We start from the raw sequence: 115,343 nt of genomic DNA, 5'->3' as shown, positions 1-115,343 counted from the left end.
GGGCAGATCCTCGCTCGCCGGTCGGCCCTCCTCCAGATCACGGATTATTGCCGTTGTGGTCAGACCATCCATCAACGGCATCTGCACGTCCATCATGATGACATCAAATTCGGCCCGGCACAGGGTCTGCAGCGCTTCGATCCCGTTGCCGGCGGTGTCGACATGATGGTCCCCGGCCAGCAGCATCCGGGCCAGATCACGATTCACCTCATTGTCGTCGACAACCAGAATGCGGAGGTTTCGCACCTCGATACCGGAAGTGCCGCCGGCGGCGGCACAGGATTGGGACGGGGCGGTGGAACAGGGCTGAAGGTGGAGGATAAAGTGAAAGGTGCTGCCGGAATCGGGGACGCTGTCCACCCACATGCCGCCCCCCATCAGATGAGTCAGTTGCCGGCAGATCGACAGTCCCAGACCGGTTCCGCCGTACTGTCTCGTATAGGAGCTGTCCACCTGTTCAAAACTGTTGAATATCTGCCGCAGTTTCTCAGCAACGATGCCGATACCGGTATCGGCGACGCTGAAATGCAGGGCGAGCATGTCGTCCTCTCTCTGCTCACTCACCGGCCTGACATCGATGATCACCGTCCCCCGGAAAGTGAACTTGATTGCATTGCCGACCAGATTGAGGAGGATCTGGTAGATACGGAGGTCGTCGCCGCTGAATTCAACCGGCAGATCCGGATCTATGACCACCTGAAGGTCGAGCCCCTTTTCCGCCGCCGGCACGCTCATAATGGAGACGATTTTCTGAAGGAGTTCGGGGAGATTGAAATGTCGGTTGTCGATCTGCAGCTGACTGGCCTCGATCTTGGAGAAATCGAGAATATCATTGAGAATACCGAGCAGGCTTTCAGCCGAGATCTTTACTGTCCCAAGGAAACGATGCACCTGTTCCTGATCCCGGGATTCCATGGCCAGACGAGATGGGTCATGCCGATAATCGCATTCATCGGGGTGCGGATCTCATGGCTCATGTTGGCGAGGAATTGACTCTTCGCCCGGTTGGCCGCTTCAGCCTTCTCCTTGGCATCCTGCAGATCGATGGTCCGCGCCTCGAGTTCCCTGGTGCGGTTCTCGACCTGCTCCTCGAGATAGGCATCGCGCTTCTCGATCTGATCGATCATGACGTTGAATCCGGAGGCGAGCATCGCCAATTCGTCATCGCCTTCCACCCGGGCTCGGACGTGATAATTGCGCTCCAGAGATATCTTCTGCGTTACTTCGGAGAGAATCCTGATCGGCTCAACGATGATCGGCAGCAAACGGGAGGACAGGGCCATCGCCAGAAGCAGGCCAAACAGCAGAACGCCACCCATTATTAGCGCTATCGTTATGATTTTATTGTTCATTTCCATCAGATCGATCTCGATCGACAACCGCCCGATCCGTTCATTATCGAGGATTATGGGTTGACTGAGTTCGGCGTGATCCGAATGAAATTGCAGCCCTGAGAAGGGGAGATCGGCTATTTTGTGTTTACCGAAGGTATCGGTTATTCCCGCCCGTCGGTATTCCGCATACAGCATGTCGTTTCTGCCGTATATGCGCCCTACGGTAACCGCCTCCTTGGCAACCAGTGAATGCAGGATGGTCTGCAGCGCGTTTGTGTCCTCAAATACCACTCCGGCTCGGCTGTTTTCGGTGATGACGTCGGCCAAGGTCTGGAGTTCATCACGAAGCTGCTTGTGGATAAAATGCCGCTGGATGACACACGAGGCAGAAGTCGCCAGGGTCACTGCAAGGGCGGATGCCAGCAGGACGATGAAGTACAGCTTGAAGCGGATGGGAAGCGAGGAAAACCGGTGGTTCATGCCATTCGCCTCATCGGATGGATGCGGCCAGGTCGAGCAGAGATGAATTGGCCCGTATCCCCTGCTGCTTCAGGATGGTATTATTGATGATGAAGGTGAGACGCTCCTGCTTCTGGACAAACTCTATCGCCCCTTTCATGTCGGCAAAGCCGGGGATGTCGCTGACTGTGACCACCGCTCCCCGGCTGAAGGCCGGCATCAGACGGCGAAGATTCGGTGTTTCGGACCTGCTGACATAAAGAAGATGACATTGCTCGATGTGATCGATGGAATCTATGAACACCACCCGGCTATCGCGTCCGCCGATCTTTTTCGTTTCTACTCCATCCAGGGCCATGCCGAAAGGGTTGTCTCCAAAGACACGGAAGGTGAACTCCGGCCTTTCCGGCGGAAAAGACCGGTCGGGCCAGATGATGAATCGGGCGAAGTTCACCAGAAAGGCCGCCTTGAGCTGATATTCCTGGTTTGGAGGTTCAGCCCGAAGGAGTCCGGCGCTGCCGGCCAGAATCAGCAGAAAGAGCAGAAGATTTCGTCTCTTGTTGAGGAGCACCGTTATTCTGTCCGGTTAAAGGTTCCACGTCACCTTGCAATAGACACTTCGCTCAATTTCGGTGGCCGGGGTGATCAGTTCGGCGATGTATTCCAGCTGGCTGCTGTTCAATAGATTCCGGCCGTCCGGCATGATCTCCAGATTTTTACGCGGTTTCCACACCAGATTGGCATCGAAGAGGAAATAGGACGGCACCGGGATCATTCTCCTGGCATAAAAATCTTCGCTGCTGCGGGCGAGTACCTCATCCACATACCGCAGCCAGCCGTTCAGCTGCCAATCCTCGGCAAGGTCGATCGCCGAACGGAGCGAGGCCTGATGGCTGGGATGATTGATCGAGGATATATTCGGAGTGGACTGCTGCCCCTGGTAATCCGGGGTTTCCGACAAGTCGAGTTCCTGCCAGGTGTAGGTGCCGATCAGCGACAGCCACGAATTGACTTGCCAGTTGACCGAAAGCTCGACGCCCTTCCCCGTGCCCTCGACAACGTTATCGAACATTTGATCATAGCTGTAAGGATTGCCGGTCGGCACGGTGGTGTATATTTCATCGTAGTCATTATAGTAGATCGCCGCATCGACGGAGAAATTGCTGTCGACCTACCAGCGATACCCCGTTTCATAGGCAATGAGGACTTCCGAGTCAAATTCGGGGTTGCTCACCAGCGATGCCGTTCCCGTGCCGGATGACGTCGGGAAGGCGGCGACCAGGACGGAACCGGTCCTTTCGATCATCGTCGGCGTGCGGACGGCGCGGCCGAGGCGGCCCACACTGAATGATCCACCCCGGGTTTCCACAGCATCCGGGCGCTGGGCTGCCATTCATCGCCGGTGAAGTCGTTATGCTCGAACTTGCTGCCGACGGTCAGCCACAGACGGTCGCGAAGGAGATTGATTTCGTCCTGCAGGAAGGCACTGTACAGTTCGCTGCTCTGGTCCGGTATCCACACCTGAAAGGTTCGTTCGAATTCGCCGTCGACATGGCGGAATCCAGTGCCCAGGGTCAGGTTGTTCCTGTCGCCGACCGCGGTCTCGAACTGCAGATCAAAATCGAGGGTAGTGAAATCCTGTGCATAATAGGACTCGGTCCGGTTGTTCTCATCGAAATAGGACTTGAAGGTCGGCACATCGCCGCCATCGAACCGGTGCCGCCAACTGCCGGTGAGATTGCCGCCGCTGGCGGTATAATCGCCGTGATCGATGGTGAGGTAGGGTGGGCCGTCAAGCCAGAAGGGGGATACGATCTGGTCGCCGTCGTTATCGAACACGTCTCCCTGAAAAGTCCACTCGTTCTGCGAGCCGACGATACCGTCGGTCCGGAACCCGGCCTGGAGGGTGTCCCAGCTGTCATAGGCGTCCTCGCCGCTGCCGGCCAGGACGTTGCTTCCCCGGTCATTGCCGGTGACATAGAGCCGGCCGAAGGCGGATTCACCGATGGTGCCGCCGTAGCGGGCTCCGGCCGTCACCTTCTCTTCATTGCCGAAACCGGTCCGGACCAAGGACCCCAGGGTCTCCTGACTTTTTCTGGTGATGATGTTGATAACGCCGTTCACCGCATTGGCCCCCCACAGGGTGCCGCCTGGTCCCCGGATCACCTCGATCCGGTCGATATCCTCGAGCATGGTGTTCTGCATATCCCAGAACGTGCCGCTGTAGGCCGGGATGTAAACCGAGCGGCCGTCGATCAGCACCAGCAGCTTATTGGAGGTGTAGCCGCCAAAGCCACGGGCGGCGATCGACCACTTGCTGGCGCTGATCCTTGCCACCTGGAGCCCCGGGGCCATGGCCAGGGCCTCGGGAATCGAAGTAACCCCGGAGCGGCGGATATCCTCCTGGCTGATCACGAATACCGCCGCCGCGGTATCGGCGAGGGTCTGCGGTTTTTTCGCTACCGAGGTCACGGTAATCTGCATCAGCTGGGCCAGACCCATGTCCAGATACCTGTTGTCCCCGTCGGCAGCGGTCGACGGCGCGGGGTTGATAACCTGCAGCGCCAGCACGGCCTGGGCGGAAAGTATGAGTATATGGTTCCGGATTGAATTACCGGAAAACGCGAAGGTGCGATTCATTGCAGGAAACCCAAAATGGCATCGGAAAACTTGAATACATTAAATATTTCCAGCCAATCGGCTACTAACGTACGTATCGCCTGACTGTCAAACGCCCATTGTCAGTATCAGGAGAATTCCCGGCCACCAGCCGATGAATTGAGGATATCACCGGATATTGCGCCGCAGGCGGACGACATCATCCTGATAATCATGCGATGCCAGGGCGCCTGAGCAACATTCCGGCAGATATCGTTCCGGCAGGAAGACAGGGAGCAGGCCGTGACCGGTAATTGGGATCGGTTCACCAGAGAGGATGCGTTTTCATCATGGCCTGGGGACGGGATGGTACCGGAAACGTCAGTCTTTATTTTTCGCCTGCATTATTTCATACACATCAGGGTACAGTTTTTCCATACAATCAGGACATATTCCATGCGTAAAGGTCGCATCGGAGTGGTTCTTGATATACGTTTCGATCTGGTTCCAGTAGCCCTTGTCGTCCCGGATCTTCTTGCACGAGGCGCAGATCGGCAACAGCCCACTCAGCGTCTTGATGTTGGCCAACGCTTCCTGGAGTTCCTCGATAAGCTTCTCCCGCTCCCGTTCCAGCCTTTTCCGGCGATCGATATTGCGGGCCACCGTGATGCCGGCGATGATGCCCCCCGTCGCATCCCGCAATGGCGATGCGGTGATCTCGAAACAGGAGCTGCCGCCGGCGGCGGGTTTGACCATTTCATGGCTGTGAATCCGGCCATCGTTGAAGGAGGTCAAGACCGGGCAGTGAATACAGGGGGCGGCGGTGTCCCCATACGCCTGGTAGCATTTCTCTCCCCGGTGGTCACCGAAATACGAAATATGTATCTGGTTCTGATAGAGGATCGTCAGGTCTCGACCATGAATGCCGATGCCGTCGCCGATTGCGGCGATGATCGACTCGGTCTTCGCCTTTTCTTCTTCCAGCCGCTCATTCGACTCCCGCAGTTTTGTCTGGGTGACGAGCAGTTCCTGGTTCTGATGATAGGCATTTTCATAGGTCGAGAGCAGGAGATCGAGGATCTGCAGACGTTCGGCGCTGATCCGATAGGTATGGCCGGAGAAGAAGACCTCCTCCGATCCCGTTGCCGTTTTCGCGGTCTCGCGCAGTTGCCGGTTGGCGATGAGGTATTCGATCCGGGAAATGATAAACTTCTCGTCGTAGGGCTTGGTGATGAAGTTGTTGGCTCCGGCCTCGAGACCATTGATGACGTCGGTCGGTTCCGACAACGCGGTGACCAGGATGACCGGCAGATCCTTCAACCGCTGGTCGGCCCTGATCCGGCGGCAGAGTTCATAGCCGTCCATCTCGGGCATCACGATATCGGTGACGACAATATCCGGCAGGCGGTTCTCCAGAAAGTGCAGGGCCTCTTCGCCATTAGCCGCCAGCGAGACCTGAAAGTCCTTTTTTTCCAGGATATAGCGCAGATGTTCGGCCTGCGTCCGGCTGTCCTCGACAATCAGAATGTCCAGATGATTTCCTGCCGCCGTCGTATTCATACACTATCGCCGCCCCTGTTTTCATTATTGATCCCGGGCATGACAATATTCGTCAGTACCCCGGCTATCCGGTCCGCGGGCAATACATAGCGCGCCGCTTCGAGCTTAACCGCTTCCCCCGGCATGCCGTACACTGCCGAACTCTGCTCGTCCTGGGCGATGGTGACGGCCCCTCGGTCCTTCATCAGCCTCAGTTCCGCCGAGCCATCCCTCCCCATCCCGGTCAGCAGCACCCCGACCCCATTCCTGCCGAAAGTCTCCGCCACCGACCGGAAAAGATAGGAGACGGAGGGACGGAGGCCGTTTTCCGGGGCGTCGTGCGTGCAGCAGATCCTGCCGCCCGCATCCATTTTCATCTGGGCACCGTCCGGGGCGACATAGACATGGCCGGGACGGGTCATGCTGCCATGGAACGGCACATGCACCGGCAGGGAAGATGTCTGGCCCAACCACTCGACAAAGCCGCGGATAAACCCCTCGGCCATGTGCTGGACGATCACGATGGGAGAGGGAAAATCCTTCGGCAGGGACGCCAGCAACTTTTCGATCACCGGAGGGCCACCGGTCGACGCCCCGATCGCCACGACCTTCACCGCGAAAGGGCGGCAGATGGGGTCCACCTCGGGCGCCGGCTGTGGCCGCCGCCGTTCGGCGGTTCGGACCCAACGCCGGACCACCTTGATCTCCGACATCAGTTTGACGGTCGCGATCAGACTTCTGGCATTCCGCTCGTGGTCGGGGTGGCCGATGCCCTGCGGCTTCTGCAGAACGGTGAGGGCCCCGGTCTCGATTGCCCGGAACGAGGTTTCCAACTCCCGCATATCGTAGCTGGCGGTGACGATGACGATGGGAACGGGTTGGGTTTCCATGATGATCCGCGACGCCTCGAACCCATCCATCACCGGCATATGGATATCCATGGTGATGAGATCCGGCCTGTCACGGGCCACGAACTCCACCGCCTCCCCGCCGTTGACGGCCGAGCCGATGACCTCGATGCCGGGATCGGCATTCAGGATGTGCATCAACAGTTCCCGGGCAACGGGGGAATCGTCGACAACAAGGACCCTGATCATACCAGTCTCCCGATGACTTCCAGCAGGTTGCTCTGATCAAAACTGCTCTTGACGATGTAGGCGCTGGCCCCGACATCTATCCCCCGCTCCCGGTCCTCGCGGGACTCAAGCGCCGTCACCAGCACCACCGGCAGATCGGCGAGTTTCTTATCCGAACGGATCCTGGCGGTCAGGTCGAACCCGTCCATCCTCGGCATTTCGACATCGGACACCACGATATCGAACTCCCGGCTTCTCAAGGCGGCGATCGCCTCGACCCCGTCGACCACCGCCTGTACCTCATATCCGGCTGATTCAATGATGTTTTTCATCAACATTCTAGCCGTGATCGAATCCTCCACCACCAGGACGGAGCTGCTTTGCACCGGTGCTTCCGCAGACCCCGCAATAATCGACGGCACCTTTTTCACCGCGGTCTTCAGCAGGTCCGGGACATTGAGGAGCGGTACCACCCTGCCGTTGCCGATGACGGTCGCCCCCATGATATTACGGACCCGGGGGAGCTGCCGGCCGAGCGGTTTCACCAGCACCTCCTGTTCGCCCAGGATCTCGTCGACCATGAACGCCATGCGCTTCTCGGCCGCACCGACCACCGCTACCTGCACGAACGGGCCGTCAACCGGCTGCCGTGCGGCAGCCACCTTCAGTTCGAGCACATCCCCAAGCCTGACCATGGCGATCGGCCGTCCATCGACCACCAGCGTTTCGCGGTTCTCAACCGTCTGCACCTCCTCCCACCTGGATCTCGCCACCCGCTCGACATTGGTGGCCGGCAGGACAAACAGCTGTTCCGCCACCCTGACGAGGACGCCTCGAAACGTCGCCAGAGTGAGCGGCACGACCAGGCGAAAGGTCGTCCCCTCATCCCTCCTGGTATGAACAGATACCGTGCCGTTGAGCTTCTCCACCTTCTCCCCGACGATGGCCAGCCCAAGTCCCCTGCCGGACAGATCGGTGATGAGGGGGCTGGTCGTCACACCCGACTGGAACATCAGCTGCAGCGCCTCCCGATCGTCGAGGGCAGCTACCGCTTCCGGCGAGATCTTCGCCTGTTTGACGGCGGCGGAGACAATTTGTGCAATATCAATCCCTCTCCCATCGTCGGCCACCGTGATCTCGATCTTGCCATCGTGAGACGCGACCTCGATCCTGATGGTGCCATGGGCCGGTTTGTTCTTTTTCTCCCGCTCCGCGGGGGATTCAATGCCATGGTCCAGACAGTTCCGCACCAGATGGACGAGCGGATCCTTGAGCTCCTGCAGAATCCGCCTGTCCACCTCGATATCGCCGCCATCGGTCGTCACTTCCGCCTTTTTCCCTGCCGTGCGGACGAGGTCGCGCACCAATCGGGGGAACATCTCGAACATTGACGAAAACGGCAACATCAATGTCTTTTTCATATCGTCCAGCAGCGTGTCGATCAGGGAGGCGGAGGCCCGATGATCGTCTTCAGCAGCCCTGACCAACGCCGTCAGCCTGGCGCCGAACGAGGGAATGAAATATTCCGTCGATATCTGGCCGGAACCGGCGCGGGTCCGGGGAGTCGCGAAGGAAAGGTCCCGTTGCCGCTCTTTTTTCCATGAGTCGAACCGATGTTTCAGATCCCGCAATTCCCCCATACGCTGCGTGGTGGCGATCTTGACCGCGATCATCTCTTCCGCCTGGAGCAGGAGGGCGTCGAGCGCGGCGGTGGAGATCCTGACCGTCTCCGTCACAGATGCCGCCGGCCCGCTGACGGCCCCCTGATCCGGCGGTTCGGCGACATCCGGAGCGATCGTCTGGTTGCGGGGATCCACCCTCTCCGTCTCCGCAATTGGCGGGTCTGCCGAATCGACCGCTACGCGCTTATCCGCTACCGCGGATGCTGCAGGTTCCTGCCCGGGTATCAGGCCGTCTAGCCGATGGATGAGGTCGTTGATAACCGTTCTCTCGGTCGCCGGCGACTTTCCGCCATCGACCAGCCGGAAACAGAAATCGACCGTTTGAAGGAGCAGGTCGCTGGCCTGCGGCGACAGCGACATGCGGCCGTTTTTCAGCGCCGAAAAAACACTTTCCACGGCCTGGCAGAGAGAAACGATATCAGCCAGGTTCACCGATCGGGCGGCGCCCTTGAGGCTATGAACCTCCCGGTACATGATCTCGATGGATTCGGGCGGATTATCCGCAACGCCTTTCTCCATCTTTGTGAGTTCGGCTGAAATCACACCGAGATGCTCCCGGGCCTCCACCTTGAACATGGCGAGCAATCTTTCTAAAAATTCAGCATCCCTGGTGACCATGGCAGACCTCACTCCCTCCGCATTCCCCGCCCAGTATCGCTCATATCTTGAAGCGCGACACCATCTCCTTGAGTTTCTGTCCGATTTCGTTCAAGGAATGCGCGGCCTGTTCGGCCTGTTTGGTCCCCAGCACATTCTGCTGGGTTGCCTGTTTGATATTCTCCATCGCTATTGCCACCTGTTCCATGCCGGCCAACTGCTGCTGACTGGATACGGCAATCTGCTCCGCCGCCTGGGCGGCCTCGCTGATGCTCTCCGCCAGCTTCCGGATCGATTCCCCGGACTCGGCCGTCTGCTTCACCCCTCCTTCCACCGCCTTGCTTACCTGCTCCGCGGCCAGCACCGATTTCCCGGTCGCCTTCTGGATATCCCCGAGAATTTTCCGCACCTGTTCCGTCGCCTGTTTCGATTGATCCGCCAGGCTCTTGATCTCCTGGGCCACCACCGCGAAACCCTTGCCGTGTTCGCCGGCCTTCGAGGCCTCGATCGCCGCGTTCACCGCCAGGAGATTGGACTGCTGCGCCAGGTCGGTGACGACGGTGATGATCTCGCCGATGGCCTGGATCTGCTCGCTCAGCATGACGACGCTCTCGGCAACGGTCTCCATCAACTCCTTGATATGGTTGATGCCGTCCATCGTCTCCGATACCGTCGAGTACCCCTGTTCGGCAACATGCACCGATTTCTGCGCGTTTTCCGAAACCCCCCGCGATTTCTTCGAGGACAACAGCGCCGTCTGCTTGATTTGTTCCACCGTCGCCGTCGTTTCGGTTACCGATGCCGCCGTCTCGGACATCCCCGCTGCGATCTGGGTCGTCGATGTCAGGATCTCGCTCGCCGACGATGCCAGGACGTTGACACCGTCGCAGACATCCTCATTGATCCGCCGGAAATTGTCCAACATGCTGGCAAAGGCGTTCCTCAGGATGTCCTTGTCCGAAACGGGGGTAACGACCACGGTCAGATCGCCTTCCGAGACCTGTTTGGACACGGCCGCCATCTCCTGGAGATACCCGGTCATATCGGCGAAGGCGTTTCCCAGCACATCCCGGTCCGAAACGGGCCTGACCGCCACCGTCAGGTCACCTCCGGCGATCTGACGGGATATGGCGGCCATCTCCTGCAGATACCGGACCATCGTCGCGAACGCCTGGGTCAGGCTCCCCACCTCGTCCTGCCGGTCGTTGCCCCGGATCGCCACCTCGAGATCCCCCGAGGCGATCCGTTGGGCCGCAGTCGTGATCTCCCGCAGCGGGTTGGCGATGATTCGGCTCAGATAGAGGGCGATAACCAAACTGAGGACGAAGACGAGGATGCTGATGCCGATAAAGGTCCGTGACAACCGCTTCGCCCGGGCGTTCTCCGCGGCGACACGCTCCTTGGCCTTGACGATGGCGCTGTTTCCCAGTTCGACGGCGATCGTCCGCACCAGGTTGTACATTTTGTCCTGCACCGTGGTGTCGAGATTTTGCGCTTCGATCGACTTTTCTTCATAGATCAGGGCGATCTGCTGGTCCCTCACCCTCCGGTACTCCGCCAGGGCGGTGACCAGCTCATCAAATTGCTGCGATTCCCGAGGGCGGCCCTGCAACGATGTCGCGACCAGCTTGAGCCCCTCCTCCACCTCCCTGGTCCTGGTGACGATATCCCGTTCGAGTTCCTGCTGCCGGGCCTTGTCCCGGGTCATCATCATCTCGAGGAGCTGGGCATGGGCCCGATTCTGCGACGACCGCAACTTGAGCAATTCGATCGAGGGCAGAAAATCGTCATGAAACAGGCTCTCCTGCGACCGATGGACCGCGGTCAAGCCGAGGTAGGCCGCGGTGATCACCACCAGCATGAACACGATCATCAGGCCGAAACTGAGAAAAAGTTTTGTGCGCGTCGCCAGATCAACAAACCATTTCATATCTTCTCCCTGTACTCATATATCCTGGTGGACCATAATTTTTCCGTCGGCCAGTATCCGGGCCGCATCAAGGATTACCAGCCGCTCCACGGTCACTCCGTGCAGGAATTCCTCTTGGATGCCGGTGAGCGTGGGCAGGGGAGGGCCGATGGCGCTGACCGCGATGGCCCGCACCCCGAGGATCGCATCGGCCAGGATGCCGAACTCCATCGTCTCGTTGCCGATGATGATGACCTTGTTGAGATCACTAACCCCCTTCTCGGGCAAATCAAAGAACTTCTTGAGGTCGACGACCGAAAGGATCCGCCCCCGCACATTGATCAGGCCGAGGACAAAGGCCGGAACCCCGGGCAGAGGGGTGTAGTCGTGGAGCGGATAAACCTCGCGGATGTGGTGCGATTCGATGCCGTAATGCTCGTGCGCCAGCAGGAATTCGACGACCTCGAGGGTGTCGGCCACCGCCTCCTTTTCCTCCTCGTGCGCCAACTGCGCGGCCCTTCGCTGCAGGATCCGCCGCCTCTCCTCCGGAGACGGCGCATACCCGCTATCGATCGCCACCCCCACCGCATCGATCTTGCGATGGATCTCGTCCCAGTCAAACCTCCCCGTACCCATTCATTCACCCCCGACCTTCAAGACCCTGCATCGCCTGGATCAGTTCGATCAATCTGCCGGCACTCATACCTTCGGCCTCCGGCGGCACCTCGTCGTGGCCCAACCCCTGCAGCAGCGAACATGCCTTGGCCAGGTGCTTGCCCGCTTCCCGGTGCCGGCCCTGGCCCTGCAGCAGATGGCCCAGGGCGAAATGGGCGATCGCAAACTCCTGATCGATATACAGCGCCCGCTGCAGCACCACCACGGCCTCGCCCGTCCTCCCCATCTCCTGCAGAATGGTCGCCTGGAGATAGTACAACGCCGGATTGAGTTTGTCGGCCGGTATTACCGCCTCGCATACCGCCAGCGCCTCCGCCAGCCTGCCCTGGTCGGCCAACCGTCTCGCCTGCTGCGGCGATGGGCCGCCATCGCCGGCGGCCGTGACCGGGACCTGCGGCTTCTTTTTCGGCCGGACCGGTCGGGCAGTTCCGGGAGCCTTCCCGCTGCCGCCCAGGGCCGCCGGTTTCGGTCTCGCCACGGCCATCGCCGGCAGGGTCGCCGGTCGCGGGATGACGTCTTCCGTCATCGCTCCTTTGCGGTAGAGCACGGCCCCCGGAAAACGGACCGGATGGAGGAGAGGCGGCGCGACGGTGCCGGGGACCTCGACCGGGCTGACCACCAGCCAGCCGCCGTCGACCAGGCAGCGGGAGAGGTTGCGGATCACCGCATCGGCTCGGTCGCGCGAGAAATAGATCAAGACGTTGCGACAGAAGATGATATCCATCGCATTGGTGGCGTTGATGATCGCCGGATAGGGATCTTCGGCGAGATTGAGGCAGGAAAAAGTGACCATCCGCTTGATGCGAGGGTTGATCTCAAATTTGTCTGCCCGTTGTTTGAAACAGCCCTCCTTGACCCACCGCGGCGTATCGCGGAAGGACCACTCGCCATATATCCCTTCGTCCGCCTTTTTCAGGGATAAAGGGGAGATATCCGTGGCCAGGATGGAAATTTTCCAGTCCTTCAGGTCGGGAATCATCCTGGTCAGGAGGATTGCCAGCGAATACGGCTCTTCACCGGAGGAGCAGGCGGCGCTCCAGATCCGGAGATGCTGGTCCCGGCCCCGGCGGGACTCGATGATGGCGGGCAGCACCTGGGTTTCGAGGATGTCGAAGACCCGGCGATCGCGGAAAAAATAGGTCTCGCCGACGGTGAGGTGGCTGGCCAGGGTTTCGATCTGGCGACGCGACAGGGCCGTGGCAAGCAGCCACTCGATACATGAATCGATCGTACTGAAGCCGAATTCTCCGGCGGCGGAGCCGACCCCCCTTTCCAGATCACCCAGGCGCTCGGGGGGGAAATGCAGTCCCAGGCAGGTTTCAACAAAGCCGCTGAGTTGAGCCAGCAGAGCGGACCGCGATCCTGCCGCACCGGTTGTGTGAGAGCTCAGGCCGCGCACACGCTTATGCTTCCCGGGCGTCCGGCATCGGCATCCCTGCTGCCAGCAGTTGCTCTATCTCGGCATCCTCCTCCGATGAGAGGAAACTATCGAGATCGTAAATATAGATAATCCCTTCCCCTATCCCGGTTATTCCATCGAGATATTCAATGCCGGGATAGACCTGATCCGGCGGGACAATGTCCTCCCTGCTGAATTCCTTCACCCCGAGGACATCATCAACGACCATGACGACCGGGCGGTTCGCCGTGCGGGCGATGACCATCCGATCGGCAGGCGCCGTCTCGATCGCAGGCAAACGGAACAACCGGCGGATATTCAACACCGGCAGAATCCGCCCCTGCACGTTTACCAGGCCCAGGACGATCTCCGGGGCCTGCGGCACGGGACTGATTTCCACGGCAGGCACAATCCGGTCAATTTTCGATATCTCCAGCGCACAATGCAAACCGGCCAGTGCGAACACCAGCAGCCTTTCCACTCCGCTCATGCCGACCCTCTCATCTCTCATCCTCCCGACCAGGGATACGTCGAAGCCCGTGTTGCTGCCAACGTCATTCGATCTCGAGTCAGTACTGTCACAATCTTCGGTCGTTCGGCAGTATAGCGAGCCGTGGCCTTGTGTTGGGAATTCGGCGACAGTTCCATACAACAATTGTCCAGATATTACGGGAAAAATAAAGATAAATTTGAGTCGGAGAGATTTTCACCCCTCCTGGCACGGAATCCTGAAAATGCCGCAGGATCGGAGGCCGCCGGCCCCGCCTGCTGTCCAGAAAAGTGGCTGACAACCGGACCGCAGCGGCATGATGTGGTTTTGGGGCTTCCAGCATCACCGGCGACGCATGGAAACCGGTGATATCGACACCGGGCTTCAGGCCGTTCTGCCCTCCAGGGTGATGATGAACTCGGAGCCGATCCCCTCCTGACTGCGGACATCGATGGTGCCGCCATGGGCCTGGACAATGTGTTTGACGATGGCCAGACCGAGTCCGGTCCCGCCCTCCGCCCTGCTCCTTGCCTGGTCGCTGCGATAGAAGCGCTCAAAGAGCCGCGGCAGGTGCTTCGGGGCAATGCCGCAGCCGGTATCCCTGACCGCAATCGCCACCTGCGGAATCCCGCCTTCACCTGCACTCGAGGCGGCTGCAACCGAAACCACCTCACCGCTCCGGCTGTACCGGATGGCGTTGACCACCAGGTTGACGATCGCCTGTTCGAGCAGGGTGTCGTTCATCGTCGCCAGGATCCCCTCCGGACAGTCGACGACGAGGCCGACTCCGGCCTTTTCCGCCTCGATCCGGCAGGTCTGGACCGCGGCCTCGAGAACCTTGCCGAGCGGTCCCTCGCGGAGATCTATCCCGCCGGCTCTCGACTCCTGCTCGATCCTCGACAGGGCCAGCAGGTCGTCGATAATCGCGTTCAACCTCTCGGACTGGCGCAACACCGTCTGCAGGAACGAGACCGCGACGTCCCGGTTATCGATGGCCCCGTCGAGCAAGGTCTCGACATAGCCGCGGATCGAGGTGATCGGCGTCCGCAGCTCGTGCGAGACGTTGGCGACGAAGTCCCGGCGGATAGTCTCCAGCCGCCGCAACTTGGTGACGTCGTTGATCACCGCCAACGCCCCGACTTCCTTCGCCCTGCCGGCATGAAGGCTGACGATGCGGACCTGCAGCAGCTTTTCCCCTTCCCGGTCACGAAAGACGATCTCGTTCTCCACCGGTTCGCCGGAGGACAATACCCCGCCGATCTGGTCCTGCAGCTCGATGTTGCGGACCACGGCCTGCAGAAACTTTCCGGGTGCCTCCCCGGCATCGACCCCGAGCAGGCGGGCGGCGGCGGCATTGATGCCGATCACCCGTTCGTCCTTGTCGATCGCGACAACCGCTTCGATCATGCTCGAAAAAACGGCATCGAGCTGTTTCCTGTGGGTTTCGATGGTCGTGATCTTGTCATCGAGCATCTCCGCCATCCGATCCATCGACGCGGCGAAGGAGACCACCTCGAGCGAGGCCGAGTCGGGAAGGGACATCTGCATCTTACGGCTGAAATCTCCCCGGGCGAAGTCCTCGGCATTTTGTTTCATTCCCTCGAAGGGACGACTGATCCGGCGCGAAATGAGGAGAACAATCAATCCGGCGACGACGATGACGACGATCGAACCGAGGCCGATCCGCATCTGGATTGCCGCCAGGGCGCGATCGATGGAGGTCACCGGCACCGCCAGGCGCAGCACGGCATCGACCGTGGCTGCTCCCGTGGTTGCATGGCGTATGGGAATGGCGACATAGAGCATCGACTCGTTGAGGGTCCGGCTGAAGCGCAGCGATTGCCCTGTGCCGCCGGCCAACGCCGTGACGATTTCCGGCCGCTTCAGATGATTCTCCATCGACTCCGGCCTCTCGTTGGAATCGGCAAGGATTCTGCCGTCGGGGGAGATGACGGTAATCCTGGTCACCGATTCCCGCCCGACCTGGACGCAGAATGAACGGAGCTCCGACGGGTCGGCGAGCAGTCTTTCGACCCTGGCCCTTACCAAGCCGGCCCGGGCCATCAGGTCGGCCTCGACATGAGCGAGAAAAAAATCCTGGATGCTGGCGGATGCATACCAGGTGACGGCAACGATGCACAGCAGGATGGCTGCCAGGAAGGACGGAAATATATGCCATACGAGTTTTTTCTGTCTCATCTCATCTGTCCCCACTCCGCGTTGACTTGAAACGATAGCCGATACCGCGGACGGTCTCGATGCTCTCACCGGCCTCGCCGAGCTTTTTGCGCAGGCCGTAAATCTGCACGTCGATGGCCCTCGGAGTGATCAAAAAATCATAGCCGCGGACAGTATCGATGATCTGCTGCCGGCTGAAGACCCAACCCGGTTTCGCCGCCAGGAGCGAGAGGATGCCGAACTCAGTCATCGTCAGGCTCAATAATTCTCCATCCAGGCGGACTTCATGCCGGCCCTGGTCGATCTCGATGCCGGCCCCGGTGATTATGGTGTGCCGTTCGTTCTCCCCTTCCTTTGCCTGGCCGCGTCTGAGAACCGCCTTGACCCGGGCGATGAGGACCTTGGGGCTGAAGGGCTTGGTGATATAGTCATCGGCACCGGCCTCGAGACCGGCGACCACATCCTCTTCCTCGCCCTTGGCGGTCAGCATCAGAATCGGCACCGCCGCCCGGTGCGGCAACCCGCTTTTCCTGACGGCGGCGCAGACCTCGATTCCGCTCATCCCCGGCAGCATCAGGTCGAGCAGGATGCAGTCGACCTCATCACGCTCCAGGCTGGCCAGCGCCTCCTCGCCGGAATCAGCACAGCCGACGTGGAAACCGGCCTTGATCAGATTGTAACTCACCAACTGCTGGATATCGGCATCGTCTTCAACAACGAGAATATACGGTTTTGCCATGTTCCTGAATGTTCCTCTCTTGCTTCTGCGTGCTCCGACCTCCCCGAGGAGTGCGTCACCCGTCGGGGACCACCACCGATATGGCCGCCAGCGGGACATCCCCGTAGCGGTCTCTTGCCCTTGCGTCTCCAAATGTGCTGCATTTTCCCCCCTGCCCGCAAGCTCAATCGCCCCCTTAACCAAAATCTAACGAAGTCCTGATCGCAACGAAACATAAAGTCTTTACGTTATCTCCAACATCAAGGACGGCTCCCATGGCGGACACCACCTCGACCTCACTCAGGAATGACGATCGATGACCACCCATTACACCTTTCATCACGCGCTGATCAAGCTCAACAAGATGGTCCTCAAGATGAGCGCCATGGCCGAGGACCGGGTCCGCAAGGCGGCCACGATCATCAAGACCCGCGATCTCGACCTCATCCAATCGCTGGTCCTCTCCGATTATGAAGTCGACGAGATGGAAATGGAGGTGGAAGAGGAATGCCTCAAGATCCTGGCCCTGCACCAGCCGGTGGCCAGCGACCTCCGTTTCATCATCATGGTGATCAAGATCAACAGCGAGATCGAGCGCATTGCCGATCTTGCCGTCAACGTGGCGATGCGCATGCAGGGAATCCTCAAGAGCCCGCACCGCGTCCCCACCCCCTATGATTATACCGAGATGGCGGAAAAGGTCATCACCATGCTGAAGATGAGCATCGACGCGATGACCACTCGCGACGTCAGACTGGCCCGCACTGTCTTCATGCTCGATGACGAGGTCGACGCCATGCGCCTCGACGCCTACCTCAAGGTCAAGGACATGATCCGCAAACACCCGGAACACCCCGGCCAGCTGATCAACAGCTACCTGATCGCCCGCCACCTCGAACGGATCGGCGACCGGGCCACCAATATCGCCGAGGAGGTCATCTACCTGGTCGAAGGCGAGATCGTCCGCTGCCAGTGAGGCCGCCGAAGAAAGGGTAACCATACAACCGCATCGACATTACCGTAACCGACTGCTGAGACAACCATGGATTTTCCTTATCTGCTCCTCCTACTCCTGCTCCTCGCCATCGGTGCCTACGTTTTCGGCACCAGGAAAGCCATGGCAGTGGCAAACGCCGGGGGCGGGATCCGCAGTCTTCATTCGCTGCCCAGTCACTATGGGGCGCTGACGGTTGTCGCCGCCGTCCTGCCGGCATTCTGCATCGCCATCCTGTGGCAGGCAGTCGAGCCTTCGGTGCTCACCGGCCTGCTCAGGGCCGGCCTGCCGCCGGAGACTCAGGGGCTCTCCGCCAGCGAGTTCAGCCTCATCATCAACGACATCAAAAACGTCGTCGCCGGCAACTTTACCCCCGGCGCCGATCAGACGGCGATCCTCGAGGCGGCGGAGCGGTATATCGAGCTGCAGGACATATCCGACCAGTTGCTCACCGGGATCGTCCTGCTGCTGGCAGCGGTCTCGACGGCGCTCGTCTATCGCCGCATCACCGTCCGCCTCAGGGCCAGGAATATCGTCGAAGGGGTGCTGAAGGCGCTGCTGATCCTCTGTTCGGCCTTCGCCATCTTCACCACCATCGGCATCGTCCTGTCGGTGCTGTTCGAGGCCATCCGCTTCTTCAAGATCGTGCCGGCCCACCATTTCCTCTTCGGTCTCGACTGGAGCCCGCAGATGGCGATCCGCGCCGACCAGACCGGTTCCTCCGGGGCCTTCGGCGCCGTCCCGGTCTTCGCCGGGACCATGCTCATCGCCCTGATCGCGATGATCGTCGCGATCCCGATCGGCCTGCTGTCCGCCATCTTTCTCTCGGAATACGCCAGCGAACGCCTGCGCACCATCGCCAAACCGCTGCTGGAGATCCTCGCCGGCATCCCGACGGTGGTCTACGGTTTTTTCGCCGCCCTGACCGTCGCCCCGTTGATCCGTGACCTCGGCCTCCACTTCAATCTCCCGGTTTCCTCCGAGAGCGCCCTGGCGGCCGGGCTGGTCATGGGCATCATGATCATCCCCTTCGTCTCGTCGCTGTCCGAGGATGTGCTTCACGCCGTGCCGCAATCGCTGCGCGACGGCTCGCTGGCCCTGGGGGCGACCCGGTTCGAGACGGTGAAAAACGTCATCGTCCCGGCCGCCCTGCCCGGCATCGTCGGCGGCGTCCTGCTGGCCGTGTCCCGAGCTATCGGCGAGACGATGATCGTCGTCATGGCCGCCGGACTGTCGGCCAACCTGACCGCCAATCCGTTCAAGGCGGTGACCACGGTCACGGTGCAGATCGTCACCCTGCTGGTCGGCGACCAGGAATTCGACAGCCCGAAGACGCTGGCGGCCTTTGCCCTGGGTCTGGTGCTGTTCTTCTTCACCCTCTTCCTCAACTTCATCGCCCTGCGGGTGGTGCAGAAATACCGTGAACAGTATGAGTAGAAGCGAGCGTCCACCCATCGGCGAAACACCCCAACGATCGCTCACCGAAAAGATCGGCAAGGATCTGCCGCGCCGTTATCGGGCCGAAAAACGATTCCGGCGCCTCGGACTGGCGGCGGTCATCGTGGCCCTGTCGTTCCTGGTCTTCCTCTTCGGTTCAATCATCGGCAGCGGCTACACCGCCTTCAGGCAGACGTACATCGAGTTGTCGGTGACCTTCGACGAGGCGGCCTTCGCCAGCGAGAACCTCGCCGCCGCCGATTTTCCCGGCCTCGTCAAGCAGTCGCTGCGCTCGATGTTCCCGGAGGTCAGGGAGCGCTCGGCGCTGAAGCAGCTCTACAGGATCGTCAGTCCCTCGGCCGCCTACACCCTGCAGGACATGGTCGCCCGGAATCCCAACCTGATCGGCAGCACTCAGAAGATCTGGGTCCTGGCCGACGACGACGTCGACATGCTGCTCAAGGGCCAGATCAGCAGTGAAGGGGAAGAGGCCAACCGCCGTCTGAAGGACAACCAGCTCGCCTGGATCACGTCCCTCCGGGAACAGGGCCGGATCGAGACCCGTTTCAACACCACCTTCTTCACCGCCGGCGATTCCCGCGAGCCCGAACAGGCCGGTATCCGGGGGGCGGTCATGGGGTCGTTCTTCTCGTTGCTCATCACCCTGCTCCTCTCCTTTCCGATCGGCGTCATGGCGGCCATTTACCTCGAGGAGTTCGCCCCGGATAATCTCTGGACCAATATCATCGAGGTCAATATCAACAACCTCGCCGCGGTGCCGTCGATCATCTTCGGCCTGCTCGGCCTGGCCATCTTCATCAACTTTTTCGGCATGCCCCGCTCGACCCCGATCGTCGGCGGCCTGGTGCTGACCCTGATGACCCTGCCGGTGATCATCATCGCCAGCCGCGCCTCGCTGAAGTCGGTGCCGCCGTCGATTCGCGAGGCAGCGCTGGGCATCGGCTCCTCGAAGATGCAGACGGTCATCCATCACGTCCTGCCGCTGGCCCTGCCCGGCATGCTGACCGGGACCATCATCGGCATGGCGCGAGCGCTGGGCGACACCGCGCCGCTGTTGATGATCGGCATGATCGCCTTCATCGTCGACATCCCAGGCGGCGTCACCGATCCGGCCACCGCCCTGCCGGTGCAGATCTTCCTCTGGGCCGATAGTCCGGAGCGGGCCTTCACCGAGAAGACCTCGGCGGCGATCATGGTCCTGCTCGCCTTTCTGATCATCATGAACGCCGCAGCGGTAATCCTGAGGAAAAAATTCGAGATCAAGTGGTAACACATCACCCCACTTCAATCCAATGCCCGCTATTACACCAATACCAGCAGTATTCATCCACAACACAAGGAGAACGCAATGAAAGCACGGAGCATCTTTCTGGCCAGCGCCCTGACCATGACCCTGATCAGCACCGGCACCGCCATGGCGGCCCGCGACTCGATCGCCATCGTCGGTTCGTCCACCGTCTACCCCTTCGCCACCGTCGTCGCCGAGCAGTTCGGCAAGGGCTCCAACTTCAAGACCCCCAAGATCGAGTCGACCGGCACCGGCGGCGGCTTCAAGCTGTTCTGCGGCGGCGTCGGCGTCAGCTACCCGGATATCACCAATGCGTCCCGGGCGATCAAGGATTCCGAGAAAGAGCACTGCGCCAAAAACGGGGTCAAGGACATCATCGAGATGAAGATCGGTTATGATGGGATTGTCCTGGCCAACGCCAAGACCGCCGAACCGATGCAACTGACCCGCAAGGAGATCTTCCTCGCCCTGGCCAAGGAAGTGCCGGACCCGCAGAACGACGGCAAGTTGATCGCCAACCCGTACAAGACCTGGAAGGAAATCAACCCGGCACTGCCCGATACCGCCATCGAGGTCCTCGGCCCGCCGCCGACCTCCGGCACCCGTGACGCCTTCACCGAGATGGTGATGGTCGAGGGCGCCGAGGAGTTCGACTTCATCAAGGCGATGGCCAAGAGCGACAAGGACGCCTTCAAGCGGGTGAGCGAAACCGTGCGCGAGGACGGCGCCTATGTCGAGGCCGGCGAGAACGACAACCTCATCGTCCAGAAGCTGCAGGCCAACCCCAAGTCTCTCGGCATCTTCGGCTTCTCCTTCCTCGACCAGAACGCCGATGCCATCCAGGGTTCGCTGATCGAGGGCGAGGCCCCGACCTTCGACAACATCTCGGCCGGCAAGTACGCCGTCTCCCGCCCGCTCTTCATCTACGTCAAGAAGGCCCATGTCGGGGTGATCCCCGGCATCAAGGAGTACATCACCGAGTTTTCGAGCGAGAAGGCCTGGGGTGACGACGGCTACCTCGCCGACAAGGGGATGATCCCGATGCCGGTCGCGGAGCGGAAAAAATACGCCGATGACGTCGCCAATCTGAAGACCATGTAATACACTGCAATCAACCGGCCGGCCGGGGCGATCATCGCCCCGGCCGGCCCCATTCCGTTGCAATCCATTGACAGGCAGCCAATCGCGGCAGACGAAGCATGTTTATGAAACTGACATCCGGACAGGCAGGGAACACCAATCAATCGACGATGGAAGGAACCGGTTTTGCCGCATCCCAGCTGCAGACCGCCGGACAGGAGGCGCAGCGGCAGACCGTCGGCGAGCCCTTTGTCGCCAATCCCCGCATGACCGCCAGGGATGTCGCCGTCTATTACGGCGACAAATGCGCCATCCGCTCGATCAGCATCGATGTCGGCTGCAACGAGGTGCTGGCGATGATCGGGCCGTCGGGGTGCGGCAAATCGACCTTTCTCCGTTGCCTCAACCGGATGAACGACACCGTCCCCGGCTGCCGGGTGACCGGCGAGATCCGGCTCGACGGCGAGGACATCTATGCTCCGTCGGTGGATGTCGTGCCGCTGCGGGCCCGGGTCGGCATGGTCTTCCAGAAACCGAACCCCTTTCCCAAATCAATCTTCGACAACGTCGCCTACGGGCCGAAGATCCATGGCCTCACCCGCAACAAGACCGAGCTCGAGGAGATCGTCGAGATCTCGCTCAACAAGGCGGGGCTGTGGGAAGAAGTGAAGGACCGCCTGCATGAACCTGGGACCGGACTGTCGGGCGGACAGCAGCAGCGGCTGTGCATCGCCCGGGCCATCGCCGTCAGCCCCGAAGTCATCCTGATGGACGAGCCCTGCTCGGCCCTCGACCCGATCGCCACCGCCCGGATCGAGGACCTGATCGATGAACTGCGGCTGCAGTACTCGATCGTCATCGTCACCCATGCCATGCAGCAGGCCTCGCGGGTATCGCAGCGCACCGCCTACTTCCACCTCGGCGACCTGATCGAGGTCGGCCCGACCGAGCGGATCTTCACCAACCCCAGGCACCGGCTGACCGAGGACTATATCACCGGCCGGTTCGGCTGATATCGCCCGAAGCGGCTGCAGCAGGCACAATGAAAGCCCGGCGGACACATACCGCCGGGCTTTTTTCCTTTCAGGGGGAGTTGAAGAGGCGTGGAGGAGAGGAATTATCCAGCGAGATACCCCTGTGGGCGAACAAGCCATGTCCTTGAAGTACCCCCCGCCAGTTCAACCTTATGTCCGAAATGCTGCAGTAAAAACCACTCATCTCCCGCCTCCCTTCTGCTCGGCAAGCAATGCTTCGATAATCGTATTGGCATGGAGTAGTGCAACTTCGTTAGCCTTGGTGGTATAGCCCCCGTCGAGAGTAATCACAATCGTGATCGCAATCAATGACCGCTGCCGATCGGATTACATCCAGCTGCATGAGATGGCATTGGCTGAGACTCCCTCTGACGGAGAATTTATGGGCCTGAGCGCGGAAGACATCGTGCGATCCGACCGCCGGCATGACTGGTATGGTTTCATGCCGATAGATTGAGTGGCGAATTTTCCGGAGCGCGCCAATGATCGGCGCCAGTGGGGCGGCAACATCGACACGATGGGGATGTTGCCGAGAGGGTGTCAATTTCAGGGAGCGGCATGAAGGTGCTGGTCAATGACGGGATTAACCCTACAACGCAACATGTCAATATAGATACAATATGCAGTATTCGTACTCCGAAGCGACCTACAGCATGTGGCACACATGTTCATAAGTGCCGTTGTAGGGTTAATCTTTCGGAACTGGACGGTTGGTGGGCCGAAGACTTCGAACCGGATCTGGGGTGGGCGCTGGGGGATGGCCGGGAGCATGGCGATGATCCTGCGTGGGATGCCAGCGAGGCCGAGGCGCTCTACGATCTGCTCGAGCGGGAGGTGATCCCGGAGTTTTATAGCCGCGATGAGCGCGGCATCCCCACGGCCTGGGTGGCGAGGATGCGGGAAAGCATGGCGCGGTTGACTCCCCGCTTCTCCGCCAGCCGCGCAGTCCGTGATTATACCGAGCAATACTACATTCCGGCGGCCATAGCCTACCGGTTGCGTCTTGCCGATAACGGCGCGATCGGCCGGCATTCGGTCGATTGGCAGCACGAGCTGGAACAGAAATGGGAGAAGCTGCGCTTCGGCGATGTCAAGGTGGAGACCACCGGCGACCAGTACCTCTACGAGGTTCAGGTCTATCTCAATGAACTCGACCCGAATGCGGTGCGAGTCGAGGTCTATGCCGAGGGGATAGGTGAAAACGGCCCGATCCGGCAGGAGATGCGGCGAGACCGCCAACTGGCGGGGGCGTCGGGAGGGTACGTTTACCGCTCGGCCGTATCTGCCGCGCGCCCGCAATCCGATTATACACCGCGGGCGATCCCGCACTTCGATGGCGTTGCGGTTCCGCTGGAGATCGCTCACATCCTGTGGCAACGGGGCTGAATGGCGGCGATTGCGGCTGCTCGTGTTGTGAGAACACCACCCTGGACTTTTCCCGTGGATTGTCTCTCCGATCCAACGCTGCCGGTTCAACGGCGATCAGAATGCCCTGGTCGGTGGATACCGGCTGCCGCCGGCGATCGCCGCGTGCCCAGATACTTAGAGAGATAATCCAGCCCGAAGATCCAGACGATCCCCAGCCAGGCCAGCCCAAAGAACACCGGCGCCACCGGCCCGGTATTCAGCACCTTCTGCAGCGGTGGATAATACAGGGTCGCCCAGGCGAAGACAATCTGGATGGCTATACCGGCGAGGAGCAATCGGTTGCGGAAAATCCCCCTGTCGAGGCCGGACCCCCGGCGCGAGCGGCGGCCGATCAGGTTGCCGATCTGCATCAGGAAGATCGAGGCCAGGGTGATGCCGGTGGCGGAACGGTACAGCGGCGAGGTGGTCGGCAGATCCATGCCGTAGCGCCAGCCGCCGTCAACCAGGACAAAGAAAAAGAGAAAGAGGGACCACAGCCCCTCGAGCAGGCCGAGAAAGCCGTAACTGTGGAGAATGAGTCGCCGTGTCAGCAATCCCTCGGTACGGTTCCGAGGAGGGCTGCTCATGATCTCCGGATCCGGCGGTTCCTGGCCCAGACCCATGGAGGGAATGATGTCGGTGCCCAGATCGATGGAGAGGATGTGGATGATGTTGAGGGCAAGCGGAACCGGCAGGACGATATAGAGCAGGTAGGGCAGTATTTCGGGCCCGTTGCTGACAAGGACATAGTTGGTGAACTTTTTCATGTTCTGGAAGACGGTCCGGCCTTCTTCGATGCCGTCGACGATATGGGCGAAGTTGTCGTCGAGCAGGATCACCTGGGCCGACTCCCTGGCAACGTCGGTTCCCATTTTTCCCATGGCGATACCGATGTCGGCCGCTTTTAGGGCCGGCGCGTCATTGACCCCGTCGCCGGTCATGGCCACCACCTTGTCCATGTGTTTGAGGGCGGTGACGATCTTCATTTTCTGCTCCGGCGTGGTCCGGGCAAAGACCCGGACACCATGCTCCAGGCGTTCGACCAGGCCGGGCACCGTCAGCTGCCGGAGTTGGTCGCCGGTGAGATGATCGCTGCAGCCGGGCTGGACAATCCCCGCCTTGGCCGCTATGGCCAGCGCCGTCGCGGGGTGATCGCCAGTGATCATCATCACCGCGATGCCGGCGGCATGGCATTTGGCCACTGCCTGCGGCACCTCCGGCCTGAGCGGATCTTCCACCCCGATGAACCCGGCCAGGACCAGATCATGCTCCAGGAAGTCGGCTGTCGCCTCCGGGGCGCTGCAGGCCTCCGCCTCCGCCACCGAAAGATCGCGACAGGCAACGGCGAGGACCCTCAGGCCCTGGGCCGCCATCCGCTGCATGATCGCTTCGCTGGCGGCCAACCGCTGCGCCAGCGGCGCCGCGTTGATCAGTGTCGCACCTGCCCCGGCGGCAGCGATCGCCGTCACCATCGGCCGGATGGCCTCAAAGGCGCCTTTGACCACAAAGAGCGCCTTGCCCTGGTCGGCGAAGACCCCGGCCGCTCGTCGTTTGTCGACATCGAAGGCGAAATAGCGGCGGACCTGCCGCTGCACCTCGGCCAATCCGTCGGGCGCAAGACCGAGCCAGTGCCGGGCAACCGCCACATCCAGCGGATCGCCGAGCACCTGTTCGGCCGCTGCCCGGACGTCGGAGGCGCTGAGGGCAAGCGCCGTCAGCGTCCGTTCCTGCTCCCCCGTCATCGCCTCCCCCGATACCGGGTCGATCATGGTGGTGATGGTCAGACTGTTCAAGGTCAGGGTGCCGGTCTTATCGGTACAGACGACATGTACGGCCCCGAGCGCCTCCACCGCATTGAGGCTGGTGACCAGGACATTTTTTCGCGCCATCCGCAGGCTGCCCATGACCAGCGCCACGGTCAGCGTCGGCAGCAGCCCTTCCGGGACATTGGCGACGATGATGCCCATCATGAACACCAGATTGATCCACAGCGATCTGCCGCTGGCGACACCGTACAGGAAAAAACTGACCCCCATGCTGCAGGCGATGATCGTCAGCACCCGGATCATCCGTGAAATCTCGCGTTCCAGGGGGGAGTCGCTACGGCGGATGGTCTGGGATAGGTTGGCGATACGGCCGAACCGGGTGCGGAGACCGGTGGCAAACACCACCCCGCGCCCGCCGCCTTTGACCACGGTGCAGCCGGCAAAGGCGATATTGTCGCATTCCTCGAGTATTTTTTCCCGGGCCAGGGGCGACAGCCGGACGGCAATCGATTCCCCGGTCAGTGGGGCATTGTCGATCATCAGTCCTTCCGCGGCAACAATCCGCATATCCGCCGCAATCTTGTCCCCCTCCGCCAGAATGACCACATCGCCGGGGACGAGCTCTGCCGCAGGGACCTTGGAGATCAGGCCCTGGCGGCAAATCTCGACCAGGTGGGGCAGAAATTTCTTCAGCGCCTCCATAGCCTTTTCGGCCCGGTATTCCTGGAAAAAACTGAACACGGCGTTGAGCAGCGCCACACCGGTCAGGGCCCAGCCGAGGACTCCCATGCCTTCCCCGGGATTGATCCGCTGGGCGATAAAGCAGATGAGCGCCGAGATGACCAGCAGGATGGCGAAAAAATTGGTGAACTGCCGGCCCAGGAGCCGCAGCAGTTTCCAGCGATCGATCACCTCGAAGCTGTTCTGGCCGATGTGGGCCTGCCGTTCCGCCACCTCGGCCGGTGTCAAGCCTTCAGGACGGGTGTGGAGAGAGGCATACACCCGATCCGGCCCAATGGTGCCGATATGCTGAGGCAATCGTGTCATCGCTTGCGGTAAATCCCGACATCGCACGGGGTGTTGCGGAGGATCTGTTCGAGCCGGTTGCTGGAGAAAAACCGTGATGGCTGGCTTCGTTCGGTAGCCCCGAGCAGGATCATCGATGCCCGTACCTTGCCGGCCTGGACGAGAATTTCTTCGGCCCAGTTGTCGGAGAGCACCACATGGGGATCTAGATGCCAGGGGGCGTCGGCGATCTCTTCCTCGATTTCTCTCATTACCCGATGCAGGTACTCCCGGCCTGCGGCGAGCTTTTTTCGTGCAATTTCAGCTGAAATGTAGCGGAGTTGGATGGGGTTGACCACTATCACCCGAAGCAGATGCAGGGTGATCGGGGTGGAGGTGAACAGCCGCAGAAACGGCATGGCGGCCTCGAATCTGCGGGGATGGCCGGCCAGCGGGAACAGCAGCGTTCTCGGACAGCCCATCAGGCCGGGGTTGACCACCCGGATGGCCATGACATTGAACAGCCGCGAGCGGAGCAGTCGCTCCGAGACCGTGCCGGCGAGAAAACCTCTGCCCCGGGAGGCGATCCGCGCCCCGCACAGGCAGTAACTGTTGTCGCCGGCAGGGATAAGCCGGAGCAGGCTGGAAAAAACATCCCGGTCGAGATCATGGATCACACTCCGGCACTCGATGCCGTGCACCTCGCATTCGCGGGCGATGGCGGCAATCTTCTCGTCTATCCTGCGTCTGGAGGCGGAATGATCGAGGATATGGATCAGGATGATCCTGCGGTTGTGAAAGGTTGCGGCTATCCGAATGGCGTAGCGGGAGACCCAATCGGCATTGATTGAACCGTCGTAGGCGAGATAGATCTGCCGCTCCATACCACCCCCGGAAAATGGTTTGTCCGACGACATTGCAAAGAGTCTTCCCATTATCAATGTAGGGTAATTGTCGGTTGGAAAGCAAGGGCAACAATAAAAGCGGCCGATATCAATACTGACCAGGGGTGTCATTTCACCTCCGAGCAATGGCAAGATTGTGTACAAGGATCAGGAATTCGAATGAGTATGGACGGACGAGGCCGGTGGCTAGATAATGTTGTTATTGAGCGCTTCTGGAGAACGATCAAATACGAGGACATCTATTTGAAATCCTAGCGATGCCAATTGAACTGGAGAAGGGAATTCAGAAGTTTGTCGTGCGATACAATATGGTTAGACCCCATCAAGCATTGTCTGGAGCCACGCCAGACGAGATTTTCAACCAATTGATGGAGCGAGCTGATTGAGGCCACCCATCCCCCGCGGGGGATGGGTGAGTGACGGCGAGGATGACGAAGAGATGATGGACTGTTACTGCAGTGACACCACCAGTTGAAATGGGAAGGTATTCCAACGAGACGGAATGACATAACCATTGGTATCTTTGGCAGCCCCAATCCGTTCCGGCTGCCCCTGCACTATCAGAGGAACCGAAATCATGAATCCCGGCCCGAAAGATCGACGGGCATTACCGGAAATCGTGTTCGCCACTTCACCGATCACATCGTGGACAAGGTCAGGGGTGACGGCTTTCTCACCCAGGCTCAACACAAGATAACGGAGCATGACTGTCGGGGCCGTCACCAGGACGAAACCTTTGCGTTCTCCGGAGATTCCTATGATTCCGGTGTAATCGTTGACAGATATTTCATCGGCAGAGATGAGATACGGGGTTTCCACGACGATATCTATTTCTGTACTGGTCCGGAAATAATGCTTTATTCCGTCGATAAACACTTCGATATCCCTTTCCGTTATCATATCAGCCCCTCAGTTCTTTGCTGAAAGCAATACATTTGGTAAGCGCCTCGTTAATTTCACTTTCAGTGAAGGGCTTACATAAGAAACCATAGGCTCCGTATTTAACGGCCTTGATGGCGGTGGCTCTATCAGCGAGCGCCGATATCACCAGAATAACCGTGTCGGGATTGATGGCTACCAGTTGCTTGACACATTCCGTGCCGTCCATCCTCGGCATGGTCAGGTCCATGGTGACCAGTTCAGGCTCATGGGCCGTAAAAACCTCCACGGCCTCCTGCCCATTACTTGCCGTGTAAATCTCTTTCAATTCCGGAAGGTTGATCTCTCGCTCTATTTTCCTGCGAATAATCAGCGAGTCATCAACTATGAGCATTTTCATTACCCTCTCCTCAATTGTCTCGTGATAATCAGCACAGGAGTTCCCATTCGCTGCGCCGATTCGTTAATGCACCTTACAACGGAACACCTTGAGTTCCTTGTCGTTACGATTGAACGGCTACTCTTTCCCCCTCGAACGTAAACAGAAACTCAGTATACCGGCCGGCCTGGAATCTCACCCTGGACTTTGAATGCATCGAGTGTTTCATCAAAGAGCTTGTAGGATTTGGCAAATATATCGATCGATTCCGAGTAGCTGCCACTCGGGTTGTCGGCATCATCCTGAACCTGGTAGAGTTCATGCAAAAGGCCTTGACTGAGCGTTCCCATACGACTGGCAAGCTGGATCGCATGGGCATCGTTGGCAATCTGGTAGGAAGTGTAAAAGTTGAGGATCAATACACCGGAATCGAGAAGAATAAACAAGCCAACGGCCAGAATCAGTTCGATGTATTTGGACCGGAATATTCCACCGAAGGCTCGCATCGAACCTTTGCTACCCTTTATGGTACTCGAAAATGGATTTTTCATGACTTTCTCCTTCGCGCTGAAGCACCAGCGCAACAATGACGCCACACTTGGCTGTCTCAACAGCGGTTTTCCCGTAAGCCGCCGGCAATCTATAACCGATGCCCAGGGATGACCTTTTCCGGTATAAATACGTTTTTCTTCGGTTTCCGCAGGGTCCGGGGACAAGAGCAATCAGTCCGGATTTTCCGGAGTGGCAGGGAGACACTGTTGTCAACGCCCCTGCCTGGATGCATCGACCTCGGATTTTGTCATAAATGAAAGAGCTTCAGATATGAGCATCGCCGATTATCCAACAGTTTTTGATCGGAGGAGTAATTACAAAATGGTTATTGAGAACAGGTTAGAAAATGATCAGGATATGGTTCGGAAGTGGCAAAAGGCAGGTGTTTTAAGAAATACCGAAAGTTCCGGCAGGAGATTGAACACGGCGGCGACTATATGACATCGGCGTCATAGGCGGATCTTCTACAGATTGAATGTAGACGGATCATCTGTAGATTGAAGGCTCGGTCCCACCGGTGATCGCGACATTCTCCCCTGTCATTGCGCCCCCTTCCTTCTGGTCATCACGATCTTTCCCCCGCCCTGTCACCCTTTCTTTCTCCAATCGCGACCATTCACCCGCTTTTCGCCCTTTCCTGTCAGTCATCGTGACCTACCCCCCTCTGTCATCTCGACCAAAGGGAGAGATCTCCTGTCGCCATGCAGGAACAACGAGATTTCTCGCCGACGCTCGAAATGACAGAGAGAAAAAAAACGAAATGGAAGGGCGGAGAATTGCATCGCGGTCTTTCCCCTCTGTCCTTTGAAAACCCGCAGTTGGCAGTTACCCGGCACAACCCCACCTTTCAAAAGATTCCCGTCTCTCACTTAGAACAAACGATTTTCTCATAGAGAATGAACAGCATCTTCATCTGGCCCCGATATCATCACAGACAATTGCAATCCTGATGGGAACAGCATCGCAAGCAACTGCAGCACACCACGATTTACGGCAGACAAGAAGAAATCCGAACGAGAGCGGAGGCAAAAACCGATGGGCCATATCACAGCAGAAAATCTGTCTTTGGGCTACAGCCGCAAGAAAGTCATCCGCGGCATCGACCTGCATGTCGGCAAGGGGGAATTCCTGAGCATTATCGGGCCGTCCGGCGTTGGCAAATCAACGCTGCTGATGGGGCTGAATGCCACCACCTCAATCATCGAGGGCCGCCTCAAGGTCCTCGGCTGCGACCTGGGGACAATCGGCCATCATCAGTTGAAGGCCCTGCGCGCCAGGATCGGCGTGATCTTTCAAGGGTTCAACCTGGTCTCGAGACTCAGCGTCTTCGACAACATCGCCAGCGGCATGTTGCACCGCAAGCCGCTGCTGTCGGCCCTGGTGAAACATTACAGCCCGGAGCAGTACGACGAGATCTACGAGTACATGAAGGTGGTCGGGATTGAACAGGAAGCGCTCAGCCGCTGCGACCGGCTGTCGGGAGGACAGAAGCAGCGGGTGGCGATCGCCCGGGCCATCGCCCAGCGGCCCGAGATCATCCTCGCCGATGAACCGATCTCCTCGCTCGATCCGGTCAGTGCCCGCAATGTCATGGAGACCCTGCGGGAGGCCAACGAAAAATACGGCATCACGGTGGTTTCCAATCTCCATCAACTCGATTATGCCCGGGAATTCTGCCACCGGGTGATCGGCCTCAACCACGGCCGGATAGTCTATGACGGACCACCGGAGCGGCTCGGTGCCGCCGCCGTCGCGCAGATCTATAACCAGGATCAGACCGACCAGGTCGGTGCTGACCCTCTCTGCGACCCGATCACCTCGGGTTCGTTCCAACCGGCAGTCTGTCAGGCTTGATCCGGCTTCGATAGCATCTCGATCATCAACCACAAGGAGAAAAAACCATGAAAAGGCTTCACCGCGCACTCATCACCCTGGCCCTGTCCCTCTGTATTCCGGCGGCGTCTCATGCCGCACCGGCCGACTGGCCGAAGGAACTGAAGTTCGGCCTGATCCCCACCGAGTCCTCGGACAATATCACCGAACGCTTCGGCAACCTCGCCCAATACCTGGAAAAAAAGCTGGAAATCCCGGTGAAGCTGCAGGTTGCAAGCGATTATGCCGGGGTCATCACCGCCATGCAGTTCAAACATATCGATCTGGCCTATTTCGGACCGAAATCCTATGTCGAGGCGGCCGATCGGGCCAACGCCGAGGCCATGGTCATGGAGGTCGCGGAGGATGGTTCCAAGGGCTACAAGGGGGTGATCATCACCAGCAAGGGGTCCGATATCATGTCAATGGACGATGCCAAGGGCAAAGTCTGGGCCTTCACCGACCCCAACTCGACCAGCGGCACCCTCGTCCCGACCGTCTTCTTTGTCAAGACCATGAAGATCGACCCCGAACAGTATTTCTCCAAGGTCATCTATTCCGGCAGCCACGAGGCGTCGATCCTGGCGGTCAAGGGCGGCAAGGTCGATATCGCCTCGACCAACGACCTCGATCTCGCTCGAGGCAACGGCAAAGCCTGGCAGACCGACAAGGATTTTCAGATCCTGTGGACCTCGGAGTTGATCCCCGGTTCACCGATGGCCTGCCGCAAGGACCTGCCGGATTCCCTCAAATCGGCCCTGAAGGAGGCCTTTCTCTCCTATGACGACAAGGAAGGTCTGAAGATGCTCAAACTGCAGGGCTACGCCGCCACCGACGATGCGACCTACAACCCGATCCGCGAGCAGATCGAGGTGAAAAAACAGATGGCCGCCAAATAGCCCCAACTGCCTTTTTTCCAGCGGCCGGGGTCTGCCTCGTCCCGGCCGCACCCCTTTTCCCGGTATGAGAGTGTCCGAGGAAGTGCATGCACATTGACGAGATAAAGCGCCGGACCAACCCCTTCCACCCTTACAATATCATGGTCATCGGCCTCGGCCTGATGGTCCTGGCCTGGTGCTGGCGGTCGACGGAGATGAGCCTGGGCGGCCTGTTGGACGGCTGGGGCAATATGGTGACCTATATCGCCGGCAATCCCGATCTCGAGGACAGCGGGTTTTTCCCGCCCGACCTCGGCGGCCGCCATCTGCAGAAATACCTTCTCTCCATGCTGGAGACGGTGCAGATGGCCGTGCTCGCCCTGATCCTGTCGATCCTGATCGCCTTCCCGCTGTCGTTTCTGGCCTCGAGAAACACCCTCGACATCATCATTCCCGGTCACCGCCGCTCCGCCCTGCTGCTGAAGCACGGCATCTACATGACGGTGCGGTTTCTGGCCAATCTCAGCCGCTCGATCAACGAGGTGATCTGGGCCCTGCTGTTCGTCTCGGCGGTCGGCCTCGGCCCCATGCCCGGTATTCTCGCCCTTGGCATCCACACCTCCGGGGTATTGATCAAGCTCTTTTCCGAGGGGATCGAGACGGTCCAGCAGGAACCTATCGATGCCCTGACCGCCACCGGCGCCGGCTTTGTCAAGGTGATCGGTTATGCGGTCATTCCCCAGATCACCCCGTTTTTCGTGTCGATGAGCCTCTACCGTCTCGAATCCGATGTCCGTTCGGCCACCATCCTCGGCTTTACCGGGGCCGGCGGCATCGGCATCTACCTGTTCGACAAACTGCGGAGTTACGAAAACCACGACGTCACCACCATCCTCATCATCATCGTGATCACGGTGGCGATCATCGACCGGATCAGTGCCGCCATCAGGGCCCGTTATACCTGATACAAGGACTTCAGCCACTCAAGGTACAATTATGGATATCGACATCCGCGAGGCAGGCGAAGCCGACCTGCCCGCCATCCTCTCACTCTATGCCCAGCTCGGCCAGGACGACGGTCAGGTCCTCGATCTGGCGGCGGCCGGCCGGATTTTCGCCCGCATCCAGACCTACCCCGATTACCGGCTCTACGTGGTGCGCCATGGCGACAGGGTGGCGGCCACCTTCGCCCTGCTGATCATGGACAACCTCGGTCACTGCGGCGCCCGTTCGGCCATCCTCGAGGATGTCGTGGTGGCGGCGGCGCTGCGCGGCCAGGGAATCGGCCGTCGGATAGTAGCCCAGGTCGGCGCCCTCTGCCAGACCAAGGGTTGCTACAAGCTGGCATTGTCAAGCAACCGTCACCGGGAGGCGGCCCACCGCTTCTACGAGTCGCTGGGCTTTGCACGGCATGGCTACAGTTTCGTCCTCCCGCTGCATCGCCCTGCACACCCGGGCTGCGGCACTGACGCCGGCATTCTCCCCGGGCACGGCCCGCTCTTTCCAATACAGGGACAGACCACATGATATCCTCCGATTTGACTATTGTGCTTCATTCCATGGATGACCAGAAGATCGATGAGTTGCTGCAGCTGTTCACCGATGTCGAGCTGACGGTCAGCCTGCCGCCTCGGACGGGACTGGTGATGCTGACGGTGCAGGACAGTCTGGCCACCGCTTTCCATGTGGGAGAGGTCCTGGTGACCGAGGCCCGGGTCCTCTGCCACGGCAGCGAGGGATACGGCCTGGTGGCCGGTGATGCCCCGCGCCGGGCGCTGGCCCGGGCCGCGGCGGATGCCGTGCTCCGCTGCCCCGAAGCCCCTGGCATCCGGCAGGCACTGCAATCCCTGCTGCACGAGGAAGAACTGCGGCAGAATAAGCGGCAGGCGGACCAGGCGGCCCTGGTCGCCGCCACCAAAGTCAATTTCGATCTGATGCCGGGGGCATAGCCATGGATCCAACGACAGTCATTCGTCACCATTCGACCTTCCGGGTGCTGCTGCAGGCGATGAGCCATCCCGGCAGGGTCTACCGTCTGCCGGACGTTGTTGGAACCAGGCAGTCCGCCGTCGAGGTGCTCGGCTCCCTGGTCGACCATGAGGTGGGTGTCGCCGTCATCGGTGACCCGGAGCTGGCAGGGCTCGTCGGCGGCCGGACCGGCTGCCGGCCGGCGGCCCCGGCGGATGCCGATTATCTGGTCATCGGTCCTTCCGCCGGCGGCGACCATCTGGCCGGCTGCCGCCGGGGCAGCCTCGAATGCCCCGATCGCGGGGCCACCGTGGTCTATCTGGTGAACGAACTCGAGGAAGGAAGGGGCGAGATCATGCTCTCCGGTCCCGGGGTTGACGGTACGGCCCGGCTGCGGATTCAAGGCCTGCCGATCGATGCGGTACACCGTTTGATGGCGGCCAACAGCGAATTTCCCCTCGGCGTCGACGCCGTCTTTGTGGACGACAACGGCTGCGTGGCCTGCATTCCCCGTTCGTCCCGGATAAAGGTGGCCTGATATGAGTTATGTCGCAGTCAAAGGCGGGAATGAGGCGATAGAGCGGGCATGCCAGCTCTTTGCCCATGAACGGAGCAAGGGCTCGTCGCCGCCGCTGGGGGTCGAGCAGATCAGGGAGCAGCTCCCTCTCGCCGTCGACCGGGTGATGGGCGAGGGCTCGCTGTATGCCCCGACCCTGGCGGCCCTGGCCCTCAAGCAGGCGGCCGGCGATACCTTCGAGGCGGCGTTCATGCTCCGCGCCTTCCGCGCCACCCAGCAGCGGCTGGGCTATTCCCTGGCGCTCGGAACGGAGAAGATGCGCATCGTCCGACGGATCTCTTCCGCCTTCAAGGATATTCCCGGGGGCCAGATCCTTGGGGCCACCAGCGACTACACCCTGCGGCTGCTGGATTTCGACCTGCTCGAAGACGACGAGAGCCGACGGAGGGCGTTTCGCGAACGGCTGTTCAGCCATCTCCCGGCCGAGGCCGAGATCCCCGCTACCTTCCCCAAGGTGATCGACATCCTGCGCCGGGAAGGTCTGCTGGAAGAGGCCCCGGATGCCGCCCGCCAGGAAGGACCGGTCTTCGATATCACCCGCCAACCCCTGACTTTCCCGACCGGGCGCAGCGCCACCCTGCAGGCCCTGGCCCGGGGGGAGACCGGCGGCATGCTCGCTCTGGCCTATTCCAGCATGCGCGGCTACGGCAATATCCACCCGACGCTCGGCGAGTTGCGAGTCGGCTACCTGCCGCTGACGGTCCGCCACCCGGTCAGCGGCGAGCCCTATGTCATCGGAGAAGTGAAGATCACCGAGGCGGAGGTGCTGGCCCGGATGCAGGCCGGTGACGGTCCGCCGAAGTTCAGCCTGGGCTACGGTCTGTGTTTCGGCCAGAACGAGATCAAGGCGATCTCGATGGCGGTCCTCGAACGCTGCACCCGCACCACCCACCCGAGCTGCCCGGCCGAAGACCAGGAGTTCGTCCTCTATCACACCGACGGCATCGAGGCCATGGGTTTCTGCAATCACTGGAAATTGCCGCACTATGTCGATTTTCTCTCCGACCTCGACCGCCTGCGGAAATCCCGGGAACTGGCCGGCGTTGGACAAGACAGGGAGGATAACGATGCAACTGCATGAATGGCTGGCGGATGACCGGCGGCAGGACGACACCGCCCGTTCGTCCGGCTACCCCTTCGGCTTCATGGACGACGGGGCGAAAAAGGAGATCCGCCGCAGCATCCTGAAAGCGGTGGCCATCCCCGGCTACCAGGTGCCCTACGGCTCGCGGGAGATGCCGATTGCCCGCGGCTGGGGCACCGGCGGCCTGCAGATCACCCTCGCCCTCGTCGTGCCCGATGATATCCTCAAGGTCATCGACCAGGGCTGCGACGGCAGCGTCAACGCCGTCAATATCAAAAAATTCGTGGCCAAGGTGGCGGGGGTGGCGGTGACCACCGACACCGGTGAGGCGACCATCATCCAGACCCGCCACCGCATCCCGGAGGAAAGGATGACCGACCGCCAGATCCTGGTCCTGCAGGTTCCCTATCCGGAGGCGCTGCGGGAAGTGGAACCGTCTGAGATGGAAACCCGGCGGATGCATGCCGAGGCCGACTACAGCCGGATGTGGCTGCATCTCTATGAAGATATCGTCAATTTCGGCGAGATCACCATCAGCTACCGCTACCCGGTGACCGTCAACGGCCGCTATATCACCGATCCCAGCCCGATTCCCCGCTGGGACGTGCCCAAACTGCACATGGCCGACACCCTGTTCCTGTTCGGGGCCGGCCGGGAAAAACGGATCTATGCCATCCCGCCGCATACCGCCGTCGAGCCGCTGGAGTTCGAGGACCACACCTTCAGGACCGAGAATTTTGCCGGCAAGACCTGCGCCCGTTGCGGTGCGGCCGACACCTTCCTCGATGAGGTGATCGACAATATCGGCGGCGGAAGAAGCTATTTCTGTTCCGATACCGGCTACTGCGACAAGAGGAGCGTGACATGGAACCGTTGATTCGGGTGCGCGGCCTGTCGAAACGGTTCGGGCCTGGCTGCGATCGCTGTCTTGACTCCACCGGGCCGGAGCATGACACCAATGTCTGCCCGCACTGCGACTCGGTCACCGCCTGCAGCGATCTGTCGTTTGATCTGTTCCCGGACGAGGCCCTCGGCATCGTCGGCGAGAGCGGCTCCGGCAAGAGCACCCTGGTGCGCCTGCTCCACTTCGAATGGGAGGCCAGCGGCGGCAGCATGGAGCTGCACCGCGGCGGGGCGGCCGCCCTGTGGCCGGAGATCTTTGCCGATCAGGACCAATTCAGCGCCAACCTCCTGACCATGAGCCAGTTCCAGAAACGGCAGATCCGGAATGCCCTGATGGGCATCGTCTACCAGAACCCGCATCTGGGCCTGCGGATGCAGGTCAGCTCGGGCGGCAATATCGCCGAGCGGCTGCTCGGGGCGGGGTGGCGCAATATCGCCGGGATGCGCGAGCGGGCGGCGGAACTGCTCGAGAGAACGGAGATCCCGGTACGGCGGATGGACGAGCCGCCCTGCAACTTCAGCGGCGGCATGCAGCAGCGGGTGCAGATCGCCAAGGCCCTGTCGAACAAGCCGCTGATCCTCCTCCTCGATGAGGTGACGACCGGCCTCGACCTTTCGGTCCAGGCCCGGGTGCTCGATCTGATCAGGAATCTGCGCCGCGAGTTCAAGCTGTCGATGCTGGTGGTTTCCCATGACCTCGGGGTCGTCAACCTGCTCTGCCAGCGGACCATGGTGTTGAAATCGGGTCGGGTGGTGGAGGAAGGGCTGACCGACCAGATCCTGCAGGACCCGCAGCACCGCTATACCCAGCTGCTCGTGGCATCACAACTCTAGCGAAGGAGCGCCAGTGATTACCGTCGACAACCTGTCAAAAAACTTCCTCCTCCACATCCTCGGTGAAAAAAGGATCGAGGCCTGCCGGGCGGTTTCCTTCCGGGTGCCGCCGGGAGGTTTTCTCGGTCTTTCCGGGCCAAGCGGCACCGGCAAGAGCACCGTGCTGAAATGCCTCTACCGCACCTATCTCCCCACCGGCGGGGCGATCCGCTACGACTCGGCCGCCTGGGGGCCGGTCGACCTGGCCACCCTGCCCGACCGGGCGGTGATCGACCTCCGCCATCGGGAGATGGGCTATGTCTCCCAGTTTCTGAAGGTCATCCCCCGGGTCTCCGCCCTCGATGTGGTCATGGAACCGATCCTCACCCGCAACGGGGTAAGTCGGGAAGCGGCGCGGCAGCGGGCCACCCGGCTGCTCGAGCAGCTGCGCATCCCCCGCCACCTCTTCGACGCCTACCCGGCGACCTTCAGCGGCGGCGAGCAGCAGCGGGTCAACATCGCCCGGGCGGTGAGCTGGAAACCCCGCCTGCTGCTCCTCGATGAACCGACCGCCTCGCTCGACCGGGGCTCGGTCGAGATCGTGCTGGATATTCTCAAGGAAATGCGCGGGGAAGGCACGACCATGATCGGCATCTTTCACGACACGGCTCTGCTGGAGTCGGTCACAGACTCGGTGTACTCCATATGCTGACAGAAAATTTCGACACCTATCCCGGGCCGGTCACTATCCCGCCGGACCGGATGCAGCGACCTTGTGCGGCAGGCTCTCCGAAGAGAAAGGGGCTGCCGCACGGATTCGTGATCAGAAACGCCCAGGTGGTCACCCCGGAAGGGGTCAGAGAAAATGCCTCTCTCCAGGTGGAAGACGGCAGGATCGCCGAGATCCGCGAGGGAACCATCCCGGGCATCAGGGTCATCGACGCCAGCGGCAACTACCTGTTCCCGGGCTTTGTCGACCTGCACTCCGATGCCATCGAGAAGGGCATCGAGCCCCGCCCGAACACCTTCTTCCCGGTCGACATCGCGGTGTACGAGCTGGACAAGAAGATCGCCTCCTGCGGCATCACCACCATGTACCACTCCCTCTCCTTTGCCGAACTGGAGGTGGGCCTGCGCAACAACAACACGGCGGCGGGGATCATCCGCCAGATCAACGGTCTGGCCGGCAAACTGAAGGTGAACACCAAAATCCACGCCCGTTTCGAGATCACCGACCTCGGGGCCGTGCCCTTTCTCGAAGGACTGATCCGCGACGGGCAGATCGATCTCTTCTCGTTCATGGACCACTCCCCGGGCCAGGGCCAGTTCGGGGACATCATCGCCTTCAAAAACTACTATGGGCCGGTGTATGCCAAGACCGATGCCGAGATGGACGAGATCATCGAACGCAAGCTGCAGGCGAAAAACGACAATTCCCCCCGTTCCATCGCCCTGCTGATCGATCTCTGCCGGCAACACGGCATCGCCATCGCCTCCCATGACGACGACAGCCGGGAGAAGATCACCTGGCTCAAGGAGATGAACATCGGGGTGACCGAGTTTCCGGTCAATATCGAGGCCGTTCGAGCCGCCCGGGAACTGGGTATCGATGTCTGCCTGGGTTCGCCCAATGTCGTCCGCGGTCTGTCGCAGGCCCGCAATCTCAGCGCCAGGGAGGCGATCAGCCGGGGGTACGGCGATATCCTCTGTTCCGATTACTCGCCGATGACCATGCTCCATGCTGTGCTGACCCTCGAGCGACTCGGCATCCTGCCCCTGCACGAGGCGATGAAGATGGTCAGCCTGACCCCGGCCCGGGCCGTCGGCATTGCCGATCACACCGGTTCGCTGGAAGTGGGCAAGGAGGCGGACATGGTCCTGGTCGATTATTCCGACGACTTTCCCCGGGTCCTCAAAACCTTTGTCGCCGGCCGGGAGGTCTTTGCCACATGTTGAGCATCGGCAGCAACATCAACGAGGTGCGGGTCGACGGCAGCCTCAGGGCGCTGCGCCGTGACCTGGAGGCCTTCCAGGAATTCGGCCTGGGCGCCGCCGAGATCTCGATCCACGGTCTCGACCTTGTCAGGAATGGCAGGCTCGATCGCCGTCGCACCGCCGAGGTCAGGACGGTTCTCGCCGATTTCGGCTTCCGCTGCAGCACCCATGCCCCCAATCCCCTGAACCTGATGAATCGGCATATCCCCGAACTGCATCGGGATGTGCTGTACGCCTCGCTGGAATTTTCGGCGATCATCGGGGCCGGGTGCATGGTCTATCATCCCGGCCGCTACCTGGCCGAAGAGGAATTCGGCATCAGCGGACCGAAGACCCTTCCCCCTGACGAGACGCGTGAGCTGCTCGACCACGAGGCAAAGGTCCTGCAGGAGGCAGCCGACCGCTTTCCCGAGGTCATCATCGCGATGGAAAATGCCCGGCCCTACCTGCACCATTCGCCGTACTGCTACGCCGAGCTTCCCTTTGAACTACTGGCCCAGATCCGCAGAATCAACCGGCCCAATGTCCGGATGACCCTTGATTTCGGCCACCTCCAGCTTGCGGAACGCTACTACGGATTCGATCCGGTTGCCGCGGTCAGCGCCGCCGACCCGTTCATCGCCCACTGCCATGTCCATGACAACTTCGGCCATCCGGTCTATTACAACGAAAAGATCCAGACCCAGCAGATCCCCTTCGGCCGTGGTGACTCCCACATGCCGGTCGGCTGGGGATCCGTGCCGTTCCACAACCTCTTCGCCCTGTTCATCCATGATTTTCAGGGCCTGCTGATCTGCGAGCTGCGCAGTCGCTATTTTGAGCAGACCGGCGAGGCCGCGGCCAATCTGGCGGCGATCCTCCATGACCTCGGTGTCGAGATTGGCAAGGGGAGGGCGGAGATTTCATCCATTTCTCACCCAAAACGAACAGATTCCTGATCCGATCCGGGTATCTTCGCGGGCATCATGAAACTTCTCCAGCAGCAGTGCAACGATCGGTATCACGACATCGAGGACGAGGCGGCGCTCTTTCTCCGTCACATCCACCACCATCACCCGCGCCCCTTCGCCATCGGCGATACCAGCACGGGCATGGAGTACGAACTGCAGGTGGCGGTGGCCGGCGATCACAACACCGTCGACCTGCCATTGTCGATCCGGCAGTCGACCTTTTTCCGCAACACGGTCAAACGGGCGGCCCGGGGGGATCTCCGTCAGCGGAGTATCGATGCCCTCCGCGACTTCCTCTACCATAACGAGACCAAAGTCTGGGAGAACAGCTGGGTCAGGCTGCGGCCGGACCGCCTGTGCGACTATGCCAGGAGACAGCTCGATCATGATCTCCTCGCCGACAAAAGTGATGCGGCGAGTCCGAAGCGCAGCGACCTCCATCGCTTCTTTGTGGAATACAGGGACGAGACCTGGCTGCGGCTGCCGGTCAGTTACCTGCTCAAGCTGGCCCTGGCCGATGCCATCGGCTCCGCGGCGGTGACTTTCCCGGCTATTTTCAGGACCGGCCGGGATCTCCTGGCCCATTTCTTGAGCGACAACACCTCACCGGAGATCCTCTCCTGCACCATTCCGGTGGCGGCAGACGGCCAGGTCGGCAGGATGGCGGCCCGGGAGACGGCCAGGAGCTTTCTCCTCGCCCAGATCCTGGTGCAGTATGCCAATACCAGCCTGGGATTGCGCGAATCCGGGCAGCAGTGCCTGCTCTACAATGCCCCCCTTGCCCCGCACCGCCAGAAGAAACTCAACGAAATCGTGCCCGACGGCTACTATCGCCATCTCTTCATGAGTCCCTGCCTGGCCGGCTGGGACCGCGGCGAAGAGAAGCACCGGTACATGGCCCTCTGCCATCGGACCCTGTCGCGCAGCCAGCTCAACACCATCGGCAAGCTCAAGGACGCGGGCATCATCACCAGCAACCTGGTGATCCTGCCCAATACCTCCAATACCTGCCTGGCCAACAACGGCACCCACGTCTCCCTGGGCAGCAGGATGCTGTCGGCCCTGGCCGCCGACGGCGGTTCGGGCTTCACCCCGGCGGTGGAAAAATACCTCGGCGATCTGGTGGTCAAGATTGTCGAACACTTCCTGCCGCTGTTCGTCACCACCTACACCGCCGCCCCGTACCGCATCGATTTTGCCGATTTTCATCCGGAGAAGGTCCTGGGATTCCTGCCCCATGAACTCGATTACACCCATCTCCGCATGCTCTGGCGACGGTGGCGGAAAAAGGCCGAACTCGGTTTTCTCGGCCACTCCCTCACCCCCTTCGGCCCCCGCTCGATCGACCACCTGCTGGCCACGGTCCTTGGCCTGCACGGCGATCTGGTCCCCGATTTCCGCCTGATCGACTATCTGGTCACCCTGCTGTCCACCGAGACCTGCCCCGGACTCGACGGCCGGCCGGGCAACCACTCCCGCCTGAAACAGGAACTGGCCGACCTGGGGATTTTCGATCAGCGCATGGCCATGTATCTGCCGTATCGGCAGCGCGAGTTCAGCGCGATCGGCTATTCGGGATTCGAGGGCCGCAGTTATTCACTGTTTCCCAGTTTTCTGGACGATATGGCCGGGGCGGTCGACCTGCAAAACCTGGTCACCGCTCTCGCCTATCAGTATGTCATCGAAGAACGGGTGGTGCACCGGGACATCCCCGATCAACCTTCGATCGAGAGTGAACGCCGGCAGATTTTTTTTGCCGCGGCCATCGGCATCCCGACCTGTTTTGTCCGGGCCGACACCCCGAACCGTTTTCTCCGCCGCATCCTCGGCCACGTCCGCAATCAGCGCAACAGCCGGCGCTACAACGGCTATATCCGGATCAGGATCGACGAATACCGGCTGGCCCTGCTGGAGATGATCAGGCAGGATGGGGGAAAACTGATCGCCGAGATGGGGCTGGCGGGGGCCATCGACGATCTCAGCCGCCGACTCACCGATGCCGGAGGCACGGCCCTGGCCGGTCTGATCAAGGGCATCATGCAGGACAGCGGCAGCAGCAGGAGACCGCTGCGCCTCTCAGCCGACAGCTTCAACGGCGCCAGCGAGCTCTACTACCGCACCACCCTGAAGCAGCTGCAGACCGCCGAGGGGCTGACGGTCCTGGCCGAAGACTGCGAACGCCTGGAAAAACTCGGCGATCCGCATCTCCGCCAGGTGCTGACCGGCAGCGGCCAGGACTGCTCCGGCGCCGCATTCATCGGGGACAATACGGCGGCGCTGCTCGATGAGACCGCCTCGCCGGCCGTCCTCCAGATGCTGCTGCAGATGACGCTTGCCGTCGTCCACTGCGAGCGGCAGGCCACGAAATGATTGCCATGCCCTCCCCAGCCTTCCCGCACCAGTATATCGATCGCATCAGCGGCCGGATTGTCGATGAACAGCTGATCGCCGACCGGACAGTGTCCTTTCTCTACACCACCCTGCGGGAAAGCGCCCCGGTCATGTTCCGGGCCCTGACCTCGGCCTGGTTGTCGAACCTGCTCGCTTTCTGCCGCTACGATCTTCCCGGCCCGAGCCGTCATCAGGGGGCCCTGGCCTTCCAGCGCCTCAACATTGATCCGCAGGAGTGCCTCGAGCCGCTGTCCTTCTATCGCAGCATGCGCCGGATCTTCGAACGGCAGATCCGCTACTGGCAGTGCCGGCCGATGGACGACGATCCGGCGGTGGTTGCCGCGCCGGCCGACGCCCGGCTGCTGATCGGCTCGCTGGCCGGGAAATCGTCACTGTTCATCAAGGAAAAGTTTTTCGATCTCGAGGAGCTGCTCGGTCGCGACAGCCGCTGGCCTTGCTTTTTCGCCGGCGGCGACTTCGCCGTCTGCCGTCTTACCCCGGACAAATACCACTACAATCACCTGCCGGTGTCGGGCCGGATCGTCGATATCTACGAGGTCGACGGCTGTCATCATTCCTGCAATCCCCTGGCCTCGGTGGCCGTCGCCTCCATCTATTCCAAGAACCGGCGGGTGGTCACCGTCATCGATACCGATGTCCGGGGTGGTTCACAGGTCGGCCTGGTCGTCATGGTGGAGATCGTCGCCCTGATGATCGGCGATATTGTCCAGGCCTACAGCCGAAGACGATACGACGACCCGATAGCGGTCTATCCCAGCCTCTTCGTGGACAAGGGCTGCCCCAAAAGCCTCTACCGTCCCGGCAGTTCGACCGACGTCCTGCTGTTCACCCCGGGCAGGATCGACTTCCTGCCCGATCTGGTCGCAAACTCGCGCCGCACCGGGGTGCAGAGCCGCTTCACCGATGCCTCCGGCCGACCGCTGGTGGAAACCGACATCCGGGTGCGCTCGCCGCTGGCCCGACGACGCAGGCCCCCCTTGACGGCGGCACTGCCATGACCAATCTGATCTTTCTCCTCGCCCTCGGCTCCCTCCTCACGTTCCTGCTGGCCTGGGGCTTTGCCCATCTGCCGGGGGAGCGCTGGCAGATACTGGCGGTGCTCCCTGTTGCCAAAGACGACGAGGGGCGCTGGCTGGGGATCAACCTCACCTATTACGGCCTGTTCATCGCCACCGGCCAGCTCTTCGCGGTCTGCCTGCTCCTGGTGTTGCTCGGTTCCGCCCGCATCTCGCTGGCCGGCGCGGTCACGGCCACGGTCATGCTGCTGCTGGTCTGCATCCCGGCCGCCCGGATCGTGGCGATCGCCGTCGAGAAAAAACGGCACACCTTCACGGTCGGCGGCGCCGCCTTTGTCGGCATCGTGCTCGCCCCCTGGCTGATCCTCGCCGTGGAGCGGATTCTGCAAACCCAGTTTCCCTGCAATCTTCCCGTGCTGCCGGTGCTGGCCGCCATGGCCACTGCCTATACCCTGGGAGAGGGGCTGGGCCGTCTCGGCTGCATCAGTTTCGGCTGCTGCTACGGCAAAAGGCTCGAGGACTGCAGCCCCCTGGTTCGGAAGGTCTTTTCCCGGTATCCCCTCGTGTTCAGCGGCCAGACCAAGAAGGCGGTGTATGAAAGCTCTCTCGCGGGCGAGCCGCTGGTGCCGATCCAGGCCGTGACCAGCATCATCTCCTGCCTGACGGCGATGGTCGCCAGCCTGCTCTTCCTCCGCAGCCACTTCACTGCCGCCCTCGTGGTCAGCATCGGGGTCAGTCAGCTGTGGCGGATCCTGTCGGAGACCTTGCGGGCCGATTTCCGGGGCTTTTCCAGGATATCGGCCTACCAGAAAATGGGCGGGCTGGCCGTCGCCTACGTGCTGGTCATTACGCTGCTGTTCAGGGCGCCGCCACTCGGTGATCCGAATATCGGCCACGGCCTCCGGCAACTGTGGCATCCCGGCATCATCATCTCCCTGCAGGCCCTGTGGCTGATCTTCTTCGTCGTCTTCGGCCGCAGCACCGTCACCACCGCCAGATTGTCCCTCGACCTGGTCAGGGACCGCCTGTAATCTGTCCGAACAGGAAGCGCCCATGCCTGCCTGGTCTGGTTTAGGAAGGAAGTATCAGAACAGGTATCCGTAACGGATGCCGAGTGTATCCAGCCCTTCATTGGGGTCGACGGTATAGCCGTTGGAGACGTGGTCGAACATCAGGAAAATCCTGTTGTGCGCCGACAGTGCGTAACCGAACTCGAGGGAGAAGTGGAGCAGGACCCTGCTGCCGAGTTCCTTCCTGTCCACAGCCTGCGGATTGTCGATTTCGCCGTCATGGATGGCCATCCCGGCGCCGAGATCGAGCATGCACCCATTTCGCCAGAGGAACTGCCAGACGCCGCCGGTATAGATTTTGCTGGTCGCCCCCGTGTCATTAATCGAAACACCGATATTCGGCCGAATCTGCCCGCCCCACAGGGGGTAGGCCGGGGTCAGGACGATCTCGGCGTTCACATCCGTGCCGGTTTCATACGACGAACCGCTCCACAGGTTATCGGTATCGTGGTCGAGGATACCGACACGGATTTCATGCAGTACATCGCTGTTGTCTCCGGCGTGGGCAACCAGCGGTCCGAAAGGGAGGCGGGATGAGATCAGAGAGGCAGCGACGCAGAAAAGAAGGCACAATGCCTCTGGGCCTCTCGTCATTTCCTCCCCCTTTCATGAAATGCCGACCAATAGCTGCCCTGATCCGCCTGCCATACGGCCTGATGCAGCCAGTCGAGAGACTCCCGGTCACGGGCAAGCATGGCGATTTCCCGAGGGGACAGGGCCGCGGGTCCTTCCTTGAGGCAGACATCCCGAAGTTGCAGCAGAAAATCATATCCGGCCCCGCCTCGATGCCGCCGTCCCAGAAATTGATGGAGCTTGTTCAGCGCCGGGTCGATGACGGCCTCCTCAAACGCCGTCAAACCCTGCCATCCGCCCCCGGTCACGGCAAGGGGATGCAGGTCGGCGAGCAGGGCACACCCTTGCATTTCTGCTGGAACGCTGAGCAGCTTAAGTTTCCGCAGCGATTGGCCCAGCGATACCCGGCCGAGCAGCAGGGAGAGAGGGACCGCCAGGATCAGCGGGATGACCACCGGCAGTGACCAGAGAAAGAACATCATATCCAGGCGATAGGCGAAGCCGGCCCAGGCGCAGGCGATGATCGACCCCGGCAGCTGACTCGTCAGGGTCGGGCGCCAGCCGGTTTCACCGGTGCGGTTCTGGCCGGCCCAGGACAGATTCAGGTTGCAAAGGGCCTCCACCACAAAGCGGCAATGGGCCACCATGCGGATCGGGGCGAGGATGGCGGAAATCAAGGTCTCCAGTGCCAGGCTGACGGGCAGCCGCACGATCCCCCCGAAATCGGCGGTCCGCCGGGTGCGCAGCACATCGAGTACGGCCAGCAGTTTCGGCAGGAAGAGGAGGACAAAGGTGTTGGAGGCGAGGGTGAGGGCGAGTTCGGGATGCCATTCCGGCCAGGCCGGGAAGGGACTGTGGCGGGCGGGAAAGTAGTTGATCGGGCTGAGGGCGAGGCGGCTGGCCTCCAGGGTGGAGAGGAGGAGAAAGGCCAGCCACAGGGGAGAGGCCAGATAGGACATGATGCCGTTGAGGAAGGCCATGCGGTGGGCCATCCTGATCCGGCTGGCGAAGAAGATCAGCCAGAGATGCTGGAGATTGCCCTTGGCCCAGCGTTTGTCGCGGGTGAGATCCTCCACCAGGGTGGGCGGGGACTCCTCATGGGACTGGCCCAGTTCCGGCTCGAGCCAGACCTCGTAGCCGCCGCGGACCATGTAGGCCGCCTCGACAAAGTCGTGGCTCATGATCGCCCCGCCGAACAGCCCCTTGCCGGACAGCCGTTCCAGGCCGCAATGGCGCATGAAGGGTTCGTTGCGCAGGATGGCGTTGTGTCCCCAGTAGGCGGCCTCACCGAGCTGGAGGGCGGCAAGGCCGGCGGTGAACACAGGGCCGTAGAGATGACTGGCAAACTGGTGGGCCCTGGCGAACAGCGACCTGGCGTTGATCAGGGTCGGGCCGCTCTGGAGGATGCCGACCGCCGGTTCGACCTCCATCAGGCGCACCATCCGGACGATGGTCTCTCCGCCCATCAGGCTGTCGGCATCCAGCACCAGGGTGTAGCGGTAATTACGCCCCCAACGGCGAAAAAAATCGGCGATATTGCCGCTCTTGTACTTCAGGTTGAGCTGGCGCCGGCGGTAGAACAGGCGCCCATCCGCGCCCAATTCCCGGCACAGGCGATACCAGGCGCGTTGTTCGGCCAGCCAGACCTCGGGATCGCGACTGTCCGACAGGATGAAAAAATCAAAATATTCCAGGTGTCCGGTGGCCTCCAGGGAACGATAGACGGCCCGCAGACCGCCGAAGGTCCGCTCGATCGGTTCGTGGTATATCGGCATGATGACGGCGGTGCGGGCAAGGGGGATATCGCCGAGGCTGTGGGGCGGGTGTCGCTGCAGCAGCGACATCCGGTCGCCGCCGCCCAGACGGACGAAAAAACCGTAGATGCCGAACCAGGAACCGACCGAAATCCCGAAAAAAAGCAGGGAGAAGACGAGGGCCAGACAGATTTCCAGGAGATCTCCGCCGTGGTAGGGGAGAACCCTGATCATCGCATAGGTGGCGATGCCGCACTGGCTTGTTACCACCAGCGTCAGAATAGTCCGGCGCAGTCGCGCGCGTTTGCGCCAGGGCGTGGGGTGAGCGGCGTGCATGGGTGGATCTGCGGTGAGGATGCCGGCACTTTCTTTACGCATTCTTCCTACCAATAGCCAATGCTCCCCCGATTGACGGGAGGACAGGGGACGGGCAACGGGCTGTCGGGCGCCTCGAGGCGTTGCGGCAGTTCGACGACCACCCGGTCGAGGGCATCACGGGAATCGCTGACGAGTATTTCCTCGATCATCTTCAAGGTGGTGAGCGCCGTATCGCGGGTCAGCACGATGCCGCTCTGTCTGAGGTAGCCGAACGTTCTGGTAAAAAGGTCTTCATAGACGCATTCCTGCATGTCAATCTCCTTGCCTGCGCATATCGTTGTCCGCCGCCAGCCTGTAGGTCCAGGTTTCGGTCAGCGTTTCCTGATCCTGCTTCAAATAGGCGCGAAGGTCCAATGGACCGTCAGCGGCCGGTTTTGCCAGCATCGACAGCCGCCAGCAGCGTTGCGTCGGGACATATTCAACGTAGTGATCGAGCACCTCGCCGTTCTCCAGGGCGGTCACCGCGCCGACTATTTTTGCCCGGGGAGAAAGCTTGTCGAGGGGGCCGCCGGCAAAATCGACGATAAAGCGGTAGGCGCCGGCGCTTGCGCCCCCGCCGGTGCGGTTGCCATCGCCGACCAGGGTCTTGATCGCCTGCCCCATCGGTTCCCCGACAATCGCGGAATTGCCGAACTGCAGCGTGTATTCGAGCGTGAACGGTTCCCCGGCGGCTACCTGTTCCGCCGGGGTCCAGAAGGCGACGATGTTGTCATTGGTCTCGTTCGGTGAAGGCAGCTGGACCAGCACCACCTGCCCCTTGCCCCAGTCGCCCTGCGGCTTGACCCAGGCGCTGGGGCGAAGATGGTACTGGGCTTCCGTGTCTAGATAGTCGCGGAAATCAAGGTCCCGCTGGAGGAGACCGAATCCGCGCATGTTGGTGACGGCAAAGGCGTCCATCTGCAAGGTCCTGGGGTTGAGCAGCGGCCGCCACAGCCATTCTCCGCTCATCCCGTCGTGGATCAGCAGTCCGTCGGAATCGTGGACCTGGCGTCGCCATTCCCCGGGCGGTCGGGCGGTATTGTCGCCATAGTAGAACATGCTGGTCAGCGGGGCGATACCGGGCAGGTTCAAAGCGGTGCGGGGAAAGATCGTCGCCTTGATCGCCACACTCGTGGCCGGCCCGGGAGTGATCGTGAAGGCATAGGCCCCGGTCACGCTCCGGCCGTCGAGGAGGGCGTAGACCATGATCTCCTTCGCCGCCGGGGAAGGCCGTACCAGCCAGTATTCAACGAACGCGGGAAAGTCCTCCCCGGATGGCAGGCCGGTATCGAGGGCGAGGCCGCGGGCCGAGAGGCCGAAGGCGTTGTCCCTGCCGACGGCACGGAAATAACTGGCCCCGGCGAATACCAGGAACTGGTTGTGCTCCTCGGCGGTCTGCAGCGGATAGGTGAGTTTGAACCCGGCATAGCCGAGGTCCGGCGGGATCCGTTTCGCGAGATCGGGGTCGTCGCAGGTGAACAGCTCACGCCGGAAGGGCAGGGCATGGATTCCCTGGGCGTCGACGATGTTGATCGTCACGGGGTGGGTGTAAAAGAGGCCGGCCGGTATCGGCATGACTTCGAATCTGGAGGTGGATTCCCGCCACAGGCTCCGTTCGGGATCGAAGCGGATATCCTGGTACTGGTCGTAACTCAACTCCCGCATGAATTTGGGGATGACCTCGGGCGCCTCGTAGGACTCGGCGGCCAGGGCCCTGGCCTTGTCGACCACGGTTTGCAGGTCGAAGGCCGACACCGGTACGGGCGTCGCCAGGACCACCAGCCACAGCAGGAGGCCCGGGATGACCACAGCCCCTTGCCGGCGCGGCTTGAAAGACGGATTGTTCATAGTATGAGGTACGATTGCCTGGTACGGTTGCGGTATCGCTCGGGTTGGGGCCTTCAGGCCTTGCCGCCGGCCCGGTCGAGGGCGAGGGTGAAGGTCGAGAGTTGCGGCATGTCCTCCTTCCTTCCCAGCTGGTGCAGCCTGGTCGTTGTCTCGTGCAGCAGGGTGGCGAGCTGGGTGGCGATCTCGTTGGCATGGCGGCAGACCTGACGGGAGAGCTCCCGGGACCTGGCCGCGGCGCTATGGACAGCATCGATATTGGCCGGGACGGCGCTGCCGGCGGTCTCCGCCTGCCGGCCGGCAACGACAGGAGGGCTGTCGATGATGATGTTTCCGATGGCGACAATCCGGCTGTCGATTTCCTGCAGGGTACTGGTGAGGGTCGAATTCTCCCTTTCGATCTGTTCCACCCGGGCCATCGCCACCTTGGCGGCGTTACCGGTATTGAACGACAGCTCCCAGATGTCATTGGCGAATATCCCCAATTTCTGCGTTGCATCCCCACCCCGCTCCGCCTGGATCGTCGCGTTCATGGCCAGGAATTTGGTCTGCCCGGCGATTTCCCGCACCGCGGTGATGGTATCGCCGATCTCCCCGATCGGGGCGGTCATTCGCTCCAGGATGATGCGGGAATCCCTGCTGCGGTCAAGAATGTCCTGAACCGCCGTTTCCCGGGTCTCGATCTGTCCGCCATCGTCCCCCGCCATCGCCTGACGGTGAGGTGGTTGCGACTGATCGGCCGGCTGACCGGCATGCACGGGGATGGCGCCGGACTGGATTTCGACCGCGGCGGCCTGTTCCGACAGCCGCGCCGACATCTCCACCAGTTCCCGGGCCCGGCCTTCGAGGGTGTGGATCACGCCGGCGACCATGTCGATCGATTCATCGACAATCGACTTGTCCCTGGTCCGGCGAAGGTTTTCGTTCTGCAGTTTGATCAGCACCTCGCGGAAATGACCGATGGCCTCGGAGAGCACGCCGATCTGGTCGCGGTGGTTGCGGCCGGGAACCGCTGCGAAACTGCCGGGGTTGAGTTCCTCGAGCGATTGGGCCAGTCGATGCAGAGGACGGTCGACGATGAGCCGGACGAGGAAAAAGATGATCGCCATATTGGCGATGATCGCCACCACTCCCATGCCGAGGGTGAACTGACGCACCTTCGTCCGGGTTTCGGCCAGTTGCCGCTCCTTGGCCCTGATTTCATCGACGGTATAGAGAATCTCGTTCCTCGACAGTTCGGCCTTCAGGCCGATGTCGGCGGATCTGCGGGACAGTTCCCGGATCCGGGTCCGGAGTTGTTCGGGAGACAGGGCCTGCTCCGACAATGCGGCGATCGTCGCCGCAACCCGGGTGGCATCCCCGGTCGGGTCGGCGGCAGCCAGGTGTTTTCGCTCGACGGACTCGGTAAATGCCCCGGCGGCATCGATGACGCCGTAGGACAGCAACACCCCGTCCGCGGTCGGCTGGATGACAAATTCCCCGTTGGCGAGATCGCGTCGCTCCTGCCGCGAATAGTGGCGCTGATAGTTGTCTCTCCCGGTCAAGACCTCGTTGTCGACGACCCGGAAATCGCGCTCGATCGACTCGAGGACGGCTTGGCGATCATTGCTTCTGAACAGTGCCGGCAGGGACAGGAATTCGTTCTGCAGGTCGACGATGGTCCGGCGGAGATGATCGCTCAGTTCCTCCCGGATCACCAGGACCTCGTTGACCGTCCGTTCCACCGTGGCATTGGCCTGCAGGTTGATGTAGAGCAGCGAGCCGATGACGATATTGGAGGCGAGGGCCACCCCGACCAGGATCCTGGCGCCCACCGAGGTTTGCTGCCTATTGCCGAGCTTCTTTGCGTTATCCATATTTGCAGTGTCCATGTATTTCCTCGAAGTATGGCGGGGCGGAGTCGATTCCCGTCACCGCCGCCGCAATGCATCTCTTTGTCTGAAGACACTACCTGGAAAATATTGGGACCGTGTTAAAATCCGGTTATGAAAAAGATGGACGGCCAGGCCGAGAACAAGGCCATCGGGACCGGGCCTGACCGCCGGTATCGGGCAACGCCCGTCGGGTTGCCGGTCTTACAGTGGCGGTTGCAGCGCCTCGACCGGCACCCGCTGCAGCCCCGCACCGGCAAAGAGGCGTTGAGTGTCGCCGATCAACCGGGGCTTGACTTCACCGTCAAGCGTCAGCCCCAGTCGGCCACGCTCACGGGCGAAGGCGGCCACCGTTTGCCAGAGCTCGGCGGCCGGCTGAGGCGGCACAAGGGAGATCGTTCGGCCGAAGAAATAATCCTGCCTGGTCGCCTGCGCCTTGTGCACGGCGATGGTGTAGGAGGCATCGGCCGCAATCGACTCCTGCGGACCATAATATAAGAAGTCCCGCAGTGCCCGTCTTGCCCGGATCAGATCCCCGCCTTTTACCCGCATCAGGTAGAGACTGCTGGTGCCGTTGGTTCCTGCCGGTTCACGTTCGACCTTGAAGGTGTCGAACAGGTTTTGCCGGGTGAGGGGCCCCCGCCACTGGTCCCGCCAGACACTGGCAGGATTGACGAACGCCGCATCGACGCCCGGAAGGCTGGCGGCGGCGAGGGCGGCGAGACCGGCAATCTCCAGCCGGCTCCGGTCCTTCGTCACGGTCGCGACGATCTCGTCCATCTCAGCCCCGTAGCGGTGCAGGAAACCGGCCACCGCCCGATCAACCCCGGCGTCGGCAGGGATGAGGCCGGTTCGGTTGCGGACGAGGCGATAGTCGCTTGCGGCGATGCGCCTGGTGCCGAGGTCGTAATCCAGATCGATCCTGCCGATGTGGTCGGCGTTGGCACCTGCATGGACAATCCGGGTCCCCTTGACCCGGATGGCCTTGTCGAGGACGGTGTGGCTGTGGCCGCCGAGAATCAAGTCGATGCCGTCCGTGGCCATCGCCATCAAAATGTCGTCGGTGATGCCCAGGTGACTCACCAGGACGAGCAGGTCGACCGCGGCGCGGTGCTCGGCGATGATCCGCCTGGCGATGCCGATGTGATCGTAATCCGAGACAAGGGCCGGAACTTCGGAATAGATGGGGCCGTCGTGCTGGCGACCGGTACCATCGTAGGGGCGGGCGGTCAGGCCGAAGAATCCTATTTTCACACAGCCCACCTGCAGCTCGGCGTAATCGGTCCAGGGCTGCTGATCGCTTTTCGCTTTGTCGCCGCTGCGGTCGGCCAGTCGGGAGTTGGCCGACAGCACCACCGCCCGGGGGTCATCGCCGTACTGCAGCACCTCCTCCAGGCCCCAGGCAAAATCGTGATTGCCGAGGGTCCGGACGTCGAAACCGAGGGCCTTGACGATCTCCCGGGTCGACTGGCCGCCGCTGAGCTCCTCGGCCACCGAACCTTTCTCGTAATCGTCGCCGCCGTTGGTGAACACGGTGTAGGTATTTTCCCTTTTCACCGCTTCATAGTAGCCGCGGATCCGCCCGACAGGGGTTTCACTGTTGGGCTCCGGGTTGTACCTGGCATGGATGTCGGAGACATGGACAAAGGACAGCCGCTGCATCGCCGCGTTTGCGCTGCAGGTCGGCCAGCGGTTGCCGGGGGCCTGTGGTTCCGCCCGGACCTGGCCGACCGCAAGTGTTGCCATGGCAAGAGTCAGGACCAAGGGCAGCAACCAACAGGCGGAGGGAGGTTCGATCAAAACCTTGCGGGAATCGTAATTGCCCATATTGATCTCCATTGTCGTAGCGATTCGAGAGGAAAACCTGCGAACGCCCTGGTTTCGGCTTGACCCGTCCGTTCTCCGGACACATCGATAAGCTACATCATGGAGACTCAATGTTTGTTTACGATCAGATTCTGTTCAAAATTCTGCCAGGGAAATGTCAGGACTGGACAGGGTACGGTGCAGTCGCCGCCGGGCCTAACCGTGCCGTTACCTGATCTTATCCATTTTCTAACCTCTATAGGGCAAACTCCTTGTGTAGGGTGATTGCCGCATGCCTTCGACTTCAACCCACCTTCGCCGACTTCTTGCCACAGCCTGAAAACCGAAGAACAACCACCTCTCTCCCTCATGAGGAATGCCATGCCGAAAAAGAAAAAGATTTTCATCCTCGATACCAACGTCATCCTCCACGACAGCACCTGCATCTATAATTTTGAGGAACACGACATCATCATTCCGATTCCTGTGCTGGAAGAGCTGGATCAGTTCAAGAAAGGCACCCAGATCATCAATTATCATGCCCGCGAATTCGTCCGCGAACTGGACAGACTGAGCGGTGGCGGCAGCAGATTGTTCAACGGCAGTATGGCCCTCGGCGAAGGCAAGGGGGTGCTCGCCATCCGTCTCGACAAGGAGATGCATCCCGACCTGAAGTTCATCTTTTCGAATCCGGAAAAGAAAGACCATCGGATCATCAACATCGCCTACCACATCATGCAGAAAAGCAGGAGTCATCCGGTGGTCATCGTCAGCAAGGATGTCAACCTGCGGATGAAGGCACGCTCGATCCGGCTGATGGCAGAGGATTACACCACCGACTATGTCCGCGATCCAGCTCATCCTTATTCCGGATGCCATTACGAGGAAAACCTGCCCTCTGAAATCATCGCCAAACTCTATGGACACGAGGGGCAACTGACCGAGCAGGAGTATAGCCCGACACCCGCCCTTCTGCCCAACCAGTATCTGGTCCTGCGCAACGGCAAAAAATCGGCCCTCGCCACCTATGGACCGGGCCCCGACGGAACGAACGGCTATGTCATCAGGCGGGTGACCAAGGAAAGCGTCTATGGCATCACCCCGCGCAATGTCGAACAGACCTTTGCCATCCACGCCCTGCTGAACCCGGAGGTGAAGCTGGTGACGATTTCCGGCAAGGCCGGCACCGGCAAGACGCTGCTGGCGCTCGCCGCTGCCCTGGAGAGCCGATCGGCATACCATCAGATCCTGCTGACCCGGCCGCTCATTCCCCTGTCGAACCGGGATATCGGCTTTCTGCCCGGCGACATCGCCAGCAAGATCAAACCGTTCATGCAGCCCCTGTATGACAATCTGGGCGTGATCCGCGGCCAGTTCTCGGAAAAACACGAGATGTTCCGGCGCCTCCAGGACATGCTCGAAGAGAACAAACTGGCCATCGAGCCCCTCGCCTACATCCGCGGCCGCAGCCTGGTGAAGATGTTCATGATCGTCGACGAGGCCCAGAATCTCACCCCGCACGAGGTCAAGACCATCATCACCCGGGCGGGAGAAGGGACCAAGATCGTCTTCACCGGGGATATCAACCAGATCGACCACCCCTACCTCGGCATCCACTCCAACGGCCTTTCCACGCTGATCGACAAGATGGCCGGACAACGGCTCTATGCCCACATCGATCTGCGCAAGGGCGAACGGTCGGAACTGGCGGAACTGGCGAGCAACATCCTGTAACGAGGGGCTCCACCGGGCGGGGGAAGGGGGCCGAGGCCCCCTCCGGTCGGGAGATCCGACGCGCCGGGGACGGCGGTCGGGGAGGGCTTATTTGATGGAGACGAAGATCGGGTTGCTGTAGAACCACAGATCGTTCCAGGCCTCCTGGGCGCCGTCGATGCCCAGGTTCTGCGTTACCAGAGCGTCCGGCAGCGGATTGCCGGCGTTATCGGTCTCGTACTGGGTGTCCGGCGCCAGGTTCGTGCCGCGCAGACGGAAGTACACGCTCTTATTTACATTTTTGAGGTGATAGACGATGACGTTATTGCCATCCCCGTCCGTTGTCCAGTCGTTGGCAGCGAAGGTGGCGATAACCCTGGTGGTCGGATTGGTGGGTTTGTCATACTGACCGGAACTCGGATCTATCATCCCCTTGATATCGCCGGCGATCAGGTCGATGTGGTCGACTATCGGATCAGCGCAAGCGGTGATGTAGTTGTTACGCTCGCAATTGTTGGTTGCCGGGCTCTTGAAGGTGATCTTGATCTCGAGGTCCTCGATTTTGCCTTTCGCCTCCAGCTCGCCGCCCATGCTGACCTTGCGGCTGTTGTCCCGGGCCTCGAACTCAAGCTGGGTGATCAGGTCGCCATGGGCGAAATAGCTGTTACCGGACCGCATGCCGTTCGCGATCTCGTTGTAGGAGTAGGCGCCGTCACCGTCCTGATCCACGGCATAGACCCAGGTCTTCTGGTATTCGCCGGGATAGAAGTCATCGCCGCCGGCGGTATAGTGTTTGTGGTAATCGGAGTTGGCGAAGTTGAACCAGCGTCGCCCTTCGCCCAGCATCGCGTCCCACAGTCCGCCCACCCGGGCGGTGTAGTAGCCGACCCCGCCGTAGGTTCCGCCGAAATCTCCTTCTTCCGATTCGCACACGCCACCTCCATTGCAGGTGACGGCGTTGCCGAAGCCGCGGTCAGAGTTGACCTGGTGACCGGGGGCGCCTTCGAAACCGAAGGCTACGTCCGGCCCGGCGGTATTGAAGTCACGGAAATCGTTGACATCGTAGCCGCCGGTCGCCGCTATGCCATTGCGCTCGATATGGGCGAAGATGATCCAGGCGTTGTCGATGCCTCCCTTCTCGTACTGACCCTGCATCCATTGACAGGCGGCGACGGCATCGGCGTGGGTGACGTTGGTCTTGGTCAGTGGGAGGTACGGATCCATACTGTCATCAATAATATCGCCACTTGTATCTTTGTCCGATTTGTCGAACTGGTATTCGAAGGCGCTGATGGCGCTCGCGTCCTCGGCCATGTCCTTGGCCACGATGGCGGTGCTGCAGTGCTCATGGCCCGGGACATTCCACTCGAAACCTGAAAACACCTTTTTCTCCTGATAGGATTCGCGGGTGTCGAGAATCTGCGGGAACACGAAATCGCGCAGGCTCTGCCACCGCCACATGATCCGGTGCTTCGGATCACCGCTGTAAGCTATATCCCCCAGGATAGTGACATCATTTCTTTCATCCCAAAAGACTCCGTTCCCATCCCGGTTGCGACCGCCGCCATGCTCGGAGTTGGCCCACCAGTTCAGGCCATACTCGTTGCTCTTCTCCATGACGAAGTCGAAGGTGGTGCTGCCGTCGGTGTACAGGGTGTGCTGGTGAAAATCGCCCGACAGCCATTTGCCATCCTGTTGGCCATTCGTGGCGGCGCCGGCCGTCGCCAGGCACAGCGACGATGTAACCAGGGTGCCCAAGGCGGCGATGGCGCACAATTTCTTCGTTGATCCTTTCATTTTCCCCTCCAGATAGTCGTTCTTTTCGTTGTGACGAACAGTATCGACCGCTCGGCGGAGTTGCGCATGATGAAGATTGCGGTGTCCCGCGACCCGGTCGATCCTGTTCGCATCCGTAGTTGCCGGCGGCTGAACCTCGCCCCGACATTGCTATTGTAGGGAGGTAGATGTGAGGATCGGGTTATTCTCTCGATAGACTATGGTCAAATTTTCAATGAGGGTTGTCAACGAGCTGCGGGGCCCGGCGCAACCGTGGGGATTGCGGGAGGATTCCGACCGGTCCTGATCGATTCTTCATATAAAGCTCATCAAATCCTGACCCGTTTCTCACATTCTCTTCTTAAAATTATCCGATTGTGGTTCCGCTTGGCGCAGCAGCAGTTCTTTCTACTGTTCGCCCGTAATACCGGGGAGACGACCCGGGATGGGCCAAGGATTTGTGATCGGGACGCGCCGGGCTTTCAAGCGGAGAGAGATCGCACCGACTTCGGAGGGATAATGCGAATTGTACGGCAATCGTCGGAATGGAAACTGATCTGCCTTGATGGGACGGAATATGAGCTGAAGCAGCACAATGGTTTCAGTATCGAGTTCATGGCCGCCAATGACGAGGACGCGCTGGAAGAGTTGAACAAATTTCTACCGGTGCCACCTTCAGTGTATGATGGCCTCACTCCCTGATCGGCAAAAATTGTCTTCACCTGTCGAACGGATACATCACACAAACTTCAACCGGCAGCATCGTCCATGAGCGGAAGACGCGGAGCGAAAACCGGACATCCCCGTCAGGCCGAGCTCGAACGGCTGTTAGCCGAATTGACCGCCATCCGGACGGAGATGGTTCAGGAGGCGGTCAAAGCCCAGGCCCTCCTGGACAACATCGACCCGCGCTTTCGCGCCAGCGCCCGCAATCTCCTCCATTACCTTGTCCTGCGCCGCCGCGATCTCCGCCCATTGCAGACGCGTCTGGCCGAGTTGGGCCTGTCCTCGCTGGGACGCGCCGAATCGCATGTTCTGGCGGCGATCGACGCCGTGCTCGACACGCTGCACCGGCTGACGGGGGCGATCCCGCCCACGACGGCCGGGGAGCCGGAGTCGGTCGGGTTTTCGCAGGGCACGGAATTGCTGGTCGACCATACCAATTGCCAATTCGGCCCGCCGCCACCCGACCGCTGGGTGCGGATCATGGTCACCATGCCCAGTGTCGCGGCGGAAGATTACGGCCTCATCCACGCTCTGCTCCAGCACGGCATGGACTGCATGCGGATCAACTGCGCCCACGACGACGAGGCGGCCTGGCTGAAGATGATAGAACACCTGCGCCGGGCCGAGCAGGCCCTGGGGCGGTCCTGCCGGGTGGTGATGGATCTGGGCGGGCCCAAGTTGCGGACCGGGGGGATAAGGGCAGGACAGGCGGTCCTCCGGATCCGACCGCGGCGCGACCGGTATGGCCGCGTGGTCGAACCGGCGCGGGTGTGGCTCGACGCCAGGTCCGCGCCGTGTCCGCCGCCGGTTCCCGCCGCCGCCTGCCTGGCGGTGCCCGATGCCTGGCTCGCCCGATTGCGCCTGGGGCATCACGTCCACTTCATCGATGCCAGCGAGTCGCGGCGGGTCATGACGGTCAGCGAAACCACCGACCATGGATGCCTGGCCGAGCTCCACAAAACGGCCCATATCGTCGCCGCGACGATCCTCCGCTACAAGACGGGGCAGGACGATGACACCTGGCATGAGGCCTCGATCGGCGATCTGCCCCCGGGCGAGAGGGCGATCATTCTGCAGAAAGGCGACCTGCTCATTGTCACCCGCACAACCGACGAGGGCCATCCGACCGTCCACGACTCGGTCGGCAACGTCCTGACCCCGGCCACCATCGGCAGCACCATCCCGGAGGTGTTCAACGACGTCCGGGAAGGAGAACCCGTCTGGTTCGATGACGGTAAACTCGGCGGCATCATCGAACGGATCGACCAGGATCATGTCGATGTCCGCATCACCCATGCCCGTCCAGGCGGCGACACACTGCGGCCCGACAAGGGGATCAATCTCCCCGAGAGCCGGCTTGCCCTCTCGTCCCTTACCGCCAGGGACATCGACGATCTCCGCTTCGTCTCCCGTCATGCCGATGTCGTCGAACTGTCCTTTGCCAATAGCGCCAGGGATGTCGAGGAGTTGCAGCGGCACCTGGAAACGATCGGCGGGCGGCAGCCGGCAGTGGTCCTCAAGATCGAGACCAGGCGCGGCTTTGAAAACCTGCCCGACATGCTGTTGACGGCAATGCAGTTTTCGTGCTGCGGGGTGATGATCGCCAGGGGCGATCTGGCGGTGGAATGCGGCTTCGATCGCCTCGCCGAGGTCCAGGAGGAAATTCTCTGGATCTGCGAGGCCGCCCATGTGCCGGTGATCTGGGCGACCCAGGTCCTGGAGACCCTGGCCCGCAAAGGCATCCCCTCCCGGGCCGAGATCACCGACGCGGCGATGAGTCATCGAGCGGAATGTGTCATGCTCAACAAGGGGCCCAATGTGGTCACCGCCCTGCAGCTGCTGGACGACATCCTGCGGCGGATGCAGGCGCATCAGGACAAGAAGCGCTCCATGCTGCGGGCCCTGCATCTGGCCCATACCTTGACCGAACAACAGTGATCCGTCGGCGTTCAGCCCGGTTCATGATGCATTCCTGCAGGCGTGGTACCACGCTGCATCAAAGAGACCAAAACGCCCTCCTCTAACCCAATCCTCATCAAGTATTAACTCCAGGCAAACACGCAACCTTTACTCTATCGACAACAGCAAAGGCAGCGCCCTGCCGCGGGACGGCCTTCACCACTGTGCCGCCCGATGCAAAGAGATACCACCTGACAATCGATGCAGTCAACAACCTGAGAGGAGAACACAATGAACACACGCAGCATCTTTCTGGCCAGCGCCCTGACCATGACCCTGATCAGTACCGGTACCGCCATGGCGGCCCGCGACTCGATCGCCATCGTCGGCTCGTCCACCGTCTACCCCTTCGCCACCGTCGTCGCCGAGCAGTTCGGCAAGGGCTCCGCCTTCAAGACCCCGACGATCGAGTCGACCGGTACCGGCGGCGGCTTCAAGCTGTTCTGCGGCGGCGTTGGCGTCAGCTTCCCGGACATCTCCAACGCCTCCAGGGCGATCAAGGATTCCGAGAAGGAGACCTGTGCCAAAAACGGAGTCAATGAAATCGTCGAAGTGAAGATCGGTTATGATGGGATTGTCCTGGCCAACGCCAAGACCGCCGAACCGATGCAACTGACCCGCAAGGAGATTTTCCTCGCCCTGGCCAAGGAAGTGCCGGACCCGAACAATGACGGCAAGTTGATCGCCAACCCTTACAAGACCTGGAAGGAAATCAACCCGGCATTGCCCGACATCGCCATCGAGGTCCTCGGCCCACCGCCGACCTCCGGCACCCGTGACGCCTTCACCGAGATGGTGATGGTCGCCGGCGCCGAGGAGTTCGACTTCATCAAGGCGATGAGCAAAAGCGACAAGGACGCCTTCAAGCGGGTGAGCGAAACCGTGCGCGAGGACGGCGCCTATGTCGAGGCCGGCGAGAACGACAACCTGATCGTCCAGAAGCTGCAGGCCAACCCCAAGTCTCTCGGCATCTTCGGCTTCTCCTTCCTCGACCAGAACGCCGATGCCATCCAGGGTTCGCTGATCGAGGGCGAGGCCCCGACCTTCGAGAACATCTCGGCCGGCAAGTACGCCGTTTCCCGTCCGCTCTTCATCTACGTCAAGAAGGCCCATGTCGGGGTGATCCCCGGCATCAAGGAGTACATCACCGAGTTTTCGAGCGAGAAGGCCTGGGGTGACGACGGCTACCTCGCCGACAAGGGGATGATCCCGATGCCGGCCGAAGAACGGAAAAAATACGCCGACGACGTCGCCAATCTCAAGACCATGTAATATTCTGTAGAGAGAAGGGCGGGCAGGAAACGCCATCACCACCGCCCGCCCTTCATCGCTGAACCGTTTCCACGATCGCCCGACGGCGACGGACGGCACGTGCTCCTGGAACTGATCGTTGCCATGTGCACCGTGCCGGGCGATAGGTCTGATGTTTACTGCACGTGAACCTTTTTCAGCGGGGGATCTGCGCATGTCACTCTTCAAGAAACCCTCACTATCCGGGCTGGTTCGGGAATCCCCTTTCGTTTCCATCCAGGAGCATATGCGGACGGTTTTTTCCTGCATCTGCCTCATCCCCCCGCTCTTCGACGCCCTGTACCGCAAGGATTTGGCCCAGGTCCATGATTTTGCCGCCCAGATCGACCAGCTCGAGACCGAGGCCGACCGGATCAAGACCAACTTCCGGCTGAATACGCCCAAATCGCTGTTTCTGCCGGTGGACCGGGAAGACCTGCTTGACCTGATCGCCGTCCAGGATCACCTCGCCGACACCGTCGAGGAGATCGGCCAGATCCTCTGTTACCGCGACATGGAGGTGCCGGAGGCGCTCAAGGAGGTGCTCGACGAGCTGCTCGAAGGGACGATGGAGATCAGTTCCGAGGCCAAGGCGATCATCGAACAGCTCGATGAACTGCTGGAGGTGGGCTTCAACGGCCTCGAGGTGGATAAGGTCTCGGCGATGATCTCCGGCCTGCGTCGCGACGAGCACAATATCGACGCGATCCTGCACCGGCTGCGCCGGACCATGTTCACGCAGGAGAAGGAGCTCGACCCGATATCGGTGATGTTCTGGTACAAGCTCATCGATCGCCTCGGCAGCATCTCCGATCAAGCGGAAAACATCGCCGACCGCCTGCTGCTCTTTCTTTCCAAATAGGCACCGGGATACCGATGGAAATTTCTGAATGGAAAGGTGCTGCCCGAGGCGAGTCCGGCGATCATTTTTGTTATTACATCAAAATCTCCGATCCTTAACATCTCCTCCCCCAGCGTTGAATTTCTGCGAGATATGGCATGCTCGTGGCATCGCCTCCTCTTCGGTTCCTACGGCAACTGTGCCGCCGGTACCTCACGGGTGAGCATCAAATCGCGGATCTTGCAGCCAAGCGCTGCGATGACTTACAAAAGTGCCGTCTGGCCATGAAGCAGGTGGGGGCATGATCTTGGTTTTGATCGATGAAGAAGGTCTGCTCAATGTCATTTCCATCATGCTTCAACTCCATGTTTGGAGTGGCGTATCATTCCGGCATGCAGACGTAATCCGAGGCCCTTGATCACCTTCATTATCGTGGCAAATTCCGGGTTGCCGTCAGTGCTCAACGCCCTATACAATCCCTCCCGAGAAAACCCGATCTCTCTGGCCAGCTTCGACATATTACGGGCTTTGGCGATATCCCCCAGAGCCGCACGCACAAGGCTGCCGTCTCCCGGATCGTCGTCAAGGCATGCTTCGAAGTAGGCCATGATGTCCTCTTCCGTTTTAAGATGGTCCGAGGCGTCCCATCGGGTGAATTTCTCTGCCATGTTCAGTCCCTCCATTCTTTCGCCAGGGCAAGAGCCTTGTCAATGTCGGCGCTCTGGCTGCTTTTTGTCGCCACCGGACAAGAGCACGATAAGTATCTGTCCCTTCCTGATGCAGTACAGCCGATAGCCGGGGTCGTAGTCGATCCGTAACTCAAGGAGTCCTTCCCTCAGCGGTTTCATATCCCCGAGATTTCCCAGCGACGCCCGGCGGATTCGTGCGGCAATTCGAGCTTGAGCCTGCCGGTCGCGCAACCGGGCAAACCACTCTTTGAAGGTTTCGCTCTGGATGATCTCCATATCACAACTGTAATCTATGGTTCACAGAAAAAAAAGGGGCTACTCTATCGCTGTAAGATGGTGGTCGTCTGCTGCTGTGATCGATCTGTCAGCATCGCCCCGAGTATTCTTCTCGATTTTCCATCCAGGGGGGAAGAATATGAAGGACGAGTTTGAGGAGTTGATCGATACCGCCTTTGTTCTCAATGGCGACTACTCGATTTATGAAGTGATGGACCTAGACAGGCCCGGCCGCCATCGAACGGATGGTGGCGATGTATACGGCCCGCCAGATCTGAAAAGGATTGAACGGTACGTTGCTATCCTCGACCGGATCGGGGAATGGAGAGAACCGGCACCGTCTTGGCTTACTGAAACATGGAAGGGATCGGTCCTGCAGCGATCGCCTTTTTTGGCAGTATTACGGCATCTTGCAATGTGGCACTCGAGAGATAGTGGACGCCATCCTGGCAAAAAATGCAGCGCATGCTGGGTCAGCCGGCCAGAAGAAAAAAACCGAGCATCGTGCCGCTCGTCGACATTCGACGGCAACCATACACTGTAAGGATTCTCTTTCGGAAGGGGAAAACAGACAGGGTTGCTACAGCTTCTTCTTTATTAAACGTTATCTATATTGCTTGCGAGATACTATCCCGCGAATCGGCTTATCTTGGATGAAATTACGAACATTCAAAGCCGCCAATTCGACAGCTCTTCTAATTACGCCCGGAACCATCGCCGAATTGTGCGGCGAGCCAATGAAATTAGAAAGTTCGCAGAAAGGATGATCCATCTTAAATGTGCCGGCGCTGAAAGGTTCGACCCACCAGGCGTCGATGCCTGCCTTGAAATGAGGGTTATTCACAAGGTGTTCGAAAAGAGCGGTTTCGTCTATAAGTGCTGCTCGCGCTACGTTTACTAAGATGGCGTCCTGTTTCATCAACTCAAGCTCGTGACGACCTATGAGGTTTTGCGTTCGATTGTTTAGTGCAATGGAAAGGACGACAATGTCGGATTCCTTCAAAACGTAGTCAAGATCCTTCAACGTCCCGATGAAGTCCACCGCTTCCTGCGTCCTGCCGCTTGAGTTTATAGCATATATTCTACATCCCGGACATCGCAAAAGTTTCGCCGCCGCCTTTCCTATGCCACCGAAACCAATAATGCCGACCGTTGAACCGGACACCATCTTATTGATTTCAAACTGGTTGAATTCACCGCGTGCCAGCTTGTCGTGATTTTTCAGCAGCTGCTTTGCCAGGGCAAGCACCATAGCCAGTACGTGCTCCGCCATCGGTTCGGCGTAGGCGCCGACGTTGCTTGCGATCTTCACTCCTTCGGGGATATCGTCGAAGGGAACGTGATCGGCACCGGCCGAGAGAAGCTGCATGAAGCGCAACCGCGTAAGCAGCGGGTATTCATCCTTGGATAGTTCTTTTGGAGGGTTCCAGGAAAAAAGCACATCTGCCGCTTGCAGCGCTTTCTTTCTGTCTTCTTCGCTCAGATCACTCAGGAAAGAAAAGAATGTTCCTTCCGGAATTGTTTTGACCAACAACTCTTTTTCTTTTTCGTCAATATTAAAAGTTACGACAATGTGGTAATGTTCCGTTTTGGAATTCATAGATTTGCCTCCCTTTCTTGTTGTAAATTGCCTAAGCGCATGTAAATGATAGAAAACCTGGCCTTAAAGGATTCCGTTTTCGCAGACCCGGGAGGGATGATCTAGGGCTCCGAAAAAGCTTTGACTGATCTTTAGCAGTTAAGACTTTCGGCCCAACGGCCAGCGGGTGAATCGTACCGGCGATCCCCACCGCGGCCCGGGTGCTGAACAGGTTGAAGCCCAAGATATTGTCGAGTGCGATATCGTGTTCGCCGTTCCTGGCTGCAATGATTGACGAAGCCAGTTCCGGCAGCGAAGTGCCCACGGCGATGATGGTCTGGCCGATAATCGGGTCGCTGACCCCGAACCCATGAGCGATCTCCACCGCGCCCCAGACAAGGATGAGGGAGCTGACAATCAAATTGACACCCTGCTCCCGAACTTCCCAGAACATGAATGTATTGATCGGATAGTCGCGCATGATCGAGTCGAACAGGACGCATATCTGCAAACTGCTCCAGGTGAATTTTCTCTGAATGGTAGGCAGCAAGTAGCTCCGGTTGACGATTTGATGGATCGCCTTCTCAATTGTTATCGGTTTCTCGTACTCGCCAGCCATCTATTCCTCACATACCGTTCGCATATTATTTCGTTCTTCTGTCCTGCGCTCTCATCAAACCTTCAATTTCAACAGCTCATCGTCCAGTCCATAGCGAACCACGTCGATCCGGTCGCTGCGCTGGGATACAAAATCTCCTGTCATCACGGGGAGATGGAATGGGAAGAATGCCGGGTTGTTCAGGAGCAGCCCCAATGCGCCCTTGGCCTCCGGGGTGGCCAGGAGTGCGGATTCGAACATCAGGATGGCCAGGTTTGGCTCGGCAATGCTCACCGGAGCGGCTTTCTCATAGCAGCCTTTGGCCTCGGAATCCTTCAGGGCTCCCCAGGCGACAAAGGAGCGGATGACGAACCGGGCATAGCGGCTCACGGTCTGCCGGTCGCCATACTGTTCCTTCAGGCGATTGATGATCTGCGTCTGGGTCACCTGGTCCTGCAAGGCCAGCAGACGGCCGGTCTGCCGGGCCACATTGAACCAGAAGGGATAGACCGCCGAGATCATCCCCCAGTGGACCGCCAGGGCCATGGACGGGTTTTCCCGCAGAAACGAAAGCTGGGCATCCCGGAATGGAATCAACTCGGGGTCAGGAGAGACCCAGATCTTCATCAGATTGTTGACGACGAAGGTCCGGGTCTGATCGCTTCGTTCGCCTTCGGAGCCGTTGCCTTTTCTTTCGCTAAGGAACTCATGCAGCTCCTGGCGGATGGTTTTGGCGTCGAGCCCCGCCAGCAGCAGATTGGCTGCTTTTTGCATCCACTCGAAACGAATCGCCTGCTTGATGCCAATGGCTTCGTGTCTTTTGCCCATCACCGTGTCCTCCTTTCAAACTTCACAAGGGGCACGATGACTTCTTCGATGGCTACACCGCCGTGACCTACGATGGCATCTCCCGGGTTCACGAATGCGTCGCGGCCACCGGCCACCAGGGGAAAATAATCTGCTGGCAATCCGACCGGCTGCCACTCGTGGGCAAACGGGAAGGCCCCAGCCACCTGAGCGCGGAGTTCCGGCGTGGGATAGACACGAACACGCTCGCCGCGAGTTTCGGCAATCACACCTTCAGACGGGCGGCCTTTGCCGTCGCATTGGATGTTGCCGTGATCGGCCGTCAGCCAGACCTCATAGCCGTAATCCAGCAGTTGGCCGACCAGGGCAGCCAGGAATCCACCCCGGCACCACTGCTTGATCTGGTTGTGCATCCCTCTTGATCCGAGTTGCATGCCGTGCATGATCTTGTCGACCTTGTCCACGACCAGCCCCACCACCCTGGTCTTGCCGGGATGGATTGCGGAGTCGAGGACGCCCGCAGCATCGCCGTCGCCGAGGCCACGCTGGTAAACGACATCCAACCGGGACAGGCCATGGCCTTCCCAGAACTGCTTCCAGAGTTTCTCTTCGCTGTTGGTCGAGTTGATGGATGACGGAAAATAGAGCGGCGGCTTGCCCGAAAAGATCGATTGCCGCGATACCGAGGTCAGCGTCGGAATCCAGGCGAAGGTCGCGGATTCGCGCATGACCAGATTGGCATCCTGCTTTTGCAGAAGCTGGCGGATGGTCACCCACTGATCCAGGGCCAGGCCGTCAACCACGATCAACGCGGCACGGCTGCTACCGGAGTCCTCGATATCCCGAGCCAGGCGGCGCGGCACATGGTGGAGCATGGCCGGATTGGTCGGCGGCAAGTTGATCAGGCTGGAGTAGTGGTCGGCCAGCCAAGCGGCAAAGGTCGTGTTCAGTGCATCGCCGATTTCCCTGAGCCGGTTCTGCTGCTCGGCGCTGTTGCCGCAATGGACCAGCGCAGACGGTTCGGCCCATTTCAATGCAAAGGCGGTCCAGTCCGAGTAACGCGCTTCCGCAGTGGGCATCTCCTTCTCGACAAGGCCAAACAAGCGAGAGATCCGCAGCTCGTCATCGTCCACGCCGGACGTGGCGATACCGCTTCGGACCCAGGACCCGGCATCCACTTCAATGCCTTTGGCCTCGACAGGGGTGAGTTTCCCCTCCAGGAACAGGTTGTCGATGTAGACCTTGATGTCCTGATGGTCGAACGGCAGGCGGTGGGGGCCGGGATACTTGAGGCCGTATTGATGCTCACCCTCCATGGTTCGCACCGCATGGGCATCGCTGCGCGATGTCCCAATGGGCTGTCCTGCCCATTGGTCCGGCGAATCTTCCCGTACCTGATTGGCGCTGCCGAGCCTGGAAAGAAATAGCGGCCAGCGTTCCTGCAAAAAGGCGAAAAAGGCCTCATCGTCCGGAACGATCTCGGAGAGCGGCCAAGCCTTGAATCCATCATGCCCTTTGAGAACCTGGATAAGCCGCTCGGCCAGCATCAGTGGTATCTGGAGCTTTCCGTAGTGCAGGCGCAGCAATGCGCGTAGCAGCTCCACCTCGCTGGCAATCAGCTCAGCGGCGATGCCGAACACATGACGGAGAATGAAATCCTTGGTGGCGTTGTCGCCCATGCGATCCGGCGGCGACTTGCGCTGGGCCTCAAAAAGCGAATCCAGCAAGCTCCTGTCGAGCTTCTCGATGACCGGATAGCTCAGGTTGGGGAAGAGATCCCCCAGGTTGAATGAGAGCTTGCGGCCCGCCTGGAGCAGGTCGTATGGCAGGGATTCCAGCTCCGCATCCTGCAAGCGGAGGACTACCACCAGATCGGTGTGCTCACCCCGGTCCCAGATCGAGCGGTATTTGGACTCATAGGCGTATCTGAATTCGACCGGATCACTGAACTCGATCAGGTCGAACCCGCGCCCACGTAATTCAAGCGCCAGTTTCTCCTCGGTCAACAAGCAGTCCGGATCGGCGACCAGGGTCAGTTTGCTGACATTGGGAACGAAGTCGTTCAGGATAGCGTCTCTCCAACTACTCATTGAGCGCCTCCCTTGATGATCCGCAGCATCAGCAGCGACCGGATTTCCGGTACGATCTGCCGCGCTGATTGCAGTTCATGCCGCCACTCATTTTCCTCTGCCGCGCAGCGGGCCAGTCGGTACTGGCGCACTTCGGGCAGCCCAACCCGTTCGATGGCCTTGCGCCGAGAGGTGAAGGCGACCATGCCGCGTTCCTCTTCCCTGTTCACCGAGGCGAGGTGCGCCTGCTGCAGGGCGTCGAACAGCTCCTGTCCGGCCTGTTCGGCAGCAATCTGCAAACGCTCATGGGCGGTGATGGAGTCATCCTGCCCGAGGGTGGCTTGCACCTCGGCTTCCGCTGTCTGCAGCGCATCCCAGATATGCCGGGCCGTGGGCAGAAACAGTTTGCCTTCCTCGCTCAAAAACACGCTGACATAGCCACGCCGCACCATGGGGATGCGCAGGAGTTGTGTCTTCTGGTGCATTCCGGCCTGAAGGCGGATCTCAAAGAGCCCCCAGAGTCCGGAGATGCTGGCCGGCAGCCCGCTTACGGTTACGCACGGCAATGGCTGACCTGCCGCGACCTGGGGCAGGTTCAGGGCAAGACCACGGACACGGCTGTTTTCGAGATTGAGCAGGGTTGCGTCGGTTAGACGATCCGCTTCCCGGGCGTTGAATACGGCTTTGCGGTGTTCCTGGCCATCCGGCCAATTCAGATCCCACCAGGAGCGCTTGCGACTGGCCATACCGCCATGGGAATTGAGGTAGCCCACCGTCATCCGTTCCACCCAGTGGGGCAGCGGATGCGAGCGCAGACGCTCAGCGGTTTGCACATCCGGCTCTTCGGAGATGCCGTAGATGGCGGAGGACTCGCGCGCCTGCTGAATCTCATCGCGAATCCTGGCCACCGTGTGATCGACGGATGTTTCGATGCCGTCAGGATTAAGGATGGCCGAGGCGAACACATCCTCGAACCGGCTGCGGTTGTATTCGGCGACTCTTTCCGCCGTCCAGCCGCGCCGCTTGTCCATGGGTTTGACCGAATCCAGGGAGACGATGACCTGATCGAACATCGACCAGGCTGAGCTCCGCTGGTCCGCCCCTGGAGCCAGGCGTTGCAGTGTGCCGATGTCGTCGCCCAGCACGAGCTGGAACTGCTCGTTGAAGTGGGTCTGCATTTCCGCCACCCACTGAGTGGCAATACCTTTGGGAGAGACAACCAGGGTTCGGCGCACCAGTCCGCGCAGCTTGAGTTCGCGCATGACCAGCCCGGCCTCGATGGTCTTGCCGAGACCCACTTCGTCGGCCAGCAGGTAGCGCACGCGGTCGCCGGAGATGGCCCGGGACAAGGCGTGGATCTGGTGCGGCAGCGGAATGACGTTGGACTCCATGGGAGCCAGCAGCACATGGCCCTCGGTGGCGCTGGTGGAGCCTTCGAGCACCTCGGCCACCTTGGCTGCGGCGGCCACATAGGCAATATGATCAGTGGTTAGTGACGAGGGGCGAGAGGCGAGTGGAATCAGACCGGAAGCCGGGATTCGGACAACAGAATCAGAATTCGGCAACCAGACACGGCAAACCGTCTGCCCCCACAAAGTCTGTTCTTCGATGACCTTGCAAGCGCTGTTGTGAATGGTGCTGTATTGCCATGGTGAGTTCATTCGTAAAATCAATCCTCGCCATGGGGTGGTTGCGCGGCAAAAATCGTCAGCATCAGCTCAGAATCGTCAAGAAGCCTGTACACCGGCTTCCTGCCAGACAGCTTCTCGCTTTCGGTGATGATGATCGGTACCCCCTCACCGCGCTTATCCATGATGAAGTTCCGCTGACTGCCGATGGCGTCTACATTCATAGGGCAACGAGCCAGCAAGGAGCTGATTAATTCGTTCCGTGCCGATTGTCGTTCCGAAATACTCTCAATGGTCATGGTGTTGGGAATCGCGCCGGGTGAGAAGATTTCCAGCCGATCAGAAAACAGGTGCAGGCGAATCTTGGAACCGTAAATGGAGTAATCCCGATGGGCGACAGCGTTGACCACCGCCTCGAACACCGCATTCATGGAAAACTGGGGCGTTTCGATCCGATTGGGTGCTTTGATGGCAAAGACCCGCATGTTTCTCTCCACAAACTTGCAGGCGTCCCGAACCTGAACATCAAGCGGGCCGGTGATGTCCTTAGCGTCCAGTTGATAGGCAGCGTTGCGCTCAGTGCCTCGGTAACAAACGGCCTGAATAAAAGCGCTGGACATAAAAGCCTCTGGTGCGTCCGAGGCCATCAGAATACCGCTGACTGTCGCCCGCATGGCGCCGTCTTCGTCTTTGGCAATCAGCTTCATCTTTTCGAGAAATTCCTGATCGGCCTTGGAGGAGATAACGGTCCGGAATTGGTTCCATAACTTGGGATTCAGATCATTGACAGATGTGCCCGGAACAGTCTGTTCATCGAAGCGAATGAGTCGCGCCTGACTGCGTTGCTGGAATAACCGCGCTAAAACATCCGGTTTCATCTCGCGCTTGGAACTACCGAGGCGGCGGAAATAGCCATTGGGGCTTTTATGAACAAAGAGACTGCGGGGCACATCGATTCGTAGGATAGTTTTCTCACCACCCTGTTGATCGGGCACAATGAGTTTGCGTATGACGCAATCCAAGGGAGGATCAATCGAGTCGTTGCAAATGGAACGAAGCCAACCCTCAACTATGTCAAGTTTCGCAGGCGGTATCCCTCGAATCTCTTTGGTCTTGTCATCAACCCCCAGAACAATGATGCCGGAGGCCGTATTCGCCATGGCCGCCAGTTCGTCCGCCATGCCATCCTTGTGCGGGCCGATAACTTTGTTACCGCTGAATTCCACCGCCTTGAGCTCAAGAACTGAGTCTTCGCCCAAGGCGATTTGTTTGAGCAGATCGGAAATGTTTTCGTACATCATTGACCTCCGTTAGCCCTGTTTTCGATCTCAGTAAACCAGCCCTTGATCTCGTCGTAGCCGTTTCGCTGTTTTAGGCGATCCAATGTCATACGACTTGCGGCGTCTTCGTTTAGCCAATGCTTAATCGAACGCCTCTGGATTTTTCCTTGACCGTTTAACAGTGTTTTTATTTCGGTTTCGACATCACAGTCGTCTGAAAGCGCAAAGGTGAAGTTGAAACCAACGACAGGCTGCAATGCTTCACTTATTGCATCGATATGAAGGTAATTCTCCATTTCCCGCTTTGCAGTCAGGAATCCAATGGAACCGTCTCCTCTTGCGTTTACAGCATCTCTATCGTCCTGGTATTTGTATTTTCCGTTCTTCAGTTCGTCACGGTCGTAAATATGGACTTCTGGAAGACCTACATTTTTCAGGTAATGCTGATTCACCCATTCCTTCAAAGTGCTTCCACCCAAGACGGCCAACGCGACTCTTGGATCTGCAAACATATCAATGACGGAGTCGTCCTCCGCCCGGAGCAAGCTACTGATCCGTCTTAAAAATTGAAGGTCATGCGGACCTTCTACACACACCAAAACCTTTGCCCGTTTGTCGGGGATGATTCCCAGATCAGCGACAACCGTCTTGATTACATCATCATCTGCGATACAGACATCTCTGCCATTTAGGTCGTGAGAACAGACATATCGAATTGAATTGATTGGTAGTAGTGACGCCAATGCAGGGACGTGCGTGGTAAGCATAACTTGGCAGCCATCGGCTTCGGCGATAGCCTGCAATGCTTCAATGACCTTTCGCTGGTTGTCTGGATGCTGTGCAGTCTCCGGCTCTTCCACTGCGTAAATAATATTCCCTTTCTTATGCTCTTCCCGAAGCCGTTCAGCTTCGGCGCGGAAGAAGCTGAATAGAACCAATCTCCGAACACCGCTGCCCCTCTTGTTGATGGGGATTTCATCGTCTCCAGTTAGAGAGAGTTTGAAAAGGCCGTCCCATTTTGGGTCTGATTTGAAATTCGGGTTGAGTTGCGATGAAAGCGCACTATCGAAATCAGCAAGCTTCGTAATGGTACGATTGGCTACATCAAGCGTGCGTGCTTTGACCTTTTCCTTCACTGCGTCCAGTTCAGCTTGCACTTCTTCGATTGCCTGTTTTATGGCGACCTTGAGAGGGTCCTGGACTTCTGAGTCTTCGTCTGTTGACGGGCGGTCTGCTCGGAAAAGGGCGTATTCGGGCAGGTATTTGGAGAGCTGCTCCCAGATGGCTTTGGCATCTTCCTTATCCAGTTGGATTTCGGAATGGCCCAATTTCAAATCGTCTGCACTTCCCCAAATGGCCTTTCTAAGGGCTGCATTAGATCGTTTATCGACTCCGGCATCGATATTCGCGGCCTCACCCGCTTTTTTCAATTCAACGTTCTTTCTTGATAACAGGCCATCGAAGCCATTTGCCGTTGGATGGTTGGCAATCGCAAATACTTTTGGCCTCTTTAGCGCTCCGTCGGAAAATTCGTAAACCTTATGGATTTCAAGCAAACCATCGACATTCAGGAGATGCTCTTCTGCAAGCGTTGTGACAGAAGACGCGTCAATGGTGATCGAATCAGGGAAATCCGAAAAAACGCAGCCGATTCTTAATTCGCCGTTGGCCCCGGCGTGAACACAGATATCTGAAGCGTCGATTTTTCCCAATGAATGGTCAAAAAAGACGGCCAAAGCATCAAAGATGGAAGACTTCCCAGCATCATTTTTCCCGATAAACGCTGTTAGCTGGTCGATGGGGATTCGGTGTTCGTTTTTGTATCCTCGAAAATTTTTTAGAATGACTTCCCTGAGAAACATTATTCCCCTCCCATTCTTGTGACAGCCTGGTCGTACCACATGAGCAGCTTGGGGTCTTCTTCCAGGACGTTGTTGGGGATCTTGTCGGCCACGGCGACGATGACGGCGTAGTCGCGCTCCTGCCAGGCTTTCTTGAATCCGGCGCGGACAGCCTCCAGGCGGAAGACCTTGAGTTTCTTTTTGACCTCTTTATATTCCTCGAACTCAGGCTGCAGGTCGGCATTCAGCGGTCGCAAGGTGGAGCGGGGCACGCGCACCACCGCGTCCTGGTTCGGCAGCCAGACACGGCACACCGTCTGCCCCCACAAGGTCTGTTCCTCGATGACCTTGCAGGCGTTGTTATGAACGGTGCTGTATTGCCAAAAATCATTCATCTACCGAACGTCCAATGGTAACTCTAAAAAAATTCCCATCTCGGTCATCTTCAAACTGGATGTTCGGATAAGCTTTTAATGCACGAGTAATACCGCTGCCTAATCCTCGATATGGAAGTATTTTGGTAGCGAAAGACGCCAAAATCGGGTTGCGGATATTCGAATTGCCACTTTTTATGTTTTCTACCGTCAAGTTATTGGGCAAATGTCCTGGGCTAATAATTTCAACCCGATTATCGAACACGAAAATCCTTACTGGTGCCGAAACGAAGTAATCACGGTGAATCAGAGCATTAGCCAGGAGTTCTTCCAAAGCGATGGGCGGTATCTCCGGTTGGCCTGGAGCATTAACGTCTTGATCGCCCTGTACATGATGAATGTTTCCAAGTACAAAACTCATACTCTGATGGAACACATCCACCAATTTCCCTGAAATATCGCGGCTATCAAGATAGTTGGTTTCATGAATCTCATTCCCCGGGAAAGCAATTGCTTTGACAATGAAAACAGGCAGCCTGTAACTTGGATTTTTTGCAAAAAGCAGGGCTCCGCTGATATTAAGAAGACCATCCTTCATCAGATTCATATTGTGCAAAATCTGAGGAAGCGCCGCTTCTTGCTGTTCCAGTGGCTCTCCAAAATTCTTCTCAAAGAAACCCCTGAAATAGTCCAGATCAAGATCTGACACCGTCATCCCTGAAACAGGTATCTCATCGCCGTGTATCAAACCGGCGCTTTGATACAGCCGCTGAACTTCCTCTCGGGATGTGGCTTTACGCTTATCAGAACCACTCTTGATCCAGATCACACCGTTTTTGTCCATGTACGGCTTGCTCATCCCATCAGGCACAACGATCCGCATTACAAGCCCATTTGGAGCCGCGATGTTTTCCGTCTGTGGATTTATGGGTGGTCTGACTTGCTGGGATGCTGCGTTTGAAACCAACTGATTCAGCCGGCCCATGTCTCCCCTTTTTAGACCAGCAAACGTCCCATCATTGCTCACACCAATAAAAATTGCGCCACCTCCGGAATTACTGAACGCAACCATCTCCTGACCCAATGAAATTTCATTGGTTACATCGGCTTTAAACTGATGCCTGCTGTCTTCGTCCCTGCTGATTATCTCTAGGAGTTCTGCGGTTTCCATATCTCGTATCTCCTTTTACGCTGCATAAAAGCTTCTTCCCCACCTTCCATGATATCGACGATTTCCTGCTGTAGCTTCGGACAGTCGATACTGCCACTTACCGTTTGGACTTTGTCATCAGAGAAGGCGCACGAAATAATCTGCTCTGCGTCCCCAAGAACTGGAAAATTGGCATTATGGGTAGCAAATATAAACTGCGTTTTCGGCTTCAAACGTCGAATGAGTTTGATAACATCTTCGTATATTGTCTGGTTGTCCAGATCATCCTCAGGTTGATCGATAAGATAGACGTCATTTTCTTGCTGACTTAAGACGAACAAAATCAGAGCTGAAGCTCTTTGCCCCAAAGAGTGGTGTTTGAGTTCTTTACCGCGGTATTTGATGATAAAGCGAGTGGGAACCTGCCATGTCAATAAAGCTTCGAGGTTATCGTTGTAGTATTGAGTAAATATCTGCGAGGAGTTGCCAACCTCACGAAGAACTTCCTCCCATTCCTTGAACATTGCCCCGAAATCAACAAACCGGCCGATAAGATTTTGAAAGGTAGCATCCCGGAGACGGCTCCCCCGGAAGATATCTTTCATGAACGTAATAAAGGCAACTTTGTCTCCTTTAAACTCAGCTTCGATCATGAGAGATGAATTGCTCTGGTTCACTTTATCCAGCTCACTCTTTACCGCCTTGAACTCCTCGTGCCAAAGGTCATTCAACAGAGCGAGCTCTTTTAACAATTCGGTATTCAGGGTGGAGCGGCTTGACTCTTCTTTTTCCAGTGCCTGAAGCATTTGAGTGGTCTGATCCACTGTTGTTCTGAGTTTACGAAATTCCTCCGGGCGAATTGCCTGGGCTCCCGACTCTTTCAGTTGCTCGGCAAGCTTTCTTTCAATTTCAGCGAACTCCTCCTTCAACCCATCCTTAATCTTGGAAAATTCGTGGGCTTTCTGCTGAAGTTCCACCGAAATCTGACGCCCCAGGGCGAAGGCTTCCTTGACACGTTCAAAAGAGGCAACCAGCTTTTCATAACAGGCGAAAAAGTCGACAAAGAACGTTTCGTTCTGTTTTGAAGTATATATTCTTTGGTTTCGCAAATCGTCTTCATGTTGATTTATGAACGATTCCAATTCACTGAGGTAGGTTTGAACGAAAGCGACAACCTGTGCACATTTTCTGGAGTCAGCGTCAAAATCCACTTGCTTTTGCAGCCTTTCCTCCACTCCGTGATCTTTGTAGAACTGCAGCCTAAATTCCGCATCTTGCTTTTTTGCTTCAAATTCCTTTTTTCGCTCCCCCGTGCTGGAGAGTTTCTTCAAACGGCTAACAAGTTCGACTACCTTTGGACCTTGGTCGGAGATTCTACGCCGAATTCCTGCCAATTTGCCACCCACGAGTTTTTCTACTAAATCTTTTTCAAATCCATCTCCGGTCGAGGAAAGATCTTTTTGCCCAAAGTAAATTGGCTTATGCAACACGGTTTCTCTTATAGATATGCCTGGCTTAAGTATGCCATTAACATACACATCCGGTCTTTCCCTGCTGATACGATGTATTTCGTACTCTTGGCCTCGCTGATCAACAGCCTGGAGAGTTATCTTACCCCCACTCCCCAAAACATGATCGACGAGATCCTTTTTGTAGTCAGTATCAAGCGCCTTTTCGCCAAATGGTATCTCTAAGGCGTAACGAATCACTTCAAGGACAGAGGATTTCCCACTGCCGCGAATGCCGATCAACGTGTTTAGCTCCGGAGAAAAGTTAAGCGTCTTTCCATCCAATACACCTCCATCGAAAGACACGCTACGAATATGCGAATGCCCAAATTTTTGAGGTTTGGGAGCCATTCGGTGTTCATGATCCAGCAAAGCGTACTTTATCGCCTCGAAGGTAAAATCCCCTATTTTCAGGTAACATTTTCCCCCCTTCCCAATCTGATCGATTGACTTGGGATCGGAACCTTCAACTTCAGCAGGGTAGGCATCGCATAGCCAGCTCTGGACTTTTACACGGCATTTTCGATCGGCCACATCGTGGGTGCGTACCTTTTGAAATGCCAATGCGCGCCTGCAAAAATTTTCTGATTTTCCTAATTCTTGAAGTCGTCCTCCATCCAATTCATTCCATAAACCGCTTCTATCCTCGACGTGAGCAAACACCAGAAAAAAATCTCTGTGATAACCTTCAAGTCTCTTGATTGTTTCCAACATCCCCAATGAACTCCGGCCATTTTCATTCTCGTATTGATCCGGAGTTTTGCCTTCAAAGGCAACGTTGAGAAACTGATTGATGTAATCATTCCCATTCTCCAGCCATGCACCACTGAACACAATCAGCGTATGGATACCATTACTGCCATCATTGACAGAGAGCTCGACACCGGGCAATACAAAGATACCTTGCTTCTTGGCGGTTTTCTGCAATGCCCTGAATTCCACGGCATCGAATTTGTTGTGATTTGTTATCACTCCGACCTGGAGATCAGTTTCTTTTAATGCCTGGACGTAATGAGATAAATAATAGTCAGCATCACCAGTAAAGGAGAATTCCTTATCCGCCTTTGTGTGAAGATGAAAATCTGCGCGCAGCCAACGGCTGCCCTGAGGAAATTTTTCATTGCATACTGTCATTATTCTCCTCCCATTCTTGTGACCGCCTGGTCGTACCACATGAGTAGCTTGGGATCTTCTTCCAGGACGTTGTTGGGGATCTTGTCGGCCATGGCGACGATGACGGCGTAGTCACGTTCCTGCCAGGCTTTCTTGAATCCGGCGCGGACAGCTTCCAGGCGGAAGACCTTGAGCTTCTTCTTGACATCTTTGTATTCCTCGAACTCCCTGAGTAGCGCCTTCTCGCGCAGCTTCTCGAGGTCGCCAGCCTTGTTGGGGTCGGGCACGTACCAGCGGTCGCGGGCCTTGGCGACTAGGGTTGGGTCATCCTTGGGCAGGTTGCGCAGTTCCTTCCAGTTGGTGGAAAGGTAGGCGTGGATCTGTTCTGGCACCGGGCTTTTGCCGTCGTATTTGATAAAGTTTTGCTCAAGCAACTCATCCAATTCGAGAAGCGTTTCTGTTTTCAGCCACCCTCCAATTTCTTGCATAAACTGGGGCTTGAGCTCCCCTGATGTCTGCGTTTTCTTAAGAAGCTGCTGTCGCAACCATTGGATAGCAGTGTTCTCGTCAGTAATGAACAATTGTAACTGCAATACCTCTCGAACGGTCATTCTCTTCCTGTCATATTCAGCAATTTGATCCGGAAGAAAATACATGCCATCTCGTTCGGAAAACCGCTGACTAAGGCCTTGATAGAATTCGGCTGCAGATAAAGGAACAGCAACGCCCCTTTGAACGTGAAACGCTACCATTCGGTCGAACAAAAGGAAGTTCTGTCGCTCTGCAATTATCTCCATCTTCCCTTCTTTAGAAACGAAAACAGGAAGTTGATTGAGGTGGGTTCTAATAAAGTCCCAGACGATATCTTCTGTGCCAGCCCCAATTTCAAATTTCTTTTCCAGTCCGGCGGTTGGCTTGTAGGCTGAAATAACCAGGTCCTGTAATCTTGTCTCTCAGCTTGGTCACTTTGCGGGTGACCAAGTTCGGCGAAGTTGGTCACTCGCTTAGTCACTTGTTTTCTCCAGGAAATCACCCTAAAAGACCAATCAAAAATCCAGGTCTTCAGAGTTGAACTCCTATCTTCTCGGCTATTTTCCCTGCCAGCAGCCTAAAATCCTTTTTTGCATCTTGTACGGCATTCGCATGGCTACCAATTGCGCCATCGGCGGAAGTGAGGTTGAAAATCGGTTTGCGATACTCCTGCGCCATCGGGATCAGACTGCGGTAGTGCTTTATGGTTGCCAAACAATAGGGGTCATCCTCCTGACGGAGCTTTTTTTGGGGCGTTTCGTTCAAAACATATTCCCGATACACGTCAGGAATACGTTGCACCCATTTATCGTAAGCTTTGACCGGACGATCCAGGCGCACGCCATGCTGCTGGCACAGGTAACCAATGGTCAACATCTTCCCCTGTGGGAGCCTAAAATCCGGGAAACTGCTTTTCTCGGTACTTGTATTCCAGTTGTCCAACCTTTTTTGCCAGAGGTTTTTCCAGCCCCTCAGGGTTGGACCTAAGTTTTTCAAACCCTGCAAAGAGAAAAGGTCAGCGCCTAGTGGGATTGTTACATAATCCGTCGCCACCAACACCGACCGATTGATTGCGCCCAGATTCGGGCCTATATCTACCAGAATGATGTCTGCTTGGACCTTTTGGGCAGCCATCTGCATTACCTGCCAGAAGGAGCTGAGAATACGCATTGGGCGATAAAGATTATTGTCCCCCATGCTGTTGGGCCATTCTGCAGACAATGCGTCTTCGTAGCCGGAGAGGTTTACGTCACCGGGCAGTAGAAACAAGTCGGTAGCAATATTCTGAAGAACCGGTTCTGCAATATCGCCCACACCTGTCAGCGGTTTCACGCACTGGTAGATGGTCGATCCCAGGTCCTGCTGATTCCAAATTGCTTCTATTTTGTCTTCATCAAGAAAGGCGGCGGTCAGGTTAGCCTGCGGATCCAGATCGATGATCACGACACGTTTGCGCAGGCTGGCAAACATCCAAGCCAGATGGTAAATGAGGGAGGTTTTGCCGACTCCCCCCTTGTTGTTAAAAAAGGTCAGCACAGGTGAAGTCATGGTTTCCCCCTTAAAGTGCATACGACAGCGCTCTGATTGGTCTCGAATTCCGGAGGAGGATTCCCATTTTTTTCCATCTCTCTTCGCGCAGTGGCGATACCTCTTCCGAAGGCTTGTATGAAACCGAAGGTTTTCAACACATCTCCGATATTCGGATTGCGATAGTCGGTGATTCCGGGTTTGCCAAAATTTTCAGAGGTCACGTTGCCATAAGGACCACCCGGGCTGTTGATTTCGATCCTGTCATTAAACCAGTACACCCGGACAGGCGCATTGGTGCTTTCATAGGTTCGATGAAGTACGGCGTTATATAGAATCTGCTGGATCGCCGCAGGTGGATAGGGCATTTCGATTTGGTGCGTTGGGGTTGAAGTGATATCGACGGCTACGCGGTTGTGTGCCTTGAGTTTTTCCTCGGTACGACGAAGCATTTCTACAATCGCTCCGCTGATGTTTTCCTCGTCAATCACGGGATCGGCTAAGTCAGTCCCGTCAATTCGCAAAAACTGAATATTCGCTCCAGGTAAAAAATCCTGCGGGGTCTTCCCGATTGCCAGCAGACCCAGCATTGTCGGCGTGGTGTTTTCTGGAGAGACGATCATTTTGCAGGTCGCCAATCGCTCCTCATAGGTGCGGCCGTTGAATTCCAGCACATCGGCGGCAAATGCTGCGGGGAGAAATTCGTTTTCAAAAACCGATTTCGATAGATCAGTAATTTTTGCAGACGGTACGGGATAAATATCAAAGGGCAGATTTTTATATCTTCTTTTCTCATTAAGGACTCGCTCTTCCTGCTCGTTTGCAATAGAGCGGCGAGGTCCAGTGCGAATCCAAATTCTGCCATCATATTTTACCGGCGGCATATCGGAAGGCATGACGGTAACGATCGCCATTTCCGCCCCTTTCAACATCCGTTTTTCAACTGAAAACACGGGCAGTGGTAGGATATTGCCGTCCGTTTTCATGTCCGCAAGTGAAAGCAAAAGCTGATCTGTCACCTGCAATCCTGATGGCTCTCCATTGTCTTTCGCGCCAATAAACAGAACGCCTGGCTCATTGTAGTTTGGCAAATCATTGGCAAACGCACAGACGGCTTGCCGTGCTTTTTTAGGTACATCGCCTTTGAACGATTCTTTATGTTCGACCCGATCAGATTCCAGGGAATCCAATAACGCCAAAAGCTCTTGATCTGAATACCTTTTCATCGCATCACCTTTATTCGAGCACTATGCGCACTTTTTGTGGATCTTTCCCCCTGATGAGCTGGTCAATATACTCATCAAAGCGTTTTTTTATCTCCGCCGGGGTGGCCGGGCCGTCGGTGACCTGCAGAGCCTGTTGCATCTCCTGCGCCTTGACGGTGACCTTGACCAGACCCGAGAGCACTTCCTTCAGGGCGTGAACGAAGTTGCTGTCCAGCGGCACCGGCAGTTCCTTCGACTTGATGAAGGCTTCCAGCGGTTCGCGGTCGTCGATCTTCAGCAGGTCCATGTTGGCCTGGGTGATCGGGTCCTCCAGGTTGGCGAGCAACGTCTTGGTCCAGCTGTCGAGCATCCGGTCGAGTTCTTCGTCCAGTGCGTTGAGGATGGCGGAGGCGTTGTTCAGTGCTGAGGACTGAGGACTGAGGACTGAGTTATTCTCATCGCTCAGTCCTTTTACCTCAGTCCTGATTTCGGTCGCAGGCCGAAATTGGCAATGCGGGCAGATCGGCGAGGCGTCGAGATTTTGCTCGGTCAGGGCGAAGCAGCTCTTCAGTCCAGCCAGGCGGTTCTGGTAATCGGTGAGCTGCTGTCGGGGCATCAGATCGATACCGGCCAGTTTGAGCAGGGTTTGCAGCCGCTGGTCGTTGAGCAGTCCGGCCTTGCGCTTGTCGTCGTTCACGCCCAGCCTGGCCTTGGTGTGCAGGCCGATATAGGCGACGGTGTAATCCTTCTTCAGCTTTTGCAGCTTGGCCCCGATGGACTGGGACTGGCTGGCCAGCTCGGTCAGGTCGGCCTGCTTGAGGGCATCCAGCACGTCCTGCCGGGTGGTCTTCATGCGATCCACCCAGTCATGCTCGGCGGGCAGCACCGCCTCGGCGGTGGAGAGCCAGGACGCCGTCGGGCTGTGGTCCATGATGAACTCGCGCAGGGCGTCCAGCTCATCCAGGGCCTTCACGGCCTTCTCAAAGGCCAGTACTTCGGGAGCGCTGTAGCGGAAGTTTTTCAGCTTGCCCGGCGAGGAGTACGCTTGCAGGCTTTCAAAGAAAGCCTTCGCGTCCTCCAGTTGCTGGTTACTGGTTACTGGTTTCTGGTTGTCAGAACTAGTAACCAGCAACTGTGAACCAGTAACCAGATTTAATCCCCAGAAGGAAAGCCCTTCGCGCAGGGTCTGCTGGGTCATGACGATGCGCTTGACGATCTTGCTCACGCGATCAAGCATCTGAATAACAGGGGTGTCGTCCCCTTTTGTGATGAGTTGTGGGTATCCGGATGGTAGGCCGAGGAGTTCGAACAGCGCCTTGAGCGCGGGCAGGTTCCATTCCTTGGGCTGCTCCAGGTGCTTGAAGCGGACCAGCTCGTCCATGCCGGTCGCGGCCAGTTGCTGCAAGCCGGTGGCGTCGAATTTCTTGCCCGGGATGGCGAGCACGATGTCGCCGGAATAGACCAGCGCCGCCACCAGCACGCTCACCCATTCGGGTTCCAGACGCGAACCGCCCGGGTTCATGTATTCCAGCCCGTGGTCGTCCTGGATGATCTCGCTGCGGTTGACTACCTGGCCGTGCCCCTTGGCCTTGACGGCATCGAGGATGAACTTGGTGTACTTCGACTTGTAGGGGTCGATCTTCTCGCCGTCGAGCAACTCCAGGGCGTCCAGCACGGCGGTGGCCTGCTTGGTGCGGTTCTGCCCGGCGATGGCCCGCAGGGCGTCCTGCGCGGCCTGGGCGCGGTTGTTGCCGGTGATCAGGACCGAGAAGAACGGGTAGTCCGGGGCCTGGTTCTCGAAGTTCGGAGCCAGGCAGACACCGGCAATGGTGTTGACCAGATCGCGGAAGTTGATGGTCTCGTGGGGCGACAGACCGGACAGGTCGCGGATGGATTTGCCCTTGGCCCATTCGGTCATGGACTTGGCGCGGCCCTGATAGGTGACCTCGAAGGCATCGCTCATGTGCTTCTGCAGCCACTGGACCAGCTTCTTCAGGAAGCCGTTGGCTTTCGATTCATAGGTGGCCTTGGCATGACCCGATGAGGTGGCCGCAAGATCCAGCGCCGCGGCATAGCTCTTCAGTGCGGTCTGGAATTCCTTGTCGGTGCCTTTCAGGCGGAAGAAGACCTCGTCGCTCGCCTTGTCGTCCTTGAACCGGGGCGGGTCGTTGGGCTGGATGAAGTAGAGGTAAAAGTCCCGCGGCGGCACGGCGGTGGAGCGCTCGTTGGGTGCCCCGAAAAAGAGATAGCCGGAGCGGGCGGCCTTGTGCTCCTGCCACACCAGCTCGTGCTGCCAGATCTTGTAGCCGGTCACATAGGTGGCGTCCTGACACTCCATGACTCGCTTTAGAGCCTCGTAATAGAAGCGGTCGAGTTGAGCCTGGCCCAGGCTTTCGGCCCGCTTGTCGATCAGGGCGTCGAAATCGTCGGTCTTCTTCAGGTCGAGGTAGAACTGGCGGTTGTCGGTGTTGAACGAGATGAACTGGCCGCTGACCGTTTTATGGATCTCGCGCAGGACGGTTTCGACATGGGTCTGGAGATCCTTGTCGGGCTCGTCACCCCCGAGTTCGGCGATCAGCGGATCGAAGAGACAGAGGCGGTCGCGCAGCTCTTCGGCGGAGGCGCCCATGGGGGCGTAAATATCGCCAGTGGTGAGACGGTGGACGGACAGCGCATGGATCAGGCGCAGCGCCATCGGCTTGTATTGCTTGCGGGTGATGGCGTTTTCGATACGGGATTCCAGCACCTGGCTGCAATCGATGACCGCCCGGATCTCGGGAATGGCGCGGAACGAAGCGTTCTGCTTGAGGGTACCCCAATAGCTGTCGAAGGCGATCAGACCTGGTTCGTCCTGCGGCACGTCCTTGCCCAAAATGCTTTTCATGCCCATGGACAAGGTCTTGAGCACTTCGCGTTTTTCCACCACGGTGACCCGCTCGAAGGTGTCGATGTAATCGGGATGCACCGGGAAGAGCCGGACAAACTCGTCCATGCGCTCGTTGAGCCCGCCGTAGTATTTGGCAAAGGGCATCAGGTAGTCGCGGATCTTGGCCTGTTGCTCGGCGGTCTTCTTGAGCAGGCGCTCGGCCACGACGAATTTCACGTCGCTGCGGGCAATAAGGACCTGTTCGAAGCGGTCCTTCACCCGGCGGATGCTGTCGGCAACAAAGGCGAAGCGCGGGCTGTCGAAAATGGCTTCCTGGACACCGGCCATGAAGCGGAAGCGCAGGTCCTTGCATACCTCGCCAACCTCGCGCAGAAAGTTGAGGTCGAGGATCAGTTCCTGGTCCTTGCGGGTGCGCAGGAAGTCGAGCAGCTCGTCGACCACAAGCAGCAGGCCGTGTTCGGGGAAGACCTCGCCGAACCTGGCCATCATGTCTTCGAAGGCCCGTTTATGGCTGGTGATGGCGCCAGCTTCGGGGAACACATACTCCACGCCGAGTTTTTCGAGATGCTCTTCCAGTTCGGCCACCAGGATGTCGCGCAGGGACATGGTGGTGGCTCCGATCTCGGTACGGATGACCTTGAAACGCCCGGCGATCTGAGCGGCTGCGTCGCGGACCGCATCGTTCTTCAGCCCTTCCAGCAGGGAGGCGTCTGCGGCAAGGCTGGAGACCACCGACATCAAGTGCGATTTACCGGTGCCGTAGTTACCGACCACCATCAAACCCTTGTTATCGACCGGCTGATCGAACTGCATCTGAGGGATGACAAGCTGGGTGAGCCGTTCGGCCATTTCATCGGAAATGACATAGGTGTTCACGAGGGTGTGCGCGGCGCTCGATTTGTCCGCATCACGCAACTGAACAACCGACTCAATCGGGTCGAATTGGATAAGGTCCCCGTATTTCATCGCAACTCCTTCGTCGTTGCAGGGGCTAGGGACGAGGGGCTAGGGACGAGTTTGGTCATCAGCCCGTTGGTCATTTTGTTGATTTCTGTTTGCAGGGCAAGAATTGGGTCAAGCTGGCTTTTTGAGAGATAACCGAGTCGTTGGGCGATGATGAGTTGAGTTTCAACTTCGCCCAAAGAGCCTCTTGCGATTGACAGGAAGCGATGGAACTCTTGCGTTGAACTTCTTGCATGACCTTCAGCGATGTTAGAGGGAATAGAAACACCAGCTCGTCGTAATTGATTAGTCAAACCATACAGTTCTTCCTTCGGAAAGGTCTTGGTCACCTGATAAATAATCTCCACCAGGTCCAATGCTTTCTGCCAAACAATCAAATCTTTGTAACTCTGCACGCTCATTTCTCGCCCCTCGCTCCTAAACCCTCACCCCTCATCTCAACAATCAGCGCATCGACCGAGTCATAGCTGCGGTACTCGGGATGGCCGGTTTCGGCGTACAAAAGCCTCCCGGAATTCATGATTCCGTTCCACGAAGTTACCACGGCCCGGTTTCTTGAAATGGCCTGCAGCAGGCGCAAGGGGTCCTGCTGGAGATCCTTGTCGAAGAGGATCTCGAGATTATCCAGCACCACCGGTGATTGGGCCTGGTCCGCGATCTGATCGAGGATGCCCGGCAACCGAAGCGACCGCTGCTTTGCCGTCAGCTCCAGGAGTTCGCCTGAAAGCGCCAGATTGACGTTGACGACGGATGAGCCGACCTCTTCGGCAATATCCCGAAGAACGCCGGTCTTGCCGGAACCGGTCTCACCCACCAGCAACACCAGACGGTGATACAAGCCTTCGGCTGCCTGGAGGGATCGTTTTATCTTGTCGTGAATCGGCTCGGCCATGATCGCTCCTTATTGCTCGGTGTCCGGCTTATCGGATTTGTCAGCCGCACCGCCGGAGCGGACCCATTCGTCCACTTCGTCTTGTTTGAACATCCAGCGACGGCCGACGCGATGACCGGGCATTGCCCGTTGTTCGATCCACTTGTAGACCGTCTCGTTGCTTACATTCAGATATTTGCAAATGTCATCGACCGTCAGCCATCTCTCATCCATAGCCTTCGTCCTTCGTTCATCATGTTTTCGGTAAAAGCCCGAAGGTCTCCGGGAAACCCGAAATCCGGACACAGTGCCGCAAATTAACCTCCATAAACTACATTGATGGATTGCCAAAATCAAGCGTTTTGTGCCGAATAGAGACGACTTTTCCAAAAAACGGCCTGATTGTCGTTGGTGATACGTTCGCCGTTCTGAGGCGCATGCATGGTGTAAGTCCATACAGCACAGGCGATTGAGCCCCTGGCTGCAGCCACCATCACCCGCTGGTACATGCTGTGCCCGCCGGGCCGAAATCCTTCCAGCCGGTCGATGGGCGGCAGATCGCGCTGCGGATCGGTGAAGGTCACCAGCTCTCCATGGATCAGATCCCGGTCGCCGGTCGGGCGGCCGAAGCGTGGCATGTCGATCTCTTGCTGCCTGCGGGCGTCGGCCATCGGGTCGGCGGTGCCCCGGGCCAGGATCAGCCCTTCCGGCACCTCGAGGGCCGGGAACCCGGCGTGGAGATGGTAGAGCCTGCCCCAGACCACGGCCGGTTCGATGCTGCAAGCCTGGGCGCAGAAGCGTTGATGGTTCCAGTAGCCCCGTTTCAGGGTACCGTGGACGAAGAGCCGGAGGATGGTCTCGGGACTGTCTTCCTGGTTTGTGTTCAGCTTTGCGGTGTCTCCAATGTTCATGCATTCACTCCTTCGGGCAATGTCCCTTTGCGCTCCTGGGGTATGAAGCGGAATTCGCTGTTTTCGATGGCCCGCACATCCTCGGGGCGGCAAGAATAACTCCGGTGATTACGAATATGTGCTCGATGCGGACGGCCATCTGATGGAAGACGCCAGCGGCCAACCCAAAACCGATCAGGATCTGGTCAACTACGACCTGACCGCCGACGATCTGGCCGATGCCGCCGCCATTACCGACGACCAGCTCTGCGTGGCTGAGGCATTTGTGCGCTTTGCCCAGCAGCAGGGATTTGATTTCTGGAGGGCTGAGTGATGGCGGTTTGTTCTTCAGTTTCGATATCCCAAGTTGAATATCTGAGATTCGATGCCGATTTTTATCATCCGAAGTATCTTCAGGAACTCAAATGGTTGTGCTAACCTAAACTTGATGACCTTGTAGCAATTCAACCCGAGCAAGCGGGGTGTGAGATTAAATTGGCCGGATGGAATATCGATTTTTGCGAAAATTGCCTGATCCAGCTGGAAATTTGTTCTTTGACAACCACAAAGATTTGCACCAAGGCAAGTGGCGGCAGGAACCCGAGGTTTCGGCCCCCTTTTCTGCGTCTGTAGGCGGCGGCCCTCAGAATATTCAACCCGCTGGCCTTGAGTTTGACGCAGTACCCCACCTTGGCCATGCCACGGATCCGAAGTTTTTTGATCCCGGTTCGTCGAGCTATCTCGGAGTTGGTCGCCTCGATGCCGGATCGGTAACGGTATTTCTCATGAAATTCGGCGGTCTGCTCAAAGGCCCGGCGGCGCAGAAGCCGGATGTCCTTGTGGCGGTAGCGGAGGTAACTGCCCTTCTTGGCGGGAAGGGTCGGGCAATCGTTGCTCTTGTCGCAATCGCGGCAGAAATCCTGCCGGAAACAGGCGCTGATCCTCCCTTTCTTGGCGTTGTTGTGAATTTGAAAAGGAAGGTGCCCCGCCGGGCAGGAGATCACCTCACCATTGTCCGCAAAAGAGAACATATCGAGACCGATCTTCTTGTCGCCCTTGAGGGCGCCCTGGCCGGAGCGACCAATTCGGTGTTTTTCTTGCCGGCATAGTCGCAGTTGTCGTCAGAGCCGTAGATGGTATCGGCCAGTAACCGTTCCGGCTTCTGCCCTTGTCCCTCTACCCGGTCAAGCATCGGCTTGAGGGCCTTGGCATCACTGTGATGGGCCGGTTCGGCTTCGGCGTAGGTGAGAAGAGCCAGGGGGCGCCGGCCGTCCTCTTCTGCCGCGGTGGTATAGGTCTCGGCTAACTGCACCTGATAGCCCTTGCCCTTGTGGGCATCATACCCGGCATCAGGATCGGACGGGTTCTGCAGCGACGAGGAGGCGATTTCCTTGTTTTTCCTGACCGTCACCCGTAACTGACCGCTCCCGGCGGCGGCCACAAGGCACTGCTCCTCGAGTACCCGAACCAGCAGGTGATAGCTGGTCATCGCGTTGACGCCGGGGTCGCCCCGGAAACGCTCAACGAGATGAAAGAGATCTTCGGCCAGCTGTTCCAGGGTGCGGGATGACTCCGAGGGCTTGACCATGGAAAAAGCATTTCCCTGCTTACGGTCGAGATATTTGCCGATCAGCTCCGGGTCCAGCGTCTCGAGGAGTTCCTGGTGGTGACGCTTGAGGTTGACCAGAAACTTCCTGATGCATTGGACGAAGATGCCGATCCGTCCGAGATGGCGCATGTTGGAGGTGATATGCATCGAGTCCAGTCGCTGCTTCTCGGGGGAAACTTTGAATTCGGCAAAGGGGGTATCCACTTCACTGGCCTAGTGCTATGATGAGGTATGAATAATTTTGGTTCCCATCCAATTGCCGGGGTTGACTATCCGAAGACCTTGCAGGAATTCGACGAGTGGTTCACAACAGAACAGGCTTGTCTTGATTATTTGAAAAAGCTTCGTTGGCCTCATGGATTTGTTTGCCCAGTATGTAATGGATGCAAGGCCTGGCCTATGAAAACTGGACTTTACCGATGTTCTATCTGTAAACATAAAGCTTCTGTTGTTGCTGGAACAATATTTCAAGATACCAGGAAACCACTGAGGCTTTGGTTTCAGGCGATTTGGTATATAACGAGTCAGAAGTTTGGTGGAAGTGCATTGGGTCTTAACCCTACAACGGCACTTATGAACATGTGTTCCACATGCTGTAGGTCGCTTCGGAGTACGAATACTGCATATTGTGGTCTATATTGACATGTTGCGTTGTAGGGATAAAGTGTATGGAATTCTCTAGGAGGATGACTGGTTGACCTATCTGGCGGGTTGTGCTAATCTTTTTTAAAAAAAACAAATACCTCCATGTATGGTCGTCATGCAGATTGACGCTTTTTCCAAAGAAGACAACTCCGACCTATTTGGTTCTGCTCCTATTAACGCCTTCAACCGAGGTGCGGCGGCAAGGCTTCTGCTGAACCGAAACCGTCATCTGGGTGCTCTGCTTGTTGCCGAAAGAAGTGTCTACTACGTCCAGATTCTCTACCGCATGCTTCTTTTTAAACGGGAGCATGAACTGGAGCCCCTGTATGAGGATATCTATCATGCGGTCCGCCCGGCCCAGGAAACCCTCGACGGCTGTGAATATGTTCTCCAGCAGTTCAGGCAGGATATGGACCAGCTCCGGGCCTGGGGACTGGTCACCTTCAGGATCGAAAAAGAGAGGCTGCGCGGCTATCGGGACAACCGGAAGAAGAAATTCCGCTATGCGCTGAGCGAAGAGTGCGATCAGTTCATCCAGTGGCTGGAGTCCAGGCTGCTCTCCGACCTGGAGGACCGGGGCCACGATACCCGCGACCTGCTGCAGGATGTCTGCGGTGCCCTAAATGAGTTACTGCGTCTGCTCCATCATCTGCGAAAGGACGACCAGGATCAGGCGGAGGAGGCCCGGCGCATCGTCTTCCAACTGGTGAAGACCGACGAACTCACCCGTGCCATTACGCTCAATCTCATCGAATTCAACGGCCGGCTCCTCCATTTTCTTAACTCTCGTTACGATATGGAAGAGACCCGGCAGGTCATCTCCGAACTGGACTCCTACGTCCATTCCTTCCTGCAGCAGCTCTACTCGCTACGCCGGGAGATCGTGCCGCTGATCGATCGATTGCTGCAGGACTACAACCGGCAGAAGATCGAACTCTGTTTTACCGTCATGGAACGGGAGCGGCTGCAGACGCCCCATCTTTTCCAGGTATCCCTGGGACCTTCCCGCCGCGCCATCGGCGATCGTCTGCATGATTTCTATATCGAGGACGGCAAGCTGGACCGGTTGCACCAGCGCATCGGTGCCTCGGTCATCAAGGTCTGGCAGAAACTGCACAGCCATCTGCGGGAGATGGAGAGAAAGAACAACCGGCTGGTGGACATTGACGAGAGGATCAAGGATCTGGCCGGACTGCCGGAAGAGACCGTCCCGTCGGTCTTTTTCACCGAGTTGTTGGCGCCTGCCGCGATGTACGGCGATATGCACTTTTGGGATTTGCTGCAGAAAGCCGATCCCCCGGAGCCCCGTAAGATTCTGCCGCAAAACGAGGCGCCCGCCCGGAATTACCTGCGCCGGAAAAAACCGTCGGCCAAGCCGGTACAGACCATGGACGAGGCCAGGCTGGAGGAGCTGCGCCAGTGGCTGACGGCAAGGATGGGAAACGAAGCGCATGATACGAGGATTTCCGAGGTGACGGTTGAGGCGTTCGGCGATTTCGCCAAGATCATGGAGCTTGCCCGGGCGGGTTTTTTGAACTCGGGTAACCGGCTGGCACGAATAGATTACCGGCTGGCCGATCTGGCCGGAGAAGTTGCTCTTGAAGCCTGCGAGCAGCGCCTGACCCTCAGGAATATACTGGTTGAAAAGGCTGAAAGGAAAAAGTCATGAGCGAGCGCGAACAACAAAAATTCGAACTGGCCAGGCTGCTCGACCGGAGCGGCGACCGCGTCCGGGCGGTGTTGAACATCCTGGTGGAGAGCCCCTACTTCTACGCCTCAGACGATCAAGACCTGTTCTTCTTCCTGCGCCGCCACCGGCGGGAGTTCACCGAGTTCTTCACCGCCTATTACGGTTGGACTCTCTTGATGGACGGCAAGTGCGCGAGAGTCTATAAGTCCGAGTGGTACAACAAGGCCGTCAACCCCGCCTCCCGGACCATGTTCAATTTCACCAGACGGGACGAGTGCTTGGCCTTTATGATGCTTCTGGAATTCTACGAGCATCAGCTCGAAGAAAACGGCATGACCGCCGACGACAAGGAAAACCTGCGGTTCCGGTTCGGCGACCTGCTGGCCCATGCCTGCCGCCGCTTCGGCGAGTGTTTTCCAGATAAGCAAGAGAGCTATTCCGGGGATGTCGTCCGGTCCAAAATCCTCAAACCGATCATGCCGGAGCTGGAGAAATATCGTTTCGTCAAGAAAATCAAGCCGCCGGACGACCTAGATGCCCGGGAGGACGATCTGATCTACGAGGCGCTACCGGCGCTCTATCATTACAACGGCAGCGCCCTGGGCCGAGTGGTAGGCGACCTGGCGGCGGCACCGATTGCCGGTGGGGAGGTTCAATAACATGCAGACCGTGCAGCCGTCCACCTTTCTCATCACCCGGATCCGTCTGGTAAATTTCCATAATTTCATCGACGAGACCATCGACCTGCCCGACGGCGGCCACCTCTTTCTCCTGGGGGACAACGGCTGCGGCAAGACCACCATCCTCGACGCCATCCATTATGTGCTGACTGCCGGCCAGGAGATGGAGTGGAACGCCGCGGCCAGGGTCGCCGGCTCCCGGCGTGAGGGACGGCGGGTTCAGGGCATTGTCATGCGCTTCAATATCGACCGCGGGATCATGAATCCCGAGGGCGGGGTGTCCTACGCACTGCTCGAGATCCGGGGCAGAAACGGCAATCCCCTGACGGTGGGCATCGGCCTCTCCGTCTCCGCTATGGACGAAAAAGTCCGACAGTGGGGGATTATCCGCGAGTGTCTCCTTGCCGAGATCCCCCTGCTGGTCAAGGAGGAAGGCGGTATCCGGCCAGCCGGCAGGCTGGAGTTGAAGGAGGCGATGGGAGCTGCCCGCGGCTTCTACAAGGATGCCGCCGCCTATCGGCGGGAACTGGCTGTACGGCTCTTCGCCGATCAGGAGAGTTATCGAGAGATCTGCCGTTTTCTCGCCATGGGCAAGGCCTACCGAGAACTCGCCTCCCAGGCGAGCGATTACCACGAGCTGTTCAAGAGTCTTTTGCCGGAGCCGAAAACCGAGATCTTCGAGCGGATCATCGAGGCGTTGCGCGGGCTGGACGAATCAAAGACGGTGCTCGACGATCTGGAACGCAAGCTCGACTACCTGCACATGCTGCAGCGGTTCGTCGATACCATCGGCGATAGCCGGGAGGCGGTGATCCGCTATGAATGGCTGGAGCACTATCAGCAGGCCCTGGATACGAAAGATAGGATAGACGCCTTCCGCCGGCAGGTGGCCGAATCCCGGGAGCGGATGGCAGCGCTGGAGGGACGGATCCGCCGGGAGACGGAAGAAGAGACAGCCCTTGCTATTCAGCTGGACGACCTGAAGGCCAAGGACGGCAAGGGGCTGGTGCGCCAGGAAAAGGAGAGTCGCGAGCAGCTGTCGGCGAAAGAAACCGACCAGGCCGGGCGAAAAAAAGAGTACGAGCAGGCAGACAAGGAAGAAAAGGCGGCCGGCAAAGCTCTCTTAACCCTGGAGGGCGAGTTGCGGCGCAACTTGGTCAACCTCCATCGCGAGTTGGCAAGGATCTCCCCGAACCTGCCGTTTTCCATATCCGACCTACTCAGCGAGCTGGATGGGCTGCACCGGTCCGAAAATGGCGCCGAGGAGGCCCATCGGCTTAATTCTTCCGAGGTCTTCTCGATGGCGTCCGGTCACCGCGACGAGGCGGTGCGCACTACGGCGTTATTGGAACAACGGCAACAGCAGCTGGCCGCCGAAATAGAGGCAGGAGGGCAAGAGCTGGAGCGCCTGCAAAAGGCCGGCGAGGCGGCACCGCAGGTGGCAGGGTTTTCCCCATGCCTCCGCGCCATGCGCGATAACTTACTCATCCCCAAGCCGCTCTATCTCGACCTGGAATGGCGGCCCGGTCTTGAGCGGCGGGAGATGTCGCGCATCGAGGAGTTCATCGGCGAGGAGGTGCTCGCCACGCTGCGGTTGGCCGACCATGAATTCGAGGCCGGCCGAAAGGTTGCCGCGGCCTATCCCGGCCTCCGGGTGACCAGCGACCGTCGCGGCATGGACGAGCTGCCCGAGTGGTTCCATATGGCTTTCGACCTGCAGCGTTCCGACCCCTTTGCCCTGCGCTGCCTGGCGGCGGAAATGGTCAGCGATCTCGGGCCGATGGTCGCTAGGATCGCAGGCGCGGACATCCTCTCTTTCAGAAGTCATGACCGCTGTCTGGCAGGCGTCCCCTCCCGCTGGATCGGCGAGAGCAGCCGCCGTGAGGCCTTGCAGGCCGAGATTCGAGAAACTGAAAAACGTCTGCAGGAACTGATTAAAGAACAAAAACTGCTGGAGCGGCAGGAAAAGGATGCTCGGCAGCAGATCGATCTGCTGAAAAAATTTACCGCCACCCTGGAAGCGGGGGTGGGCTCGATCCGCCAGTCAGCGGCGGAGGTTCTGGAGGCCCGTCAGGATGTCCGGCATCTGGCCGATATCAGGGCTTTCCGGGAGCAGCAATTGGAGGATCTGCAGCGGGAAACGCGGTTTCTGGCCGAGCGGCTGCGCCAGCTTGTCTCGTTGATCAATCAGGAGGGGCTCACCGATCTCGAGCGGCGGATTGAGCGGATAGCTACCAGGCTGGCCAAGAAAAAAGACGAGATCAAACAACTCAATATCACCGTGGGGGAGGAAAAGGCCGGCCGGCAAAGGTGCGAAAAGGACATCGCCGATCTGACCGCCCGGCAGGAGAGAACCCTGGCCGCCCGGCAGGAAAGCGAACGGCGCCTCACCGAATTGCTGCCGGAAATCGAAGACCTGGCCCATTACATCCTGCGCACAAAAAAAGGCTTCCAGTTCAAGACCATCGAGTCGGTGCAGAAGGAACGGGAACAGGCCGACAAGACCATCACCGAGAATCGGTCGATATTGAAAGAACGGTTGAACAACCCGGAATTCAGCGGTTCCTTTCGTTTCACCTATGAAGAGCAGGACAACCTGCTGGTCGATTACCGGTCCCGGCGACTTGCCGAGATTCTCCGCCGGCAGGGAGAGGAGATTGCCGAGCAGAGAGAGATCATCAACGAGCGGACCAAGGAGCTGTTCCGCAAAATCATCATGACCGAGCTGGTCAGCTACCTGCGGACCCACGTGGACGACCTCGAACGGATGATGCGAAATATCGCTAAACTTCTCAACCGGCGAGTCTTCGGCGGCCAGCAGTATCGTTTCCGCATCACCCCTCGGGAGAATTTTCAACGGCTGGTGGCGGTGATCAAGAAATTCAGCCCCTTTGACCCAGCGGCCGAGGAGGCGCTGCGCCATTTCTTCGAAGACCGCAAGGAGGCGATCGTCAACACCGAGGTGGGTGCCATCCCCGAGGAGCTGGATTACCGGAACTGGTATCGCTATGAGATGGAGGTAACCACCCAAGGGGAGGAGGGGGTGGTCATCGATCGCCGCACCAAGTCCATGGGCTCCGGCGGCGAACAGGCGGTCCCCAACTATCTGCTGGTTCTGACCATCGCCCATTTCGTCTATCAGGGTAAGAAGATCCGCCTCCATACCCTGCTCTTCGACGAGGCCTTCTACGGCATCGATGCCGGTCGGCGCGATCAGCTCCTGGGGTTCGCCACCGACCTCAACCTGCAGCTGATGGTGGCCTCGCCCGATCAGGATGGGGTGCGGCGGGAAGTCGGCCATTCCACCACCCTACTGGTGAAAAAGGACGTGAACAACGATGTGCATCTCTATCCCTATCATTGGCAGAATCCCGACAACGTCAGGCAGATCGGTCTCTTCGATGTGCCGGCCGAGCCGCAACCTATAGCTTTCGGCGAGGAGATGTAGTCTGTCGGCCTCATGATTGCCGCAGGCGTTGCAAGCCATGTCCCTTCAATCTTCTTCTTTTTTTCGTGTCTTCGCCGACCTGCTGGCAGACCATCCCGAGCTACGCGGCTTTCTTGCCAAAATCTGTGACCGGTACCGGAAGCGGGGCAGCCTGACCGGAACCATGAAGCTGGGTCGGGACCTGGCTCGACCAGAGCTGGCCGGCCTCCAGGCCCTGTTCGGCCTGGAAAGTCTCAAGGTGAGCGGTTCCAGCGAGGTGAGGATTTTCTTCGACCGCTTTTTTCAGGCCATGCCCAGGGTGGCAAAGGAGGAGTGGCTACAGGCGCTGCACCGCTCTCTCGGGTTGCCGATGGTGGATGGCGAGCGGGAGCGGCGAGAGTACGACCGGGCCTGGCAAGGCATGCTGGAGCGGCTGCGTCTGGCCTATCCGGAACTGTCGTCGGTGCATGCCAGGCTGCAGGTGCAGGCGGAAAACGGCGGCAGAAACATGTCAAATTCCCTGCGGGATGTGCAGGACGGCTATTTTAAGGCCGCGGAGATCGTTCGATTTTTACGGGTGGCGAGCGACCAGCCGGTTACCTTCTCCGAGCTTGGGGCAAAATTTTGCAATGACTCGAAAGCCCTGCGCAATACCGAACTGAGCCGAACGGTGGCAGCCTGGCTCGAATTGCTCGACGAAGAGGAGGAGGGCCTGACGGAGGGCGATCAACCGATCTGGGAGAGATACCATGTGGTGAGTGACCGCCTGGAGGTGCGGGCGACGGTGTTCGGTCCTTTGGTGTATGAAAAGAACGGCAGGGTCTATGACTGGATCTATAGGTTATGGCAGGCGGGGGAGCCGGCCACGCTCTCCTGGGCAAATCTCACCGGAATCGAGAAGATGTATTTCGCTCCGGAAGTTAACCGGCCCCCTGTTCTGCTCACCTGCGAAAATGAAACCCCCTTCGGTCGGATGATTCGGGAGAAACGGCCAGAGACCCTGCTCTACACAAGGGGTTTTCCCAACGATGCGGTACGCGCGGTCTACGCACTGCTGGCAACCCAGGCTGCCTGCTGCCGTCACTGGGGAGACAGCGACCTGGCGGGCTTGCAGATCGCCGCCATCCTCCACCGGCTGCACTCGCTGCAGTTGTGGCGCTGCGATCGAATGAGCCTTGGCAAACAAAAGGATCGACAGCTGTTGATCCCGCTCACGGACGAGCAGAAAAGCAAGGTGGAGCGATACATCAACAACCGGCCGGACTTCATTTTTTTTGAAGAACTCTTTTTCACATTGAAAAACGGTTGGCTTGAACAGGAGAACTGGCAGGAGATGTAATAGTGAAATAGTCTATTACACATTTTCTAGCGAATATAATGATGGTTTCAGAATTTACATATAGCGGGCTAAAGGTTCTCAATCCCTCAATTCAGGAAACTTTTTCTAAACAACAGAAAACACAATTCAGGGAAAAACAATAAACGAGAATGCAGATCATTTTATGTTACTTGGCCAGAGGAGTTACGGGCAAAGCTGGAAAGTCCTATTGTTGAGGTGGTGTGTGGAGCCTGGTCTGCCTGATGCTTCAGAGTTTGGGGATTGGGAGGAAACGATAATCTGTATCGCAAAATGAGGGGTCGATACACATGTGAGCAGATCCTTCAATGAAGATCAACACCATCACCCAGCAGCACGCAGGGGAATGATTTTCCCGACTTCTTTGAGCGAATCAAGATAGTCGGCCCACGCCTGCATCATCTTCTTCCTCTCTGGCAGAAATTCGGCGTAGTTGTAGGCTGCCCTCACCGAGTTACGCTCGGCATGAGCAAGCTGTCGCTCAATCGCATCACGATTCCATCCCTGCTCGTTCAGCAGAGTACTGGCCATGCTCCGAAAGCCATGGCCGCTCATTTCATCCTTTTCATACCCCATTCGTCTTAGTGCCGAAAGAACAGCGTTACTGCTCATGGGCCTGGAACCTGTTCGCGGGCTTGGAAAGACATAGCGCCCGTCTCCGGTTAAGGGCTGGATCTCATACAGCACTTCCTGAGCTTGACGAGACAAGGGTACGATGTGGACCACTCCTGCCTTCATCTTTTCGGCAGGAATACGCCATTCAGCGACCTCAAGATCAACTTCCGACCACTCGGCATGCCGTAGCTCACCCGGGCGCACAAAAACGAGAGGAGCAAGCCGGAGTGCACAACGGGTTACGATACTGCCTCGATAGCTTTCAATAGAGCGCAGCAACCCTGCAATCGCTTTTGGATCGGTGATTGTCGCCATGTGCTTACTCGGCGACGGAGGTATCGCTCCACGTAGATCACCGGAAGGGTCTCGTTCAGCCCGCCCAGTCGCTACAGCGTAACGGAATACCTGCCCGCAGTTCTGCTGTGTACGATGTGCAGTTTCCAGGGTTCCTTTCGCTTCGATTCGCCGTAAAACACTGAGTAGTTCCGGCGCGGTGATCGACTTGATCGGTCTCTTTCCCAGCCAGGGGAAAACATAGAGCTCGAGACGTCGAATTATTTTATTGCCGTGACTCGACGCCCAGGATGGAGAAAATTTAGTATGCCACTCCCGGGCTATGACCTCGAACGTTTCCGTTTCCTCTGTAGAGGCAGCCTTCTGTGCCTTCTTGGTATCACTCGGATCAACACCTTTGGCGATCATTGCCAAAGCCTGCTCTCGCTGCTGCCTCGCATCGGCAAGTGAAATTTGGGGGTATATACCGATTGAAAGGAGTTTCTCGATACCCCCAAAACGGTATTTGAGCCGCCAGAGTTTGCCGCCGGTCGGGCTCACGTGAAGGAACAATCCCCCGCCGTCGAAAAGCTTCTGTGCTTTCTCGGTGGCTTTGATAGTCCGAATCTTGGTATCAGTTAATGGCACAATCCTTTTAGGCATAGGACCTCCAGCGCTTTTTGGGGGTATCGCACAAGCGCCTATCGCTGGATACCCCCAAAGATACCCCCAAAAACCTAGGATTTTATCGTACCAACTGAGACATCTTTGGACAATAAAAAACCCGCTTTCCTTGTGAGAAAGCGGGTTTATATATCTTACCGGACGTTACCGGACTATCTTTTGGTGGCGATGCAGGGACTTGAACCCCGGACACTGCGGATATGAGCCGCATTGTATTGGCCTTTGATAAACATTGATAAGCATTGATTTATCATATAAAATCAGGTATAAATGACTTATGGATTGATTCCAACCAATGCCCTTCAATTGATCAAAATTGACCAAATTTGCCTACAAGTTGCCTACAAGTTTTGAGGGGGTCACCATGAACAGCCGCATCAGATTGACCAACCCGAGGATTCAATCGTTCACCTGTCCGGAAGGCAAGGGACAGGCCTTTTTGTGGGACACGATAGCGCCCTGTCTGGCGGTCAGAGCCACCCCGAGAAGAAAGACGTTTGTCTTCGAGACCCGGTTCAGCGGGAATACGATTCGCATAACTCTTGGGGATGTTGCATCACTCTTGATCGACGATGCTCGACACCGCGCCAATGAAGCCAAAAATCTTGTTGACCAGGGCATTGACCCCCGGCTTGAAAAGAGGCGGACAGAGGAGCGCGAAACCGTAGAACGCCAGGAGCGAGCACGCCAGGACATGACCCTTGGCGAGGTGTGGCCGATCTACATGGAAGAGCGACGGCACGCATGGAGCACGAACTATTACAGCCTGCACGAGCGATTGATAACCGCCGGCGGCCAGCAGCGGACCAGGGCGAAGGGCAAAACCGTACCCGGGCCATTGGCGAGTCTTGCGGCCATGCCGATTTCATCCATTACCACCGATGCCGTCAAGCATTGGCTCGCCAGAGAGAAGACCACCAGACCGACACAAACCCGGATCGCATTCGAGGCGCTGCGAACCTTCCTCAATTGGTGTGATGACGACGAGCGGTTCAAGGGGCTTGCGTCGCCCGATGCCTGTGGCGCGAAGATCAAGCGTGACAACCTGGCGCGGAAGGCGGCCCGGAACGATTGCCTTGAGAGGGGCCAGCTTCGAGCATGGTTCAGATCGGTCACGCGGTACGAGAGCCGGGTCATGTCGGTCTACATCCAGACGCTACTGTTGACAGGCGCCAGGCGGGAAGAGGCGATGGCTCTTGAATGGTCCGATATCGATTTTCGATGGGGCCGGATATCGATCATGGGCAAGGGCGGCATTCCAAGAGACATTCCATTGACGCCTTACATGGCCGCCCTGCTGCATTCTCTTCCCCGCGTGAACCAGTGGGTATTCTCTTCCAAGACAAGTGCCACAGGGCGAATGCAGAGCCCCACCAGGGCATTTCAAACGATGATGGCCCGAGCCGAGATTGAAGGGCTCACCCTGCACGGCCTACGCAGGAGCTTTTCCACCCTAGCGGAATGGCTGGAGGCGCCAGCCGGGATCATCGCACAGATACAAGGGCACCAGCCGAGCGCGATTGCCGAAAAGCACTACAAAAAACGCCCCCTCGACCTGTTGCGGGTATGGCACTTGAAAATCGAGAGATGGATACTCGAACAGGCTGGAATTGAACAGCCGGCAGAGCAGGACGATGCGGCACCTCTGCGGTTGGTTGCCGGCGGAAAATAGCACAATACTTGACCGGCTCCACCACTGCGAAGATCGTTACGATTGCCAAGAGGGCGGCGCCGTGACGAGATGGCGTGAGGGCCGTCTAGCTTGAGAAAGAGCGGGAAAATACATCACAAAGGAGAGTTATGAAGAAAATCATCTGCTGTTCTGTCCTTGCGGCTATGCTGATGACTTCCGGTTGTGCCGGGAGCAGGAAGTATGCCTACAACTACCAGGCCCCGCCACAGGCCGTTTCTTGCTCGATCATCGATTCCAGGCCCGAGCAGGAAAAAAAGGGTGAGGTCCTATCTATGCTCGTGTCCAGTAGCAATTACGGAATCTATCGCATCGGCGATAGCCAGTTGATCCCGGATCGCATCACTTTCCTGAAAGACAAACTCGAGGCTGCACCAGGCGGAAAACTGCAGGGGAAGGCGGTCACGGTGACGCACTTCGAAATCCTCAACAACCTGCAGAAGCATCTGCGCTCATCCGTAGCCTTTGGCGCGGTTGGCGGGATTGCCGGCGGCCTGATCTATGCTGGCGTCACCGACGATCCCACGGCGCTGATTGATGTTAACCTTGAGATCAGTGTTGACGGGAAGCCGGTAGGGGCACACGTCGCCCACGGCTACAATTTCGGCAAGTGGGAAGGCGCTACCGACGAGATCGTCGCCAGGGAAATTCACCTGGCCATGAACAAAGCCGTTGAGGTTGTGATCGGGAAAATATGAACACCACACATAATTGGTGTGAGCGTTTACGCTTCAAGCGTATTTGACCGGGCTAGGTCGTGACTGATCATCACCACCGAAGAGCCGCAACCCTGGCGGCCTGCCCGGTTTTTTATCAAGGGGACCTTGTGAGGGACAAGATAGATGGAACCGCACAGAAAAAATAAACCGCTAGAAGAGTGGACGCTGGATGAGTGGATGCAATGGGAAGACGAGCAAAAAGAAGCCTTGGTGAAAGGTTGGATGGATCAGAGGCCAGAGTTCGACCGCCCGGAGATCACCCCGGAGTTTGATGACGGCTGGAGGATGTGGGAACTCGACCGCGAGATATCGAGGGTGGAAGCTATACCAGAACCAACCCCTACCGATTGGAAGATCAATAGAGACAGGTTGGAGAGCCTTGAATCCGAACGCAAGAAGATCCTGTCAAAAAGCCTGAAAAGCAGTCCCCCGGCGAAGCATGAAGGGGGCAGCCCTCGTGAAGGAGGGCGGCCTCACTCTCTCTTAAGAGAAGCCGTGGAACATCTCTATGGGAAGCTACACGAAAGTAGAGATAGTGAATGTTTACGCGCCGGAGCGATCCGATTATTCATGCAAAAATTTAGAGCAATGGTAGGGAAAGATGAATACATAACCGAGCGTATCGTAAGAATATCGCTTAGTGGCGGAAAATGGACAATAAAAACACAAGAGATAACAGCAAAAGAGGATAGCCAAAGGGTAGTGATGCAGAAGAGCAAGACATACGGCCAAAACGAAATATCAAAGATCTTGAACGACCTCAGAAGGAAAAAACCCATCGAGTAATTTTCCCGTTCCAAAACCCAGGTTTCCGAATTCCGAAACCCCAGGTTTCCGAAATCTTCGTGGTTCACTCCTCGTCAAAGGCAAACAACGAATAACCGTTGCGCCTAAATTCGACGAGGACAACCATGAAAGATCGACTCCCCAAGCAGGACATCCCTCCCAAGCAGTACATCTCTACAAATGATATTGCCGCACGTTTCGGAGTCAAGGGCGATACCGTCCGCCGGAACCTTTGCACACAAGGTCATTTTCTTGGATTGAAGCCGCTGAAGTTGCCGAACGGTCGATTGCTGTGGCCGGCAGTCAGCCCGGACCAGATCGCAGCGGAGGCGTGATCCATGATCGCGAAAAGAAAAGCGACTCTTCCCAAACCGGACGGCAACCGGGGAAGAGCCGCTTCAAAACAACAACTTCATAATAGCCATTTTTCACGAAAATATAAAGAGATAGATTGGTTTTTTCTCAGTCTTATCATCGTCTACGATGCAGCGATCCTTGCGGTCGGTCTGGCCCTGGTTTTCGGGTCGAGGGGGGCATTGTGAATGCCCCGGCAACAGAGCGGATCAATGCCGCCGGTCTTTCCCGTGCGGATCTCAAAAAGCTGATGCGGCAGGCCTTGGACGAAGAGGAACGGCAATTGGAACGGCAATTCCCTCCTGCCGGGGAGAAGTCTTCCCGCCTTGCAGAGGAACAGATGGGAGACCAGGGCACACAGACGGAACACAGCGCCCCGCCGACCAGGCACATGCTTTCGATAAGTGAGGAAGAACTGGCCTCTGCAAGCCTGACCCCCACCTGTGTCGTGGAGGAATACCTTTATGCTGACGTTGCAACTCTCAGCGCCCCCGGCGGAACCGGCAAAACCACCCTCGTGCTATATGAGGCGATCTGTCTATCAGTTGACAGGCCGGTCCATGGAATGAGGGTCAAGAAACCCGGCTGGACATTGATCATCACCGCAGAAGATCAGCGCGAGCGGCTGGTTGCCCGTCTGCGGGAGATCATGAACAGCATGGATCTGACCGCCGATGAGCGAAAGGTCGTGATGCAGAGCGTCCTTCCCTGGGACGTCACCGGCGAACAGCTAAGTCTTATCGTTGCAATGGATGGAAACCTTGTCCTCACAACGCTTGCTGACGACATCATCAAGACCCACCAGCAAGACCCTCCGGTTCTGATAATTTTCGACCCCCTTATCAGCTTTGGCGTGTCCGAGACGATGGTCAACGACAACGAGCAGGCGATCGTAAAAGCCTGCCGCCGGATCGTAAAAGGTTTGGATTGCTGCGTCCGGTTGATTGCTCACACTGGGAAGGCGAACGCCAGGGAAAAGACCCTCGACCAGTACAGCAGCCGGGGCGGATCCGCCTTGTCTGATGGATCGAGGATGGTATCGGTCCTGCAAACCTGGTCGGCAGGTGACGAAATGAAACCGCCGGCAGGATGCACGCCAGACGGGGAGGCGTCTATCACGATCCTGGCAAGGCCGAAACTCAGCTATGCAAAGCCGAACCTGCCGAATCTGTGGATCCGTCGAACCGGCTACACCTTCGAGACCTTCACCGATATTCAGATCAGCAAGGAAGAACGCGACGAGGCCATTCTCGACCAGGTGGAACGCTTCCTTGCAAGCGAGGTACAGCAGGGGCACCGGCACAACAAGACGAGCCTTGAAACATCTGTGCCCAACCTCAAGCGATCCGAGGTGAGAATGGCAATCGCCGTCCTTATGGCGCACGGTCGCATCATCGAAGTTGACTTGCCGGCGGAAGAGATACGGACCAGGCGGAAAACATACCTGACCACCCCGGCAGAATTCAGCAGGATTCCCAAAGACGATGAATTCGATCCTGCCAAGGAAACAGCCGGAAATAATGCCGCCGCCTATAGGGAAAATATTGGCGGCAGTATTTCGCCGCCTATTTTTCCCCCTGTTTCCAATGCTGCGGCGATGAGTCGGCAGGATTCGGCAGAATTGGCAGAATTAACAGACAGCAGGGAAAAATCATGCTGATGACCTTGATCGAAAAGGACGGCCTCGGGCCGAAAAAGAAGACCGGCGCCGAATATGCCTCTCCTTGCCCGTCCTGCGGTGGACGAGATCGGTTTGTCATCCATGCCGACACCTGGCGGTATTGGTGCCGGGGGTGCGGCAAGAGCGGCGATGCCCTCCAGTACCTCCGGGACTTCCATGGAATGTCCTTCCCGGATGCCGCCGCCCTGGTCGGAAAACAGCTTTCCCCGAATCGGCAGAGCAGACCGGCCAAGATGCAACCAGCGCCGAAACCGACCCCGGCGTCACAACCTGCAGCATGGCGGGAGCGGGCCGCACTCGGTATAGCCAGAGCGCATGAAAACCTGCTTGGCAACGACGAGGTGCTCGAGTGGTTGCGGCTTAGCCGGGGCATCACCCGTGAAACTGCTGAACGCTTCAATCTCGGATGGCTGACCAAAGACAGATTTTTTTGGCGGGGAGAATTCGGCCTTGAGCCGGACGGCCCAAAAAAGAAAATGGTTGTTCCTAGCGGCCTACTAATTCCTTGGCGTGACCAGCGAATCAGGGTGCGCCGCAACAATGCGGCGGACGCGGAGAAGTTTGGGCGTTATCATCTTGTCTCCGGTTCAGTAAAAGATCCCTTCCTGATCGGCGACCCTTACGAGAACACCGCAATAATCGTCGAATCCGAGCTCGACGCCATTCTGTTGAGCCAGGAACTCACAAGGCCGGCATTCGTCGTGGCCATGGGTTCGACCAGCAACCGACCAGATACCGAGCTGATAGATAAACTGTCCTCTTGCCCTGTGGTGCTGGTCGCGATGGACACGGATGAGGCCGGTTCAAAAGCGTGGAAATGGTGGACTGACAACGTTCCTGGAGTATTCCGCGCCATGACCCCTGCAGCCATCGGAAGCGATATTACCGAGGCATTTCTTGCCGGTCTTGACCTGAATGAATGGCTCGGAGTGTCGATGGAATTTTGTTGCGAGGCGATCACCGAGACCGACGAGACCGACGCCGAGCAACCTACTTTTTAAAAGACCCAACACCACGGAGCAACACACATGAAATTCTTTGTGAGGATCGACCAGGCCGGCGGGAAGTATGGAAGGTTCCCATGTCCGTTTTGTGGAAGCCGAGCCGATTTTAAATTTACGGCCGGGGCCGGATGGTGCCCGAAGTGCGGGGTGAAATTTATGGATTGCGGAGACACCCCTCGTTATCGAGCCAAAGGCGACCGGGAGAAGGTCACACACTGGAGACCGTTATCTGTCGAAAACACAGGAAAGGAGACGCTGAGATGAAGGACATAAACGAGGTTCGATTTTCAGGCACGGTCATCAAGCAATTCTACCGGATTCGGCCCAGTTTTATTGTTTTCACGGTTCGATGTAACCGGGCGCAAATCGAGGTAGGGGCCTTTGATGCCCTGGCCGCCAAGACCCACCTGGAACGAGGAGATCGGGTTTATATCGTGGGCCGTGTGCAACCACTCCACCCCCCTGTCCCGAGAGCGGCAAGTTTCGATGTTGTCGCTCATGAGATTCACCGGCACGAGGGCACCGGGCAGCAAGAGGCGGCGGTACAGGCCGCACAGGCCCAGCAGTTCAAGGCGAAGCTGGCCGGCAATGTGGTGTGATCATGGCCGACCAAGACCAAGCAGTGAACTGGGCGCGCCGGGTATTCGGCTCAGAAGCCAAGGCGTACCAGTGGATGAAGACCAGACTTGAGGAGGTAGCGAAGAGATGATGAAATTGACCCCGAAGCAAGAAACCTTCTGCCTTGCGTACCTGGAGACAGGGAACGCTTCGGAGGCGTATCGGCAGAGCTACAACCCCCCAAAGATGTCCCCAAAAACCGTGAATGAGGCATCTTGCAGGCTCTTGGCGAATGGCAAGATAGCGGCAAGAATCAAAGAGATCCAGGACCGGATACTCAATGAACTGGTGTGGGAAAAGCAGCACTCTCTTCAGATCCTGGCCGGTATCGCCCGCGATGAATCAGCCAGGGCAACCGAACGGATCGCGGCCGTGAAAGAACTCAACGCAATGCACGGATACAATGCGCCGGCGAAGGTCACTCACCAGTTCACCGACCCCGCCGGCGAGCCAATTACCGGGATCAATATTACTGTCCGGGCCGTGGCACCTGGGGAGGTCAGAATCACAAACTCATGAATGACAATAGGATTCACCAGAATCACGATTTGCTGAGATCGATTGGCAGGCCCATCTTTAGCGAAAACAACATCTTAACGCCAGGAGAAGTCTTGCATGCCAATTATCAATAACCAAGCTCATTTTGACCTCACCTGAAAGTTATGGGCTCCAATCGGTTCAGAGAGCAAAGTCGAACCTCCCCTTCCCTTATTCATAACGAGCATCTCAATCGTGCATTCTCGATGGCACACGAAACGATATCGGTTTGAAATTCCTGTTACATCCTGATAGGGTGCGGAGTCATATTCATTTCTCGGCAATTCGAGTTGTTACAATGTGGCACCATACCTGCTTGAACGAGTTCTGATAGGTAGGGTCTGTTTTTTTATGACGAAATATTTTTGAGGTAGGACGTACAGTAAATGACCCAATCAACAAACAACCTGGCCGCCTACATCTGGTCCCTGGCCGATCTCCTCCGTGGCGACTTCAAGCAGAGTCAGTATGGGCGGGTGATCCTGCCCTTCACCCTGCTGCGGCGGCTGGAAGGAGTGCTGGCGGCGACCAAGCCGGCGGTGCTGACCGAATACCAGAGGATTCAGACGTTGAACCTGCCGGAGGAGGCCCAGGAGAAACTGTTGCTGCGGGCCACCGGCGATCTGAGGTTTTACAACCTCTCGAAGATGGATCTTGCCACCCTCGGCGAATCGGGCATCAAGGACAACCTGGAGTCGTATGTCCAGGGGTTCTCCAAGGATGCCCGGGAGATCTTCGAGTACTTCAATTTCACCGAGTTCATCGGCCAGCTCAATGACGCCAACCTCCTGTACAAGGTGGTGCAGAAGGTCCGGGCCACCGATCTCTCGCCCACGGCCATCTCCAACCATGAAATGGGGCTGGTATTCGAGGAGCTGATCCGGCGCTTCGCCGAGGGTTCCAACGAGACGGCGGGCGAGCACTTCACCCCGCGCGACATCGTCCGCCTGACCACCGCCCTGGTGTTCATGGAGGATGACGACGCCCTGACCACCCCCGGCATCATCCGCACCATCTACGACCCGACGGCGGGCACGGGCGGCTTCCTGTCCTCGGGCATGGAGTATGTCCACGAGCTCAACCCCCAGGCGGTCATGCGGGCCTACGGCCAGGAACTCAACCCCGAGAGCTACGCCATCTGCAAGGCGGACATGCTGATCAAGGGCCAGGAGGTCGGCAACATCAAATTCGGCAACACCCTGTCCGGCGACCAGCTCCATGGCCGGCATTTCGATTACATGCTCTCCAACCCGCCGTTCGGTGTCGACTGGAAGAAGATCGAGCAGGAGGTCCAGGACGAACATGCCCTCAAGGGCTACGCTGGCCGCTTCGGACCGGGGCTGCCCCGGGTCTCGGACGGCTCGCTGTTGTTCCTGTTGCACCTGATCAGCAAGATGAGCGAGGAAGGCTCCCGGATCGGCATCATCCTCAACGGCTCGCCCCTGTTTACCGGCAGCGCCGGCTCAGGCGAGTCGGAGATCCGCCGCTACATCCTGGAGGCCGACCTGCTGGAGGCCATCGTCGCCCTGCCCACCGACATGTTCTACAACACCGGCATCGCCACCTATGTCTGGGTGCTGTCCAACCGGAAGACCCTGGAACGCAAAGGCAAGGTACAGCTGATCAACGGGATCAACCTCTGCGGCAAGATGCGCAAGTCGCTCGGCGCCAAGCGCCATGTCATGGACGAGGACGATATCGCCACCATCACCCGGGCCTTCGGCGAGTTCAAGGTGATCGACGCCCGGGAGTTGGACAAGGCGCCGGTGCAGAAAAGCAACCGCGGCCGGCAGTCGGAAAACGGCAAGACCGAGCAGCCCAAGACCTTCAGCAGCAAGATCTTCAAGTCCCACGAGTTCGGCTACCGGCGAATCACCATCGAGCGGCCGTTGCGGGAGTCGTTTCAGTTCAGCGATGAACGAATCGCCGCCCTGCGTTTCGCCCCCAGGCCCCTGGACGCCCCGATGCGGTGGATCTATGCAGAGTACGGCCAGGACTGGACCGATGATACCTACGGCATGGTCCAGGAACATGCGGAGGCGATCCATAAGTATGTGAAGAAACACTGCAGCGGGTTGAAGGAAAAACAGGTCAAGGATCTGCTGAACCAAAAAACCTGGTTGGATCAGAAAGCGTTGCTGGCCAAGGCTCGGCAACTGCAGCAGGCCATCGGCAGCGACCGGCATGACGACATGAACGTCTTCGAGGATATGCTCCGGGCTACCGGGGTAAAGCTCGATACGAGTGAGAAGAAGCAGATCACCGCCGCGGTGAGCTGGAAGAATCCAGAAGCCGAGAAGGTCATCAAGAAGGTGCACAAGAAGGGCACCGCCGCCGACCCCATTTACGGCCTTTTCGCGGTGGACGGCAAGGTGGTCGAGTACCACAGCGACGGCGACCTGCGCGACCACGAGAACGTCGCCCTCGACCCGTCACGGCCGGTCAATGAAATGAACGAGGACTATTTCGCCCGCGAGGTGCTGCCCCATGTGCCCGAGGCCTGGATCGACGGCGGCAAACGCGATGGCAAGGACGGAGAGATCGGCATCGTCGGCTATGAGATCCCCTTCAACCGCCATTTCTATGTCTACCAACCGCCCCGGGACCTGGCCGAGATCGATGCCGACCTCGACAAGGTCAGCGCCGAGATCATGGCGCTGTTGCGGGAGGTGCATTCGTGATGACTGGGCGGTATCGAGCGTATCCGGAGTACAGGGATTCCGGTGTAGCTTGGATTAGTCATGTTCCAACCACCTGGAAGAGGGTTAGGTTGAAGTTTTTAGTGGCAGTCAATATGGGGCAGTCTCCATCTTCAGAAGACTGTAATCAAGATGGATTTGGACTACCATTTTTGCAAGGAAATGCAGAGTTTGGGAAATTATGGCCAATAGCGGTTAATTACTGCCATATCCCGAGGAAAATTGCAGATCCTGGTGATTTACTGTTGTCTGTCCGTGCACCTGTTGGAGCATTAAATATCGCAGATCAGGTTTATGGAATTGGCAGAGGACTTTGTTCACTAAGGGTGTTTGACATATTATCAAGATCCTATCTGTGGTGGCTGATACCGATCCTGAAAACTGAGTTGGATACAGTTTCTACAGGTAGCACATTTGAAGCTGTTAGTGTTGAGCAAGTACGTAATGTAGAAATTTACCTGCCTTGTTCAACTTCAGAACAGGAAACCATAGCTAAGTTCCTAGACTATGAAATAGCAAAAATCGATGCGCTGATCTCCAAGCAGCAACAGCTCATCGCCCTGCTTAAGGAAAAACGCCAGGCAGTGATCAGTCATGCCGTGACCAAAGGGTTAAATCCCGATGCCCCCATGAATGATTCCGGGATTGAGTGGCTGGGGGAGGTGCCTGCACATTGGGAGGCTCTAAAAATCCGTTACGTTGCTAAGCTCGAATCTGGTCACACACCCAGCCGAAGAGTTTCTGAATACTGGGAAAATTGTACTATCCCTTGGGTTACATTGACAGATGTCTGGCAACTGCGATCAGGGAAACAGATATATATTTCAATGACAAACGAGAAGGTTAGCCAGATAGGGCTTAATAATTCATCAGCTCGGTTACTACCAAGCGGTACGGTAATTCTGTCCCGAACCGCATCTGTGGGCTTCTGCGGTATCATGAAGGGTTGTATGGCTACAAGTCAAGATTTTGCAAACTGGATATGCCCGGAAAATAAGATATTGCCCGAGTATCTATATTTCTCTTTGCTTGCGATGAAGGGGGAGTTTCAGCGGTTGATGATGGGATCAACCCATAAAACCATTTACATGCCTGATATATCGGAACTGAAATGTGCATTGCCGCCGTTTGGCGAACAGAGAACTATCGTAGACAATTTACTGGACAGGATAGGGCATTTCGACATTGCTGAAGAGAAAGCAGACCAAGCCATTGCACTTTTAAAAGAACGCCGCACCGCCCTCATCTCCGCCGCCGTCACCGGCAAGATCGACGTCCGCGACTGGCAGCCTCCCCCCAGCAACCCCACCCCCAGCAAGGATACCCCATGACCTCCCATGGCGATGCCGCCAACGAGCTCACCTTCCACAACGATATCATCAATCAGCTGGTGGCCGGCGGCTGGCTGCTGGGAACCTCGGAGCGGTACAACCGTGAGCTCGCCCTCTACCCCGAGGATCTTCTCGGCTTCGTCAGGGACACCCAGGACGGCCAGTGGCGCAAATTCTGCCAGCTCCACCCGATCGATCCGGGAAAGGAGTTCCTGAAGCGGGTGGCAGTCCAGCTCGACAAGGCCGACCCCAATGCCGCCGATGCCAAGATGCGGACCTTCGGCACCCTCGGTGTCCTCCGCCATGATCTGCGGCATCGCAGTACCCGTTTCTCCCTCTGCCAGTTCCGGCCGGAGCACGACCTCAATCCCGAAACCCTGGCCCGCTATGCCAAAAACCGGCTGCGGGTGGTGCCGGAACTGGTCTACAGCCCCTGGGCCACTGCCGAGCAACTGGCCGAGACCGGCAGCAAATCCAGGGCCTGGCGCATCGACCTGGTGCTGTTCGTCAACGGCATCCCCGTCGCCACCCTGGAGCTGAAGTCGGAGTTCAAACAGGCGGTGCACAAGGCCATCAAACAGTACAAGACCACCCGGCTGCCGGTCGACCCGGCGACCAGGAAACCGGAACCGCTGCTGACCTTCAAACGGGGGGCCCTGGTCCATTTCGCCGTCAGCCAGTACGAGGTGTACATGACGACTCGGCTGGCCGGGGCTGACACCGTTTTCCTCCCCTTCAACAAGGGCACCCGGGACGGCGGCGCCGGCAACGACCCGTCCGCCGATGTCAACCGCTACGCCACCGACTATCTGTGGACCGAGGTGCTGGCCTCCGACAATCTGCTGACCATCCTTGGCCGCTACGTCCATCTGCAGATCGAGGACAAGGAGGACTGGGACGGGCGGAAGTACCGCAAGGAGACCATGATCTTTCCCCGCTATCACCAGTGGGACGCGGTCAATAAACTCATCGATGCGGCCCGCCGGGAAGGCCCCGGCCACCGGTATCTGATCCAGCACAGCGCCGGGTCGGGCAAGTCCAATTCCATCGCCTGGACGGCACACCAGCTGTCATCGATCTACGATGGGACCGGCCGGAAGCAATTCGACTCGGTGATCATCGTCACCGACCGCAATGTGCTCGATGCCCAACTGCAGGACACTATTTCCCAATTCGAGCAGGTGGACGGGGTGGTGGGCCGGATCAACACCAGGGAGGGGGACGGTTCCAAGTCGGAGAAGCTGGCGGCGGCGCTGACCCATGCTCAGCCGATCATCATCGTCACCATCCAGACCTTTCCCTTCGTGCTGCAAGCCATCGAGGATGATGTGGCCCTCAAGCAGCGGCGCTATGCCATCATCGCCGACGAGGCCCACTCGTCCCAGACCGGATCCACCGCCAGGAAGATGAAGGAGGTGCTGATGCTCGACACCAGGACGGATGACGAGGAGGAGCCGACCGCCGAGGACATCCTCGATGCAATGGTGGCCTCTCGTTGCGCCTCCACCAATCTCAGCTATTTCGCCTTTACCGCCACCCCCAAGACGAAGACTCTGGAGTTGTTTGGCCGTCTGCCGCACCCGGATCAGGCGCCGTCGAAAAAAAACAGGCCCGAGGCCTTTCACGTCTATTCCATGCGGCAGGCGATCGAAGAGGAATTCATCCTCGATGTGCTGAAAAACTACACCAATTACAAGGTGGCCTATAATTTGGCCCTGAAGATCCAGGCCTCCGATCCAGAGGTGGAGAGCAGGAAGGCCCGGGTGAAGTTGAACCAGTGGGTGCGGCTGCATGATTACAACATTGCTCAGAAGATCCAGGTGATCATCGAACATTTCCGCGACAATGTTATGGGGCTGTTGGGCGGGCAGGCCAAGGCCATGGTGGTGACCAGCGGACGCAAGGAGGCGGTGCGGTACAAACTGGGCTTCGAGAAGTATATCGCCGCCAGGGGATATCCCAATATCCATGCCCTGGTGGCCTTCTCCGGCGAGGTCGAGTTCAGCGACAATGACCCGAATGCCGAGGGGCTCCTGGGCCAAAAGTTCAGCGAGAGCGGGCTGAGCATGAACCCGGGGCTCAAGGGGCGAGATATGCGCAAGGCCTTCGACTGCGACGACTACCAGGTGATGATCGTCGCCAACAAGTTCCAGACCGGGTTCGATCAGCCGAAGCTGTGCGCGATGTATGTCGACAAGAAGCTCGGCGGCGTGGAGTGCGTCCAAACCCTGTCGCGACTCAACCGCACCTATCCCGGCAAGAAGGACAGCGGCACCTTTGTGCTCGACTTCTTCAATGAGCCGCAGGACATCCTTGAGGCCTTCCAGCCCTATTACCAGACGGCGGAGCTGGCCGATGTTTCCGATCCGGACCTGATCTTCGACCTGTACGACAAGCTGCGGGCGGCCGGCATCTTTCTGTGGCAGGAGGTGGAGCAGTTCTGCGCCGCCTATCTGATCAAGAGCAAGAGCAATGCCGCGATCGCCAATATCTGCAAACCGGCGGTGGACCGGTGGAAGGTGCGGTACAGGTCGGCCATCGAGGCCTATAAGGAGGCCAAGGTCATCTTCGAGCGCACCAGAAAGACCGGTGACGCGGTGCTGATCGCCAATGCCGACAGCAGTTTCAAGGCCTGCAGGAAGGAGAAGGATGGGCTGGAGATCTTCAAGAAGGACCTCGGCAGCTTTGTCCGATTGTATGAGTTCATGTCGCAGATCGTCGAGTACGACGACAGGAACCTGGAAAAGCTGTGCCTGTATGCCCGCAACCTCCGGCCGATGCTGCGGGAGGAACTGCTCGACGAGGACGGCATCGATCTGCAGGGGGTCGAGCTGAGCCACTACCGGCTGTCGAAGATCCACCAGCAGAGCCTGAAGCTGCAGGAGAACAGCCCTGATTTCCAGCTGGACCCGGGGGATGGGCTGGGCTCGGCCAAAGCCAAAGACAGGAAGGAGGAACTGATCTCGCAGATCATCCACCGGCTGAACGAGCTGTTCATCACCGATGAGCTGACGGACAACGACCTGGTCAACTATGCCTACACCATCCGCGATAAGGTGCGGGAGAATGCCACGGTGATGCTGCAGATCGCCAACAACTCACCGGAGCAGGCGATGCTCGGCGATTTCCCGAAGGCGGTCGACGATGCGGTGCTGGGCAGCCATGAAGCCCACCACAACCAGATGATGCAGCTGCTGTCGGACCCGAAGAAGGCGGCGGGGTTTGCCCGGGTGGTGTTTGATTTGTTGCAGTTAAACAATTGAAGATTAAAGGTGCGGTCGTCGCACCCGTAGTTGTTGGTTGAGCAACTTTCATTCATTATACGTGGATTCTATATTCTGCAAAATATCTTGTTAGGCAGATAAGACGATGAGACAAGAAGAAAAAGTAATAAGTGAATTCGCGAAAGAAATCGCAGAACGAATATCAAGAAAAACGATCGCTGCACTTCAAAAGGTAAAGGATATCCAATTAGGAGATGATTCAGGGTTAAAGAACGCATGGGATGAGATTTGTTTTCAAGTGCAATACGAAAAATCGTTTATTTGGGATGTGTATGATGAGACCGTGCGATCATTCGTTTTCGCATATATTGAAGAATTGAAAACTTATGAAAAGTCTGCTCTTTGGTTTCAAACAGATAACGGATGGGATTGGCTTTACGAAAACGAAGAAGAGCATGAACTTCCTCCAATTTTCGGGGAAGACATAGTGCAATATATTGTTCGAGAGTACGTATATTTTAAAGCGGGTGGTTGGGAAAATCACAGGCTCAGGGCCTTTTTTGAACATCTTAGATCATGATAATCGATGGAGACGAGCACTCGAAGAAGGCGGCGGGCGTTGCCCGGGTGGTGGATAACAGATAACAGAAGGAACGAAACTGTGAAAGTTGAAAAAGATCCATTAGCTCCAGTTAGCTTTATATCAATGTTTCGAACTGTGCTACAGGATTGGGAAGAAGAACGCCTTATCGATTCTTCGATGCCGTCAGCAATGAAAATGACCAAAGCGCTTTGGGGAAATTGCAATGGATGGTCTCCGTATTGTGATCTTTCATTAGTTGCACACGTAACTCCTGACAAAATTATTCATGCAATAAAAGGATATATTGGAGAATTTCACAATCGTGATGCCTGGCTTGTTATGGATGAATGGGTCAGGAAAATGGGAGTCACTGCAAAGTCACAATTTCCTGATATTTACGAGATCTTAGACACATTTGAGAGTGTTATCTATAATGATGCGCGGCCCGATCTGGATTATGATGATTAGTTAAATAATTGTTCGAAATTTATGACACCGGAAGTGAGAAGGTAGCCAGGCTGATCACGCAACGAGACCGGAGAACGAGAGGCGCGTCGTTATGAGGTGGTGTGTATGACATGGAAACCGCTGAAAGGCGAAGAACGGGCGAGGAAGTTGGAAGAGCTGAAGAGGGAATTTCCGGAACAGGCCGACCTGCTGGATAAATGGGAGCGGGAGGAAGGTCCGCCCGCGCCGCCGATGACGGCGAAGGAGTTCCAAGATATTCTAAGGAAACGGCGCAAGAGACAAGTGAAGGTAGAAGACTGGGCCAGTCTTGCCAATCCAGCATGTCGGGACATATTGGAATCTAACATCTCCCCTACAGAAAAAATAACTCGGCTTGTTGATATGTGGTTGAAGGAAAACCCGGACTTCGAGCTTGACGATGTTGACCTGTGGCACCCCTCCTACATCGCCCTTCATCGCGAAATGAATCCATGGCTTTTTGCTCAATGTGATAATGAGGCTGAATATGTTGGGTTATGGGCGCTGCTCCTGGCTGCCGCTAAAGAGTGGTTTCCAGATAAGGGTGCGACCAAGGCAGGTCGTTCATTTTGTTACTGTATTGAGGCAGCAGACTGTATCTCCTGGAATGGATGGGAACCAATCCAGCCTGTTCTTCAGGATTATCTCAATTGGCATTACGGAAATAAAGATTCATTCGACCAGGATCCTATTTCGATGACGGGATTTCCGAACAATGGGCACCAGGAAACAACCATGTTAACCGAGAAAGACGCCGCCCTCGCCTTCGCCAAGGCATGGAACAGGCTGGACTGTAGCGAGTTCATCCAATTGCTGGCGGAAGATGCTGTCTATGAATCCCAGTGGGTTTTCACCCCGCTGGAGGGCAAGGAGGATATTGCCGATTATCTCACTGGCAAGATGGAGACAATCCATGCATCCGGCAAGAGGGTCCGCGCCGAATTGTCCACTGCCAGATGTGGGAACGAGTACGGGAAAGCCTGTGTCGTGCTGCAGCAGTGCGAGAACCGGGACACCGATTCGGTGATGGTCTTCGAGGTGGACGGCGACAGGATCAGGAGGTGTGACCTATGTGCCCCGGAGTTCTTTAACCCAGAGCCGACAGGCATCTATCCTATTTGAATCGCTCTCGAGCCATGCCCTTGAAATGAAAGGCTGGTTCCGTTTGGTGTGAGGACAACCGAATGCGGTGGACTTTGGTGGGTTGCGGTAATACTGCTATTAAAGGTGTTGGCAGGTCTAATTTCCTTGTAAAGTGTTTACTCTTTCTGGTAGGAATTGTCGCAGGAGAAAAATTTACCTGTCATATCGAGCAGGTCACACTATTTTCTGTTCAACCCGGAATGTATTGTCATGTTTGATAAAAGCAGCATTATCCTTGGTTTTACAGGCTCAATCGGAAGCGGCAGCTCATACATCTCAAAAAATATGGCAGAGCTATCCGGCGGCAAATACAAATATTCCTACTTTAAGCTATCTGACGTTATCAGAAATGAACTGAGAGCAGAGGGGAAAGACGATCCGACCGTTGAAGAAATGCAGGATAAAGGAAATCTGTTGCGCAAGGAGCATGGCCAAGACAAGCTTGCCGCATCCCTCTTGGATAGCATTTATGAATCAGAAACTGAATATCACCATATAATTGTTGATGGCATCAAGAACGATGCCGAAGTGGCTTATTTTCGGAATTTTCCTAACTTTTACCTTTTTTCCGTGAACGCTGATCGTGAGATCAGGAGAAAGAGATCGGTAGGACCAAGCAAGCCCTTCAAAACCGATGAAGAGTTTTTGATAGCAGACAAAAAAGATGAAGAAGAAGATGATGTTTATGGGCAGCAAGTAAAAAAATGCAATTATCTTGCAGATATACTTGTTGTAAACGAGATGTACTTTGGCAACTCGGCGACACACGCTAGAGATAAGTGGATAATCGAATTACGACAGAGGTATGTGGAGTTAATTGAAAACAATGTGGCAGGCAAGATTTCCCCGCAGTCGTCTCCATCTGTAAACGAACTCTGCATGACGATGGCATATTCATTGAGCAAAAAATCGAGCTGTTTGAAACGCAAGGTTGGGGCTATCATCATCAATACCAATGATCTTTCAACAGCAAACGATGAAAAATATGTTGCTCAGACAATTCCACACGTCGTCGCATCAGGGTATAATGAAGTACCTGCTGGGTTAAAAAAATGCATTTTTAACGAGGAATACCAAAAGTGTTACAGAGACCATCTGCAGGAAGAGCACGCTAAGAAATTTAGTTTTTGCCCACATTGCGGAAGTGAGGTGAATTCTGCAATGGCTTGCCCTCATTGCGGGAAAACGTACCAGGAGCATATTAAATTTTGTGACAGCTGCCAGAAAGAAATAAAGGAGTCTTACGAGTGTAGTGGTTGTGGAACAAAGGTTTTTGAAGAGTTTCTACCCGGCAGCAAGAAAACTCCGGGAAAACTGCTCGATCTTTGCAGGGCACTTCACGGGGAAGAAATGGCTATTATACAGCTTTCAAAGAGTGGTGGAAAAGGGTCCGGAGAACTCGTGCTTTTTGTGACCACCCAACCATGCAACCTTTGCGCCAATAAAATTGTTACTGCTGGGATAAAGAAAGTTGTATACGCAGAACCATACGATATGGCCGAAGCCACAACCATACTGAAAAAAGGGAAAGTTGAACTGGAACGGTTTCAAGGAGTGAAAAGTTCAGCGTATTTCAAATTATACAATTAAAACGGAGGAGAAAATGAAGCGCCTGAGTGATGTCCCGGACAGAATTGTCCTGAATTCCTCATCGCGAACGAGTCAGCCAAAGACGCCTGGCCCAGTACAAAGAGATCAAATGAGGATTACGAATTTATCTAGCAAGGAGGTTCTGGATAAAATTCCACTGACGGTCTATACACAACGAGCGAAACGCTGACAGAGGCGTAATAATATCTAACTAGGTTCCTAGTTAGCCTCAAAAAAACAATAACCCCGCTGCTGGATTAATACCGGCAGCGGGGTTATTGTTTTCAAACCCTTCAAGTCTTAGCTATCCTCCAACCTCCAGTATGAAATTCTCCTTATCCCGCAACGCTGATCTGGACATCCCCGGCCACAGTCATTCGCCCAGGCCGTCACTACAGCGGCCAGAAACGTCGCCACGGGGCGAAAGACCCACAGCCATACCAAGGCATGGGCCGCGCCGTACCGACCGACCAGGGGGGCAGCCTGTTCAATCTATCATTGAGGGCCGGGGGCAGGAGGGCGGGGACAGGTAGAAAGGAGACAGCGGGTTATCCGCCAGGGGGGAGGATTGATCAGAATTTGCCTACAATATGCCTACAAGTTTTGAAAAACGAAACCCCAGCCACGATAACCTGTAGCTGGGGTTTTATGTAACTAGCTTTAATTACTAGTTTATTTTTTG

At 57.8% G+C, this 115,343-nt stretch carries 97 protein-coding genes and 5 pseudogenes (1 of these 102 running past the window's edge); 51 read left to right on the top strand and 51 right to left on the bottom strand.

The window, feature by feature from the left end; genetic code table 11:
- The 15 genes and pseudogenes from ACWGKN_RS03030 to ACWGKN_RS02960 all read right to left on the bottom strand — a co-directional run.
- Nucleotides 1-891: the 5' portion of an ATP-binding protein gene (locus ACWGKN_RS03030; protein ID WP_452094660.1), read on the bottom strand. It extends 609 nt beyond the left edge of the window; only the first 891 of its 1,500 coding nucleotides appear in the window; the start codon lies at nt 889-891; the stop codon falls past the left edge of the window.
- Nucleotides 867-1,814: a CHASE sensor domain-containing protein gene (locus tag ACWGKN_RS03025; protein ID WP_052159932.1), complete on the bottom strand. Its 948-nt coding sequence runs from the start codon at nt 1,812-1,814 to the stop codon at nt 867-869. The genes ACWGKN_RS03030 and ACWGKN_RS03025 overlap by 25 nt, the downstream gene beginning before the upstream one ends.
- A gap of 10 nt (nt 1,815-1,824) precedes the next feature.
- Entirely contained in the window at nt 1,825-2,364 is a 540-nt protein-coding gene (locus ACWGKN_RS03020; RefSeq protein WP_035229413.1) for a YfiR family protein, read from the bottom strand.
- Between the two features lie 15 nt (nt 2,365-2,379).
- Nucleotides 2,380-2,946: pseudogene (locus tag ACWGKN_RS03015) on the bottom strand (TonB-dependent receptor domain-containing protein); the annotation flags it as partial.
- 18 nt (nt 2,947-2,964) lie between these two features.
- On the bottom strand, nt 2,965-3,099 hold the full coding sequence (locus ACWGKN_RS03010; RefSeq protein ID WP_424253285.1) for a hypothetical protein: 135 nt from the start codon (nt 3,097-3,099) through the stop codon (nt 2,965-2,967).
- Nucleotides 3,096-4,433, bottom strand: coding sequence for a TonB-dependent receptor plug domain-containing protein (locus ACWGKN_RS03005; RefSeq protein WP_052159930.1), 1,338 nt, complete (start codon nt 4,431-4,433; stop codon nt 3,096-3,098). The genes ACWGKN_RS03010 and ACWGKN_RS03005 overlap by 4 nt, the downstream gene beginning before the upstream one ends.
- A gap of 339 nt (nt 4,434-4,772) precedes the next feature.
- Complete coding sequence (locus tag ACWGKN_RS03000) at nt 4,773-5,951, bottom strand: response regulator (RefSeq protein ID WP_424253287.1); 1,179 nt, start codon at nt 5,949-5,951, stop codon at nt 4,773-4,775.
- Complete coding sequence (cheB, locus tag ACWGKN_RS02995; RefSeq protein WP_035229411.1) at nt 5,948-7,027, bottom strand: chemotaxis-specific protein-glutamate methyltransferase CheB; 1,080 nt, start codon at nt 7,025-7,027, stop codon at nt 5,948-5,950. Before cheB ends, ACWGKN_RS03000 begins: the two co-directional genes overlap by 4 nt.
- Nucleotides 7,024-9,306 carry a hybrid sensor histidine kinase/response regulator gene (locus tag ACWGKN_RS02990; protein ID WP_424253290.1) on the bottom strand — a complete coding sequence of 761 codons (2,283 nt, stop codon included), beginning with the start codon at nt 9,304-9,306 and terminating at the stop codon, nt 7,024-7,026. Before ACWGKN_RS02990 ends, cheB begins: the two co-directional genes overlap by 4 nt.
- Nucleotides 9,307-9,346: 40 nt before the next feature.
- On the bottom strand, nt 9,347-11,215 hold the full coding sequence (locus ACWGKN_RS02985; RefSeq protein WP_424253292.1) for a HAMP domain-containing methyl-accepting chemotaxis protein: 1,869 nt from the start codon (nt 11,213-11,215) through the stop codon (nt 9,347-9,349).
- Between the two features lie 15 nt (nt 11,216-11,230).
- A complete protein-coding gene (locus ACWGKN_RS02980; RefSeq protein WP_424253294.1) occupies nt 11,231-11,830 on the bottom strand; it encodes a chemotaxis protein CheW in 600 nt (199 codons plus the stop codon).
- A gap of 4 nt (nt 11,831-11,834) precedes the next feature.
- Complete coding sequence (locus ACWGKN_RS02975) at nt 11,835-13,268, bottom strand: CheR family methyltransferase (RefSeq protein ID WP_424253296.1); 1,434 nt, start codon at nt 13,266-13,268, stop codon at nt 11,835-11,837.
- Between the two features lie 4 nt (nt 13,269-13,272).
- On the bottom strand, nt 13,273-13,758 hold the full coding sequence (locus ACWGKN_RS02970) for a chemotaxis protein CheW (RefSeq protein ID WP_035229401.1): 486 nt from the start codon (nt 13,756-13,758) through the stop codon (nt 13,273-13,275).
- Nucleotides 13,759-14,142: 384 nt separating this feature from the next.
- Nucleotides 14,143-15,957, bottom strand: coding sequence for an ATP-binding protein (locus ACWGKN_RS02965; RefSeq protein WP_035229399.1), 1,815 nt, complete (start codon nt 15,955-15,957; stop codon nt 14,143-14,145).
- A gap of 1 nt (nt 15,958) precedes the next feature.
- Complete coding sequence (locus ACWGKN_RS02960) at nt 15,959-16,675, bottom strand: response regulator (RefSeq protein ID WP_035229397.1); 717 nt, start codon at nt 16,673-16,675, stop codon at nt 15,959-15,961.
- A 295-nt stretch (nt 16,676-16,970) separates the two neighbouring features.
- On the opposite strand from ACWGKN_RS02960, the gene phoU reads away from it, so the two are divergent.
- The 6 genes from phoU (at nt 16,971) to ACWGKN_RS02930 (ending at nt 23,894) form a co-directional block, all read left to right on the top strand.
- Nucleotides 16,971-17,630, top strand: a complete 660-nt coding sequence (phoU, locus tag ACWGKN_RS02955; RefSeq protein WP_035229395.1) for a phosphate signaling complex protein PhoU — start codon at nt 16,971-16,973, stop codon at nt 17,628-17,630.
- Between the two features lie 66 nt (nt 17,631-17,696).
- A complete protein-coding gene (gene pstC, locus ACWGKN_RS02950) occupies nt 17,697-19,085 on the top strand; it encodes a phosphate ABC transporter permease subunit PstC (protein WP_035229393.1) in 1,389 nt (462 codons plus the stop codon).
- Complete coding sequence (pstA, locus tag ACWGKN_RS02945; protein ID WP_052159927.1) at nt 19,078-20,376, top strand: phosphate ABC transporter permease PstA; 1,299 nt, start codon at nt 19,078-19,080, stop codon at nt 20,374-20,376. The genes pstC and pstA overlap by 8 nt, the downstream gene beginning before the upstream one ends.
- A 78-nt stretch (nt 20,377-20,454) precedes the next feature.
- The gene (locus tag ACWGKN_RS02940; RefSeq protein WP_452094659.1) at nt 20,455-21,495 is read left to right on the top strand and encodes a substrate-binding domain-containing protein; all 1,041 of its coding nucleotides are present in this window, start codon (nt 20,455-20,457) and stop codon (nt 21,493-21,495) included.
- 149 nt (nt 21,496-21,644) lie between these two features.
- The gene (gene pstB, locus ACWGKN_RS02935; protein ID WP_035229978.1) at nt 21,645-22,487 is read left to right on the top strand and encodes a phosphate ABC transporter ATP-binding protein PstB; all 843 of its coding nucleotides are present in this window, start codon (nt 21,645-21,647) and stop codon (nt 22,485-22,487) included.
- A gap of 558 nt (nt 22,488-23,045) precedes the next feature.
- Nucleotides 23,046-23,894: a hypothetical protein gene (locus ACWGKN_RS02930; protein ID WP_452094658.1), complete on the top strand. Its 849-nt coding sequence runs from the start codon at nt 23,046-23,048 to the stop codon at nt 23,892-23,894.
- Between the two features lie 86 nt (nt 23,895-23,980).
- On the opposite strand, the gene ACWGKN_RS02925 is transcribed toward ACWGKN_RS02930, so the two are convergent.
- Nucleotides 23,981-26,728, bottom strand: a complete 2,748-nt coding sequence (locus tag ACWGKN_RS02925; RefSeq protein ID WP_052159987.1) for an HAD-IC family P-type ATPase — start codon at nt 26,726-26,728, stop codon at nt 23,981-23,983.
- On the bottom strand, nt 26,725-27,570 hold the full coding sequence (locus ACWGKN_RS02920) for a universal stress protein (RefSeq protein ID WP_424254355.1): 846 nt from the start codon (nt 27,568-27,570) through the stop codon (nt 26,725-26,727). Before ACWGKN_RS02920 ends, ACWGKN_RS02925 begins: the two co-directional genes overlap by 4 nt.
- 278 nt (nt 27,571-27,848) lie before the next feature.
- On the opposite strand from ACWGKN_RS02920, the gene ACWGKN_RS02915 reads away from it, so the two are divergent.
- On the top strand, nt 27,849-27,977 hold the full coding sequence (locus tag ACWGKN_RS02915; protein ID WP_424254353.1) for an integrase core domain-containing protein: 129 nt from the start codon (nt 27,849-27,851) through the stop codon (nt 27,975-27,977).
- Nucleotides 27,978-28,041: 64 nt separating this feature from the next.
- Here the strand turns inward: ACWGKN_RS02915 and ACWGKN_RS02910 are convergent, their stop codons facing one another.
- From ACWGKN_RS02910 to ACWGKN_RS02900, 3 genes are all read right to left on the bottom strand, one after another.
- Complete coding sequence (locus tag ACWGKN_RS02910; protein ID WP_052159986.1) at nt 28,042-28,491, bottom strand: chemotaxis protein CheX; 450 nt, start codon at nt 28,489-28,491, stop codon at nt 28,042-28,044.
- 1 nt (nt 28,492) lies between these two features.
- Nucleotides 28,493-28,870, bottom strand: coding sequence for a response regulator transcription factor (locus ACWGKN_RS02905; RefSeq protein ID WP_035229943.1), 378 nt, complete (start codon nt 28,868-28,870; stop codon nt 28,493-28,495).
- Between the two features lie 149 nt (nt 28,871-29,019).
- The gene (locus ACWGKN_RS02900; RefSeq protein WP_035229940.1) at nt 29,020-29,400 is read right to left on the bottom strand and encodes a hypothetical protein; all 381 of its coding nucleotides are present in this window, start codon (nt 29,398-29,400) and stop codon (nt 29,020-29,022) included.
- Nucleotides 29,401-30,102: 702 nt separating this feature from the next.
- On the opposite strand from ACWGKN_RS02900, the gene ACWGKN_RS02895 reads away from it, so the two are divergent.
- The 16 genes from ACWGKN_RS02895 (at nt 30,103) to ACWGKN_RS02820 (ending at nt 44,900) form a co-directional block, all read left to right on the top strand.
- Nucleotides 30,103-30,294 (top strand): hypothetical protein, encoded by a 192-nt coding sequence (locus ACWGKN_RS02895; RefSeq protein ID WP_424255939.1) that lies wholly within the window; start codon nt 30,103-30,105, stop codon nt 30,292-30,294.
- Nucleotides 30,295-30,436: 142 nt separating this feature from the next.
- A complete protein-coding gene (phnC, locus tag ACWGKN_RS02890; protein WP_052159985.1) occupies nt 30,437-31,255 on the top strand; it encodes a phosphonate ABC transporter ATP-binding protein in 819 nt (272 codons plus the stop codon).
- Between the two features lie 47 nt (nt 31,256-31,302).
- Nucleotides 31,303-32,172 carry a phosphonate ABC transporter substrate-binding protein gene (phnD, locus tag ACWGKN_RS02885; RefSeq protein WP_035229937.1) on the top strand — a complete coding sequence of 290 codons (870 nt, stop codon included), beginning with the start codon at nt 31,303-31,305 and terminating at the stop codon, nt 32,170-32,172.
- Nucleotides 32,173-32,258: 86 nt separating this feature from the next.
- Nucleotides 32,259-33,116 carry a phosphonate ABC transporter, permease protein PhnE gene (phnE, locus tag ACWGKN_RS02880; RefSeq protein ID WP_052159984.1) on the top strand — a complete coding sequence of 286 codons (858 nt, stop codon included), beginning with the start codon at nt 32,259-32,261 and terminating at the stop codon, nt 33,114-33,116.
- Between the two features lie 31 nt (nt 33,117-33,147).
- Entirely contained in the window at nt 33,148-33,678 is a 531-nt protein-coding gene (locus tag ACWGKN_RS02875; RefSeq protein WP_424255943.1) for a GNAT family N-acetyltransferase, read from the top strand.
- A gap of 20 nt (nt 33,679-33,698) precedes the next feature.
- A complete protein-coding gene (locus ACWGKN_RS02870) occupies nt 33,699-34,100 on the top strand; it encodes a phosphonate C-P lyase system protein PhnG (protein ID WP_424255972.1) in 402 nt (133 codons plus the stop codon).
- Nucleotides 34,101-34,102: 2 nt separating this feature from the next.
- Nucleotides 34,103-34,657, top strand: a complete 555-nt coding sequence (gene phnH, locus ACWGKN_RS02865; RefSeq protein ID WP_052159982.1) for a phosphonate C-P lyase system protein PhnH — start codon at nt 34,103-34,105, stop codon at nt 34,655-34,657.
- A gap of 1 nt (nt 34,658) precedes the next feature.
- On the top strand, nt 34,659-35,777 hold the full coding sequence (locus ACWGKN_RS02860; protein ID WP_035229935.1) for a carbon-phosphorus lyase complex subunit PhnI: 1,119 nt from the start codon (nt 34,659-34,661) through the stop codon (nt 35,775-35,777).
- The gene (locus ACWGKN_RS02855; protein WP_424255948.1) at nt 35,764-36,657 is read left to right on the top strand and encodes an alpha-D-ribose 1-methylphosphonate 5-phosphate C-P-lyase PhnJ; all 894 of its coding nucleotides are present in this window, start codon (nt 35,764-35,766) and stop codon (nt 36,655-36,657) included. The genes ACWGKN_RS02860 and ACWGKN_RS02855 overlap by 14 nt, the downstream gene beginning before the upstream one ends.
- Nucleotides 36,645-37,517, top strand: coding sequence for an ATP-binding cassette domain-containing protein (locus ACWGKN_RS02850; protein ID WP_035229929.1), 873 nt, complete (start codon nt 36,645-36,647; stop codon nt 37,515-37,517). The genes ACWGKN_RS02855 and ACWGKN_RS02850 overlap by 13 nt, the downstream gene beginning before the upstream one ends.
- 13 nt (nt 37,518-37,530) lie before the next feature.
- A complete protein-coding gene (locus ACWGKN_RS02845) occupies nt 37,531-38,208 on the top strand; it encodes a phosphonate C-P lyase system protein PhnL (protein ID WP_035229926.1) in 678 nt (225 codons plus the stop codon).
- Nucleotides 38,202-39,452 carry an alpha-D-ribose 1-methylphosphonate 5-triphosphate diphosphatase gene (locus ACWGKN_RS02840; RefSeq protein WP_052159981.1) on the top strand — a complete coding sequence of 417 codons (1,251 nt, stop codon included), beginning with the start codon at nt 38,202-38,204 and terminating at the stop codon, nt 39,450-39,452. The genes ACWGKN_RS02845 and ACWGKN_RS02840 overlap by 7 nt, the downstream gene beginning before the upstream one ends.
- Complete coding sequence (locus ACWGKN_RS02835; protein ID WP_424255953.1) at nt 39,446-40,429, top strand: sugar phosphate isomerase/epimerase family protein; 984 nt, start codon at nt 39,446-39,448, stop codon at nt 40,427-40,429. The genes ACWGKN_RS02840 and ACWGKN_RS02835 overlap by 7 nt, the downstream gene beginning before the upstream one ends.
- A gap of 27 nt (nt 40,430-40,456) precedes the next feature.
- Nucleotides 40,457-42,811, top strand: coding sequence for a hypothetical protein (locus tag ACWGKN_RS02830; RefSeq protein WP_452094657.1), 2,355 nt, complete (start codon nt 40,457-40,459; stop codon nt 42,809-42,811).
- A 5-nt stretch (nt 42,812-42,816) separates the two neighbouring features.
- A complete protein-coding gene (locus ACWGKN_RS02825; protein WP_452094656.1) occupies nt 42,817-43,851 on the top strand; it encodes a phosphatidylserine decarboxylase in 1,035 nt (344 codons plus the stop codon).
- Nucleotides 43,848-44,900 carry a prolipoprotein diacylglyceryl transferase family protein gene (locus ACWGKN_RS02820; protein WP_035229920.1) on the top strand — a complete coding sequence of 351 codons (1,053 nt, stop codon included), beginning with the start codon at nt 43,848-43,850 and terminating at the stop codon, nt 44,898-44,900. The genes ACWGKN_RS02825 and ACWGKN_RS02820 overlap by 4 nt, the downstream gene beginning before the upstream one ends.
- Nucleotides 44,901-44,954: 54 nt before the next feature.
- Here the strand turns inward: ACWGKN_RS02820 and ACWGKN_RS02815 are convergent, their stop codons facing one another.
- The 6 genes from ACWGKN_RS02815 to ACWGKN_RS02790 form a co-directional block, all read right to left on the bottom strand.
- Complete coding sequence (locus ACWGKN_RS02815; protein WP_424255961.1) at nt 44,955-45,533, bottom strand: acyloxyacyl hydrolase; 579 nt, start codon at nt 45,531-45,533, stop codon at nt 44,955-44,957.
- Nucleotides 45,530-47,644 (bottom strand): glucans biosynthesis glucosyltransferase MdoH, encoded by a 2,115-nt coding sequence (gene mdoH / locus ACWGKN_RS02810; protein ID WP_424255963.1) that lies wholly within the window; start codon nt 47,642-47,644, stop codon nt 45,530-45,532. Before mdoH ends, ACWGKN_RS02815 begins: the two co-directional genes overlap by 4 nt.
- 5 nt (nt 47,645-47,649) lie before the next feature.
- Nucleotides 47,650-47,895, bottom strand: coding sequence for a hypothetical protein (locus ACWGKN_RS02805; protein ID WP_035229912.1), 246 nt, complete (start codon nt 47,893-47,895; stop codon nt 47,650-47,652).
- 1 nt (nt 47,896) lies between these two features.
- Complete coding sequence (locus ACWGKN_RS02800; protein WP_452094655.1) at nt 47,897-49,471, bottom strand: glucan biosynthesis protein G; 1,575 nt, start codon at nt 49,469-49,471, stop codon at nt 47,897-47,899.
- A gap of 53 nt (nt 49,472-49,524) precedes the next feature.
- Entirely contained in the window at nt 49,525-51,324 is a 1,800-nt protein-coding gene (locus ACWGKN_RS02795; protein ID WP_452094654.1) for a methyl-accepting chemotaxis protein, read from the bottom strand.
- A gap of 219 nt (nt 51,325-51,543) precedes the next feature.
- Complete coding sequence (locus ACWGKN_RS02790) at nt 51,544-53,166, bottom strand: bifunctional metallophosphatase/5'-nucleotidase (protein WP_035229906.1); 1,623 nt, start codon at nt 53,164-53,166, stop codon at nt 51,544-51,546.
- Nucleotides 53,167-53,526: 360 nt separating this feature from the next.
- Here ACWGKN_RS02790 and ACWGKN_RS02785 point away from each other — a divergent pair, with 360 nt between their 5' ends.
- Complete coding sequence (locus ACWGKN_RS02785) at nt 53,527-54,879, top strand: PhoH family protein (RefSeq protein ID WP_035229904.1); 1,353 nt, start codon at nt 53,527-53,529, stop codon at nt 54,877-54,879.
- 87 nt (nt 54,880-54,966) lie between these two features.
- Here the strand turns inward: ACWGKN_RS02785 and ACWGKN_RS02780 are convergent, their stop codons facing one another.
- Nucleotides 54,967-56,655, bottom strand: a complete 1,689-nt coding sequence (locus tag ACWGKN_RS02780) for a hypothetical protein (RefSeq protein ID WP_452094653.1) — start codon at nt 56,653-56,655, stop codon at nt 54,967-54,969.
- Nucleotides 56,656-57,153: 498 nt separating this feature from the next.
- Between ACWGKN_RS02780 and ACWGKN_RS02775 the strand changes: the two genes are divergently transcribed.
- The 4 genes from ACWGKN_RS02775 (at nt 57,154) to ACWGKN_RS02760 (ending at nt 61,471) form a co-directional block, all read left to right on the top strand.
- On the top strand, nt 57,154-57,336 hold the full coding sequence (locus ACWGKN_RS02775; protein ID WP_452094652.1) for a hypothetical protein: 183 nt from the start codon (nt 57,154-57,156) through the stop codon (nt 57,334-57,336).
- 66 nt (nt 57,337-57,402) lie between these two features.
- Complete coding sequence (locus ACWGKN_RS02770; protein WP_452094651.1) at nt 57,403-59,298, top strand: pyruvate kinase; 1,896 nt, start codon at nt 57,403-57,405, stop codon at nt 59,296-59,298.
- 252 nt (nt 59,299-59,550) lie between these two features.
- Nucleotides 59,551-60,591 (top strand): substrate-binding domain-containing protein, encoded by a 1,041-nt coding sequence (locus ACWGKN_RS02765; RefSeq protein ID WP_452094650.1) that lies wholly within the window; start codon nt 59,551-59,553, stop codon nt 60,589-60,591.
- A 193-nt stretch (nt 60,592-60,784) separates the two neighbouring features.
- On the top strand, nt 60,785-61,471 hold the full coding sequence (locus tag ACWGKN_RS02760; RefSeq protein WP_035234325.1) for a TIGR00153 family protein: 687 nt from the start codon (nt 60,785-60,787) through the stop codon (nt 61,469-61,471).
- A 329-nt stretch (nt 61,472-61,800) separates the two neighbouring features.
- On the opposite strand, the gene ACWGKN_RS02755 is transcribed toward ACWGKN_RS02760, so the two are convergent.
- Together ACWGKN_RS02755 and ACWGKN_RS02750 are read right to left on the bottom strand one after the other, a co-directional pair.
- Nucleotides 61,801-62,118, bottom strand: a complete 318-nt coding sequence (locus ACWGKN_RS02755; RefSeq protein ID WP_452094649.1) for an addiction module antidote protein — start codon at nt 62,116-62,118, stop codon at nt 61,801-61,803.
- A 39-nt stretch (nt 62,119-62,157) separates the two neighbouring features.
- The gene (locus ACWGKN_RS02750; RefSeq protein ID WP_035234327.1) at nt 62,158-62,415 is read right to left on the bottom strand and encodes a type II toxin-antitoxin system RelE/ParE family toxin; all 258 of its coding nucleotides are present in this window, start codon (nt 62,413-62,415) and stop codon (nt 62,158-62,160) included.
- Between the two features lie 139 nt (nt 62,416-62,554).
- Here ACWGKN_RS02750 and ACWGKN_RS02745 point away from each other — a divergent pair, with 139 nt between their 5' ends.
- Complete coding sequence (locus ACWGKN_RS02745; RefSeq protein WP_452094648.1) at nt 62,555-62,959, top strand: hypothetical protein; 405 nt, start codon at nt 62,555-62,557, stop codon at nt 62,957-62,959.
- A gap of 60 nt (nt 62,960-63,019) precedes the next feature.
- On the opposite strand, the gene ACWGKN_RS02740 is transcribed toward ACWGKN_RS02745, so the two are convergent.
- The 19 genes and pseudogenes from ACWGKN_RS02740 to ACWGKN_RS02650 all read right to left on the bottom strand — a co-directional run bounded on the left by ACWGKN_RS02740 (nt 63,020) and on the right by ACWGKN_RS02650 (nt 85,257).
- Entirely contained in the window at nt 63,020-64,015 is a 996-nt protein-coding gene (locus ACWGKN_RS02740) for a 2-hydroxyacid dehydrogenase (RefSeq protein WP_035234150.1), read from the bottom strand.
- A gap of 142 nt (nt 64,016-64,157) precedes the next feature.
- Nucleotides 64,158-64,421: pseudogene (locus ACWGKN_RS02735) on the bottom strand (sodium:calcium antiporter); the annotation flags it as partial.
- Between the two features lie 15 nt (nt 64,422-64,436).
- Nucleotides 64,437-64,613: pseudogene (locus tag ACWGKN_RS02730) on the bottom strand (DUF262 domain-containing protein); the annotation flags it as partial.
- A 54-nt stretch (nt 64,614-64,667) separates the two neighbouring features.
- Nucleotides 64,668-65,420, bottom strand: coding sequence for a hypothetical protein (locus tag ACWGKN_RS02725; RefSeq protein ID WP_452094647.1), 753 nt, complete (start codon nt 65,418-65,420; stop codon nt 64,668-64,670).
- Complete coding sequence (gene pglZ, locus ACWGKN_RS02720) at nt 65,420-67,489, bottom strand: BREX-3 system phosphatase PglZ (RefSeq protein ID WP_452094646.1); 2,070 nt, start codon at nt 67,487-67,489, stop codon at nt 65,420-65,422. The genes ACWGKN_RS02725 and pglZ overlap by 1 nt, the downstream gene beginning before the upstream one ends.
- Nucleotides 67,486-69,129 carry an SNF2-related protein gene (locus ACWGKN_RS02715; RefSeq protein WP_452094645.1) on the bottom strand — a complete coding sequence of 548 codons (1,644 nt, stop codon included), beginning with the start codon at nt 69,127-69,129 and terminating at the stop codon, nt 67,486-67,488. The genes pglZ and ACWGKN_RS02715 overlap by 4 nt, the downstream gene beginning before the upstream one ends.
- Nucleotides 69,130-69,137: 8 nt before the next feature.
- A complete protein-coding gene (locus tag ACWGKN_RS02710) occupies nt 69,138-70,394 on the bottom strand; it encodes an ATP-binding protein (protein ID WP_035234162.1) in 1,257 nt (418 codons plus the stop codon).
- Nucleotides 70,394-72,238 carry an ATP-binding protein gene (locus ACWGKN_RS02705; protein ID WP_452094644.1) on the bottom strand — a complete coding sequence of 615 codons (1,845 nt, stop codon included), beginning with the start codon at nt 72,236-72,238 and terminating at the stop codon, nt 70,394-70,396. Before ACWGKN_RS02705 ends, ACWGKN_RS02710 begins: the two co-directional genes overlap by 1 nt.
- The gene (locus ACWGKN_RS02700) at nt 72,238-72,612 is read right to left on the bottom strand and encodes a hypothetical protein (protein WP_035234166.1); all 375 of its coding nucleotides are present in this window, start codon (nt 72,610-72,612) and stop codon (nt 72,238-72,240) included. Before ACWGKN_RS02700 ends, ACWGKN_RS02705 begins: the two co-directional genes overlap by 1 nt.
- Nucleotides 72,605-73,762 carry an RNA-binding domain-containing protein gene (locus tag ACWGKN_RS02695; RefSeq protein WP_452094643.1) on the bottom strand — a complete coding sequence of 386 codons (1,158 nt, stop codon included), beginning with the start codon at nt 73,760-73,762 and terminating at the stop codon, nt 72,605-72,607. The genes ACWGKN_RS02700 and ACWGKN_RS02695 overlap by 8 nt, the downstream gene beginning before the upstream one ends.
- A complete protein-coding gene (locus ACWGKN_RS02690; protein ID WP_452094642.1) occupies nt 73,741-76,383 on the bottom strand; it encodes a TrlF family AAA-like ATPase in 2,643 nt (880 codons plus the stop codon). The genes ACWGKN_RS02695 and ACWGKN_RS02690 overlap by 22 nt, the downstream gene beginning before the upstream one ends.
- Nucleotides 76,383-77,303 (bottom strand): annotated as a pseudogene (locus tag ACWGKN_RS02685) (DNA methyltransferase); the annotation flags it as partial. The pseudogene ACWGKN_RS02685 and the gene ACWGKN_RS02690, both read right to left, overlap by 1 nt.
- A 121-nt stretch (nt 77,304-77,424) precedes the next feature.
- Nucleotides 77,425-78,441, bottom strand: a complete 1,017-nt coding sequence (locus ACWGKN_RS02680) for a ParA family protein (protein WP_035234175.1) — start codon at nt 78,439-78,441, stop codon at nt 77,425-77,427.
- Nucleotides 78,438-79,646: an ATP-binding protein gene (locus tag ACWGKN_RS02675; protein ID WP_452094641.1), complete on the bottom strand. Its 1,209-nt coding sequence runs from the start codon at nt 79,644-79,646 to the stop codon at nt 78,438-78,440. The genes ACWGKN_RS02680 and ACWGKN_RS02675 overlap by 4 nt, the downstream gene beginning before the upstream one ends.
- 10 nt (nt 79,647-79,656) lie before the next feature.
- Nucleotides 79,657-83,478, bottom strand: coding sequence for a DUF6079 family protein (locus ACWGKN_RS02670; RefSeq protein ID WP_452094640.1), 3,822 nt, complete (start codon nt 83,476-83,478; stop codon nt 79,657-79,659).
- Complete coding sequence (locus ACWGKN_RS02665; protein ID WP_424253256.1) at nt 83,475-83,876, bottom strand: four helix bundle protein; 402 nt, start codon at nt 83,874-83,876, stop codon at nt 83,475-83,477. The genes ACWGKN_RS02670 and ACWGKN_RS02665 overlap by 4 nt, the downstream gene beginning before the upstream one ends.
- The gene (brxF, locus tag ACWGKN_RS02660) at nt 83,873-84,367 is read right to left on the bottom strand and encodes a BREX-3 system P-loop-containing protein BrxF (protein WP_452094639.1); all 495 of its coding nucleotides are present in this window, start codon (nt 84,365-84,367) and stop codon (nt 83,873-83,875) included. The genes ACWGKN_RS02665 and brxF overlap by 4 nt, the downstream gene beginning before the upstream one ends.
- A gap of 9 nt (nt 84,368-84,376) precedes the next feature.
- On the bottom strand, nt 84,377-84,580 hold the full coding sequence (locus tag ACWGKN_RS02655) for a helix-turn-helix domain-containing protein (RefSeq protein WP_011927933.1): 204 nt from the start codon (nt 84,578-84,580) through the stop codon (nt 84,377-84,379).
- A gap of 119 nt (nt 84,581-84,699) precedes the next feature.
- Nucleotides 84,700-85,257: a gamma-glutamylcyclotransferase family protein gene (locus tag ACWGKN_RS02650; RefSeq protein ID WP_452094638.1), complete on the bottom strand. Its 558-nt coding sequence runs from the start codon at nt 85,255-85,257 to the stop codon at nt 84,700-84,702.
- A 142-nt stretch (nt 85,258-85,399) separates the two neighbouring features.
- Here ACWGKN_RS02650 and ACWGKN_RS02645 point away from each other — a divergent pair, with 142 nt between their 5' ends.
- Complete coding sequence (locus tag ACWGKN_RS02645; RefSeq protein ID WP_452094637.1) at nt 85,400-85,570, top strand: hypothetical protein; 171 nt, start codon at nt 85,400-85,402, stop codon at nt 85,568-85,570.
- Between the two features lie 130 nt (nt 85,571-85,700).
- Here ACWGKN_RS02645 and ACWGKN_RS02640 read toward each other — a convergent pair whose 3' ends face one another.
- Both ACWGKN_RS02640 and ACWGKN_RS02635 read right to left on the bottom strand, forming a co-directional pair.
- Nucleotides 85,701-86,267 (bottom strand): transposase, encoded by a 567-nt coding sequence (locus ACWGKN_RS02640; protein WP_452094636.1) that lies wholly within the window; start codon nt 86,265-86,267, stop codon nt 85,701-85,703.
- On the bottom strand, nt 86,237-87,049 hold the full coding sequence (locus ACWGKN_RS02635; protein WP_424253246.1) for a hypothetical protein: 813 nt from the start codon (nt 87,047-87,049) through the stop codon (nt 86,237-86,239). The genes ACWGKN_RS02640 and ACWGKN_RS02635 overlap by 31 nt, the downstream gene beginning before the upstream one ends.
- Before the next feature lie 27 nt (nt 87,050-87,076).
- On the opposite strand from ACWGKN_RS02635, the pseudogene ACWGKN_RS02630 reads away from it, so the two are divergent.
- The 5 genes and pseudogenes from ACWGKN_RS02630 to ACWGKN_RS02610 all read left to right on the top strand — a co-directional run.
- Nucleotides 87,077-87,400, top strand: a pseudogene (locus ACWGKN_RS02630) (transposase); the annotation flags it as partial.
- A 196-nt stretch (nt 87,401-87,596) separates the two neighbouring features.
- Entirely contained in the window at nt 87,597-89,159 is a 1,563-nt protein-coding gene (locus ACWGKN_RS02625) for a DUF2397 family protein (RefSeq protein WP_452094635.1), read from the top strand.
- Complete coding sequence (locus tag ACWGKN_RS02620) at nt 89,156-89,839, top strand: DUF2398 family protein (RefSeq protein WP_452094634.1); 684 nt, start codon at nt 89,156-89,158, stop codon at nt 89,837-89,839. The genes ACWGKN_RS02625 and ACWGKN_RS02620 overlap by 4 nt, the downstream gene beginning before the upstream one ends.
- 1 nt (nt 89,840) lies before the next feature.
- The gene (locus tag ACWGKN_RS02615) at nt 89,841-93,308 is read left to right on the top strand and encodes an SbcC/MukB-like Walker B domain-containing protein (protein WP_452094633.1); all 3,468 of its coding nucleotides are present in this window, start codon (nt 89,841-89,843) and stop codon (nt 93,306-93,308) included.
- Nucleotides 93,309-93,345: 37 nt separating this feature from the next.
- Nucleotides 93,346-94,626, top strand: coding sequence for a TIGR02679 domain-containing protein (locus tag ACWGKN_RS02610; protein WP_452094632.1), 1,281 nt, complete (start codon nt 93,346-93,348; stop codon nt 94,624-94,626).
- A 342-nt stretch (nt 94,627-94,968) separates the two neighbouring features.
- Here the strand turns inward: ACWGKN_RS02610 and ACWGKN_RS02605 are convergent, their stop codons facing one another.
- Entirely contained in the window at nt 94,969-96,195 is a 1,227-nt protein-coding gene (locus tag ACWGKN_RS02605; RefSeq protein ID WP_452094631.1) for a tyrosine-type recombinase/integrase, read from the bottom strand.
- A gap of 385 nt (nt 96,196-96,580) precedes the next feature.
- Here ACWGKN_RS02605 and ACWGKN_RS02600 point away from each other — a divergent pair, with 385 nt between their 5' ends.
- The 16 genes from ACWGKN_RS02600 to ACWGKN_RS02525 all read left to right on the top strand — a co-directional run bounded on the left by ACWGKN_RS02600 (nt 96,581) and on the right by ACWGKN_RS02525 (nt 114,661).
- Complete coding sequence (locus ACWGKN_RS02600) at nt 96,581-97,888, top strand: tyrosine-type recombinase/integrase (protein ID WP_452094630.1); 1,308 nt, start codon at nt 96,581-96,583, stop codon at nt 97,886-97,888.
- Between the two features lie 128 nt (nt 97,889-98,016).
- Nucleotides 98,017-98,604, top strand: a complete 588-nt coding sequence (locus tag ACWGKN_RS02595; protein ID WP_452094629.1) for a hypothetical protein — start codon at nt 98,017-98,019, stop codon at nt 98,602-98,604.
- Between the two features lie 144 nt (nt 98,605-98,748).
- Entirely contained in the window at nt 98,749-99,411 is a 663-nt protein-coding gene (locus tag ACWGKN_RS02590) for a hypothetical protein (RefSeq protein WP_452094628.1), read from the top strand.
- 125 nt (nt 99,412-99,536) lie between these two features.
- Nucleotides 99,537-99,746, top strand: coding sequence for a monooxygenase (locus tag ACWGKN_RS02585; protein ID WP_452094627.1), 210 nt, complete (start codon nt 99,537-99,539; stop codon nt 99,744-99,746).
- A gap of 3 nt (nt 99,747-99,749) precedes the next feature.
- Nucleotides 99,750-99,953 (top strand): hypothetical protein, encoded by a 204-nt coding sequence (locus ACWGKN_RS02580; protein ID WP_452094626.1) that lies wholly within the window; start codon nt 99,750-99,752, stop codon nt 99,951-99,953.
- Nucleotides 99,950-101,425, top strand: coding sequence for an AAA family ATPase (locus tag ACWGKN_RS02575; RefSeq protein WP_452094625.1), 1,476 nt, complete (start codon nt 99,950-99,952; stop codon nt 101,423-101,425). The genes ACWGKN_RS02580 and ACWGKN_RS02575 overlap by 4 nt, the downstream gene beginning before the upstream one ends.
- Nucleotides 101,419-102,447 (top strand): CHC2 zinc finger domain-containing protein, encoded by a 1,029-nt coding sequence (locus tag ACWGKN_RS02570; protein ID WP_452094624.1) that lies wholly within the window; start codon nt 101,419-101,421, stop codon nt 102,445-102,447. Before ACWGKN_RS02575 ends, ACWGKN_RS02570 begins: the two co-directional genes overlap by 7 nt.
- Before the next feature lie 263 nt (nt 102,448-102,710).
- Nucleotides 102,711-103,049, top strand: coding sequence for a hypothetical protein (locus ACWGKN_RS02565; protein WP_452094623.1), 339 nt, complete (start codon nt 102,711-102,713; stop codon nt 103,047-103,049).
- A 106-nt stretch (nt 103,050-103,155) separates the two neighbouring features.
- Nucleotides 103,156-103,587, top strand: coding sequence for a terminase small subunit (locus ACWGKN_RS02560; RefSeq protein WP_452094622.1), 432 nt, complete (start codon nt 103,156-103,158; stop codon nt 103,585-103,587).
- 404 nt (nt 103,588-103,991) lie between these two features.
- A complete protein-coding gene (locus ACWGKN_RS02555) occupies nt 103,992-106,286 on the top strand; it encodes a type I restriction-modification system subunit M (protein WP_452094621.1) in 2,295 nt (764 codons plus the stop codon).
- Between the two features lie 89 nt (nt 106,287-106,375).
- Complete coding sequence (locus ACWGKN_RS02550) at nt 106,376-107,635, top strand: restriction endonuclease subunit S (protein WP_452094620.1); 1,260 nt, start codon at nt 106,376-106,378, stop codon at nt 107,633-107,635.
- Nucleotides 107,632-110,898 (top strand): type I restriction endonuclease subunit R, encoded by a 3,267-nt coding sequence (locus tag ACWGKN_RS02545; protein WP_452094619.1) that lies wholly within the window; start codon nt 107,632-107,634, stop codon nt 110,896-110,898. Before ACWGKN_RS02550 ends, ACWGKN_RS02545 begins: the two co-directional genes overlap by 4 nt.
- Nucleotides 110,899-111,004: 106 nt before the next feature.
- Nucleotides 111,005-111,439 (top strand): hypothetical protein, encoded by a 435-nt coding sequence (locus ACWGKN_RS02540; RefSeq protein ID WP_452094618.1) that lies wholly within the window; start codon nt 111,005-111,007, stop codon nt 111,437-111,439.
- A gap of 81 nt (nt 111,440-111,520) precedes the next feature.
- Nucleotides 111,521-111,910, top strand: a complete 390-nt coding sequence (locus ACWGKN_RS02535; protein WP_452094617.1) for a hypothetical protein — start codon at nt 111,521-111,523, stop codon at nt 111,908-111,910.
- Between the two features lie 105 nt (nt 111,911-112,015).
- A complete protein-coding gene (locus ACWGKN_RS02530) occupies nt 112,016-113,050 on the top strand; it encodes a nuclear transport factor 2 family protein (RefSeq protein ID WP_452094616.1) in 1,035 nt (344 codons plus the stop codon).
- A 231-nt stretch (nt 113,051-113,281) separates the two neighbouring features.
- Entirely contained in the window at nt 113,282-114,661 is a 1,380-nt protein-coding gene (locus tag ACWGKN_RS02525; RefSeq protein ID WP_452094615.1) for a deaminase, read from the top strand.
- Nucleotides 114,662-115,343: the final 682 nt, after the last annotated feature.

It is taken from the genome of Desulfoprunum sp. (assembly GCF_053613775.1).
This window is presented reverse-complemented; position numbering and strand designations above follow the sequence as displayed.

Coding starts and splice junctions, on each gene's coding strand:
- ACWGKN_RS03025 (WP_052159932.1), bottom strand. CDS start 1,814: ATGAACCACCGGTTTTCCTCGCTTCCCATCCGCTTCAAGCTGTACTTC.
- ACWGKN_RS03010 (WP_424253285.1), bottom strand. CDS start 3,099: ATGATCGAAAGGACCGGTTCCGTCCTGGTCGCCGCCTTCCCGACGTCA.
- ACWGKN_RS03005 (WP_052159930.1), bottom strand. CDS start 4,433: ATGAATCGCACCTTCGCGTTTTCCGGTAATTCAATCCGGAACCATATA.
- ACWGKN_RS03000 (WP_424253287.1), bottom strand. CDS start 5,951: ATGAATACGACGGCGGCAGGAAATCATCTGGACATTCTGATTGTCGAG.
- cheB (WP_035229411.1), bottom strand. CDS start 7,027: ATGATCAGGGTCCTTGTTGTCGACGATTCCCCCGTTGCCCGGGAACTG.
- ACWGKN_RS02990 (WP_424253290.1), bottom strand. CDS start 9,306: ATGGTCACCAGGGATGCTGAATTTTTAGAAAGATTGCTCGCCATGTTC.
- ACWGKN_RS02985 (WP_424253292.1), bottom strand. CDS start 11,215: ATGAAATGGTTTGTTGATCTGGCGACGCGCACAAAACTTTTTCTCAGT.
- ACWGKN_RS02980 (WP_424253294.1), bottom strand. CDS start 11,830: ATGGGTACGGGGAGGTTTGACTGGGACGAGATCCATCGCAAGATCGAT.
- ACWGKN_RS02970 (WP_035229401.1), bottom strand. CDS start 13,758: ATGAGCGGAGTGGAAAGGCTGCTGGTGTTCGCACTGGCCGGTTTGCAT.
- ACWGKN_RS02965 (WP_035229399.1), bottom strand. CDS start 15,957: ATGAGACAGAAAAAACTCGTATGGCATATATTTCCGTCCTTCCTGGCA.
- ACWGKN_RS02960 (WP_035229397.1), bottom strand. CDS start 16,675: ATGGCAAAACCGTATATTCTCGTTGTTGAAGACGATGCCGATATCCAG.
- phoU (WP_035229395.1), top strand. CDS start 16,971: ATGACCACCCATTACACCTTTCATCACGCGCTGATCAAGCTCAACAAG.
- pstC (WP_035229393.1), top strand. CDS start 17,697: ATGGATTTTCCTTATCTGCTCCTCCTACTCCTGCTCCTCGCCATCGGT.
- pstA (WP_052159927.1), top strand. CDS start 19,078: ATGAGTAGAAGCGAGCGTCCACCCATCGGCGAAACACCCCAACGATCG.
- ACWGKN_RS02940 (WP_452094659.1), top strand. CDS start 20,455: ATGAAAGCACGGAGCATCTTTCTGGCCAGCGCCCTGACCATGACCCTG.
- pstB (WP_035229978.1), top strand. CDS start 21,645: ATGGAAGGAACCGGTTTTGCCGCATCCCAGCTGCAGACCGCCGGACAG.
- ACWGKN_RS02925 (WP_052159987.1), bottom strand. CDS start 26,728: ATGACACGATTGCCTCAGCATATCGGCACCATTGGGCCGGATCGGGTG.
- ACWGKN_RS02920 (WP_424254355.1), bottom strand. CDS start 27,570: ATGGAGCGGCAGATCTATCTCGCCTACGACGGTTCAATCAATGCCGAT.
- ACWGKN_RS02915 (WP_424254353.1), top strand. CDS start 27,849: ATGCCAATTGAACTGGAGAAGGGAATTCAGAAGTTTGTCGTGCGATAC.
- ACWGKN_RS02910 (WP_052159986.1), bottom strand. CDS start 28,491: ATGATAACGGAAAGGGATATCGAAGTGTTTATCGACGGAATAAAGCAT.
- ACWGKN_RS02905 (WP_035229943.1), bottom strand. CDS start 28,870: ATGAAAATGCTCATAGTTGATGACTCGCTGATTATTCGCAGGAAAATA.
- ACWGKN_RS02900 (WP_035229940.1), bottom strand. CDS start 29,400: ATGAAAAATCCATTTTCGAGTACCATAAAGGGTAGCAAAGGTTCGATG.
- ACWGKN_RS02895 (WP_424255939.1), top strand. CDS start 30,103: ATGCAGGAACAACGAGATTTCTCGCCGACGCTCGAAATGACAGAGAGA.
- phnC (WP_052159985.1), top strand. CDS start 30,437: ATGGGCCATATCACAGCAGAAAATCTGTCTTTGGGCTACAGCCGCAAG.
- phnD (WP_035229937.1), top strand. CDS start 31,303: ATGAAAAGGCTTCACCGCGCACTCATCACCCTGGCCCTGTCCCTCTGT.
- phnE (WP_052159984.1), top strand. CDS start 32,259: ATGCACATTGACGAGATAAAGCGCCGGACCAACCCCTTCCACCCTTAC.
- ACWGKN_RS02875 (WP_424255943.1), top strand. CDS start 33,148: ATGGATATCGACATCCGCGAGGCAGGCGAAGCCGACCTGCCCGCCATC.
- phnH (WP_052159982.1), top strand. CDS start 34,103: ATGGATCCAACGACAGTCATTCGTCACCATTCGACCTTCCGGGTGCTG.
- ACWGKN_RS02860 (WP_035229935.1), top strand. CDS start 34,659: ATGAGTTATGTCGCAGTCAAAGGCGGGAATGAGGCGATAGAGCGGGCA.
- ACWGKN_RS02855 (WP_424255948.1), top strand. CDS start 35,764: ATGCAACTGCATGAATGGCTGGCGGATGACCGGCGGCAGGACGACACC.
- ACWGKN_RS02850 (WP_035229929.1), top strand. CDS start 36,645: ATGGAACCGTTGATTCGGGTGCGCGGCCTGTCGAAACGGTTCGGGCCT.
- ACWGKN_RS02840 (WP_052159981.1), top strand. CDS start 38,202: ATGCTGACAGAAAATTTCGACACCTATCCCGGGCCGGTCACTATCCCG.
- ACWGKN_RS02835 (WP_424255953.1), top strand. CDS start 39,446: ATGTTGAGCATCGGCAGCAACATCAACGAGGTGCGGGTCGACGGCAGC.
- ACWGKN_RS02830 (WP_452094657.1), top strand. CDS start 40,457: ATGAAACTTCTCCAGCAGCAGTGCAACGATCGGTATCACGACATCGAG.
- ACWGKN_RS02825 (WP_452094656.1), top strand. CDS start 42,817: ATGCCCTCCCCAGCCTTCCCGCACCAGTATATCGATCGCATCAGCGGC.
- ACWGKN_RS02820 (WP_035229920.1), top strand. CDS start 43,848: ATGACCAATCTGATCTTTCTCCTCGCCCTCGGCTCCCTCCTCACGTTC.
- ACWGKN_RS02815 (WP_424255961.1), bottom strand. CDS start 45,533: ATGACGAGAGGCCCAGAGGCATTGTGCCTTCTTTTCTGCGTCGCTGCC.
- mdoH (WP_424255963.1), bottom strand. CDS start 47,644: ATGCGTAAAGAAAGTGCCGGCATCCTCACCGCAGATCCACCCATGCAC.
- ACWGKN_RS02805 (WP_035229912.1), bottom strand. CDS start 47,895: ATGCAGGAATGCGTCTATGAAGACCTTTTTACCAGAACGTTCGGCTAC.
- ACWGKN_RS02800 (WP_452094655.1), bottom strand. CDS start 49,471: ATGAACAATCCGTCTTTCAAGCCGCGCCGGCAAGGGGCTGTGGTCATC.
- ACWGKN_RS02795 (WP_452094654.1), bottom strand. CDS start 51,324: ATGGATAACGCAAAGAAGCTCGGCAATAGGCAGCAAACCTCGGTGGGC.
- ACWGKN_RS02790 (WP_035229906.1), bottom strand. CDS start 53,166: ATGGGCAATTACGATTCCCGCAAGGTTTTGATCGAACCTCCCTCCGCC.
- ACWGKN_RS02785 (WP_035229904.1), top strand. CDS start 53,527: ATGCCGAAAAAGAAAAAGATTTTCATCCTCGATACCAACGTCATCCTC.
- ACWGKN_RS02780 (WP_452094653.1), bottom strand. CDS start 56,655: ATGAAAGGATCAACGAAGAAATTGTGCGCCATCGCCGCCTTGGGCACC.
- ACWGKN_RS02775 (WP_452094652.1), top strand. CDS start 57,154: ATGCGAATTGTACGGCAATCGTCGGAATGGAAACTGATCTGCCTTGAT.
- ACWGKN_RS02770 (WP_452094651.1), top strand. CDS start 57,403: ATGAGCGGAAGACGCGGAGCGAAAACCGGACATCCCCGTCAGGCCGAG.
- ACWGKN_RS02765 (WP_452094650.1), top strand. CDS start 59,551: ATGAACACACGCAGCATCTTTCTGGCCAGCGCCCTGACCATGACCCTG.
- ACWGKN_RS02760 (WP_035234325.1), top strand. CDS start 60,785: ATGTCACTCTTCAAGAAACCCTCACTATCCGGGCTGGTTCGGGAATCC.
- ACWGKN_RS02755 (WP_452094649.1), bottom strand. CDS start 62,118: ATGGCAGAGAAATTCACCCGATGGGACGCCTCGGACCATCTTAAAACG.
- ACWGKN_RS02750 (WP_035234327.1), bottom strand. CDS start 62,415: ATGGAGATCATCCAGAGCGAAACCTTCAAAGAGTGGTTTGCCCGGTTG.
- ACWGKN_RS02745 (WP_452094648.1), top strand. CDS start 62,555: ATGAAGGACGAGTTTGAGGAGTTGATCGATACCGCCTTTGTTCTCAAT.
- ACWGKN_RS02740 (WP_035234150.1), bottom strand. CDS start 64,015: ATGAATTCCAAAACGGAACATTACCACATTGTCGTAACTTTTAATATT.
- ACWGKN_RS02725 (WP_452094647.1), bottom strand. CDS start 65,420: ATGGGCAAAAGACACGAAGCCATTGGCATCAAGCAGGCGATTCGTTTC.
- pglZ (WP_452094646.1), bottom strand. CDS start 67,489: ATGAGTAGTTGGAGAGACGCTATCCTGAACGACTTCGTTCCCAATGTC.
- ACWGKN_RS02715 (WP_452094645.1), bottom strand. CDS start 69,129: ATGAACTCACCATGGCAATACAGCACCATTCACAACAGCGCTTGCAAG.
- ACWGKN_RS02710 (WP_035234162.1), bottom strand. CDS start 70,394: ATGTACGAAAACATTTCCGATCTGCTCAAACAAATCGCCTTGGGCGAA.
- ACWGKN_RS02705 (WP_452094644.1), bottom strand. CDS start 72,238: ATGTTTCTCAGGGAAGTCATTCTAAAAAATTTTCGAGGATACAAAAAC.
- ACWGKN_RS02700 (WP_035234166.1), bottom strand. CDS start 72,612: ATGAATGATTTTTGGCAATACAGCACCGTTCATAACAACGCCTGCAAG.
- ACWGKN_RS02695 (WP_452094643.1), bottom strand. CDS start 73,762: ATGGAAACCGCAGAACTCCTAGAGATAATCAGCAGGGACGAAGACAGC.
- ACWGKN_RS02690 (WP_452094642.1), bottom strand. CDS start 76,383: ATGACAGTATGCAATGAAAAATTTCCTCAGGGCAGCCGTTGGCTGCGC.
- ACWGKN_RS02680 (WP_035234175.1), bottom strand. CDS start 78,441: ATGACTTCACCTGTGCTGACCTTTTTTAACAACAAGGGGGGAGTCGGC.
- ACWGKN_RS02675 (WP_452094641.1), bottom strand. CDS start 79,646: ATGAAAAGGTATTCAGATCAAGAGCTTTTGGCGTTATTGGATTCCCTG.
- ACWGKN_RS02670 (WP_452094640.1), bottom strand. CDS start 83,478: ATGAAATACGGGGACCTTATCCAATTCGACCCGATTGAGTCGGTTGTT.
- ACWGKN_RS02665 (WP_424253256.1), bottom strand. CDS start 83,876: ATGAGCGTGCAGAGTTACAAAGATTTGATTGTTTGGCAGAAAGCATTG.
- brxF (WP_452094639.1), bottom strand. CDS start 84,367: ATGGCCGAGCCGATTCACGACAAGATAAAACGATCCCTCCAGGCAGCC.
- ACWGKN_RS02655 (WP_011927933.1), bottom strand. CDS start 84,580: ATGGATGAGAGATGGCTGACGGTCGATGACATTTGCAAATATCTGAAT.
- ACWGKN_RS02650 (WP_452094638.1), bottom strand. CDS start 85,257: ATGAACATTGGAGACACCGCAAAGCTGAACACAAACCAGGAAGACAGT.
- ACWGKN_RS02645 (WP_452094637.1), top strand. CDS start 85,400: ATGGAAGACGCCAGCGGCCAACCCAAAACCGATCAGGATCTGGTCAAC.
- ACWGKN_RS02640 (WP_452094636.1), bottom strand. CDS start 86,267: ATGTTCTCTTTTGCGGACAATGGTGAGGTGATCTCCTGCCCGGCGGGG.
- ACWGKN_RS02625 (WP_452094635.1), top strand. CDS start 87,597: ATGGTCGTCATGCAGATTGACGCTTTTTCCAAAGAAGACAACTCCGAC.
- ACWGKN_RS02620 (WP_452094634.1), top strand. CDS start 89,156: ATGAGCGAGCGCGAACAACAAAAATTCGAACTGGCCAGGCTGCTCGAC.
- ACWGKN_RS02615 (WP_452094633.1), top strand. CDS start 89,841: ATGCAGACCGTGCAGCCGTCCACCTTTCTCATCACCCGGATCCGTCTG.
- ACWGKN_RS02610 (WP_452094632.1), top strand. CDS start 93,346: ATGTCCCTTCAATCTTCTTCTTTTTTTCGTGTCTTCGCCGACCTGCTG.
- ACWGKN_RS02605 (WP_452094631.1), bottom strand. CDS start 96,195: ATGCCTAAAAGGATTGTGCCATTAACTGATACCAAGATTCGGACTATC.
- ACWGKN_RS02600 (WP_452094630.1), top strand. CDS start 96,581: ATGAACAGCCGCATCAGATTGACCAACCCGAGGATTCAATCGTTCACC.
- ACWGKN_RS02595 (WP_452094629.1), top strand. CDS start 98,017: ATGAAGAAAATCATCTGCTGTTCTGTCCTTGCGGCTATGCTGATGACT.
- ACWGKN_RS02590 (WP_452094628.1), top strand. CDS start 98,749: ATGGAACCGCACAGAAAAAATAAACCGCTAGAAGAGTGGACGCTGGAT.
- ACWGKN_RS02585 (WP_452094627.1), top strand. CDS start 99,537: ATGAAAGATCGACTCCCCAAGCAGGACATCCCTCCCAAGCAGTACATC.
- ACWGKN_RS02580 (WP_452094626.1), top strand. CDS start 99,750: ATGATCGCGAAAAGAAAAGCGACTCTTCCCAAACCGGACGGCAACCGG.
- ACWGKN_RS02570 (WP_452094624.1), top strand. CDS start 101,419: ATGCTGATGACCTTGATCGAAAAGGACGGCCTCGGGCCGAAAAAGAAG.
- ACWGKN_RS02565 (WP_452094623.1), top strand. CDS start 102,711: ATGAAGGACATAAACGAGGTTCGATTTTCAGGCACGGTCATCAAGCAA.
- ACWGKN_RS02560 (WP_452094622.1), top strand. CDS start 103,156: ATGATGAAATTGACCCCGAAGCAAGAAACCTTCTGCCTTGCGTACCTG.
- ACWGKN_RS02555 (WP_452094621.1), top strand. CDS start 103,992: ATGACCCAATCAACAAACAACCTGGCCGCCTACATCTGGTCCCTGGCC.
- ACWGKN_RS02545 (WP_452094619.1), top strand. CDS start 107,632: ATGACCTCCCATGGCGATGCCGCCAACGAGCTCACCTTCCACAACGAT.
- ACWGKN_RS02540 (WP_452094618.1), top strand. CDS start 111,005: ATGAGACAAGAAGAAAAAGTAATAAGTGAATTCGCGAAAGAAATCGCA.
- ACWGKN_RS02530 (WP_452094616.1), top strand. CDS start 112,016: ATGACATGGAAACCGCTGAAAGGCGAAGAACGGGCGAGGAAGTTGGAA.
- ACWGKN_RS02525 (WP_452094615.1), top strand. CDS start 113,282: ATGTTTGATAAAAGCAGCATTATCCTTGGTTTTACAGGCTCAATCGGA.